This window comes from Terribacillus sp. AE2B 122, from assembly GCF_902497585.1.
Classification (GTDB): domain Bacteria; phylum Bacillota; class Bacilli; order Bacillales; family Amphibacillaceae; genus Terribacillus; species Terribacillus saccharophilus_A.
In genome coordinates this window covers 85,786-201,128 of sequence record NZ_LR700944.1, presented here as the reverse complement: position 1 = coordinate 201,128, position 115,343 = coordinate 85,786, and the positions used below count along the sequence as shown (strand labels likewise).

Annotated in this window: 108 protein-coding genes, 1 riboswitch and 1 other annotated feature (1 of these 110 running past the window's edge); of the genes, 75 read left to right on the top strand and 33 right to left on the bottom strand. The window is 39.3% G+C overall.

The window, feature by feature from the left end; translation table 11 throughout:
* Together AE2B122_RS09385 and AE2B122_RS09380 are read left to right on the top strand one after the other, a co-directional pair.
* On the top strand, positions 1–255 hold the 3' portion of the coding sequence (locus AE2B122_RS09385) for an oxidoreductase (protein ID WP_095219871.1). It extends 762 nt beyond the left edge of the window; 255 of the gene's 1,017 nt are visible here — the last part of the coding sequence; its start codon lies beyond the left edge, outside the window; the stop codon is at positions 253–255.
* Positions 256–401: 146 nt separating this feature from the next.
* Complete coding sequence (locus AE2B122_RS09380; protein ID WP_175073891.1) at positions 402–1,817, top strand: amino acid permease; 1,416 nt, start codon at positions 402–404, stop codon at positions 1,815–1,817.
* Positions 1,818–1,888: 71 nt separating this feature from the next.
* Here AE2B122_RS09380 and AE2B122_RS09375 read toward each other — a convergent pair whose 3' ends face one another.
* Entirely contained in the window at positions 1,889–2,593 is a 705-nt protein-coding gene (locus AE2B122_RS09375; protein ID WP_175073890.1) for a DUF421 domain-containing protein, read from the bottom strand.
* Positions 2,594–2,963: 370 nt separating this feature from the next.
* On the opposite strand from AE2B122_RS09375, the gene AE2B122_RS09370 reads away from it, so the two are divergent.
* The 5 genes from AE2B122_RS09370 (at position 2,964) to AE2B122_RS09350 (ending at position 8,656) form a co-directional block, all read left to right on the top strand.
* Positions 2,964–4,001, top strand: a complete 1,038-nt coding sequence (locus AE2B122_RS09370; RefSeq protein WP_095269390.1) for a lipopolysaccharide assembly protein LapB — start codon at positions 2,964–2,966, stop codon at positions 3,999–4,001.
* Positions 4,002–4,013: 12 nt separating this feature from the next.
* The gene (locus tag AE2B122_RS09365) at positions 4,014–4,157 is read left to right on the top strand and encodes a hypothetical protein (RefSeq protein ID WP_175073889.1); all 144 of its coding nucleotides are present in this window, start codon (positions 4,014–4,016) and stop codon (positions 4,155–4,157) included.
* 312 nt (positions 4,158–4,469) lie between these two features.
* Positions 4,470–6,317 (top strand): beta-glucoside-specific PTS transporter subunit IIABC, encoded by a 1,848-nt coding sequence (locus tag AE2B122_RS09360; RefSeq protein WP_175073888.1) that lies wholly within the window; start codon positions 4,470–4,472, stop codon positions 6,315–6,317.
* 5 nt (positions 6,318–6,322) lie between these two features.
* A complete protein-coding gene (locus AE2B122_RS09355; RefSeq protein WP_175073887.1) occupies positions 6,323–7,777 on the top strand; it encodes a glycoside hydrolase family 1 protein in 1,455 nt (484 codons plus the stop codon).
* A 30-nt stretch (positions 7,778–7,807) separates the two neighbouring features.
* Positions 7,808–8,656, top strand: coding sequence for a PRD domain-containing protein (locus AE2B122_RS09350; RefSeq protein WP_095269384.1), 849 nt, complete (start codon positions 7,808–7,810; stop codon positions 8,654–8,656).
* Positions 8,657–8,825: 169 nt separating this feature from the next.
* On the opposite strand, the gene AE2B122_RS09345 is transcribed toward AE2B122_RS09350, so the two are convergent.
* Positions 8,826–9,206: a RidA family protein gene (locus tag AE2B122_RS09345; protein WP_175073886.1), complete on the bottom strand. Its 381-nt coding sequence runs from the start codon at positions 9,204–9,206 to the stop codon at positions 8,826–8,828.
* A gap of 105 nt (positions 9,207–9,311) precedes the next feature.
* Here AE2B122_RS09345 and AE2B122_RS09340 point away from each other — a divergent pair, with 105 nt between their 5' ends.
* The 6 genes from AE2B122_RS09340 to AE2B122_RS09315 all read left to right on the top strand — a co-directional run bounded on the left by AE2B122_RS09340 (position 9,312) and on the right by AE2B122_RS09315 (position 15,880).
* Entirely contained in the window at positions 9,312–9,650 is a 339-nt protein-coding gene (locus tag AE2B122_RS09340; RefSeq protein ID WP_175073885.1) for a helix-turn-helix domain-containing protein, read from the top strand.
* 534 nt (positions 9,651–10,184) lie between these two features.
* A complete protein-coding gene (locus AE2B122_RS09335; RefSeq protein ID WP_175073884.1) occupies positions 10,185–11,183 on the top strand; it encodes a LacI family DNA-binding transcriptional regulator in 999 nt (332 codons plus the stop codon).
* A 114-nt stretch (positions 11,184–11,297) separates the two neighbouring features.
* Entirely contained in the window at positions 11,298–12,272 is a 975-nt protein-coding gene (locus tag AE2B122_RS09330; protein ID WP_371809543.1) for a substrate-binding domain-containing protein, read from the top strand.
* 78 nt (positions 12,273–12,350) lie between these two features.
* Complete coding sequence (locus AE2B122_RS09325) at positions 12,351–13,865, top strand: sugar ABC transporter ATP-binding protein (RefSeq protein WP_095219879.1); 1,515 nt, start codon at positions 12,351–12,353, stop codon at positions 13,863–13,865.
* Positions 13,858–14,835, top strand: coding sequence for an ABC transporter permease (locus AE2B122_RS09320; protein ID WP_254593471.1), 978 nt, complete (start codon positions 13,858–13,860; stop codon positions 14,833–14,835). Before AE2B122_RS09325 ends, AE2B122_RS09320 begins: the two co-directional genes overlap by 8 nt.
* A 10-nt stretch (positions 14,836–14,845) precedes the next feature.
* Positions 14,846–15,880: a Gfo/Idh/MocA family protein gene (locus AE2B122_RS09315; protein ID WP_175073881.1), complete on the top strand. Its 1,035-nt coding sequence runs from the start codon at positions 14,846–14,848 to the stop codon at positions 15,878–15,880.
* Between the two features lie 407 nt (positions 15,881–16,287).
* On the opposite strand, the gene AE2B122_RS09310 is transcribed toward AE2B122_RS09315, so the two are convergent.
* Positions 16,288–16,914, bottom strand: a complete 627-nt coding sequence (locus AE2B122_RS09310; RefSeq protein WP_175073880.1) for a GntR family transcriptional regulator — start codon at positions 16,912–16,914, stop codon at positions 16,288–16,290.
* Between the two features lie 244 nt (positions 16,915–17,158).
* Here AE2B122_RS09310 and AE2B122_RS09305 point away from each other — a divergent pair, with 244 nt between their 5' ends.
* From AE2B122_RS09305 to AE2B122_RS09290, 4 genes are all read left to right on the top strand, one after another.
* On the top strand, positions 17,159–18,433 hold the full coding sequence (locus AE2B122_RS09305) for a four-carbon acid sugar kinase family protein (RefSeq protein WP_175073879.1): 1,275 nt from the start codon (positions 17,159–17,161) through the stop codon (positions 18,431–18,433).
* A gap of 10 nt (positions 18,434–18,443) precedes the next feature.
* Positions 18,444–19,028 (top strand): class II aldolase/adducin family protein, encoded by a 585-nt coding sequence (locus tag AE2B122_RS09300; RefSeq protein ID WP_217468075.1) that lies wholly within the window; start codon positions 18,444–18,446, stop codon positions 19,026–19,028.
* An 83-nt stretch (positions 19,029–19,111) separates the two neighbouring features.
* Positions 19,112–20,383: an SLC13 family permease gene (locus AE2B122_RS09295; RefSeq protein ID WP_175073877.1), complete on the top strand. Its 1,272-nt coding sequence runs from the start codon at positions 19,112–19,114 to the stop codon at positions 20,381–20,383.
* 66 nt (positions 20,384–20,449) lie between these two features.
* Positions 20,450–21,838, top strand: coding sequence for a homoserine dehydrogenase (locus AE2B122_RS09290; RefSeq protein ID WP_175073876.1), 1,389 nt, complete (start codon positions 20,450–20,452; stop codon positions 21,836–21,838).
* Between the two features lie 250 nt (positions 21,839–22,088).
* Here the strand turns inward: AE2B122_RS09290 and AE2B122_RS09285 are convergent, their stop codons facing one another.
* Complete coding sequence (locus AE2B122_RS09285; protein ID WP_175073875.1) at positions 22,089–22,721, bottom strand: LysE family translocator; 633 nt, start codon at positions 22,719–22,721, stop codon at positions 22,089–22,091.
* Positions 22,722–22,994: 273 nt separating this feature from the next.
* Between AE2B122_RS09285 and AE2B122_RS09280 the strand changes: the two genes are divergently transcribed.
* Positions 22,995–24,095, top strand: coding sequence for a hypothetical protein (locus AE2B122_RS09280; protein WP_254593470.1), 1,101 nt, complete (start codon positions 22,995–22,997; stop codon positions 24,093–24,095).
* Positions 24,096–24,149: 54 nt separating this feature from the next.
* Positions 24,150–24,782, top strand: coding sequence for a copper homeostasis protein CutC (locus tag AE2B122_RS09275; RefSeq protein WP_175073874.1), 633 nt, complete (start codon positions 24,150–24,152; stop codon positions 24,780–24,782).
* 227 nt (positions 24,783–25,009) lie between these two features.
* On the opposite strand, the gene AE2B122_RS09270 is transcribed toward AE2B122_RS09275, so the two are convergent.
* The 4 genes from AE2B122_RS09270 to AE2B122_RS09255 all read right to left on the bottom strand — a co-directional run bounded on the left by AE2B122_RS09270 (position 25,010) and on the right by AE2B122_RS09255 (position 30,419).
* The gene (locus AE2B122_RS09270; RefSeq protein WP_175073873.1) at positions 25,010–26,374 is read right to left on the bottom strand and encodes a sodium-dependent transporter; all 1,365 of its coding nucleotides are present in this window, start codon (positions 26,372–26,374) and stop codon (positions 25,010–25,012) included.
* A gap of 211 nt (positions 26,375–26,585) precedes the next feature.
* Positions 26,586–27,182 carry a pyroglutamyl-peptidase I gene (locus tag AE2B122_RS09265; protein ID WP_256366459.1) on the bottom strand — a complete coding sequence of 199 codons (597 nt, stop codon included), beginning with the start codon at positions 27,180–27,182 and terminating at the stop codon, positions 26,586–26,588.
* A 15-nt stretch (positions 27,183–27,197) separates the two neighbouring features.
* On the bottom strand, positions 27,198–29,186 hold the full coding sequence (locus AE2B122_RS09260) for a S9 family peptidase (protein WP_175073872.1): 1,989 nt from the start codon (positions 29,184–29,186) through the stop codon (positions 27,198–27,200).
* Between the two features lie 102 nt (positions 29,187–29,288).
* Positions 29,289–30,419 carry an amidohydrolase gene (locus AE2B122_RS09255; protein WP_175073871.1) on the bottom strand — a complete coding sequence of 377 codons (1,131 nt, stop codon included), beginning with the start codon at positions 30,417–30,419 and terminating at the stop codon, positions 29,289–29,291.
* Positions 30,420–30,603: 184 nt separating this feature from the next.
* On the opposite strand from AE2B122_RS09255, the gene AE2B122_RS09250 reads away from it, so the two are divergent.
* From AE2B122_RS09250 to AE2B122_RS09175, 16 genes are all read left to right on the top strand, one after another.
* Complete coding sequence (locus tag AE2B122_RS09250) at positions 30,604–31,050, top strand: Lrp/AsnC family transcriptional regulator (RefSeq protein WP_095219885.1); 447 nt, start codon at positions 30,604–30,606, stop codon at positions 31,048–31,050.
* A gap of 15 nt (positions 31,051–31,065) precedes the next feature.
* On the top strand, positions 31,066–32,124 hold the full coding sequence (locus tag AE2B122_RS09245) for a M42 family metallopeptidase (protein ID WP_175073870.1): 1,059 nt from the start codon (positions 31,066–31,068) through the stop codon (positions 32,122–32,124).
* Between the two features lie 64 nt (positions 32,125–32,188).
* Entirely contained in the window at positions 32,189–33,037 is an 849-nt protein-coding gene (locus AE2B122_RS09240) for a M55 family metallopeptidase (RefSeq protein ID WP_175073869.1), read from the top strand.
* Positions 33,038–33,071: 34 nt separating this feature from the next.
* Positions 33,072–33,998 carry an ABC transporter permease gene (locus AE2B122_RS09235; RefSeq protein ID WP_254593469.1) on the top strand — a complete coding sequence of 309 codons (927 nt, stop codon included), beginning with the start codon at positions 33,072–33,074 and terminating at the stop codon, positions 33,996–33,998.
* Between the two features lies 1 nt (position 33,999).
* A complete protein-coding gene (locus AE2B122_RS09230; protein WP_175073868.1) occupies positions 34,000–34,944 on the top strand; it encodes an ABC transporter permease in 945 nt (314 codons plus the stop codon).
* 11 nt (positions 34,945–34,955) lie between these two features.
* The gene (locus AE2B122_RS09225) at positions 34,956–35,975 is read left to right on the top strand and encodes an ABC transporter ATP-binding protein (protein ID WP_175073867.1); all 1,020 of its coding nucleotides are present in this window, start codon (positions 34,956–34,958) and stop codon (positions 35,973–35,975) included.
* Positions 35,972–36,928 (top strand): ABC transporter ATP-binding protein, encoded by a 957-nt coding sequence (locus AE2B122_RS09220; RefSeq protein ID WP_093880840.1) that lies wholly within the window; start codon positions 35,972–35,974, stop codon positions 36,926–36,928. Before AE2B122_RS09225 ends, AE2B122_RS09220 begins: the two co-directional genes overlap by 4 nt.
* 21 nt (positions 36,929–36,949) lie before the next feature.
* Positions 36,950–38,551 carry a peptide ABC transporter substrate-binding protein gene (locus tag AE2B122_RS09215; protein ID WP_175073866.1) on the top strand — a complete coding sequence of 534 codons (1,602 nt, stop codon included), beginning with the start codon at positions 36,950–36,952 and terminating at the stop codon, positions 38,549–38,551.
* Between the two features lie 71 nt (positions 38,552–38,622).
* Positions 38,623–38,991 carry a DUF3899 domain-containing protein gene (locus AE2B122_RS09210; protein ID WP_175073865.1) on the top strand — a complete coding sequence of 123 codons (369 nt, stop codon included), beginning with the start codon at positions 38,623–38,625 and terminating at the stop codon, positions 38,989–38,991.
* A gap of 181 nt (positions 38,992–39,172) precedes the next feature.
* Positions 39,173–39,349 carry a hypothetical protein gene (locus AE2B122_RS09205; protein ID WP_175073864.1) on the top strand — a complete coding sequence of 59 codons (177 nt, stop codon included), beginning with the start codon at positions 39,173–39,175 and terminating at the stop codon, positions 39,347–39,349.
* 134 nt (positions 39,350–39,483) lie between these two features.
* A complete protein-coding gene (gene rlmH / locus AE2B122_RS09200) occupies positions 39,484–39,963 on the top strand; it encodes a 23S rRNA (pseudouridine(1915)-N(3))-methyltransferase RlmH (RefSeq protein ID WP_175073863.1) in 480 nt (159 codons plus the stop codon).
* 238 nt (positions 39,964–40,201) lie between these two features.
* The gene (locus AE2B122_RS09195) at positions 40,202–41,065 is read left to right on the top strand and encodes a DUF1837 domain-containing protein (RefSeq protein WP_175073862.1); all 864 of its coding nucleotides are present in this window, start codon (positions 40,202–40,204) and stop codon (positions 41,063–41,065) included.
* The gene (locus AE2B122_RS09190) at positions 41,062–43,284 is read left to right on the top strand and encodes a helicase-related protein (protein WP_175073861.1); all 2,223 of its coding nucleotides are present in this window, start codon (positions 41,062–41,064) and stop codon (positions 43,282–43,284) included. The genes AE2B122_RS09195 and AE2B122_RS09190 overlap by 4 nt, the downstream gene beginning before the upstream one ends.
* An 88-nt stretch (positions 43,285–43,372) precedes the next feature.
* Positions 43,373–44,290 (top strand): HNH endonuclease, encoded by a 918-nt coding sequence (locus AE2B122_RS09185; RefSeq protein ID WP_175073860.1) that lies wholly within the window; start codon positions 43,373–43,375, stop codon positions 44,288–44,290.
* A 1,001-nt stretch (positions 44,291–45,291) separates the two neighbouring features.
* Positions 45,292–46,596: an AAA family ATPase gene (locus AE2B122_RS09180; RefSeq protein ID WP_175073859.1), complete on the top strand. Its 1,305-nt coding sequence runs from the start codon at positions 45,292–45,294 to the stop codon at positions 46,594–46,596.
* Positions 46,596–47,303 (top strand): retron system putative HNH endonuclease, encoded by a 708-nt coding sequence (locus AE2B122_RS09175; RefSeq protein ID WP_175073858.1) that lies wholly within the window; start codon positions 46,596–46,598, stop codon positions 47,301–47,303. Before AE2B122_RS09180 ends, AE2B122_RS09175 begins: the two co-directional genes overlap by 1 nt.
* Before the next feature lie 198 nt (positions 47,304–47,501).
* Here AE2B122_RS09175 and AE2B122_RS09170 read toward each other — a convergent pair whose 3' ends face one another.
* Positions 47,502–49,130, bottom strand: coding sequence for a Sau3AI family type II restriction endonuclease (locus AE2B122_RS09170; RefSeq protein WP_175073857.1), 1,629 nt, complete (start codon positions 49,128–49,130; stop codon positions 47,502–47,504).
* Positions 49,131–49,309: 179 nt separating this feature from the next.
* Here AE2B122_RS09170 and dcm point away from each other — a divergent pair, with 179 nt between their 5' ends.
* On the top strand, positions 49,310–50,569 hold the full coding sequence (gene dcm, locus AE2B122_RS09165) for a DNA (cytosine-5-)-methyltransferase (RefSeq protein WP_175073856.1): 1,260 nt from the start codon (positions 49,310–49,312) through the stop codon (positions 50,567–50,569).
* Positions 50,570–50,585: 16 nt separating this feature from the next.
* On the opposite strand, the gene AE2B122_RS09160 is transcribed toward dcm, so the two are convergent.
* The gene (locus AE2B122_RS09160; protein ID WP_175073855.1) at positions 50,586–51,029 is read right to left on the bottom strand and encodes a very short patch repair endonuclease; all 444 of its coding nucleotides are present in this window, start codon (positions 51,027–51,029) and stop codon (positions 50,586–50,588) included.
* Positions 51,030–51,549: 520 nt separating this feature from the next.
* On the opposite strand from AE2B122_RS09160, the gene AE2B122_RS09155 reads away from it, so the two are divergent.
* On the top strand, positions 51,550–52,239 hold the full coding sequence (locus AE2B122_RS09155; RefSeq protein WP_175073854.1) for a hypothetical protein: 690 nt from the start codon (positions 51,550–51,552) through the stop codon (positions 52,237–52,239).
* 127 nt (positions 52,240–52,366) lie between these two features.
* Here the strand turns inward: AE2B122_RS09155 and AE2B122_RS09150 are convergent, their stop codons facing one another.
* The gene (locus tag AE2B122_RS09150) at positions 52,367–52,957 is read right to left on the bottom strand and encodes a TetR/AcrR family transcriptional regulator (protein WP_254593468.1); all 591 of its coding nucleotides are present in this window, start codon (positions 52,955–52,957) and stop codon (positions 52,367–52,369) included.
* A 217-nt stretch (positions 52,958–53,174) separates the two neighbouring features.
* On the opposite strand from AE2B122_RS09150, the gene AE2B122_RS09145 reads away from it, so the two are divergent.
* A complete protein-coding gene (locus AE2B122_RS09145) occupies positions 53,175–54,281 on the top strand; it encodes an NAD(P)-dependent alcohol dehydrogenase (RefSeq protein ID WP_175073853.1) in 1,107 nt (368 codons plus the stop codon).
* Positions 54,282–54,445: 164 nt separating this feature from the next.
* Here AE2B122_RS09145 and AE2B122_RS09140 read toward each other — a convergent pair whose 3' ends face one another.
* The 7 genes from AE2B122_RS09140 to AE2B122_RS09110 form a co-directional block, all read right to left on the bottom strand.
* Positions 54,446–54,793, bottom strand: coding sequence for a hypothetical protein (locus AE2B122_RS09140; protein ID WP_175073852.1), 348 nt, complete (start codon positions 54,791–54,793; stop codon positions 54,446–54,448).
* 135 nt (positions 54,794–54,928) lie between these two features.
* Positions 54,929–55,285, bottom strand: coding sequence for a hypothetical protein (locus AE2B122_RS09135; protein ID WP_175073851.1), 357 nt, complete (start codon positions 55,283–55,285; stop codon positions 54,929–54,931).
* Positions 55,286–55,501: 216 nt separating this feature from the next.
* Complete coding sequence (locus AE2B122_RS19170) at positions 55,502–55,669, bottom strand: hypothetical protein (protein WP_254593467.1); 168 nt, start codon at positions 55,667–55,669, stop codon at positions 55,502–55,504.
* A 744-nt stretch (positions 55,670–56,413) separates the two neighbouring features.
* A complete protein-coding gene (locus AE2B122_RS09125; RefSeq protein WP_175073850.1) occupies positions 56,414–56,878 on the bottom strand; it encodes a hypothetical protein in 465 nt (154 codons plus the stop codon).
* 22 nt (positions 56,879–56,900) lie between these two features.
* Positions 56,901–58,490, bottom strand: coding sequence for a T7SS effector LXG polymorphic toxin (locus tag AE2B122_RS19010; RefSeq protein WP_254593479.1), 1,590 nt, complete (start codon positions 58,488–58,490; stop codon positions 56,901–56,903).
* Between the two features lie 340 nt (positions 58,491–58,830).
* A complete protein-coding gene (locus AE2B122_RS09115; RefSeq protein WP_175073849.1) occupies positions 58,831–59,793 on the bottom strand; it encodes a bile acid:sodium symporter family protein in 963 nt (320 codons plus the stop codon).
* A 219-nt stretch (positions 59,794–60,012) separates the two neighbouring features.
* On the bottom strand, positions 60,013–60,972 hold the full coding sequence (locus AE2B122_RS09110; protein ID WP_175073848.1) for a calcium/sodium antiporter: 960 nt from the start codon (positions 60,970–60,972) through the stop codon (positions 60,013–60,015).
* A 640-nt stretch (positions 60,973–61,612) separates the two neighbouring features.
* Here AE2B122_RS09110 and AE2B122_RS09105 point away from each other — a divergent pair.
* The 6 genes from AE2B122_RS09105 (at position 61,613) to AE2B122_RS09080 (ending at position 68,507) form a co-directional block, all read left to right on the top strand.
* On the top strand, positions 61,613–63,079 hold the full coding sequence (locus AE2B122_RS09105) for a PAS domain-containing sensor histidine kinase (RefSeq protein ID WP_254593466.1): 1,467 nt from the start codon (positions 61,613–61,615) through the stop codon (positions 63,077–63,079).
* 140 nt (positions 63,080–63,219) lie between these two features.
* Positions 63,220–64,662, top strand: coding sequence for a PAS domain-containing sensor histidine kinase (locus AE2B122_RS09100; protein WP_254593465.1), 1,443 nt, complete (start codon positions 63,220–63,222; stop codon positions 64,660–64,662).
* 224 nt (positions 64,663–64,886) lie between these two features.
* Positions 64,887–65,861 (top strand): ATP-binding cassette domain-containing protein, encoded by a 975-nt coding sequence (locus AE2B122_RS09095; protein ID WP_175073847.1) that lies wholly within the window; start codon positions 64,887–64,889, stop codon positions 65,859–65,861.
* Positions 65,858–66,673, top strand: a complete 816-nt coding sequence (locus tag AE2B122_RS09090; RefSeq protein WP_175073846.1) for an ABC transporter permease — start codon at positions 65,858–65,860, stop codon at positions 66,671–66,673. The genes AE2B122_RS09095 and AE2B122_RS09090 overlap by 4 nt, the downstream gene beginning before the upstream one ends.
* 92 nt (positions 66,674–66,765) lie before the next feature.
* Positions 66,766–67,446: a response regulator transcription factor gene (locus AE2B122_RS09085; RefSeq protein ID WP_175073845.1), complete on the top strand. Its 681-nt coding sequence runs from the start codon at positions 66,766–66,768 to the stop codon at positions 67,444–67,446.
* Positions 67,443–68,507 (top strand): cell wall metabolism sensor histidine kinase WalK, encoded by a 1,065-nt coding sequence (locus tag AE2B122_RS09080; RefSeq protein ID WP_175073844.1) that lies wholly within the window; start codon positions 67,443–67,445, stop codon positions 68,505–68,507. The genes AE2B122_RS09085 and AE2B122_RS09080 overlap by 4 nt, the downstream gene beginning before the upstream one ends.
* A gap of 123 nt (positions 68,508–68,630) precedes the next feature.
* Here the strand turns inward: AE2B122_RS09080 and AE2B122_RS09075 are convergent, their stop codons facing one another.
* The gene (locus tag AE2B122_RS09075; protein ID WP_175073843.1) at positions 68,631–69,341 is read right to left on the bottom strand and encodes a class I SAM-dependent methyltransferase; all 711 of its coding nucleotides are present in this window, start codon (positions 69,339–69,341) and stop codon (positions 68,631–68,633) included.
* A gap of 128 nt (positions 69,342–69,469) precedes the next feature.
* On the opposite strand from AE2B122_RS09075, the gene AE2B122_RS09070 reads away from it, so the two are divergent.
* Positions 69,470–70,234, top strand: a complete 765-nt coding sequence (locus AE2B122_RS09070; RefSeq protein WP_175073842.1) for a DUF2268 domain-containing protein — start codon at positions 69,470–69,472, stop codon at positions 70,232–70,234.
* A gap of 101 nt (positions 70,235–70,335) precedes the next feature.
* On the opposite strand, the gene AE2B122_RS09065 is transcribed toward AE2B122_RS09070, so the two are convergent.
* The gene (locus AE2B122_RS09065) at positions 70,336–70,629 is read right to left on the bottom strand and encodes a hypothetical protein (RefSeq protein ID WP_095220445.1); all 294 of its coding nucleotides are present in this window, start codon (positions 70,627–70,629) and stop codon (positions 70,336–70,338) included.
* 262 nt (positions 70,630–70,891) lie between these two features.
* A riboswitch (glycine riboswitch) is annotated at positions 70,892–70,970 on the top strand.
* A gap of 123 nt (positions 70,971–71,093) precedes the next feature.
* Here AE2B122_RS09065 and AE2B122_RS09060 point away from each other — a divergent pair.
* The gene (locus AE2B122_RS09060; RefSeq protein WP_175073841.1) at positions 71,094–72,458 is read left to right on the top strand and encodes an amino acid permease; all 1,365 of its coding nucleotides are present in this window, start codon (positions 71,094–71,096) and stop codon (positions 72,456–72,458) included.
* Positions 72,459–72,537: 79 nt separating this feature from the next.
* Positions 72,538–73,266: a hypothetical protein gene (locus AE2B122_RS09055; protein ID WP_175073840.1), complete on the top strand. Its 729-nt coding sequence runs from the start codon at positions 72,538–72,540 to the stop codon at positions 73,264–73,266.
* A gap of 91 nt (positions 73,267–73,357) precedes the next feature.
* Here the strand turns inward: AE2B122_RS09055 and AE2B122_RS09050 are convergent, their stop codons facing one another.
* Both AE2B122_RS09050 and AE2B122_RS09045 read right to left on the bottom strand, forming a co-directional pair.
* Positions 73,358–73,888 carry a DUF2247 family protein gene (locus AE2B122_RS09050; RefSeq protein WP_175073839.1) on the bottom strand — a complete coding sequence of 177 codons (531 nt, stop codon included), beginning with the start codon at positions 73,886–73,888 and terminating at the stop codon, positions 73,358–73,360.
* A 5-nt stretch (positions 73,889–73,893) separates the two neighbouring features.
* Positions 73,894–75,456 (bottom strand): ribonuclease YeeF family protein, encoded by a 1,563-nt coding sequence (locus AE2B122_RS09045; RefSeq protein ID WP_175073838.1) that lies wholly within the window; start codon positions 75,454–75,456, stop codon positions 73,894–73,896.
* A 263-nt stretch (positions 75,457–75,719) separates the two neighbouring features.
* Between AE2B122_RS09045 and AE2B122_RS09040 the strand changes: the two genes are divergently transcribed.
* Entirely contained in the window at positions 75,720–76,403 is a 684-nt protein-coding gene (locus AE2B122_RS09040) for a hypothetical protein (protein WP_175074082.1), read from the top strand.
* 185 nt (positions 76,404–76,588) lie between these two features.
* On the opposite strand, the gene AE2B122_RS09035 is transcribed toward AE2B122_RS09040, so the two are convergent.
* A complete protein-coding gene (locus AE2B122_RS09035) occupies positions 76,589–78,013 on the bottom strand; it encodes a DUF4179 domain-containing protein (RefSeq protein ID WP_095269299.1) in 1,425 nt (474 codons plus the stop codon).
* Positions 77,991–78,530, bottom strand: coding sequence for a sigma-70 family RNA polymerase sigma factor (locus tag AE2B122_RS09030; RefSeq protein WP_175073837.1), 540 nt, complete (start codon positions 78,528–78,530; stop codon positions 77,991–77,993). Before AE2B122_RS09030 ends, AE2B122_RS09035 begins: the two co-directional genes overlap by 23 nt.
* A 131-nt stretch (positions 78,531–78,661) precedes the next feature.
* On the opposite strand from AE2B122_RS09030, the gene AE2B122_RS09025 reads away from it, so the two are divergent.
* The 3 genes from AE2B122_RS09025 to AE2B122_RS09015 all read left to right on the top strand — a co-directional run bounded on the left by AE2B122_RS09025 (position 78,662) and on the right by AE2B122_RS09015 (position 82,342).
* Positions 78,662–79,768 carry a sugar diacid recognition domain-containing protein gene (locus AE2B122_RS09025; RefSeq protein ID WP_175073836.1) on the top strand — a complete coding sequence of 369 codons (1,107 nt, stop codon included), beginning with the start codon at positions 78,662–78,664 and terminating at the stop codon, positions 79,766–79,768.
* A 123-nt stretch (positions 79,769–79,891) separates the two neighbouring features.
* On the top strand, positions 79,892–81,160 hold the full coding sequence (locus tag AE2B122_RS09020; RefSeq protein ID WP_095220425.1) for a GntP family permease: 1,269 nt from the start codon (positions 79,892–79,894) through the stop codon (positions 81,158–81,160).
* A 33-nt stretch (positions 81,161–81,193) separates the two neighbouring features.
* The gene (locus tag AE2B122_RS09015) at positions 81,194–82,342 is read left to right on the top strand and encodes a glycerate kinase (protein WP_175073835.1); all 1,149 of its coding nucleotides are present in this window, start codon (positions 81,194–81,196) and stop codon (positions 82,340–82,342) included.
* A gap of 58 nt (positions 82,343–82,400) precedes the next feature.
* On the opposite strand, the gene AE2B122_RS09010 is transcribed toward AE2B122_RS09015, so the two are convergent.
* Positions 82,401–82,775 (bottom strand): hypothetical protein, encoded by a 375-nt coding sequence (locus AE2B122_RS09010; protein ID WP_175074081.1) that lies wholly within the window; start codon positions 82,773–82,775, stop codon positions 82,401–82,403.
* A 185-nt stretch (positions 82,776–82,960) separates the two neighbouring features.
* Here AE2B122_RS09010 and AE2B122_RS09005 point away from each other — a divergent pair, with 185 nt between their 5' ends.
* A complete protein-coding gene (locus tag AE2B122_RS09005) occupies positions 82,961–83,401 on the top strand; it encodes a GNAT family N-acetyltransferase (protein WP_095220423.1) in 441 nt (146 codons plus the stop codon).
* 79 nt (positions 83,402–83,480) lie between these two features.
* Here the strand turns inward: AE2B122_RS09005 and proS are convergent, their stop codons facing one another.
* Complete coding sequence (gene proS, locus AE2B122_RS09000; protein ID WP_175073834.1) at positions 83,481–84,917, bottom strand: proline--tRNA ligase; 1,437 nt, start codon at positions 84,915–84,917, stop codon at positions 83,481–83,483.
* 39 nt (positions 84,918–84,956) lie between these two features.
* Positions 84,957–85,174 (bottom strand) — a binding site (T-box leader).
* Positions 85,175–85,445: 271 nt separating this feature from the next.
* Here proS and AE2B122_RS08995 point away from each other — a divergent pair.
* The 8 genes from AE2B122_RS08995 to AE2B122_RS08960 all read left to right on the top strand — a co-directional run bounded on the left by AE2B122_RS08995 (position 85,446) and on the right by AE2B122_RS08960 (position 94,861).
* Positions 85,446–87,143 carry a methyl-accepting chemotaxis protein gene (locus AE2B122_RS08995; RefSeq protein ID WP_175073833.1) on the top strand — a complete coding sequence of 566 codons (1,698 nt, stop codon included), beginning with the start codon at positions 85,446–85,448 and terminating at the stop codon, positions 87,141–87,143.
* 308 nt (positions 87,144–87,451) lie between these two features.
* A complete protein-coding gene (locus tag AE2B122_RS08990) occupies positions 87,452–88,414 on the top strand; it encodes a hypothetical protein (RefSeq protein WP_095269283.1) in 963 nt (320 codons plus the stop codon).
* 261 nt (positions 88,415–88,675) lie between these two features.
* Positions 88,676–89,374, top strand: coding sequence for a response regulator transcription factor (locus AE2B122_RS08985; RefSeq protein WP_305852007.1), 699 nt, complete (start codon positions 88,676–88,678; stop codon positions 89,372–89,374).
* On the top strand, positions 89,371–90,345 hold the full coding sequence (locus tag AE2B122_RS08980) for a sensor histidine kinase KdpD (RefSeq protein WP_175073832.1): 975 nt from the start codon (positions 89,371–89,373) through the stop codon (positions 90,343–90,345). Before AE2B122_RS08985 ends, AE2B122_RS08980 begins: the two co-directional genes overlap by 4 nt.
* A gap of 57 nt (positions 90,346–90,402) precedes the next feature.
* Positions 90,403–91,329: an ABC transporter ATP-binding protein gene (locus AE2B122_RS08975; protein ID WP_175073831.1), complete on the top strand. Its 927-nt coding sequence runs from the start codon at positions 90,403–90,405 to the stop codon at positions 91,327–91,329.
* Positions 91,322–92,014 (top strand): ABC transporter permease, encoded by a 693-nt coding sequence (locus AE2B122_RS08970; protein WP_175073830.1) that lies wholly within the window; start codon positions 91,322–91,324, stop codon positions 92,012–92,014. Before AE2B122_RS08975 ends, AE2B122_RS08970 begins: the two co-directional genes overlap by 8 nt.
* A gap of 307 nt (positions 92,015–92,321) precedes the next feature.
* On the top strand, positions 92,322–93,596 hold the full coding sequence (gene codB, locus AE2B122_RS08965; RefSeq protein WP_175073829.1) for a cytosine permease: 1,275 nt from the start codon (positions 92,322–92,324) through the stop codon (positions 93,594–93,596).
* Positions 93,593–94,861, top strand: a complete 1,269-nt coding sequence (locus AE2B122_RS08960; RefSeq protein WP_175073828.1) for a cytosine deaminase — start codon at positions 93,593–93,595, stop codon at positions 94,859–94,861. The genes codB and AE2B122_RS08960 overlap by 4 nt, the downstream gene beginning before the upstream one ends.
* 153 nt (positions 94,862–95,014) lie before the next feature.
* On the opposite strand, the gene AE2B122_RS19505 is transcribed toward AE2B122_RS08960, so the two are convergent.
* From AE2B122_RS19505 to AE2B122_RS08935, 5 genes are all read right to left on the bottom strand, one after another.
* Entirely contained in the window at positions 95,015–95,665 is a 651-nt protein-coding gene (locus AE2B122_RS19505) for a DUF443 family protein (RefSeq protein WP_175073827.1), read from the bottom strand.
* A gap of 171 nt (positions 95,666–95,836) precedes the next feature.
* Positions 95,837–96,133: a DUF4176 domain-containing protein gene (locus AE2B122_RS08950; RefSeq protein ID WP_095269265.1), complete on the bottom strand. Its 297-nt coding sequence runs from the start codon at positions 96,131–96,133 to the stop codon at positions 95,837–95,839.
* A gap of 90 nt (positions 96,134–96,223) precedes the next feature.
* The gene (locus AE2B122_RS08945) at positions 96,224–96,868 is read right to left on the bottom strand and encodes a DUF443 family protein (RefSeq protein ID WP_095269262.1); all 645 of its coding nucleotides are present in this window, start codon (positions 96,866–96,868) and stop codon (positions 96,224–96,226) included.
* A gap of 9 nt (positions 96,869–96,877) precedes the next feature.
* Positions 96,878–98,461, bottom strand: a complete 1,584-nt coding sequence (locus AE2B122_RS08940) for an LXG domain-containing protein (RefSeq protein ID WP_175073826.1) — start codon at positions 98,459–98,461, stop codon at positions 96,878–96,880.
* Positions 98,462–98,481: 20 nt separating this feature from the next.
* The gene (locus AE2B122_RS08935; RefSeq protein ID WP_175073825.1) at positions 98,482–98,760 is read right to left on the bottom strand and encodes a YwqI/YxiC family protein; all 279 of its coding nucleotides are present in this window, start codon (positions 98,758–98,760) and stop codon (positions 98,482–98,484) included.
* A gap of 487 nt (positions 98,761–99,247) precedes the next feature.
* Between AE2B122_RS08935 and AE2B122_RS08930 the strand changes: the two genes are divergently transcribed.
* From AE2B122_RS08930 to AE2B122_RS08885, 10 genes are all read left to right on the top strand, one after another.
* Positions 99,248–99,664, top strand: a complete 417-nt coding sequence (locus AE2B122_RS08930) for a DUF5082 family protein (protein ID WP_175073824.1) — start codon at positions 99,248–99,250, stop codon at positions 99,662–99,664.
* On the top strand, positions 99,661–99,945 hold the full coding sequence (locus AE2B122_RS08925; protein ID WP_175073823.1) for a YwqI/YxiC family protein: 285 nt from the start codon (positions 99,661–99,663) through the stop codon (positions 99,943–99,945). Before AE2B122_RS08930 ends, AE2B122_RS08925 begins: the two co-directional genes overlap by 4 nt.
* A gap of 13 nt (positions 99,946–99,958) precedes the next feature.
* Positions 99,959–100,327 carry a hypothetical protein gene (locus tag AE2B122_RS08920; RefSeq protein WP_175073822.1) on the top strand — a complete coding sequence of 123 codons (369 nt, stop codon included), beginning with the start codon at positions 99,959–99,961 and terminating at the stop codon, positions 100,325–100,327.
* 241 nt (positions 100,328–100,568) lie between these two features.
* On the top strand, positions 100,569–100,970 hold the full coding sequence (locus tag AE2B122_RS08915) for a chorismate synthase (protein ID WP_095220401.1): 402 nt from the start codon (positions 100,569–100,571) through the stop codon (positions 100,968–100,970).
* A gap of 3 nt (positions 100,971–100,973) precedes the next feature.
* The gene (locus AE2B122_RS08910) at positions 100,974–101,276 is read left to right on the top strand and encodes a WXG100 family type VII secretion target (RefSeq protein ID WP_095220400.1); all 303 of its coding nucleotides are present in this window, start codon (positions 100,974–100,976) and stop codon (positions 101,274–101,276) included.
* Positions 101,273–101,980 (top strand): DUF5081 family protein, encoded by a 708-nt coding sequence (locus tag AE2B122_RS08905; protein ID WP_175073821.1) that lies wholly within the window; start codon positions 101,273–101,275, stop codon positions 101,978–101,980. Before AE2B122_RS08910 ends, AE2B122_RS08905 begins: the two co-directional genes overlap by 4 nt.
* The gene (locus tag AE2B122_RS08900) at positions 101,981–102,289 is read left to right on the top strand and encodes a hypothetical protein (protein WP_095220398.1); all 309 of its coding nucleotides are present in this window, start codon (positions 101,981–101,983) and stop codon (positions 102,287–102,289) included. It abuts the gene before it with no gap.
* 3 nt (positions 102,290–102,292) lie between these two features.
* A complete protein-coding gene (locus tag AE2B122_RS19165; RefSeq protein ID WP_254593464.1) occupies positions 102,293–104,032 on the top strand; it encodes a DNA/RNA non-specific endonuclease in 1,740 nt (579 codons plus the stop codon).
* A 20-nt stretch (positions 104,033–104,052) separates the two neighbouring features.
* The gene (locus tag AE2B122_RS08890) at positions 104,053–104,508 is read left to right on the top strand and encodes an immunity protein YezG family protein (protein ID WP_095220397.1); all 456 of its coding nucleotides are present in this window, start codon (positions 104,053–104,055) and stop codon (positions 104,506–104,508) included.
* A gap of 336 nt (positions 104,509–104,844) precedes the next feature.
* Positions 104,845–105,489 (top strand): Bax inhibitor-1 family protein, encoded by a 645-nt coding sequence (locus AE2B122_RS08885; RefSeq protein WP_371809510.1) that lies wholly within the window; start codon positions 104,845–104,847, stop codon positions 105,487–105,489.
* Positions 105,490–105,529: 40 nt separating this feature from the next.
* On the opposite strand, the gene AE2B122_RS08880 is transcribed toward AE2B122_RS08885, so the two are convergent.
* Together AE2B122_RS08880 and AE2B122_RS08875 are read right to left on the bottom strand one after the other, a co-directional pair.
* Positions 105,530–106,561 (bottom strand): hypothetical protein, encoded by a 1,032-nt coding sequence (locus tag AE2B122_RS08880; protein ID WP_175073820.1) that lies wholly within the window; start codon positions 106,559–106,561, stop codon positions 105,530–105,532.
* Positions 106,562–106,684: 123 nt separating this feature from the next.
* Entirely contained in the window at positions 106,685–107,578 is an 894-nt protein-coding gene (locus AE2B122_RS08875; RefSeq protein ID WP_175073819.1) for a fructose bisphosphate aldolase, read from the bottom strand.
* A gap of 265 nt (positions 107,579–107,843) precedes the next feature.
* On the opposite strand from AE2B122_RS08875, the gene AE2B122_RS08870 reads away from it, so the two are divergent.
* The 5 genes from AE2B122_RS08870 (at position 107,844) to AE2B122_RS08850 (ending at position 115,299) form a co-directional block, all read left to right on the top strand.
* Positions 107,844–109,571, top strand: coding sequence for a sensor histidine kinase (locus AE2B122_RS08870; RefSeq protein WP_175073818.1), 1,728 nt, complete (start codon positions 107,844–107,846; stop codon positions 109,569–109,571).
* Positions 109,568–110,740: a response regulator gene (locus AE2B122_RS08865; protein ID WP_175073817.1), complete on the top strand. Its 1,173-nt coding sequence runs from the start codon at positions 109,568–109,570 to the stop codon at positions 110,738–110,740. The genes AE2B122_RS08870 and AE2B122_RS08865 overlap by 4 nt, the downstream gene beginning before the upstream one ends.
* A complete protein-coding gene (locus AE2B122_RS08860) occupies positions 110,740–112,005 on the top strand; it encodes an ABC transporter substrate-binding protein (protein WP_175073816.1) in 1,266 nt (421 codons plus the stop codon). Before AE2B122_RS08865 ends, AE2B122_RS08860 begins: the two co-directional genes overlap by 1 nt.
* A gap of 175 nt (positions 112,006–112,180) precedes the next feature.
* Positions 112,181–113,653, top strand: a complete 1,473-nt coding sequence (locus tag AE2B122_RS08855) for a glycoside hydrolase family 68 protein (RefSeq protein WP_175073815.1) — start codon at positions 112,181–112,183, stop codon at positions 113,651–113,653.
* 110 nt (positions 113,654–113,763) lie between these two features.
* Complete coding sequence (locus AE2B122_RS08850; RefSeq protein WP_175073814.1) at positions 113,764–115,299, top strand: glycoside hydrolase family 32 protein; 1,536 nt, start codon at positions 113,764–113,766, stop codon at positions 115,297–115,299.
* Positions 115,300–115,343 lie beyond the last annotated feature (44 nt).

Genomic DNA, 115,343 nt, shown 5'->3' with positions numbered 1-115,343 from the left:
CATTTAAAGCAATTTTATATGCCTGAAAACAAGGATTTTGGAATCGACACACTAGATCATTATGGTGTACTGACATATGTGGATGAAGATGGTACCATCCGCGAAGAAAAAGTGAAATCGGTAAATGGAGATTATGGAAGAGTATATGATGACATTTATGAAGCTGTCATTAATGGTAAAGAGAAAACCATTACGGATGAACAAACTGTGCTGCAGATGGAAATGTTGGAGACTGGGGTTAAGAACTTAAAGTAAAATGAAGTACGAATAATATGGGGGAGAGGAGTTAGCGCCAGCTAACTCCTCTTTACTATGTGTTGGTCGACTCCCGTATATCCTTTAAGAATCTTTTCCTCATAAAAGCAGATAATAACTCCATACATCACATTGAGGAGAAGATTATGCAAAAAAAAGGGAAAGGTTTGTCTGCTTCACAGTTAACAATGATGGCGTTGGGGAGTGTAATAGGAGGTTCATTCTTCCTTGGTTCATCAGTAGCAATCCGAGCAGCGGGACCTTCTATTATAATTGCTTATATTTTGGCAGGGGTGCTGGTCTACTTCATCTTGTATGCTTTGTCAGAGATGACGGTGGCCAATCCTTCCATGGGATCATTCAGCACCTTTGCTGCCCAGAACCTTGGGCAAGGAGCAGGATTTGTAGTTGGCTGGCTTTATTGGACGGGCACCATATTGTCTATGTCCAGTGAAGCTACTGCAATCAGTATTTTGTTCAGGCAGTGGTTTCCCAATGTCTCCATTGCGTTGTTAGGGAGCTCGGTTATTATTGGCGTGACGCTTATTAATTTATTGGGCGCTGATAAACTAGGCAAGCTGGAGAGTGCGCTTTCTGGTGTGAAAATATTTGCCATCATCTTCTTTATCGTTACAGCAATTGTATTGATCTTTGGATGGCTTCCAGGATCAGCACCGGTTGGAGCAGGGGCGCTGACGGATGAACCGCTGATGGCGGGAGGTCTTCGTGGTCTTGCCGGAAGTATGCTGCTAATCGTTTTTGCATATGCAGGTTTTGAAATTATCGGACTTGCTGCCTCTGAAGCGGAGAATCCACGTGAAACAATTCCAAAAGCAATTCGTTATACAGTTTTTTCGCTGGTTGGTTTATATGTTCTTTATGCTGCTGTATTGCTGCCGCTTATTCCAACTGCATCACTTAATGAAAACACCAGTCCGATGGTCGCTTCCCTTAATCGCTGGGGCATTGGCTGGGCAGGGACTGCTATTAACATCGTCCTTATTTCGGCTATTCTTTCGGCGATGCTGGCAGCAATCTTTGGACTTGGAAGAATGATTCGATCCCTTACCGACGAGAGACATGCACCGAGCTGGTTAAGAGATAAGGGAGATGTCCCTTACCGCGGGATTCTGTTTTCCGGACTTGCTATGTTGCTCGGGCTGGGGTTTGGTCTTTTGTTTCCAAGAGCGTATTTAGTTTTAATCAGTACCGGAGGTTTTGCTTTAATCTTCACTTACGCCGTCATCATGGCAAGTCATATCCGCCACCGTAAAAAGCACGGCTGTCCACCGAATGGTATTTGCCAAATGCCGGGGTTTCCCTATAATTCCTGGATAGCTCTAATAAGCATGATTATCGTCTTGCTCTGTATGCCTTTTGTTCCAGGACAGGAAACAGGCTTGATTTCAGGGATTGTCATGGTTGTATTTTATACGCTTGTCTATTTGGCTATAAGATCACGTAATCGAAGGAAAGCAGGTTTTGGGCCGCCTCTGCAAAACTTGGTCACGGAATTTTCCGAAGAACTGACTGAGGATGCAGAGGGAAAAGAGAAAGAATGAGATCAAAGAAACCGCAGTATCCCAAAAGGATGCGGTTTTTTTGTCTTAAGACTGATATGCGATACCTAAATCTAGCGATACAAGAAAACGTTTAGATTCTCATTCTTATCAGTTGTAGCAAGTAGCACGTTTTTTACTTCTGTTTGGTACGCACTATTTAAATAAGACACAACCCACGCTTCATCCTTTGTGGTTTCTGCCAGTTCTTCATAAATAATTTCCCCATCTTTTATAATCGTTCGCGGCAAGTAAAAAGGCTGCATATTTATCTGCATCGTCTCTGGTGTGACAGGTTCATATTTAGGATCTAAAAAGAAAGATATTCTTCCTTCCGCTTCCCAAAGCGCTAAAGCCACTTTTTTTACGTCCACTACTTTTCCTTTTCGTAACTCTTCTAATAGAACATCAATCGATATTCTGGCATGGCGCAAGCCTTTATAGAGAATTTCTCCATCCCGGACAACTGGGATAGGCTTATGATTGATTAACTTCCGAAACCAAGGCCACTTCAGAATAAGGAAGATTCCTGAAAGGTATAAGAGCACCAATACAATAGTTGTGATGAGGGAGCCTTTCAGACCGAGTTCTTCGTCAGATAATGGATGGGCAATAATATTCCCAATAACTAAAGCAATAACAAAATCAAGAAGCCTTAGCTGTGAAATAGAGCGCTGTCCCAGCACTTTAGCGACTATCAATAAGAAGACAAAAGCAACAACTGCTCGAAGAACCCATTCAATAGAAGTAAGTGTTTGCTGGCTATGAAAAAAATCCAAATAAGGCACATCCTTTGTATAAGTGGACTATCTAGGTAGTAATTTATTTTCAAACGTTATTACTATTATTTCCCAAACAAACCTTTGGTATCCTTTAAAGGATACATATTCGCAACTATTCTATACACTATTCATTAACTGAAGAGATCATAGCTATACCATGATATCAAGGTCTGCAAAGAGGTTTTTTGACTAGCGTACTTCACGCCATAGTAGCCTTAACGCAATTCTTAATTTGATTTCTTGAATCAAGAAACCTACTAGTGAAAACTATCAATTCAGCTGACTTTTTAAGGATATTATTCCCAATATATTATTTTACAAATAGTGGTAAAGTAGTTGTATAATAAATAGTAAGGGAGGTTTGTATATGGAGCGTCTTGATGTAGCAGGTCATCTGGATAATTGGTCAGTGAGTATTCGACTCAACAAAATAGAAGCTGCACGCAGCATTTACGAAGAGTTGAGTAAACACACGATCGATTATGATTCAGAAACATTTATCACATTTTCATTAATGGAAAGCCGTTACCATTCTATGCTTGAAGATTTTCAGGAAAGTAAGCATTCGTTAGCGAAAGCCCGAGAGCACGAAGAGAATTTCACAGAGCTACATAAATACCAGCTTTTCTTTGCTGAAGGGATCATCCACTATTATGAAGAGCAGTTTCAAGATGCACTAGTTAGTTTGGAGCAAGCCGAAAAATATATTACCCCCTCCATGGAACCAGCAGTAGTAGGAGAATTTCATCTTATTAAGGCGATGGTCTATTATTTCCTCGATATTACAACTCTATCTGCTGTACATGCAGCAACGGCAGTAGAAAAGCTAAAGTCAATTGAAGCATTTAATTTCCTGCTGGCTCGATCAGAATTAATCCAAGGCATGAACTACTTGGATTTGTCTGATTTCGAAATGGCGGAAGAATACCTGCACAAAGCATTATCAACTTGTAAAAGAATTGAAAATCAAAGTCTTTTAGCTTCCACAAACCTGAATCTAGGACTCTTGTATGTCACACGTGAACTGCCCGCAACTGCTATTCGCTATCTGGAAGATGCATTAGCGGGAAAACAAGAGCGTATCGAATTGAAAGTTTTATATCTGTTAGCCGACTCTTATTGGAAAACCAATCAAACCACGAAGGCTATGCACGCATATAAAAATGGATTTGATAAGAGTATTGATAGTGATAATACTAATATGAAATGGGAATTTGCCATGCTGCACAAGAAATATGAGGATAGAATTAATTTCGAGAGTGTTTGGCAAGAAGGTATAGAATATTTTCGAAAAATTAACGATTTATTCAATGTTAGGCACTATTCAAGGGAACTAGCTCAGTACTATACTGATAGTAAGCAATATGAGCTTGCGACGAAGTACTATATCTTGACTCTAAAATAAGGAGACGATTTCATGAAAAAAGTTGTATTTTCAGTAATACTAATTGGGACAATCGTTATCAGTGGTTTAGTCGGGTATGGTAATCAAGAGGGCTTAGCAAGTAAAAAAGGTGATTTTGGCAGCGTTATATCTTCTTTGAATTTACTAGATAAATAATGGACAAACCTTCCTTTGAGGAAGGTTTGTTTTTTGTTCAGATTCTCTCTTCAAATACACTTACGACACCTTCCTAGAAACTAATTAACAGGCTTTTATCAAGAAGTAATCTCTCTTGATGATTTTTAGTTAGATAAAAAAATGTTGACGCTTACATTTTTGTGTTTTATACTGAAGTCAGTTAAATAAAACCATTAGACATGTGACTGGTAATGCAGGCAGGATCTAATACGGCAAGTTTTCTTCATTTGCCGTATTGGGTCCTTTTTTGTTTTCTTTCTACCCGTCGCATCGAGGAAGAGAGGGTTAGGAATGGATTACAAACAAGTCGCAACAGACGTTTTGCAGCATATTGGGGGCAAGGAGAATATCGCGCATCTTGGACACTGCTCGACGCGTCTGCGTTTCTCACTCGTCGATAACAAGAAGGTCGATATCAAAGCGCTGGAAAGTACGCCAGGTGTCATCGCTGTCCGCATGACAGCACAATGCCAGGTTGTTATCGGGAATGATGTTGTCGAGGTGTATGAGGAGCTGCAGAAGCTTGTTGGAGACGTTGGCGGGGAAGAAGCAGCTGATCAGCCGAAAGAGAAGAAAAGGATCGGCGCAACGATTCTTGATTTCATTGTTGGTGTGTTCCAGCCGCTAGTACCAGCTATCGCAGGCGGCGGTATCCTGAAGTCACTTTTACTCTTGCTTGCTTTGTTCGGAGTCATGGATTCCGACAGTCAGACGTACCAGATTCTGAACATGGTCGGGGATGCGCCGTTATATTTCCTGCCATTGTTAGTAGCAGTTACGGCAGCTAATAAGCTGAAAGTAAATGCACTCGTTGCTTTATCAGCTGTCGGAGCTTTGCTTTTACCGAATATGTCTACGATGCTTGCTGAAGGAGCGCAGCTGTTTACATTTGATCTGAAGAATATAGCGTATGCGTATCAAGTCTTCCCAGCTATCTTGACTGTCCTGTTATATGCACAGATGGAAAAGCTGTTTACACGCATTTCACCGAAGCCGATTCGGATTTTCTTCGTACCAATGATGTCTCTGCTTATCACTGTTCCGATTGCCTTACTCCTTCTCGGTCCAGCAGGTTTCACATTTGGTCAAGGCTTCGCCGGTGTAATTCTTTGGGTATTTGAGTATGCTGGCTGGCTGGCAGTAGCACTGCTTGCTTGCGTGCTTCCATTCATGGTTGCGACTGGCATGCACAAAGCAATGATTCCGTACGCTGTTTCTACTATGGGAAGTCTTGGCCGCGAAGCACTTTATATGCCTGCTTCATTAGCACACAACATCGCGGAAAGCGGTGCCTGCTTTGCCATCGCACTGCGCACGAAAGATAAACGCTTGCGTACTACCGCTATTTCAGCTGGTGTCTCCGCATTCTTCGGTATCACCGAGCCAGCATTATACGGGGTCACCTTGCAAAATAAAAAAGTGCTTGCGAGTGTTATGATAGGAGCATTCACAGGCGGTGCCTTCGTTGGCATCATCGGTTTGCAGGCATATGTTCTGGTAGGTCCTGGACTGGCAAGCATGAGTATGTTCCTGTCTGAAGATCTGCCCCGTAACTTCTTGTATGCTGTAATTGGATTTGTCCTATCATTCGTCGTCGCATTTGTCGCTGCGTTCATCCTTGGTAAAGACAAAGAACAAGTGCAGCCAGAGGAAGAGAAATTTTCTGAGAAAATCGGAAGAGGTGAAACTTTCACCAGTCCAGTAGCCGGAAAAATGATACCGCTATCACAAGTGCAGGATGAAGTTTTCTCTTCCAAAGCAATGGGGGATGGAATCGCAGTTGTCCCATCTAAAGGAGAGCTATACGCACCGGTAGACGGCGAAATCTCGATGATATTTGAAACAAGCCATGCACTTGGCATGAAAACAGAGACTGGGGCAGAAATATTGTTCCACGTGGGACTAAATACAGTTCAGCTAGGTGGCGAGCATTTCACACCGCAGGTCAAAGTTGGAGATCAAGTAAAAGAAGGCGATGTGCTGCTCACATTCGATCTTGAGAAAATCAAAGCAGCCGGCTTTGATCCAGTCACACTCGCAATCATCACGAATACCGACAAATATGATGTTCAAATCACCAAACAAGAAAACGTTACCCGTCAGGATAAGCTGATGGTCATAACCCAACTAGGAGGCTGAAACAGATGACATTTTCAAAAGATTTCTTATGGGGCGGCGCTATTGCCGCAAATCAAGCAGAGGGTGCTTGGAATATAGATGGTCGAGGTATGAGCGTAGCGGATGTAGCGAGCTACCGTTCTGATCTTAGTCTTGATGATTATGAAGGCCATTTAGCGATTAGCTCTGAGGTTGTTCAAAAGGCAATGGATGATCCAACCGATAAATATTATCCGAAACGCCGCGGTATCGATTTCTACCATCATTACAAAGAGGATTTGGCGCTGTTCGCTGAAATGGGCTTTAAAGCATTACGTGTCTCCATCGCCTGGAGCCGTATATTCCCAACAGGAGAAGAACAAAAGCCAAACGAAAAAGGCCTGCAGTTCTATGACAACCTGTTCAAGGAAATGAAAAAGTACAATATCGAGCCAATCGTGACACTATCCCATTATGAGATGCCTTTGGCTCTCAGCGTGAAATATAACGGCTGGGTAGAGCGCAAAGTAATCGATGACTTTGTCCGCTTCTCAAATGTGTGCTTCAATCGCTATAAAGATTACGTGACATACTGGCTCACTTTCAACGAAATCGACAGCATCAACCGTCACCCGTTCACAACTGCCGGCATCATCCCGGATAAGTGCCCGGAAGGTAAGGAAGAAGAACAGGTATATCAAGCGTTGCATCACCAGTTCGTCGCATCAGCTCTTGTCACAAAAGACTGCCACGAGATCATCCCTGGCAGCCAGGTCGGCTGTATGCTGACGAAGCTGACCACGTATCCGAATACTTGTAAGCCAGAAGATGTGGAGATTACACTCAAGAAAAATCTACAGAACTACTTCTATGCTGACGTACAGGTATTCGGGGAGTACCCACGCCTGACACTGAAGAAGCTGGAGCTTAATGGTATCCACATTCAAATGGAAGAAGGCGACTTGGAGATTTTGAAAGAAAACACAGTTGACTATCTATCATTCAGTTATTACATGTCTCTGACAGAATCTGCTAAAGACGGCTTGGAGAGGGCAGCTGGTAACACGGTAACAGGAGTCAAAAATCCGTATCTTCCAGCTACCGACTGGGGCTGGCAAATCGATCCGGTCGGGTTGAAGATTAGTTTGTTGGAGCTGTATGATCGTTATAGAAAGCCGCTTATCATCGTAGAAAACGGTATGGGCGCAAAGGACGTCGTCGAAAGCGATGGCAGTATCCATGATGATTACCGCGTAAACTACTTCCGCGAGCATTTCCGTCAAATGAAGGAAGCGGTCGAGGAAGGTGTCGAGCTGTTCGGCTACACTAGCTGGGGTTCAATCGATATCATCAGTGCCGGTACATCCCAAATGTCGAAGCGCTATGGCTTCATTTACGTCGACCAAGATGACGATGGCAACGGTACACTTGAACGTACCCGCAAGGACTCCTTCTACTGGTACAAAAAAGTGATTGAAAGCAATGGGGAAGACCTCGACTGATAGATACACAGCAGAGGATAGGTGAGGCCGATGATTAAGATCAAAAAAGTGCTCAATTCCAGCGTTGTGCTGGTTGAGGGCGAGGAAAAGCAAGAATATATCCTATTCGGCAAAGGAATCGGCTATGGTCAAAAAGCCGGCAGCATCATCAAAGAGGACCAAGCTGACCAAACATTCATGCCGATTGAAAATATCAAAGCCAAGGAGTTCCTGCGCCTGCTGGACTCCATCCCACAAGCATATATTGACCTGACACAGCAGATTGTTCAGCATGCCGAGCAGCAGCTCGGCACAAAGCTGAACACCGGCATTTATTTCACGCTCATGGACCATCTGCATTTCGCGGTCGAACGCTATAAAAAGAATATCAATATCACCAATCGTGTGTTTTGGGAGATCAAGAATTTCTATCAAGAGGAATTTGAGGTTGGCACGTACGCCCTGGAGTTGATCAATAAGCAGTTCAAAATTGAACTGCCGAAAGAGGAAGCAGCCAATATCGCCTTCCACTTGATTAACGCCCAAGGCGAAAAGCAGGAATCGAACGACGGAATGAAATACGCCAAAATGATCGGCGGCATCGTCAACCTTGTCCGCTACGCCCTCCAAATCAAAATGGACACCGACAACATCCATTACGGCCGTTTCATCACGCATGTGAAATTCTTCGTCGAGCGTTTCTATGCCGACAGCATGCTCGACGACCCAGAAAACCTATTGTTCGAACAAATCGCCAACCTGTATCCGCAAGCCATGGACATCGCCTTCAAGATCGAGAACTACATCTCGCAGGTACACGGCAGTATGCTGCCGAAGGAAGAGCTTGCGTATTTGGCAGTGCATATCCATCGGTTGGCGTCTTATCAGCAGTTGAAATAAAAAAGAACAGTAAATAATCGAAACCCGATCTAATGCAAATCTTCCCAAACAGATTTGTAACATAGGTCGGGTTTTCTTTTAGGTGAATTCTCTTATCCCAGTCTCTTACTCATGTAAAAGTAATATATAACTCACGACACATTTCATAGAATACAATACAGATTATTTATTAGGTGTGTGCGATAGCTGAAATCTCGATCAACTGCTCTGGAAATGCCAGGTAGGTTACGCCGATGAGGCTGCCTGCTGGCCGGTGAGTATCTAGGTATTCCTTAAAGAGGTTGATAACGGACTCCGTATGCGCTTGGGGATTAGTTAAATAGATTTCCACATAAGCAAGGTTGGACTTTGTGGCATTCAATTCTTTCAGTACACGATCAAGGTTTTCGAGCGTTTGTCGCGTCTGGGCTTCGATATTGTCCTCGCCAATGAATGTGCCGTCCTCATTATGTGAAAATTGGCCTGAAACGTAAATCGTACCGTTCACGCTGTAGCCTTGACTGATACCGTGATCCCAAAGGTCATGATTATAAGTTTTAATATCCTTCATATTTTTCTCTCCTTTTATTTGAATTAAGGTAAGTATAGAATGAATAGGAAAAGGAAAATAGTACGCACTTTTTTGATAGATACTACCAGAAAGGATAGTGTTCATATGGGTATGGCTGATTATAAAGGGAAGGGGAATGTCCAGGAGGCGCCTTTTGGTTATACGCTGTCCGTTGTTGGAGGTAAGTGGAAAATGCTTATCCTTTATCTATTGGCAGAAAATCAACCCGTTCGTTTTAATGAAATGAATAGAAAATTAGAGCCAATCACTTTTAAGATGTTAAGTTCCCAGCTTAAAGAATTAGAAGCGGATGGGATGGTCACACGAAAAGAATATCCTCAAATTCCCCCTAAAGTAGAATACAGTCTCACGCCTAAAGCAGAAACGCTATTACCTGTTTTGGAGCAGTTATGTGAATGGGGAGAGAAAAACCGTAATAATTAACTCCTGTCAGTATAGCTGTCCAAATGACAGGTATTGTTCTAAAAGATTGAGTGAAGCTGATATGTAAATCTTTAAATAAAGAGCAGCCGATCACATAATATAGAAAATCCATATTGAAGAGAGCCCCTTCAGTGAGAGCAGAGGGGCTGTTCGTTTACTACATACATTTGGATTATGCTGAAAGTAATACATTACATAGCAAATGGAGAGTGCCAATCCAGGATAAAACGACAGTTCTTAAAACCCTGCAACATGTAAGAAGACCTAAATTCCTTTCTGTTTGAAACGGAATTTAGGTCTTCTTTTCTTTTTAAGTAAGAGCATTCGATAAACTATAATCCCCAATTACAGACTTCGTACTCATTACCAAATTACTGATAATGTAATCCATTACAAAATTAGCATATACCTCTGAATGCACCCATATCGTTAAAGTATCAATAAATCATACCAACTTAAGTTAAAAAGTTTTTTGAAAATGTAATCGATTTCATTTAGGCGCATACAATGGGTCTTAGGAAAGTAGGAAAAAAGTTGGCGAACATTCAAGAGGTTGCAAAACAAGCGAGAGTTTCTGTTGCAACAGTATCAAGAGTGCTCAATGGACAAAACACTGTATCTGAAAAAACAAGAAAAAAAGTGGAAGAAGCAATAAAGAAATTAAATTATGAACCTAGTATGTTGGGGAGAAACCTAAGAAATTCGGAAAGTCGGCTTTTCTTAATCTTAATTCCATCGATCTCCAATCCATTTTATCTAGAAATAATCAAAGGAATTGAAGCAGTTGCCATTAGCCAAAATTATAACATTCTTTTATGTGAAACAGATTCGAACCCTGAAAGAGAGAATATCTATTTCGATCTTGTTCGAAAAAAGATGGCTGATGGAATTATCTCAATGGACCCTACTGTAAATATAGAAACACTGAAAAATCTCTCGGAGAATCATGCAATTATTCAATGCAGTGAATATGAGGAAGGAAGTGGAATTCCTTATGTGACGATAGATAACGAGGATGCTTCTTACCAAGCAGTTAAGCACTTAATTCAAATTGGCCACAAAAACATTGCCTTAATAAACTCTGATGAAAAATACTTATACGCACGACAAAGAAAAATGGGTTATATAAGAGCTTTAGAGGAGTATGGTATTACTTTAAATAGTCAGTTTATCATTCTTACCCAGCATTTAGGATTTGAGAATGGCCAGCATGCAATGAAAAAGCTATTGAACCTTCATGATAGACCGACTGCTGTATTTGCGGTATCAGATCTTTTGGCTATTGGAGCACTTAAAGAGATAAATGCTTCTAGATTGCATGTACCAAGTGATATTGCCGTAGTGGGCTTTGATAAGATTGATTTTTCAAATATGACGAATCCAACCCTTACAACCATTGCCCAACCGATGTATAAGATGGGAACTGTTGCAGTAAAAATGTTGATTGATAAGATAAATGGAAAAGAAGTGGAAAGTATCATGTTAGATCATGAACTCGTGGTAAGAGAGTCAACATCTGGGCAATTCATCTAATATTAGCTCTCTGCTATTAAAGAGGTTAATAGCAGAGAGCTGACCTTAGATGTGAAATGTAATGTAACCGATTACAAATCACGTATAAGGAGCGTTTTTTCAAAAAACAAAGGGGTGAAAGATTTGAAAAAATGGCTGGTCTCCATGTTAGCTTTCGTAACAATCTTTGGTTTGGTTGCATGTAACAGTGATACTGGGAGTTCTAATAGCACAGAAGAGGATGACACACTAAAAATCGGTATTTCCTTACCATCTGCAACACATGGTTGGATGGGAGCGTTAATTGATAGTGCTGAAAAGCAGGCAAAGGCACTGAAGGACAGTGATGGTATCGAGTATGTGATGACAAATGCTGCTGATCCAAACAAGCAAGCTAATGATGTTGATGATTTAATTGCTCAAGATGTGGATGTTATTGTAATGCTTCCTATTGAATCGGCGGCACTTTCTCCTGTAGGGCAAAAAATCAAGGATGCAGGGATTCCGTTAGTCATTGTTGACCGCGAGCTTGAAAATGACGCGGCTACTGTAGTAGTTAAAGGTGATAATGAAGGAATTGGTGTCAATGCAGGCAAGTACTTTGTCGAAAAGTTAGAAGGAAAAGGGAAGGTGGTTGAAATCACTGGACCGCCAAGTTCTGTTACAGAGCAACGAGGTGCAGGCTTTAAAGAAGCAATGGAAAGTTCAGATATTGAAGTCATTGCTTCGCAAAGCGGAGATTTCTCAACCGAAAAATCTCTAGAAGTTATGCAGAATATTTTACAGGCAAATCCTCAAATTGACGCTGTGTTTACACAGGATGATGGAATGGCACTTGGTGTTATCCAAGCTATCAAAGAAGCTGGCCGTACAGATATACAATTTGTAACAGGTGCGGGTGGTGGAAAGGCTGTATTTGAAGATATCCAAGCAGAGGGCTTAATTACAGCAACTTTTCTATATTCTCCTACGATGGTGGAGGACGCAGTGAAAATTGCAGCAGACATTGCTAAAGGAAATGATCCTGCGGAATCAATGGTAGTAAAAGAGGCTACTCAAGTTACAAAAGATAATGTTGATGAGTTCTATGATCCAGATTCTAAATTCTAAATAGTTGATAGGAAATACAATGATGGTGAGTAATGATTGTATTTCCTATTTTCTTTTAAGGGAGGGATAATCTACGCCATGACTACAAGTCCTTTCATGACAATGAACAATATTGATAAATCATTTAACGGAGTATCAGTGTTAAAAAAGGTGACTTTTCATGTTGCACAGGGTGAGATACATGCACTCTTAGGAGAAAATGGTGCAGGTAAATCTACACTGATGAATATCTTAGGCGGCGTCCATCCATTTGATAATGGCTCTATACAAATTAATGGTGAAGAAGTAAAAATAACGAATCCAAGGGCTGCCCAAGAATATGGTATTAGTTTTATCCATCAAGAGCTTAATGTCGTGTCCGATCTAAGAGTCTACGAAAATATGTTTTTGGGTTCAGAAATTCGCACTAGATACGGATTTCTAAAGGTAGATGAGATGTGTCAAAAAACAAATGAAATACTAGCAAAGCTTGGCGTAGATATCGATCCAAAGGAATATGTTAGAAATCTAGAAACCTCCTACAAGCAATTAATTGAGATATCCAAAGCACTATTACACAAATCCAAACTGATTATTATGGATGAACCTACAACTTCTTTAGCAGATCATGAAGTGAAACGATTATTTGGATTGATGAATAACTTAAAGCAATCTGGTGTGTCTATTATTTATATCTCTCATAAATTAAAAGAAATCAAGGAAGTTTGTGACAGATATACAGTGCTTCGTGATGGCGAGCTTGTTGGTAATGGGAGTATGGAAGAGGAGAATTTAGATACGATAACTAAACTTATGGTTGGCAAATCTATTTCCCAAGAGCGATTAATTCAAAAACATACCTTTGGTTCAGAAGTGTTAGAAGTAAATAACTTATCAAGTCCTGGGTCTTTCAGCAACATTAGCTTTACTCTAAAAAAAGGCGAGATAGCAGGCTTTACTGGCTTAGCAGGCGATGGGAGAACGGAGCTTTTTGAAAGCTTATTTGGTTATCGAAAAACATACACTGGTGACATTAAAATAAATAATCAGCTGACAAAAATAGATCATCCACGTAAAGCAGTAAAAGCAGGATTAGGACTTGTGCCGAAGGATCGAAAGGAAAATGCAATTATTAAAGATCTAAGCGTTATTCATAATATGAGTTTATCATCTATCGGACACTTTGAGAGAATGGCTTTTATCCAAGATAAACTGGAAAAAGAAAGATTTCAGTACTATAAGGAAAAGTTGAATATAAAAGTACACAATCCACGCGTTACAATCGACAAGTTAAGCGGCGGAAACCAACAAAAAGTCATTATTGCTAAATGGCTGGAGGTTGATACCGACATTATTATTTTTGATAATCCAACACAAGGAATTGATATTGGTGCAAAACAAGAAATATATCATCAAATCGTCTCTTTAGCCGAACAGGGCAAGGCTGTTGTTATTTTATCTTCAGAAGCACCTGAAATACTTAAGATATGCCATCAAATCTATGTGATGTTTCAAGGCGAAATAACAGCAAGTTTTAAGGGAGAAGAAGTTACAGAAGACGAAATAATGAGTTATGCAACTGGCTCAAAAAGGGAGGCAAATGAAATTGGCTGATACGAATAGTCTCAAAGAACAAAAGCCGCAAATCTCTCCTATAAAAGGCAAGCTCTCGTGGCTGTGGTCTGAGTATAGCGTCATCATTGCCTTCATTATTATTTTTATTGCAGCATCAGTTTTGAGTCCTAGATTTCTAGATATGAATAACCAGCTCAATATATTAATGCAAGTATCTATTATTGGAATAGTAGCTTTAGGTATGACTGTTGTCATGTTGTCAGGTGGTATCGACCTTTCAGTGGGCTCTGTGCTTGTATTGGTCGGTGTTGTCACGGTTTTAGCATTAAATGCCACAGGCAGTATTTGGATTGCCGTATTAACGGCATTTATAGTTGGATCAATTGCAGGTTTCTTAAATGGAATAATGGTGGCTAAAGGAAGGATTGCGTCTTTCATTGCGACCCTCGGAATGATGGCGGCTGCCCGCTCTATTGCCTTATATATTGCGGAAGGTGGCAGTATTTCTGGTGAAGTTTCAGGGTTCACTGCCATTGCTAATAACAATTTATGGATTTTTGATTATCCCATTATTATCTTCCTGATTATGACGGTACTTGTTTATATTTTAATGCATAAAACACGTTTCGGACGTCATGTATACGCCATAGGAAGTAATGAGAAAGCTGCCCTTCTTTCAGCCATTCGGGTAGATCGGATAAAAATTGGTGTCTATAGCTTGGCAGGCTTACTCGTGAGTATAGCAGCTATTATTGAAACATCTCGACTGAACTCTATTTCTTCTTCTAGTTCAGGCGTCCAATATGAACTAGATGCAATTGCTGCTGTCATAATTGGTGGCACAAGAATGACTGGTGGACGCGGAAAAATCATAGGTACATTTTTTGGAGTGCTCATCTTAGGGATTCTAAATAATATGATGAATTTAATGAACGTATCCCCGCATCTTCAAGGGTTTGTTAAAGGCTTGATCATTATTATTGCAGTAGTATTCCAAAAGAGAGAGTAGGGGGATTGCTATGGGCATAAAAGTGGGAATTATCGGGTGTGGATCGATCACTAAATTACGCCATGCCCCTGAATATAAAGCTAATCCGTATGTGGATGAGATTGTTTTTTTCGATCGGAATGCAGATCGTGCGATAGAGCTTGCAAATGAATTTGGCGGGAGAGTTGTTCAATCAGTGGAAGAGCTATATGCCGATCCTGCTATTGAAGGAATTAGTGATTGTTCGACTAATGAATATCATCATATTTATTCTACCAATGCACTACTAAGTGGCAAGCATGTCTTATGTGAAAAGCCAATTTCTTTAACTATTGAGCATGCTAATGAAATAGTGGCAGCCCAGAAGAAAACTGGAAAGAAATTAATGATTGATCACAACCAGCGATTTAATCGTGCGCATCAAAAGGCAAAAGAAATTATCAGTAATGGAGAACTTGGAAAAGTACTAACTTTTAAGACAACCTTTGGACATTCTGGACCCGAACAATGGGGGACAAATAAATCAAACTCTACATGGTTTTTTAAGAAAGAGAGGTCCGGACTTGGGGTGGCCGGAGATTTAGGCATTCATAAGGTGGATTTAATCCATTACATCTTAGAGGATGAAATCGAGCAAGTCAGTGCTTTTCAAGGTGCTCTGGACAAAGTGGATGAGTATGGAGAGCCCATTGAAGTGTGTGATAATATTGTCTGCAGCTTAAAGACAAAAAAAGGCCGCATAGGTACAGCTTCCTTTTCATGGACGTATTACGGAGAAGAAGATAATAGTACAACTATCTATTGTGAAAAGGGAATAGTAAAGATTTATCAAAATGAATCCTACCAATTAGAAGTAATAAGAGAAAATGGAGAGAAGATACATTATCAACTTGAAAGTATCCAAACCAATAGTAAACAAACGAGTAGTTTTGTGATAGATGCGTTTATTGAATGTGTGCGTCTCGATCAAGCCCCACTGGTATCGGGAGATGACGTATTATCCTCATTAAAGGTTATTTTGGGCATTTTAGAAGCTGCAGAAACAAATCGGGTTGTTACTATTTAAATTATATTTCTCTTTCATGATAATTAATTTAATAGTTAAATTGTGAATAGGTTAGAAAATTGAGTTTTAATAAGAATTTAAATACGTATATGGGCATTTAACTCTTAGAAAAATCCTCATTTAGAGATATCAAGGGGAACCGTACTATAAGTAAATGAGGTTCTCAAGAGATTTGGAAACATTAGAAGAATGAAATGTAAGAAGACCCAAACCTTTTTTGTTTTAAAAGGATTTAGGTCTTCTTTTTTTTGTGAATGTCATTATAACTTTTAGAGTATTTTTCTGTAATCAATAAATTGATACCAGTTATAGGAACCCATTATTCATATGATACAAAATAATACTCTTCTCAGGGGTTTAGTATGTATTAGCATCCACAATGAAGGGTCTGAATACTGATTTAGCAGTTAGTATAAGCTTTGAAAATAATACTTCTCAGTATTTGAGATGTGCTCTTTTAGCTGAGTTAAAGCGATGTCAATATTACCTTCAATTATTTGATCAATAAACATAAGGTGTTCTTCTGCTCCGCCAAGCGTTCTTTTTTCGGTATAGAAGTCTTGGGTGCGAACCCGCTGAAAGTCATCAGAAATACCGCTTAAGAATTTTATAAGGTACCTGTTACGACACATTGAATTTATATAATTGTGAAATTCATAGTCCAACTGGTGAAGCTTTTTATAATCTTTATTCTCAATGTTAATGCTGAATTCACTTTTATATTTTAATAATATTTCGGAATCTAGATGAGGAAAGGCCAGTTCAAATGCAACAGGTTCAACAATATGTCTTGCTTGGAACAATTCTTTAATGATTTGAGTGTTTAAGGTAGTAACGAATGTTCCTTTTTTAGGAATAATTTGCACTAAATTTTCATTTTCCAAAGCGTTTATTGCTTCTCTCACTGGCGTTCTACTTACACCAAAAAGCTCAGCTAACTTAGTTTCCTCTAAGTATTCACCCTCGCTAAGTTCATTATTTAGAATTTTATTTTTCAATAATGTATAAACTTTTTGCTTTAAGCTTTGTGTCATCCTGTTCACCCAAATCTAATTGTTAACCTCAAAATACGGTCATCTAATTGTATCATATTTTACATAATTTATAAAAACGAACTTTGAATTCGGTCGGGCAAGAGATTTGCAAACTTTTAAAAAACATGACTGTGCAAATCAAGAAAGGGTTTACATTCTTAAACCTTGTTGGTATTATACATGTATATTCTGTGTATACACAAGGTATATTACATGAATAGTAATTGACTGGGGTGATGGGAAATTGATTAATGTTGGTATTATTGCTGATGATTTTACAGGCGCTGGAGATGCTGCCTCGTTCTTAAAGTTAGAGGATGCAAATTGTATTTTAATTAATGGTGTTCCTAAAGAAGATTTTGAACTTGATGGAAATATCGATGTTGTTGTGATTGCGTTAAAGACAAGAAGTGTTTCTAAAGAGGAAGCAATTAGTGAGGTAAATAAGGCGTACGAATTTTTGAATAAAATTGGTACTGAAATGATTTATTTTAAATATGGTTCGACATTTGATTCTACAGCTGACGGAAATATTGGCCCAGTATTAGATTATTTATTGGAAAAAATGAATCTAAAATATACGCTTATTTCTCCAGCCTTACCAGTAAATGATCGAAAAGTGGAAGGTGGAATCTTATACGTAGATGGTTTACCAATTAACCAAACACATATGAGATTTCATCCACTAAATCCGATGGATGAAAGTGATTTGAAGATCTTAATGGAAAGACAGAGTAAATATAAAGTATTTAAATTAACGATCTCTCAGATGGAGAACTTTTTATCAAATACAAAATCTTTTGATAGGTATATAGAAGAAAAAGCTAAAGAAAATGAAAAGTTTTATCTTGCTGTTGATTATTTTAAAGATGAACACGGGCAAATAATCGCTGAATTATTTAAAGATACAAAGTTGTTCAGTGGCTCTTCTGCACTGCCAGCCTGGTTATATAAAGCTTCAGTCAATTCTGGAAAAGACATTGTCCCTGCAGATTATTCTGCTAATAGAAATGCAGCAGCAACAATTAAAGGCGGGGTATTAGCTGGTAGTTTATCTCAAGCTACTCAGAAGCAGATAGGCAGCTTTATAGATGAAGGCTATGCGGGTTATTTAATCCAATCAAAAGAATTACTAAGCTCTTTTGACACAGTGAAAAAAGAAATTATGGATTTTATTGATGAAAATATAGAAAAAGTATTTATCATCTATAGTCAAAAAAATAAAGATGATGATCCAGAGATTCATAATAAAGTGGGTACTCTTGTGGAAAAAGTATTGTCATTTGCTGGGGAGTATGCAATAGAAAAAGGAATTAATAATTTAGTAGTTGCAGGGGGCGAAACATCCGGAGCTGTAGTAAAAGTTATGAATCCTAATAGCTTTTATATCGGAGATGTTATCAGTCCAGGAGTGCCTGTTTTGATACCAGATCATAATCAGAATCTGAAAGTTGTTTTAAAATCCGGGAATTTTGGCGGAGTGAACTTTTTTGTAGAAGCATTAAATAAGATGAATTGAGGGGATGGCAGTGGAAGATAAATTAAACAACATGATGAATGATGCCATTTGGGTCGGTCAGAGTTTATTCTCCAGAGGCAAAGTAAGCGGTTCTGCTGCGAATTTGAGCTTCAGATATGAGGATAAGATTTACGTAACGAGAAGCGGGTCTTGTTTTGGGAGGTTAGTCGAAGATGACTTTGCCGTCTTATCGATGGATGGAACAGTATTAAATGGAATTAAACCAAGTAAAGAGTGGCCATTACATTTAGCATTATTTCAAAAAGACAAATCGGCTGAAGCAGTAATTCACACGCACAGTACTTACGCAACGTATTGGTCTTGTCAAAAATGGGATGGCGTATCAGATTTAATACCGACGCCTACTCCGTATTTAAAAATGAAGGTTGGAGAGGTAGGATTTGTTCCATATGCCCCTCCAGGAACAGAAGAACTATTCCAAGCATTTAGAAATTCGTTAAAAGAAACAAATTGTTATTTACTTGAAAACCATGGTCCAATTCTAGCTGATAAATCGATGTTAGAAGCTTTTTATGCGATAGAGGAATTAGAAGAAGCTTCAACAAATGCATATTTACTTAAAACAACAGATTAAGAAGTTGTTAGACTGATAGGTTTTACTTTATTGATGTTTCACTGAGTTTGGTGAAAATATAACGAACTTGAGGGGAAATAAATATGGGGATTGAAACGTTAACAATTATTTCAGTAGCTGCATTACTATTAATGTTTATTATCAATGCAAAACTGCCAATTAATATGGGGATACTTGGTTTCGTTGCTGCATTTATTTTAGCAACGATTACTGGTGTAACGGAAGATGAGATCTTTGGTGAATTTCCAGTAAACTTATTTATTATTTTGACAGGAGTTACTTATTTCTTTGGTATCTTGCAAGATAATGGAACGATCGATTTAATTACCGCTTCTTCATTGAAATTGGTAAAAGGAAGAAGAATGCTAATTCCTTGGATTATGTTCTTACTCGAATTACTACTCACGAGTATTGGAACGCAGGGAACTGCAGCTATTATCATTGTAGCTCCAATAGCTTTACGCTTGGCACATAAGATTGGTTTTAATCAGTTAGGAATGTCCTTGATGGTTGCCTGGGGGATGGTTGGGGGAATCTTCTCACCATTAAACGTTATGGGTATCATCGTTCGCGGGGTAGTCGAAGAGAGTGGAATTTCATTTAATGCCAATACACTATACTTACTTTCTACACTATTTGCAGTAGGATTAGCTTTCCTTACATTTCTCATCTTTGGTGGATTTAAGAGAAGAAAAGCAGATCAGACAAGTGAAATTTCTGAAGATAATGCAGAATTACAAGCAATTTTGAATCCAACTATTGAAGTTACACCGTATCGCATCGTTTCTTTATTAGCATTAGGAGCTTTAATCACTCTGGGTATGGTCTTTGAAATGAATATGGGCTTTGCGGGATTAACGCTTGGTCTTATACTTGCATTATTTAATCCTTCTCGACAAAAAGAGATTGTTAGTAAAATTCCATGGAGCATCATCCTAATGGTTTCTGGTATCGTGACGTATGTTGGAGTTTTGGAGCAAATTGGTGTAACCGATTACATCACACACTTAGTTTCAGAGGTAGATAATCCGTTATTGGCTATATTGGTGACATGTTATATTGGCGGTATTATTTCTGCTTTTGTATCAACGACAGGTTTCCTTGGTGCTGTAGTTCCTTTATTAATTCCAATGTTAGCTACTGGAGATATCTGGGTTATGGGGGCAGTTGCAGCTGTTTGTATCGCTTCCAGTATCGTTGATATCTGCCCGTTCTCCACTACAGGAGCAATTTTTGTAGCCAATGCGCAAGGTGAAGCAAAAACAACATTTTATGGTCACTTGTTAAAAGCCTCCATCTTTATCATTGCTGCCGGCCCACTCGTTGCGTGGATCGTATATGTAGCATTTTTCTAAGATGTGGAATGATATCGGTAAAGTTAAAAGTGTTGGGAAATATAAATAAATCGGAGGTAGAAAGTAATGGATTACACGAAGTTACTTGATTATGATAAAAAGATTAAGCTGGGTATCGTTGGAGCTTCTCAAGGATTTGGTTATACGTCGTTAGTTCAACTGAAAAATGTGGATCAGATTGATATTCGTATCGTTTGTTCAATTGATATTGATGCGAGTTATAATGCATTAATTGAAAGCGGATACAACAAGGAGAAGATCGTAATCTGTCATAATGCAGAGGAAATGAAGCGTGCGGATGAAAGTGCATTAATTGTTGTTGATGATTACAAGTTGGTTCTGGAATCAGGTATATCGGCTGTATTAGAGGCAACTGGAAACATGGATGTTGGAACTTACATTGCGGAAAATGCATTAACAAATGGAATCAATGTTTATATGGTTTCTAAGGAAACGGATAGTTTCAGCGGAACTTATTTTAACCAATTAGCACATGAAAATGACACTGTTTATGCGCTGGTAAATGGAGACCAGCCTCGTAATTTAGTAGATTTATATTCTTGGGGAAAGCTGCTCGGTCTAAACATTGTAGCAGCTGGTAAATCAAGTGAATATGATTTTGTATTTGATAGAGACTCTGGAAAACTCACCTATACAGATGGAAAAGAAGTATATCATGATAAGCCAGAGATAATGAATGCTTGGGAATATGAAGATACAAGTACGCTGCAGCAAAGATTTGAATCTTTAAAAGAACTTACTGGAACAATTGCTGCAGATGTTTGTGAAATAAATTTAGTATCTAATGTTACTGGTTTATTACCAGCAGCACCTGGGCTTAATTATCCAATCGCAAAAGTTAATGAATTAGCTGATATTTTTGTACCTAAAGAAGATGGCGGGATATTAGATCGTTCTGGAGTAGTAGATGTTTTCTATCAATTAAGAGAAAAGAATGAACCTAGTTTCGCTGGTGGTGTTTTTATAGTATTTGAGCTTAACAACGAAATTATGGTTGATTTATTAAGAGGTAAAGGTCACGTTATTAGTAAGAATGGAAAATACGGCTGTATTTATCAGCCATACCACATGATGGGGCTGGAAGCACCATTATCAATTGTACTCGGAGAACGCCTAGGAGTAGGAACGCGTAATGATACGCGACAAGTTTCCGTTATGGCAGGTGTTGCTGAGGAGGATATAAAGGCAGGACATACTTTTACAGTATATGGCCATCATCATGAAATAAAAGATGTAAAGCCACAGTTATTTGAAATAAATGAAGCGAAAGATGCCGTCCCATTCTATTTATTAAATAATATAACACTAAAAAATGATGTTAATAAAGGTGAGGTAATAGGTTTCGAAGATATTGAAGTTAATTCGACGCAAAAAAATACATTTAAAGTATATCAAAAAGGATTATCGTTAGAAGTTGGGATAAAATCCTTCTGAGATTTGTTACTAGACAAAATAAAGACCGGCACTCCGATTAGATCGGAGGTGCCGGTCTTTTTAAATTCAAGAATTAGTATTAGTTTGGCTTATAAGCAGGTATGATGAACCGTACCACAAGTGAATGAAGCTTTCTACTTTGCTTAAAAGTGAAAAGCCCATCAGAGGTTCCTCTGATGGGCTTCTTTTATACAGTAACCACACTTAACAAAAATTTTAAAAGGGGGCATTGGTTATTTAAGTAGTTAATTCAGTTAGGAGCTTTTATTTGCAGGAGTTTAATTCCCATACCTATAAAAATTACTCCAGTAACTTTGTTTAAGATTAGTCCAATTTTGTTATTTCCTCTTAGCGTCTTTGTAACATAAGAAGAAAAATAAGCGACGAATAAGCACCACAAAAAACCAGTGGTTGTAAATGTTAATCCCAATATTAAAAATGGGATAGGACTCGAAGCATTTGGTTCTATAAATTGTGGAAGGAACGCAATAAAAAACAACGATACCTTTGGATTAGTAAGACTCGTCAAAAGTCCTTGCATGTATATCTTCTGTTTATTCAGCTGGTCAGATGCACCTGTCTGAAATGCAAGGTTGGATTTATCAAGCAGCATGCGAATACCTAAATACATCAAATAAATGACACCAATAAATTTAATGGCATTAAATAAGTAGACAGATTTCACTAGAATCATTGATAAACCAAACGCTACAAACAAGGTGTGCATTAAAGAACCTGTTATTATACCTAATACAGAATATATTCCAGCTGTTCTTCCTTGTGATACACTTCTTCCTACAATGTAAATTGTGTCCGCACCAGGGATTAAGTTTAACAAAATTCCTGTTAGTAAAAATACTTCAAAATGAATTACACCATACATACTGTTAATGCACCTCTCTCTGATTTTAAGGTGCCCTTGTTAATATAGCATAACTTAGTATGACGATAGTAGATTTCTGTACCGTACCATAAGTAAATGAATTCGCTAAGTCGATTTGAGATGGAGGACTCTCGTCGAAGGTTTATCTAAATTTTCTTGGTGGTAAGTACAATAAGCGGCTTTTAATTTATGTTAGATTTATACTATTCATTTGTTTGATGCAGAACCACTCTTTCAACATATGAAATACTCTTAAACTACAGGTGGGATAAAGTGAAAAAACTAATTATGGCAGGTGCTAGCCTTGCAGTCATTCCGGCTTTACTGTTAGCGGGCTGTTCGCAAGATGCAACTTCACAAGACCAAGAGCCGAAGTCAAAAGAAAAGTCAGAAGTGAGCTCGGATGAGCAGGCGGCAACTTCGGAACCTGCGTCTCAGCCAAGCTATCAAGCTATTAAACCTTCTGAGGCAGCCCAACCGCTGAAAAGTCATTATACGGAAACACAGCTGGCGGAAATGCCAATAACAGAGGCGCATGGGGATGATACGGAGAGGAGCGTTCCTTTAGGTCAAACCTTGGAAAAAGGTACGGAAGATGGAACAGAAGGACCGCTTCAGAAAAATAGAATCGTTTCTTATTATGGACATCCTGATTCTACTAGCATGGGGATTTTGGGAGAGTACAGTCCGGAAGAATTAATGGAGAAATTGAAGGACCAAACCAAGGCTTATTCTGAACTGGACCCTGATAGACCAGCTATACCGGCCATCGAATTAATCGCTACGGTTGCCCAGCGAAATCCTGGGGAGGATGGTCTTTATATGCATGCGACAGCTGACGAGGATATCGAAAAATATGCGAAGTTAGCCGAAGAGAACGATGCGCTGCTGATCCTTGATGTGCAATTAGGCCAAGATAATATCATGAATCAAGTAAAGTCATTGGAAAAATATTTGAAATTACCTTATGTTCACTTAGCTATTGATACGGAATTTCATGTGAAAGAGGGGCAAGTTCCCGGAGAAGATTTGGGGCATGTCGATGGCGAGAATGTACAAGAAGCTATTGATTATGTATCCAATCTAGCATCTGAGAGTGGACTTCCTGACAAGGTTGTCGTCGTCCACCAATTTGCAGACATCATCATCAACAACAAAGAAGCTATCCATCCAACAGAAAACGTGGAAGTGGTGCTGAATAATGACGGCCATGGCATTGCAGCTTTAAAACGATCAGGTTATCATCAGCTTGTACATAATCAGCCTATCCAATATGGGGGGTTCAAGGTGTTTTATCAGAAAGACGAACCTGTCATGACACCGGAAGAGGTTCTGGAACTAGATCCTGCACCTGCGTTTGTTAATTACCAATAGTAATAGTACGATAGAATGACAGCGAGCCATACTATAAGTAAGGTGGATATACATATGCTTAAAGAAGTCTGTGTAGAGAATTTCACGAATGTCCCTCAATTAATTGCTAAAGGTGCTGACAGAATTGAACTGTGTGACAACCTTGCAGCGGGAGGTACCACAGTCAGTCACGGTGTAGCGGATGTGACGATTACCTATTGCCACAGCAAAAACATTAAGGTTATGAGCATGATAAGGCCAAGAGGCGGAAATTTTGTTTTTAGTAAAGAAGAAGTGGACATGATGAAGCGGGATCTTGTGCATTTGAAAACATTAGGTACAGATGGAGTGGTACTGGGTTGTTTAACTGACACTGGTTGGATTGATGAAGACGCTATGATCAGCTTATTAGATTTAGCAAAAGGACTAGAAGTAACCTTTCATATGGCGTTTGACCATATAAGCCCCAAAAATCAGCTTAAAGCGATTGATTGGCTGGTGGAACGCGGGGTGCATCGAATCCTTACCCATGGAGGTCCGCTAGATACGAAGATTGAAGATAACCTAGTCAGATTGAATGAATATATTGAGCATGCAAATGACAGGATCATTATCCTTCCTGGGGGAGGAATCTCAAATAAAAATCTTGAATTAGTCACATCTGAACTGAATGTTAGAGAAGTTCACGGGACAAAAATAGCTGATTGAGCACGACACGAGACTCTAAGAATGATACCTCTAAAAGATAAATTAATAAATAATCAGACCTTGTGAAATGGACGGGCCTTTTCTGTGAAAGCAGATGGGCTCTGTTTCTTATGAAGTGGATCACCAAACATATAGACATACCAATCCTCTTCGTTTTGGCTTAGATTGGGTAATTGGATACATAAACAAAGAGGACGTAAACCTACGTCCTCTCAACTATTATCCACTTATGAAAATAAGCCAAAAATAAAATCCCAAAGCCCAAGCACATCTAAAAAGACAATAATGATAGCGATTGGCGTGACATATTTTAATACATAATACCAGATATGAAAGAATACCTTACCAACATTTGATCCAAGTGCCATCTCTTCGTAAAGCATACTTTTGCTCATTCTTAGTGGAATAAAGAGTGAAATAAGCAATGCACCCAATGGCATCAAAATATTACTAACCGTGTAATCAAATAAGTCAAATATCGTCTTGTCGAATAGTAGGAAGTCAGACAGCACACCATATGACAGGCAGGATGGAATTCCGACCAAGAAAATCATCATCCCGAGCTGCCATGATCGTTTTGTGCGCTTGGTGTTGTCTTTTTTTGTCGTGGCAGCCACAAAGATCTCCAGCATAGAGAAGGCTGAGGTTAAAGCTGCAAATAAGAATAATAGCAGGAAGATGATAAAGAATAAAGTACCAAATTGCATGTTGCTGAATACTGCTGGCAAGACAGCAAATATTAGTACCGGACCAGCATCTGGTTCCATTCCGAAGGAGAAGACTCCTGGGAAAATAGCTAAACCTGCTAAAAGCGCTACAAAAATATTAATAATAATGATAGAAAATGCCGCTTGCGGCAGATGCTGTGTTTTTGGCAAATAGGAAGCATACGTAACCATAACGGATACACCGACGGATAGGGTGAAAAATGCTTGCCCAAGTGCGAACAACACCGACTCCGATGTCAGGTTGGAAAAATCGGGAACCAGCAAGAACTTGATGCCTTCCATTGAGCCATCCAAGCTGACAGAGCGAATGACTAAGACAAGGAATAAAAGAAATAGTGCCGGCATCATGATTTTACTTGTTACTTCAATTCCTTTTTGCACACCCTTAGCAACCACAAGGATGGCAATCAGCATAAATAGAAATTGAGCGAAGAGTGTTGGGCCAGGGTTTGCGATGATATCGTTAAACAACGTGCCATACCCATCCTGTGATAGTCCATCAAGGCTGCCGCGGATTGCTTCAAATAGATAAATAATAATCCAGCCGCCAATAACGCTGTAAAAGGATAATAAAATAAAGCATGTGACGACACCAAGTCTGCCGATGACAGTCCAGAATGACCCAGGTGCAATCTTTTGATAAGCAGATACAGCATCAAGCTTTGTTCTGCGGCCAATGATAAACTCCCCTATCAAAAGCGGCGCGCCAAGTATAACAGTAAAAAGTAAAAAGATTAGAAAGAATGCGCCGCCCCCGCCAGTACCTGCGATATACGGGAATTTCCATATTGCTCCCAAGCCGATGGCAGAACCAGCAGCTGCCAATATAAAACCTATTTTAGATTTCCAGTGTTCTTGTGACATGATGCAACTCCTATTCAGATCAAAAAATAGTAATGGGAGTATAGTAGCACAGTTACATATTAATGGACAGATAATTTTAAAAAATAACATAATAACAAAGAGGAAGCTGAATAACGAGTATATGCACAAGTAAAATAAAGCTCCTCCTTTAGCAGGAGAGCCTTATCTTTTAATAAAATCTCTATCCAAACTTCATAGTTCTAAAATGAATCTATAATTCTCCAATAATAACCCGCACCGCTTCTTCCAAATCCTTCACTGACCAAGAAGGCAGCTTAGGATTGCTTAATGCCAATTCATGATGTGCTGGTATGTGCACAAATCCTGAAATCATATCCAGCTTATTTGTTTCGATGTGATGTCTGACGGTGTACATCGTTTGGTTGCATAAATAGGTGCCAGCAGTGTTGGAAATCTTGGCTGGCAGGTTATGTTTCTGCAGTTTTGCTACCATATTCTTGATTGGCAATGTTGAGAAGTAAGCATCAGGTGCATCTTCTAGTATCTTTTGCCCGTCATATTGATTTCCACTATTGTCGGGTTCTCCGTCCATACAGTTTATCGCGATTCTTTCCGGGGTAATTCTATTTCTGCCAGCTGCCAGTCCTAAAGAAATGACAGCAGAAGGCTGGTATTCGTCGATATGTTTCAAGATGATGCTGGACGTTTTTGTGAAATCGACTGGAAGAACCTTGCCGATTATCTTTTTCCCATTTATCGTTTCTCCGTCCAGGCTGCGGACAATCACTTCTGTAGGGTTGGATGTCATCCCCAAAAAAGCTTCAAACCCAGTGAGTAAGATGTTCAAATTTACTTCTCCTTTTTAATTCAAATACTGATCGAACCAGTCCGTTATTTCATTCAAACGAATAATACGTAAACCTGGATCGCCGCTTCGGGACAGCTCATGATTTGATTCTGGAAAACGCACAAATCGTGTAGGTTTCTTTTGTTGTTTTAAGATGATGTACAATTGCTCGGCTTGTTCAATCGGGCAGCGATAATCGTTTTCGCTATGCAAGATGAGCAGTGGTGTTTGTACATCTTTTACATAACGAAGCGGAGAAATTCTCCATAGCTCTTCAGGATCCTCCATAACTGTTGTTTTGTGTTCCCATTCGGTAAAGAAGTAGCCGATATCACTCACGCCATAGAAACTGAGCCAGTTACTAATCGAACGCTGTGTAACTGCCGCTTTAAACTTATTCGTATGGCCGACAATCCAGTTCGTCATAAAGCCGCCATAGCTTCCGCCAGTGACACCTAAGCGGGAGACATCTATCCAATCGTAGTTTTCCAAAGTATAATCCACTGCGACCATCACATCGTCATAGTCAATGCCGCCATAGTCGCCGCGCACTGCATCAACAAACTGCTGCCCATAGCCATGACTTCCTCTTGGGTTCATGTATAGGACCCCATAACCTTTACTAGCAAGCACCTGAAACTCGTGCATAAAGGCATGGCTGTACATCGCGTGCGGACCGCCATGAATTTCAAGGACAAGTGGATACGTTTCGCCATCCTTGAAGCCTGTTGGTTTCATAATCCAGCCTTGCAGTTCCGTTCCATCATTCGCTTTAAACTGAAAGTCCTCAGGAATGGATAGTGTCTTCGTTTGAAGCAAGTGCTCGTTCACAGCTGTTAAACGCTGCTCGTCACTGTCTGACAAGGTCGACACAAACAAATCGCCAGGAATAGTAGCGGATTGACTGACGGCGTACACAAACCGCTCCTGATTTCTATCTGTACTAAAAGCGTAAATCTGGCGTTTTCCGCCAACAACTTTGTTTATGTTTTTATCTAACGTCACTTGGTATAAGCTAGTGGATCCTAGTTCGCTTGCTAAGAAGAATAGGGCGTCATTTGTTTTGCTCCAGACGGCGCCAGCACTTGCAGCACCTGTGCCCATATCATTAATCGCAACATCATGGCACTCCACATCCCATTCACTCGTTAAACAGGAGAGTGCTTTTGTTGCAAGATCCAAGGACCACACTCTCGTGAGGGTGGCTCCTTTGTAATCCAAATCATCACCAAGCAGAGATAGCTTTGCTCCATCTGGGGAGTAGTTTGGCGTGTAGAATCTTTTGTCGCTGCTCGTTAGTTTTTCTGTATCATTCGTAGATAAATCTAGCTGATAAATATCTGAGAAAAATGTCTGTTCAGGGTCCTCTGAACGGTTGGCGCTATATGCTACATGCAATCCATCAGGTGAAAATGCTGGGGAATGATGATCATATTGGCCATTTGTTAGTAAGGAGGCTGTACCAGTTTCCAAATCTATCAATACGAGATGATCGAAGGTTTCATCTGAAAAACCTTTTGCATCGGACTTGTACACCAGGTTCGTGGTGATATATGGCTTTAGTTTTTCCTCTGTCTTTTCTTTTTTAGCTTCCTTGTCTTCCAGATCGTCTGATGCGGTTAACGGTACGGTAACGATAAGCTTGTTCCCGACTGATGACAGAACAGGCTGAGAAGCACCTCTTTTAAACGTAGTAACCTGACTTGCTTCGCCTCCGCTAAAAGCAATTTTCCATATTTGCTGCTTCCCGGAGCGATTAGACACAAAGAATATGTATCGTCCATCAGGTGACCATCTTGGCTGCACATCTGAGAAATTACCTTGGGTAAACTGGGTGGTTTCCTTTGAATCCACATGCAATAGGAATAGATTCGATTGATATTTTTCTTTCTCGTTAATTACTCGCTTCACAAAAACAACCCACTTGCCATCAGGTGATAGCTGCGGATCCGATAAAAATGAAAATTCTAATAAATATTGTGCTGATAGACCGTTTGTTGTCATAGTTTGCTGCCTCCTGTCATGGGACATCTATTTATTTGTCGTGATATGGGACAAGTTTCTCAAAATAAGCCGCCTGGCTTATTAAGAAACCTGTACATACTCTTATACTAATTCGCCATTTATATAGGTTTGGACTGCTTTGTTTCTCAAATCGAAGGGGTTGCCGGTCCAAAGGACAAAGATTGCATCCTTGCCAACTTCAACTGATCCAACTCGATCGTCTACACCTAGATGCTTCGCTGCATTTAGTGTAATAGCTTTAAGAGCCTCTTCTTCTGGCAGACCGTATTTAACAGCTAAAATCGCACTTGTCATTAAATGCTCAATAGCAATTACTGGATGATCGGTCGTGATGGAGAATGGTACAGATTCTTCTGCTAGTGCCAACAGTGTATTCCAGCCTTTATCGGCCAGCTCTATTTTTGAGCGAGGTGTCATTGTCGGGCCTACTGACACCCGAATGTCGTGTTTAGCGATGAACGGTGCTATTTGATGTCCCTCTGTGCAATGCTCAATCGTTAAATCAATTTCAAATTCCTTTTTTAACCGTAGAACAGTGACAATATCATCAGCGCGGTGGGCATGTACACGAAGCGGTATTTCTTTATTCAATACTTTGACGATATGCTCTAAGCCTAGGTTTCTGGTTGCTTTTCCTGCTTCGCGATCTTCCTTATATGTTTGTGCCTCAATAAATTTCTCACGAAGAATGGCTGCGATTCCCATTCTAGTTGTCGGCATTCTACCTTTATCACCGTGGAACCGTTTTGGATTCTCTCCTGTTGCAGCTTTTAGACCTGAAGGATTACGAATGACCATTTCATCTACGATTGTCCCTGTCGTTTTTAACACACACATTTCTCCGCCAATGACATTGGCACTCCCAGGCATAACTTGGACTGTGGTAACACCTGAACGCCTGGCATCTTCAAATCCTCTATCCAGTGGGTTTATTCCATCAATTGCGCGCACCTGTGGAGTGGCTGCGGCGCTTGTTTCATTGAAGTCATGTCCTTCTTTTCCTATTCCTTCTTCATGTACACCTAAATGGGTATGTACATCTATTAATCCTGGAGTAAAGTATGTACCGCTAGCATCAATAATTTCATATCCATCTGGAATGCTGGATGTACCTATAGAAGTGAATTTGCCGTCCTTAATTAAAATAGTTGTACCGCTAAATGTCTTTCCTGTTCCATCTACACCAGATACATTGTTATGGCCTTCATACAATAACCTCCATAAAAATCCAAATTATCATTGATTTCTGAAAATTTATCCAATATAATACCCTCTATACCTAATTCCTAATTACGATATTAAAACAATTTTTGAATATTGTAAATGTTCTTCAATGTAAGGTTATGTATCAAAAAGGGGAGTATAATAGGAGAAAAGTCCGAAAGTAGGAAGAATAGTGGAGTATCAAATTGATGAGTTGGACCGCGGTATTATCCGGATGTTATCCAAGGATGGCCGCTTAGCTTTTTCAGAAATAGCGAGTGAATTAAAAGTGACGGAGAAAACAATCAGACTTCGTTACAAAAACTTAGTGCAGCACAACATCATTGAAGTAGTAGGCGTTGTGAATCCAATCGCCCTTGGTTTGAAAGCTGGAGCGATTATTCAAATAAAAACAAAGCAAGGGACAATTAAAAAGGTAAGAGAAGCACTGAGCACGATAAAAGAAGTTCGCTATATTACGATGACTAGCGGACACTACCAGCTGCTGATTCAAATTAATGTCCGAAGCCAGGAAGATATAAAGGACTGTATGCTCAAGCTGGATGGTATTGAAGGAATTACAGAGATCAATACAATAATCCAATTAGAAAACTATAAGAATACGTTCGAATATTTATAGAAGGAGCTGCTCAACTTGATTGGATTACTAAAGAAACTAACTAGTTTGCAGGGCCCAAGCGGCTTTGAACAAGAGGTTAGTTATTTCCTGAAAGATTATCTAAAGGATAAAGTGGATGAAGTTGAGATAGACCCTATTGGTAATGTCATCACCAAAAAGAAAGGTACAAGCCCAGGACCTAGCATTCTTTTAACAGCTCATATGGATGAAGTCGGCTTTATTGTAAAAAAGATAGAAGCAAACGGATTACTGCGATTTGAAAAGCTGGGCGGTAATGATGACCGGAACCTTGTGGCACAGCCAGTGAAGGTACTAGGCGAAGAGGGGCATATCAATGGGGTGATTGGAACACTTTCTGCACACTTTGCTAAATTTGATGACGCGCAAAAGGTGAGAAAGCATAGTCAGCTATACATAGATGTTGGAGCAAGTTCTTCTCAAGATGTACTGGAAATGGGCATAGAGGTTGGAACCCCTGTCAGTTGGGGTTCTGAACTGCAAATCCTCGGAAGTTCTGAAAAACCTAAGATACGTGCCAAGTCATTGGATGATCGTGCAGGGTGCGCCGTTATTCTACAAGTTTTAGAAGAAATAGGGCAAGATTTTGCAGGCGAGCTCATTTGTTTATTCACTGTCCAGGAAGAAGTCGGATTAAGAGGGGCAAAAACAGCATCAGAACATATCAATGCAGATGTTGCTATCGCAATTGATACAACCGCTGTAAGTGATACGTTTGAGCAAACGATGGATCAGACTCTTAGCTTAGGAAACGGGACAGGAATTAAGGTAATGGATGCAAGTTTAATTGTCCCGAAAACAATGAAGAAGCTGCTCGTTCAGCTAGCTAAGGAACAAGATATTCCTTATCAGCTGGAAGTGTTCACTGGAATTGGGACAGACGGCGGTGCAGTCACGTACGCCAACAAAGGAATTCCAACAGGTGTATTATCGATTCCTTCTCGTTACACACATTCAAGCATCGAACTTATCGACTTGGGTGATCTTATCGCAACGAAGGATATAGTAAAAGCCTTTGTAAAGAGTGTCGATGAACAATCACGTTTTCCTTTCTGAATTACATATTTTTTTAAGATAAGAAGTTAGAAAATTTATAATAGTCATTTAAAGGTGGGTATTTATGAAAATATTTATTTCAGCAGATATGGAAGGTATCTCGGGTGTTGCAACCAATCAGCAATTAAAAACAAATTCCGAATACCAGCGTTTTAGAAAGCTTATGACAGCAGATGTGAATGCGACAATAGAAGGAGCCTATAATGGCGGAGCAAAAGAGGTTGTTGTTGCTGATGGGCACGGCAATATGTCGAACATACTGGTGGAAGAGTTAGATCCACGTGCAAGACTAGTGTCTGGTAATAACCGCGTCATGTGCCAGCTGGAAGGCTTGGATGGCACCTTCGATGGAATTATGTTCGTTGGACATCATGGACGTGAAGCTGGATCAGAACGTACAGTCATTAGCCATACACTGGCAGGTATCTGTGTGAATGAAATGAAGATCAATAACCGAGTTGTTGGTGAGACGGAAATGAACACACTAGTTGCAGGCGGCTTTAACGTACCAGCAATCTTCATCAGTGGTGATGATGCGTATGTAAAAGAGGTGCAAGAAACATTGCCAGATGTAAAAGGTGCTGTAACCAAACGTGCTGTTGATCGGTTTGCGGCAGAGCTGCTTCACCCAGAGGTTGCCCGCAAAGAGATCTGCGAAAAAGCAGAACTAGCAGTCAAAGAAATCAAGAGCTTTAAGCCGCAAACAGTGGAAGGACCTGTGACCTTTAACATCGAGTTTAAAGGGCCGCAGCAAGCCATGATGACGACAACAATTCCTACAGTGGAACTGACTGGTCCACGAAGCATTCGTTTTACTTGTGATGATGTTGTCACAGCATACAAGCATATGTGGGGCTGTGTGATTATTGCGATGACAGCGACAAATGGTGTACTTGGCAGTGTGAATGCGTAAGTGTAACAGCTAGAAAAATAGTGGAGGTGAATCCGTGTATATTGTAAAACGAATACTTATCATGCTGCTTACAATATGGGTCATTGCGAGTTTGACATTTTTGATCATGAAATTTATACCTGGTGATCCATTCGCTTCAGATGCAGATGTGCTTCCGGAAGAAGTATTACAAAACATCAGAGCTAAGTACAACTTGGACGAGCCAATAGCAGTGCAATATGTGCTGTATATGAGGGATTTAGTGACATTTGATTTAGGGTTCTCCATTCAATCCGAAACAAGATCAGTAAATTCTATCATTGCAGATGGTGCTCCAGCATCCGCTTTACTAGGCTTGCAGGCATTGATCATTGCCTTAGCTCTAGGGTTGCTGCTAGGGATTGTAGCGGCTTTGAATCATAACAAACTACTCGATTATGCGTCCATGTTTATTGCGATAATCGGTATATCTGTTCCGAGCTTTATTCTGGCACCGCTGCTCATCAAGTACTTTGCCGTAGAGTGGGGGATGTTACCTGTTGCGTCATGGGGGACATGGCAGCATTCCATCTTACCAACCTTAGCATTAGCGGCAACACCGCTTGCTGTTATCGCACGATTTATGCGTTCCAGTATGCTCGAAGTAACGAATCAGAATTATATCAAGACAGCAGACGCCAAAGGTCTGTCCAAAACAAAGCTAGTCATCAGGCACGGCATCCGAAATGCTATCTTACCGGTTATTTCATTTATTGGTCCATTATTTGTGTCTTTAATTACCGGAACATTCGTTATTGAGAAAATATTCGCAATTCCAGGTATCGGACGCTATTTCGTAGATAGTATTTTCAACCGGGACTATCCAGTAATCATGGGAACAACAATCTTCTTCAGTGTATTGCTGGTGTTAACGTTATTCATCATTGATATATCGTACCGCTATATTGACCCTAGAATAAAACTAACGAGTGGAGGGGAGTAAGATGGAAGCTAAACGTGTGGATGATTCCCTTTTTCGCCCCTTATCACCAGAAAAACGAGGACATGACCCTATCCAGCGCCCGAGCATGAGTGTGTGGAAGGAAACGATTCTTAATGTATTAAAAAACAAGATGGCAGTGCTTGGGTTTACCTTGCTTCTCGTCATTGGATTTTTTGCAATAGCTGGTCCGCATATGGTTCCATTCGATCCGGCGAAACAGGATTTGGTGAATACCAATGTTGCTCCAAACAGTGAGCATTGGTTTGGATCCGATGACTTGGGACGAGATGTATGGTCAAGAACTTGGTACGGAGCTCGCGTATCGTTAACGATCGGGCTCATTGCTGCAGCTATTGATATCATTCTCGGCGTAACAATCGGAGGTATCTCTGGTTATATGGCCGGCCGAAGTAAGTTCGGGGACCGAGTTGATAGTATTTTAATGCGGATCGTTGAAATTCTGTATGGTATTCCTTACCTACTAATTGTCATCTTACTGATGGTGATCATGGAGCCAGGTATTACATCTATCATTATTGCGTTATCTGTTACTGGCTGGGTAGGGATGGCCAGGATTATACGCGGTCAGATACTCCAGCTGAAGTCACAGGAATATGTGTTAGCTGCCCAGAAGATGGGGACCTCCCACCCCAAAATCATTTGGCGGCATTTGATTCCGAATACAGCAGGTATCATCATCGTGAATCTAACCTTTACGATACCTTCCGCAATTTTCGCGGAATCATTCTTAAGCTTTCTCGGATTAGGAGTTCAGGCTCCATTCGCCAGCTGGGGAACGATGGCGAACGATTCCTTAGGCGTTATTCTCAGCGGGCAGTGGTGGCGACTCTTCTTCCCTGGATTCATGATTGCCCTTACCATGTTTGCGTTTAACGCATTCGGGGACGGCCTGCAGGATGCACTTGATCCAAAAGCAACTAAATAGGAGGTGGGATATTGGAACGCTTACTGGAAGTGAACAATCTGGAAGTGAGTTTTAAGACATATGGAGGGGAAGTACAAGCCGTCCGGGATGTTTCCTTTCATGTGGATAAAGGAGAAATCCTAGCGATAGTCGGTGAAAGCGGCAGCGGGAAAAGTGTGACTGTGCAATCCATCATGGGCCTGATCCCAACTCCGCCAGGCAAAATAAAGAACGGCGAAGTGCTTTTAGAAGGACAGGATCTCTTAAAGCTATCCAAACGGGATATGCAAAAGGTGAAAGGCTCAAAGATCAGCATGGTCTTTCAGGATCCGATGACTTCTTTGAACCCTACGATGAAGGTCGGCAAACAAATCGCAGAAAGTATTACAACCCATCAAAACATCAAGGGGCAGGAAGCGAAAGAACGCGCAATTGACATGATCCGGCGTGTGGGTATTTCAAACCCTGCCGAACGATATGAACAGTATCCGCATGAATTCAGCGGCGGGATGCGCCAGCGGATCATGATTGCGATTGCGCTGGCTTGTCATCCAAAGGTACTTCTTGCTGATGAACCGACGACTGCATTGGATGTAACCATTCAAGCACAAGTATTGGATTTAATGAAAAATCTAAAAGATGACATGGACACGTCTATTATATTGATTACCCATGACCTTGGCGTTGTTGCCGAGACAGCGGAGCGGGTTGCTGTCATGTACGGCGGCATGATTGTCGAAACAGCTCCGGTAAATGAATTATTCAATAATCCAAAGCACCCATACACATGGGGTCTGCTAGAGTCGATTCCAGATATCGATGCCGCAGATAAAAAGCGATTGGTGCCAATAGAAGGGGCACCGCCGGATTTATTTTCTCCTCCAAAGGGCTGTCCGTTTGCACCACGGTGTAAATATGCCATGGACGTGTGTGTCGAAGAAATGCCTCCTGCTTTTTCGATCGATAATGGACATGAAGCGAAATGCTGGCTGAACGATTCCAGATCACCAGCCCTCAAAGAATTAGTTGCAGCAGGGAGGCAGTTGTCATGACGGAAACGATCATCCAGATTGAACAAATGAAGAAATATTATCCGATCGGCAAAGAAAAAACGGTTAAATCTGTCGATGATATCTCTATCGAAATAAAACGTGGCGAAACATTCGGCCTGGTAGGAGAAAGCGGCAGCGGTAAATCGACACTTGGTAAAACGATAGTCGGCTTAGAAGACCCGACGTCAGGCAAGATCGTCTACAATGACCTGGATTTGAGTCAATTAAATAAGAAACAAAAGAGACAGATAAACCGGGAAATTCAAGTGATCTTCCAAGACCCGCACGCCTCGTTGAATCCACGGATGCGCGTTGGCGACATTATTGCGGAAGGGATTGATGCCCATAAACTAGCGACAGGCAAAAACCGACAGGATCGGGTGTATGAGCTATTAGAAAGAGTAGGTTTGCAGCCAGAGCATGCCAAACGCTATCCCCATGAATTCAGTGGCGGGCAGCGGCAGCGAATTGGGATTGCAAGAGCGCTTGCTGTTGAACCGAAATTCATCGTAGCAGATGAACCTATATCAGCACTCGATGTATCGATTCAAGCACAGGTTATCAATCTACTGGAAGATTTAAAAGAACAAGAGGATTTAACATACTTATTCATTGCCCATGATTTAGGCATGGTCAAGCATATTAGTGACCGTATTGGTGTCATGTACTTAGGGAAGATGATGGAGCTCTCTGACAGCGATGAGCTGTTTCATGAGCCGCTTCATCCTTATACAAAAGCGCTATTATCTGCTATTCCTATTGCAAATCCCGAAGCTGAAAGACGTGAAAGAATTGTGTTAGAGGGAGATCCGCCAAGTCCAGTAGATCCGCCAAGCGGCTGTCGTTTCCGGACACGATGTCCATTTGCAATGGATGTGTGTGCCAAGGAAGTGCCAGAGTGGCGAGAAGTGAAAGAGAAACACTGGACTGCGTGTCATCTTTACAATAATTAAAATTTGAAGGGGGAAGATGTTATGAAGAAATGGCTAGTAGGAATGCTGATACTTGTAATCGTTGCTGCAGGCTGCAGCAATGGCAGCTCAGGAGGAAGCGCAGCAGACATTCCGCAGGAAATCACAGTGAATGCAATGAGTGAGCCGCCAGATTTGGATCCGGCACTTGCAACAGATACGACATCAGGCTGGGTATTGGATCACGTATTTGAAGGTCTTTATACGAAAGATGAAAGTGGAAATCCAGTTCTAGGGGCAGCTGAAAATGTAGATGTCTCAGAAGACGGAAAAACGTACACGTTCACTCTTCGTGACGACGCAAAATGGTCCGATGGAAGTAATGTAACAGCACAAGACTTCGAGTACGGCTGGAAACGAGTTCTAAATCCAGACACAGGTAGCTCCTTCGCCTTCTACATGTACTATATCAAAGGTGCAGAAGCGTACAACAAAGGCGATGGCGCGGTTGAAGACGTTGGTATCACAGCACAGGACGATAAGACACTTGTAGTAGAACTAGGCGCACCGCTTGGTTACTTTGACGAACTATTAACAATGTGGACATTCTATCCTGTAAAACAAGAGCTTGTAGAAGAAAATAGTGCATGGTCTGCAGAAGCAGATACGTATGTAAGTAACGGACCATTCAAGCTGACAAAATGGGCGCATGACAGTGAAGTGGTCATCGAAAAGAATGAAAACTATTGGGATAATAGTGTTGTAAAACTAGATAAAGTAACATACAAAATCGTCAACGACGCAACAACTTACTATCAAATGTTCAAAACAAATGAGCTAGACTTGATTCAAACATTGCCTTCAGATGTTCTTGATCAAGAGAAAGAATCCGAAGAATATAGCGAAGTACCATACTTCGGTACGTACATGTACATGTTTAACGTAGAAAAGGAACCATTTACGAACGAGAAAATCAGAAGAGCATTCACGCTTGCAGTTGATCGCGAAACGCTAACACAAAACGTAACCAAATCAGGTGAAACACCAGCATACGCATTTGTACCACCAGGTGTTGAAACGCCAGAAGGTGATTTCCGTGAAACTGGCGGCGAATACTTTGAAGAAGATGCAGCAGAAGCGAAACGACTTCTAGAAGAAGGGGTGGAAGAAGAAGGCTGGACAGAGCTACCGGAAGTATCGATCTCTTATAACACAGCTGAAAACAACAAGAAAATCGCTGAAGCAGTACAAGCCATGTACAAAGACAATCTTGGCGTTGATGTGAAGCTTGAAAACCAAGAGTGGAAAACATACTTGGATACAACACAGCAAGGAAACTTCCAAATGGCTCGTATGGGCTGGATTGGCGTACTAGTAGATCCAGTGGTCATCCTCGATTACTACCTAGGTGACAGCCCGAACAACCGCACAAACTGGGTAAATGAAGAGTACGACCAGCTTATGGCCGATGCTAAAGTAGAACAAGACCCAGAAGCACGTTATGAACTATTGCACCAAGCAGAAGCAGTATTAATGGAAGATCTGCCATTCAACCCAATCTACCATTATACAAACAACTACCTGACTTCACAGAACTTCGAAAACATTGTCTATCCGGTAAACCGTTACCCTTACCTGAAATGGGCTGAAAAAGTATCGGAGTAACATACTGAAATGATGGAAAGCGGATCTCTGACAGATCTCGCTTTCCGTTACATGGGAAAGGAGCATATAAAATGAAGTGGAAAGTCTCTTTATTCTTCATAACTATCCTCGGCTGGTACATCGCAACAGTTGCTGCCCCATTTTCACTAGCAGATGTATCTAATATCGCATTCTTAATCGGCCTCATCCTAATCATAATTGCCGCAATAGCACTCATACTGCATACAGGATTCCTAACCCCATTGATTCAAGGCTTCCAAATAATTGGAGAACGAATGGTTCGCAAATCACGTTCTGCAGAACAGGCAGACAGTCAAATGAAGAATGATCCTAACATGAAGGCTTTCAAAGCTAATTTAGCTGCTCGTATTACGCAAAGCACCTTTATAGTAGGGACTAGCTCTATATTTACTTCTGTGATTATTATATTTATGCTTTAAGATGAGGAGAGTCTTAAAAGAGATATTAACAGAGCTTATGAGAACAGCTTCTTCTGTGCGAGCAGGAGGGGCAGTTTTTAATGGAATTTAAGCGCAGAGGATACGTAACTAAAAAGAGACTCTATTTTAAAGATGAAAACTCTAAATGATTTTAAGTGTGATATACAGGAGGTGTTCCCGTATGAGAACGCTCACGACTCTGATTGTTATCATAGCTGTTATGCATATAAGCAATCTTATCAACGTAACGCTCTTGGATGGAGAATGGAGCGGCATTGTGAACTGGCTTTCAACTATCTTATTTGTCATAGGCATGGTCGTATATGGCAGAGAAGTGAATAAATATCGGAAGAAATAATTTTGAAATGGGAAGACCATTCCTCAAAAAACTCGAAATCTACTCCATCATTCTTCATAAAACACTGTGTAAACTCCGCCAATCAGCTATATAATGACAGATAGAGACAAATTGGACGGAAAGAAGGCAAACAAATGAAAATCACCATCATCAGCGTCGGCAAATTAAAGGAAAAATACCTCAAGCAAGGCATCGAAGAATACACAAAACGCCTCGGCGCCTATGCCAAAGTCGAGTTAGTCGAAGTACCAGACGAAAAAGCGCCCGAGAACCTGAGTGAAGCTGACATGCAAATCGTCAAACAAAAAGAAGGCGACCGCATCCTGTCGAAAATCGGCCCCGACGACTACGTCATTTCCCTGGAAATAAAAGGCCAAATGATCACATCCGAACAACTCGCGTCGAAAATTGACAGCTTGGCTACATATGGAAAGAGTAAGGTTGCATTTGTGATTGGCGGATCTCTGGGATTAAGTGAAGAAGTTATGCAGCGGAGCGATTATGCGCTGTCGTTTTCGAAGATGACATTTCCGCATCAGTTGATGAAGCTAGTGTTGGTGGAGCAGGTTTATCGGGCTTTTCGGATTATTAAGGGGGAACCGTACCATAAATAACGGTAAACTCGTTTCATTAAAGCTAGTCTTATTACCAAGAGACTATGGTTAGATAATAAACATTAGTTATACTCTTTTAAAAGTAATTATAGTAGATAATTCTATAATTACTTTTTTTATATCAGTTTTAACTTCTCACCGCCTCTGTTGGTAAAAAATAGAGGAAAATAACAAATAATGTCGAAAGGTTAATATAATTTCTATCAAGAGTACTTACTACAATAATGGGGGTTAAAGTATGAAGCAATTAACCATGAGAGCTAAGAATTTAATTTATAAATTCCAAGTCGATCATAAACATTTAAAAACAGAAAAAACAGGAATGACATTAAATTATGAGGAGGGAAAGTACAGGCAGTCTGAATTAGTCCGAATAATTAGAGACACTGTAGTACATTTTGCTTTAACGAAGCAAGAGATAAGAAAATATAAAGAAGATGATGACTTTGGAGAAATGCAAAGAAAAGCTTGGGATCGGATTTCGAAAGCCCATAAAAATTCTAAAGGAGATTATGGGGAACTACTCCTGTTTATAATACTTAGTATTTTCTTTCCATCAGAGAAGTTTGTTACAAAAGTGAGATTAAGAAGCTCCATGAAGGACCAAATTAAAGGTTTTGATTGTGCCCATTTCTCAATTGAAAATGATGAGGTGATATTGTGGTTAGGTGAGGCAAAATTCCACAAGCAATTTAGTGGTGCAATAGCAGACGCAATAAAATCAGTAAATGATCATTGTAATATTGATTTTCTGAAGGATGAAATCAGTATATTGGCCTCTAATATTGAAATTAATGATGATTTTAAAGGTTATGACAAGATTAACAATGTATTAAATGGGGGGGTTACCTTAGATAAAATTAAGATTAGAATTCCTGTTTTAGTAACATACGACTCTAATTTAATTCCTAAACATAAAGATATAGAAGATGCAAAGTTTATTGAGGACATGGGGAAAGAATTTATTAGCAAGTATCAAAACATTGATACGCATACTCTATCTTTGAAACCTAATATTGAAGTTATGTTTATAATTTTACCATTTGAATCCGTTAGCAACATAAAATCTGAAATTGATGTATTGGAGGCTGCAATGCGATGAATTTCATTAATGAAGAAAGGTTAAAAGCTTGTAAAGACTTACTCCATAACTTAAAAGCAAACAATACAATTACTAAGAACGAGTATAAATATTTACTCGAAACAGCTTTTTACCTTCTTTCCTCGGATAAAGATGAAGCATATAATTTAGGCTTATCGATAATATGCCACGTAGCTGAAGCTAAACCACAAGATGCTTTTATACAACAATTATTGTTTGATTGTATTAATGAATCGAGAGTCTTTTTGTACCATGATATGTATAAAAAGATAGATACCAGTTACACAGATAATATTGGACATGGCATTATGGAGAACTTTAGTGAATCTTTTTATACACTAAATACAGGTACGATTTTAACACGTGATCAAAAACAACTTTTTGAAGATTTTCAGAAATTCAAAAGATTAGTAGTAAGTGCTCCTACATCTTTTGGGAAATCAAGAATAGTTTCCGAAATAATAAATCATAATTCCTATAATAATATTGCGATTATCTTGCCTACAATAGCTTTATTAAATGAAACGTACTTAAACTTCAGAAAGAACCCATTAATTCGAAATAGGTATCGGTTAATAAATACACTAACACAAGAATTTGATGATAATGGAAACATTTTCATTCTAACTCCTGAAAAGATGGATCTCCTTTTAGATCAAAATACAAATCTTAAAATTGACTTTTTTACAATGGATGAAATTTATAAGATTCAAGATGATGAGGAAAGAAAGCATGTTTTTACTCACTGTTTATATCGCCTATCTAAAATGGCAAACGATTTTTATTTAATTGGTCCATACTTCCAGAAATTCAGTAAAGAATTTTTAGATAGAACAGATGCTAAATTTAATAGATATTCTGCAGAAATTGTTCAAAAAGATACAATTGATATTTCTAAAATAGCCCACAACAGTGAATATGTAATCTCCAATAATAAATTCAAAAAATTAAAAGATAATGATAGAAACTTAATAAATATTACAAATAATATTAATGGGCAAACTCTTGTATATTTAGGGAGAAAAGATACAGTTGAAACTAGAGCTAGAAAACTAGCAGGTAAACGCGACGGAGTAAATATTAAAAGTGATCTTATTGACTATATAAGAACGACTATAGATGAAGATTGGTCATTGGCACATTGTCTTAGTAAAGGAATTGCATTTCATCATGGTGCAATCCCAAAATATATACAGACCGAAATAGTAGACGAATTTAATAATGGAAATATTGACATACTTGTATGTACCTCTACCCTTACTGAAGGGGTTAATACCTCAGCTAAAAACGTTGTAATATATGACAATAGTAAAGGGATTAACGCATTGTCAGGATTTGACGTGAAGAATATTAAAGGTAGAGCCGGTAGATTTCTCTCACACTTTATTGGTAGGGTTATTGCATTAGAACCAATATCCAAAGAAGAAGAAAAAGAAACAATTGAATTTAGTTATTATGATAATGAAAATTTAACAGTTGAAGAAATTATTCAAGTTGATAAGAACGATTTAAGCAATAAAAATTTGGATAAAAGAAATGAGACTGAAAAGAATTTAGAGAGCTGGAAAATTCCATTAGAACTAATTCAAAAGAATAAATTTATACCAATACATAATCAGTACTCTTTAATCAACTTTTTACGAAATAATACTAGATATTTAAGTTCATTGTTGTTTTCATCACATTATCCAAGAAAAGAACAGTTAAAAATTATAATGGATTTATGCTACGCACATTTGTTTAACGAAGCGGATAAAAACAATAAAAGTTTCTCCATAGGAAATTTAAAGAGATTAACAAATTTTTATGTTTACAGCAACCCATCTATAAAAGAGTTAATAAAAACTCAAAATGGAGAAAAGACTGATACAAGAGTAAGATTAGCATTTTCTCTTATTAGTAGGTATTTTGAATTTGCTTTGCCTAAGTATCTCTCAGCCTTCGAAGTTTTATTTAACTATGTTTACTTCGAAAAAAATAACAAGAGAGATGCAATTAGTTTGAAAGCTTTGATTACTAAACTAGAGTTCGGTTCAACAGAAAAGCATGAGATTGCATTAAAAGAAGCAGGGGTTCCGATTGGGATTATAAACAAGATATCCAGCGTACTTCAGGATTGCGATAATATTGATAAAATAAAAGCAAAGTTAGCATTAAACCCCGATTTAACTGGAAATTTATCTGATTATGAAAAAATCATTTTAAGTAAGTACGTTTAAGGTAAAAATATAATTGTGATAGTAATATGCTGATTTATTGATTTTATTTCAAAGGATAAGGCCAATAATAAATGGAGGGAGTGATTCTGTGAAACAGATTAAAAAGTGTATTTTTTGTCATGAGATGAAGGAAACATCAGAGGAACACATATTTCCAGATTCTTTAGGTGGAAATCTAATAATAGATAATGTTTGTAAAGGATGCAACAATAGACTTGGTGAAAAAGTAGATACACATCTTGTAAACCATGGCCTGATGCAGCTTGCTAGACAGACCAAAGGATTAAAGGGAAAAAAGGGAAGGTTACCTAACCCTATAGGAGTCGGTAGATATAGAGATGACCCTGAAACAACCCTACATTATAAAATTAGTGATGATGGTAAGCCAAATTCTCTTTATGTTGTCCCTAGGGTAAACAAGGAAGAACATAAATATGAAATAGTATTTGATGCCAGTAAACCGGACGAACTTGTTAACACTATAAACAAGATTCTAACCAGGAATGGTCAAGAGAAAAAAACAAAAGATGAAATATTATCAAGTGCAAAATACATTAAAGATGAAAATCCTATAATGGATGTAGAAATGACTTTCGATATGAATAGTTATAAAAAAGCAATTATAAAAATCATTTATGAAATGACTATTTACTGGCTTGGAGAAAAGTTCTTGGATGATCCTATGGGATTAAGAATACGTAATTATATTCTATCCAATGATTCAGAAGTAGAAGGATTAATTGGAAAAGTAGGTATGGTAAAGAGCAAAGATACTGGATTTGCTTTTTTAGCTAACTCTGATTCTCATACAGCTATTTTAAAGAAAGATGGAAATAAAGTTCTCTGTTACGTAAATATATTTAATATTTTTTGGGGTGGATTAGCTGTAACAGAAAATGTAAATCTTTTTGAAAGCATAGAAGATCGTTTCTTAACTAATGATATAGTAAAAAAAGAAATAAGAGAAAGTACGCTTATCGAGGAAATAATAAGGATTAGTAATTAAAAATGGTCAGCCTGATGAAGCTGACCATTTTTTTGTGGTATTTTTCAGAGAGAATACTTAAACTGTGATATAGAACGAGGTGCTAGAGGATAGGCACTTGATTATTGTATTGCCGAGGGATATAGGGAAGAAGCAGCATATAATAGAGATTAAAATGAAAAGATTGAATTAATAATAAAAAATCGGTTGTCGCCAAGTGTTTTGGGATTAAGTGAATCTTATTTTGAGGTAAATCCTGCAGCAGCATATTCAGTATCACGTAATTATCACTGGTTACAAGGTGAAAACCAAGGTTATGACCGAACTGAAGTGGTATATAGGGAAAAGAATGGTCTATGGAATAAGTTAGTAGAATATTTTCAAATAGCAGTAAGATGTGCTGTAATAATTATTATTGCTCTTACAATAATAGGTAATCTATTCCTATAAGTCTTTTAGAATAATGTAGATAGTTTTTAATAGGAAGTAAGAAGTCTTATTCTTTAAGAAATGCTTTTGTTCTTCTGAATTTATTTGAGTTTTACATATGCATTGATACGGGGAATGCCCCATTCCTCTCGGGTATATTTAAAGATGTATATAAGGAAAATTTCACGAACCATATTTCATATAAAATCTGTATTGATAGATAACTATCTTTTTCATATATATTTCGAAGCTTCTCATTTTTTTTGCCTCTTAAATAACTACGGTGAATAATACAATTAAGTAAATAAGGTTTGTATGTATATGTAGAAGAGTTTGATGATAGCGTTAGCGTGTTCGGCTGCCTCAAATCATGATAAAATATCCTTTTTATTTATTAAGTTAATAAAAGGAAAATTTATTTTGATTGCATAGGGTAGGGAGAAGGGAAAAGATAATACAATCCTGAAGATAGAAGAATACAAGGAATTATTAATAACTTGAAGGCTATAGTACGTATACAATTACTTAGAGAATGTTTAAAAACAAAGGATTAGTATATAATTAAAATTAAAATAGATTTTGGAGGATTACGCATGAAAATTAAAGAATTAGAATTGGAAAATTTTCATGGTTTTGAACACAGGCACATTGAATTTAACGAAGATTTCACGGTACTAGTAGGAGATAACGGTACAGGCAAAACTGCAATCTTAGATGGTCTAACAATAGCTTTAGGTGCATACTATAGTGGATTTAAAGGTGTTAAGTCTAGATATTTTAGGAAAGACGAAATACACACGAAACATTATATGTTTAATAAGAGATTGGATATACAAGAACAATACCCAGTAAAAGTGAAGGCAAAAGGTAGTATTGAAGGTCAAAATGTTTTGTGGTCTAGAGAAATCAATGATAAAGGAGGGACAACGACTAGTAAAAATGCAAAAAGTATCATGAACTTTTCTAATCAATATCAAACAGACGTAAGATTAGGAGTCGATACAATATTACCTATTATTTCATACTATTCTACACAAAGACTATGGGTACAAAGAAATGATAGGAAGAGCGTCGGACCTGCAAGATTAAGATATGATAGATTAGAAGGTTATGAAAATACATTAGAACCAGTATCTGATATAAAGAAAATTTTCAAATGGATTGAAGAAATGAGGTATATAGAATTACAAGAACAAGAGCCAATAGATATTCTCAGCGCAGTAAATAGCGCAATTGCCGGATGCGTGGACGATTGTAAATTTGTAAGATATGATGTCAAACATCGAAAACTAATGGTTTTTAAGAATAACGAAACTGAGCCTATACCTTTTGAATTATTAAGTGATGGATATCGTAGTGTTATAGGTTTAGTAGCAGATTTAGCTAGTCGTATGGCTATTCTAAATCCATTTTTAGGAGAGAGTGTATGTAAATCAACACCAGGAGTAGTTTTGATAGATGAAATTGATTTGCATTTACATCCTAAATGGCAAAGAAAAATCGTGAATGATTTAAAGAAAGCCTTTCCCAAGGTACAATTTATTGTTACGACACATTCTCCTTTTATAGTTCAATCCCTGGAACCAGGAGAATTAAGAAAACTTAATAAAATCGATAATGATGAATTTGTATCAAGCGAAGAGTTTGTAAGTAAGAGTATTGAGGATATTTCTGAAAAAGTAATGGATTTAAAAGGTGTTCAAAGAAGTGACAAACTAAATGAAATGTATAAAGCAGCCCAAAGATATTACACTTTATTAAATCAGGGAGTTGTAGAAACGGACCCTGAGTTAAAGAGTATCAAGGAAGAGTTAGATGATATAGAGGCATTATATAGTTCGGATGTTGCTTATTATGCATTTTTAAAAATGGAAAGAAAGTCTGCAGGGATGGATTAATGAGGCCGGTTGATAGGGGAGATGTCCCTAAAAATTATGATGATAACGTGTTTAAGCCTAAAACATACCAAGAATTTAGGGAGTTTCTAATTAAAAGATTAGGTTCTTATTGTAGTTATTGTGAAAGACCTATCTCTCATAATGTAGCAGTTGAGCATATAAAACCAAAGGACAGTAATAAGTCTCTTGAAAAGGAATGGTCGAATTTATTGCTTGCTTGTACAAATTGCAATTCAACTAAAGGGAAAACTAAAGTTATCTTAGCAGCGTATATTTGGCCAGATTTAGATAATTCTGCGTTAGCATTTAATTATTCATCATCAGGGAGAGTAAATATTAATCCAAGCATTTCTCAAGTTAATAGATATAGAGCATTAAAGACTATTAAATTATTAGGATTAGACAAAGAACCTTCATATGATCCAGTGATGAGTGGAGACACGAAGGATCAAAGGTGGAGAGAGAGAAGGACGGTTTGGGAAGTTGCTATACGTGCATTAGAAAGATTAAGAAGAAATGATACAAATGATTTTAGAGAACAGATAGTAGATACCGCTTTAGGAAGAGGTTATTTTTCAATTTGGATGAGTGTTTTTGTAAATGATAACGATATGTTAAATAAATTCGTGAAAGCTTTTGTAGGAACAGCTAACGACTGCTATGATTGTGATTATAATCTGATTTTTAGGCGGACTGGTAGGTTATAATCTACTTGCCCATAAAGAAATTCATGGACTGAAATGTTGATGGAATAAGTATACCTTGCCGTATGACTAGGTACTAGTCTAAGTGCATTGATATTTTCTATAAAATAGTCTTGAATTATTTATTAGCATGGAAGTAAATTGATTAATTAAAAAAAAGCTTACCGAAAATGGTAAGCTTTTCTTAATTAAAGCACTGTTCTACAATAACTCTTTAATTTGTTCATAAATATAATCTTTACTCAACCACCAAGCTTGCTTTGTCATATAATCATCCGTGAAATTTTCTTCTTCGTTCTCTGGACGACACTTCCAATTGGCTGGGTGAGGTAATATTCTGGAATTATTCATCAATTTCTTTTTAGGAACGCCTTTTTCTACAACATCTTTATAGTATTTTGATCTGTATTGAGAAACTTGGGCGTCTGGGCGAAGATGTAAAATATCTTCAAGAGATGGTTTGATAAAATTGTTTTTGATTCTATTTTTGGTGAAAGTTAGTTCCACACCATTTTTTAATTTTTCTACCTCTGTTTTCCATACCCTTTCTACTGGTCCATCTATATCAGGAGTTGTCATACTCCAAAATTTAGCTCCTAAAAAGACAATTTTCTCGGAATCTGTTTCATAAGAATCACTATTCTTTTTCTTTTTGTTAAAGTCATTAAAAACTAGTAATAGAAATTTTGTCTTTTCTAAAAAGTCGTAAACTCTTGATTCCTCCCAAGATTCTTGAACTAGTTCAGTAAATGAAGGGATTCCCAAAAATTTAAAATGTTCTTTTGATTTTGAGTCCCTTAAAGTGACCGTTTTCAAACAGATTTCTGCTTTTTCAATCTCTTCTGATGTGACTTCATCTGTAGTTGTTGGTAATTTGAGAATCCCACGGATTATTACGTTGTTAATATTTTTTACTGAGTTCTTTTCATCTACTATGATATTTAGTTTCTTAATCAAATCACTTTGTTTCATGCCATAATAGGGAATGAATCGGGAGATAATAATTTCCTCAAGAGTTTTCTGTTTCAACTCACTTACGTCTTTCACAATACTGTTAATTGCTTCGGTATGGTTTTGTCCAATAATATGATTATTTATTAGTTCATTAATGAATTTTGGTTTAAATGAGTACGCTCTAGGTTTTGCGGGAATACCCGTATTCTTTTGCCTTGTGAAAGCATTGCTAGTGTTAGATTTCGTGCATGCCCCTAAATAATTTGTCATCCCTTCGGATAGTAGTTCAGCTTTGTCAGTATTTATATATCCGGATATTTTCTCCCAATCTTGTTTAATAATCTCTAAGTCTTTATTAGATATTTCTATTACAGTATCTTTAGGTAAATTGAAATCTTTTAATTGTGTCATCGAAAGAAGATTAGCATATTTTACTTCAAATTTCGTCTTATCTTCAATCATTTCTCCGCTAGATATCTTTTTCTTATCTGATACATCCCGTCTATAATACTGAATTAATTCAATTAATTTATTCTTATGCCAAAATGAGCTTTGTTCAAATGACTTACCATACTCGTTTTGGTAATTAATCATATTCAATACTAGTCTCTCACCAGCAATTATTCTTGTGACCTTATTCTTTTTCGTTTGCATATCTATAGGGGTCACTTTTAATTCCACACCAGCTTCTGGAAAATCTGGTTCGGCATAATTGTCTGCAGGATGATCAAACCAGACTTGTTCTATTACATTTCCCGGATAAGATTTATTTTTTACATTCATAGAGCTATTTAAATCGATTTCTCCAAGTGTTTTTCCTTTTGCTTCTAATGCTCTTTTATGTACTTTCTCCTTAGTATTATAAACACTACTCAAATCAATCTACTCCTCCAATATATCGAAAAAATTGTCAATTATAGTATATCAATAATCTTAAGAATTGGATGGTAATTACGATTATAATTTACCATCTATAAAGTAAGACAAAAAGGTTGATCTTTTATAAATCTTTTATTATAATAAAAACATGGAAAAAAACCGAAAGGATGTTCGGTGTGATAAATGTAATAGAATTATTTGCAGGTGTTGGAGGTTTCCGGATTGGTTTGGAGGCTGTAGGTGGATTTGATGTTGTCTGGGGTAATCAATGGGAACCTTCCAAAAAAGCACAGCATGCCTTTGATTGCTATGCCCGGAACTTTTTGGGCAAGGGGCAACACTCTAATGAGGATATAAGCACTGTTGATATCGATATATTTAAGAAAAGAAATATAGATATGATAGTTGGAGGCTTCCCTTGTCAGGATTACTCAGTCGCTAGAAGTCTTAATGGCGAGAAAGGTATTACAGGGAAAAAAGGTGTTCTTTTTTGGGAGATTACCAGACTCATGAAGGAGACAAGCCCCAAATATGTATTGTTGGAGAACGTTGACCGTTTACTGAAATCCCCATCTAAACAACGTGGAAGAGACTTTTCCATAATGTTGGCCAGTCTGAGAGACCTTGGTTATACAGTGGAATGGAGGGTCATCAATGCTGCTGAGTATGGACAAGCCCAGAGGAGAAGAAGGGTATTCATATTTGCTACAAAGGATGAAACGTCATATGTCTTAAACAGAGAGAGTAAGGAAGATAGTGAAATGATTCATAAGGAAGGCTTCTTTGCTAGTATATTTCCGGTGAAAGATATAGTATCAGAAAAGAAAAAACCTAAATCATTCATTATGAAAAGAGACTTGGTGGAAATATCTGATGTGTTCTCAATGGATTATTACAATGCTGGTATCATGAGAGGTGACGTAGTCTATACAGAAGAAGTGATTCCACAGGATGAAAAACCTATAACTTTAGGTGAAATCCTGGAATCCAATGTTGACGACAAATATTATCTGTCTGATGCAGCAATTGAGAAGTTCACTTATCTAAAGGGTCCTAAAAAGATAGAAAGAACATCTGCAACAGGTCATAATTATGTATTTTCTGAGGGAGGCATGGCATTCCCAGAATCATTGGATAAGCCGGGAAGAACAATGCTGACTAGCGAAGGGACAATCAACAGAAGTACCCACGTAGTAGAGGATCCTCAAACGAAAAGATTACGTATTCTGACACCCATTGAGTGTGAACGCTTGAATGGTTTTCCAGACAATTGGACTGATAGCATGACTGATAGAATGAGATATTTTTGTATGGGTAATGCGTTAGTAGTCGGTTTGATTGAACGTATGGGGAAAAGGATAATTGAGATTGAAATAGAGAATGCAAATGGGAATCAAGTGGAACTTGATTTGATATTCTCTGAAACTGATTATTAAATAAACAGAGGCTCTCCTATTTTATTGTGGAGAGCCTTTGTTTATATACCAGCTTTGCGTTATCGATAAATTCACTTATTTTATTAATCGTTATATCGAAATCGCTCCTGATTTCATGCTCCCATATATGATGTATGTTCCAATCAACCTTCTCATAATGATTGGTGACTTCCATATCACGTTGTTGATTCCTCATTAGTTCTTCTGTCCAAAACTCTACATTAGATTTCGGTATCTTTCCATGTATAGGGCAGAAATGCCAAAAGTATGAATCAATGAATATTACTGTTTTGTATTTTTTGATGGCGATGTCTGGGGTTTCCTTTAATGATTTTACATTCCTCCTGAACCTATATTCACGTTGCCATAATTCAGTAGTGACCAATGTTTTCAATTTTGAAACCGCCCTGATAGAACTCATCATCCTACTTCTCTCTTCGGTAGTCTTTGGATTTTTCATTAAAAGCGACTCCTTGTAGTGTTTTTAATTTATAGTACCTAACTGTTATCGATATTAAACATTGAGACTTTTGCTAGATAAAAAATAACTTTCTTGATAGCATTTACTATAGAATTCCTGCATATAGTAGAATGTAAATATCGTTTTAGCTATCTTAAATTTGAATCTAGAAAAGGTATTATACTGCTTATCGAAAAAAAAGGTGGATTAATACTCTTTGGGGCGAGGCATGTGAAGATAAGTTGAAGTATTACTGGAAAGGGTTGATTTTTTGAGAGTGAAGTGCCCTATATGTAATGAGATATTCAAAGAATCGGATTATGCAATTATTGATAAATTGTATACGGTAATGCATTTTAAATGTTATGACTACAAGTATCCAGTTTTAAATGCAAGTTCTTTTGAAGAATTGCAACTTAAATATCTTGTTAAGTAATCAATAATAATTATCTCATTTTATTTCTTAATGTATCTTACAGAGAGATTTATAATATTATATTCAGTAGGGTGATGTGAAAACATGAGAGATGGTTATCAGCTTTTTATGCAAAGATTTAATATAGACGAGGACCAACTTATACAATTTGGAGTTGATGAGACCATATATATAGTAGATTCAATTGTAAAGAATGAGTGGCTACAGTTAAAGAGAAATATTTATTCTGGAGAACAGAAGATATTTATTAGAGGCTATGGAAGAGATGCTAAGGGGACGGAATTATATATGGATTTATATCAGGAATTATTTGGTCACAATAATTTCTTTAAAGATGCTACAAATAATGCAGAACCCACAAAAATTATTAGAAGACTAACTAGCTATTCTAGACAAGAAAAGCCAACTATTAAATATAAACGATTAAGGAATTATCAAGTATCCCATATATTCGGGAAGACTAAGAATCCTTTCACTTTTACAGCTCCATGGAATATTGTATATGTACCGAAAATAATGGATCCGTTTACGGGTCATGAGAGCAAAGGTGCATTAACTGAAAAATTTCAAAGAGATTTCTCGACACATTTCTATAACTATTATCGAGATTATATAGAAGAATTTAATGACATTATGTCAGATTTAAGACCATTACTTATTAGATATCTAGTGGAAAACAAAGTCTTGATTACTGAAAAATTTAAGAAAGACTCTATTGAGCAATTCAGTCCAATTACAGAATGGAACCGAGAAGAGAACCTTAAAATATATTAAATTTTGTTTTACCTGTTTTCCTAGTAAACGAAAAGAAAAAACTGAATCCTGCTATCCTCTTGCAACGAGGATAGCAGGATTCAAGATGGTGGTTGCAGATGTTTATGCACGTTCATCTCTGATAATGTTATGTTTTAGCCTCTTTCATCAAAGAAGAATGATAATGCAACAAATTAATAATTCTCCTCGCCATCTCAGAAGGCGTCGCATCATACCCAGCTCTAATCCACTCCAATATCCAGCCATAGATTCCGTAGGCTCTATAATGAGTGAAATAATCTGCATTAATCTCAGATGCCTTATCTCCTATAAAAGAAAATCGATTCTGGAAGATATCCTTCAGTACCTCTAACAAAGCTTCACGGATTCCTGGTATCGGATCTTGAATAACAAGTAAGTCATAGTAATGGTTGTTGTCCTTTATATACTGAAAAACATCTGTTTCATTTGGATTCATTTTCGTTAAATCAAGGATGGGGTTATCGCGAACCGGTTTGCAGAACTCATAACAGAAACGCTCCATTTCCAGTTCGATCATTTCTTTGGCTAATTGCTCTTTGCCGTCGTAATGGACGTAAAAGGTGGTGCGGTTGTAATTGGCTTCGTCTACGATATCTTTTACTTTAACTTTGGAATAGCCTCTCTCTAATACTAGTTTCTGAAACGTTGCTATTAAGGTGGATTTCGTGCGCTCAATTCTTCGGTCTGTTTTTGGCATGATTTTCCCTCGCTAGATACTTTCTCTGTGATATATGATTTTAGACATTTTATTTTTTCTGTTGAAAAACTATACAGTACTATCCTCATAGTTGAAAACCCATACATTTTCAGTTTTTCAGTGATTGAAACGCTACTTTCTGATTCTTTATACTTAGGTTAATTATATTATAAATCTCTTTAATATAATTGGAAAATGTATAACTGGGGGAATTAGGATGGAAATCCAAGCAATGTTAACCACTAAAGAAAGCGATTTCAACAAACAAACACTGCAGTTGGATGAGCCAAAAGCTGATGAGGTGTTGGTACGAATTGTTGCTTCGGGTGTTTGTCACACAGATGCAACTGTTCTTGATGGCTCGCTGCCAGTACCATATCCAGCAGTACTAGGACATGAAGGTTCAGGGATTGTAGAAAGAGTAGGCAGCAATGTTACTACTGTTGAACCAGGGGATCATGTCGTACTAGGATTCAGTTATTGCGGTCATTGTGATAACTGTCTGGAAGGTAATGCAGGCGGCTGTGAAAACATGATGGAGCTTAACTTCGCAGGTAAAAACAAATATGGTGTATCACCAATTCATAAAGAGGAACAAGAAGTGTCACAGTTCTTCGGCCAATCTTCTTTCGCTACGTACAGCACGGTAGATGAGAAGAACGTGGTGAAAATTGATAAAGAGGCTGACCTTCGTCTATTGGGACCACTTGGCTGCGGTCTAATGACAGGCAGTGGAACTGTCTTGAACTCCCTTGCTCCAGAAGCTGGTACAAGCTTTGTTGTATTCGGTACAGGAGCTGTAGGTCTGTCTGGTATGATGGCTGCGAAAATCGCTGGCTGCTACCCAATCATCGCTGTAGATATCCATGACAGCCGTTTGGAATTAGCAAAAGAGCTTGGTGCAACACATACAATCAACAGCAAAAATGAAGATCCTGCTGAAAAAATCAAAGAAATCACTGGTAAAGGTGCGCATTACTCTTTGGAAACAACAGGCGTTCCAGAAGTAACGCTAGCCGCAATCCGCTGCCTGCGTGTGAAAGGCGAATGTGCAACAGTTGCCGTTGGTAAACGTGACCTGACAATCAACGTTACCAATGAAATCATGACAAAAGCTGTAACACTGAAAGGTGTTGTAGAAGGCGACGCTGTACCGCAATTGATCATTCCAAAACTAGTGAAGTTCTATCAAAACGGTCAATTCCCATTCGATAAATTGGTGAAATTCTATGAAATGGATGATATTCAGCAAGCATTTGAGGATTCAGCGAATGGGTCTACTATTAAGCCAATTTTGATTATTGATAAAGAATATCAAGCTTAATTAAGTTAATTCTAAAAAAACGTTCAGCTACTATGTGCTGAACGTTTTTGGTTAGTGTAAATAAGTCATAAATATATAGTAATATGTGTGAAAAGGAATCCTCAACTAAAGAGGTAAGTTTTTAATACATTGTTAGATTTTTTTAAATTAAGAAGGAGTTTTTATCAAAACAATTCATCATCTAAATCTTTAATCTCTTCTAGAATTTCCTTTAATCTATTAATATTATTGATAAATTCCTCGTACGATATTTCCTCAAACTGTTTTAGCCCTTCACCGTATGGATCACTATCATATATTTTAACTGAAGCACCTGCTTTGGTTAATTCATCAATTAAGGATTTGAGTTCTTGTAGTTTATCTGGATCATCACCATCAGTCTCTGCAAGGTAATTATTATTTTGGATTTTTTTTCTAATATCGATAAGACCTAAATTGCTATATCTCTTTATTAAGCTAAGGTATTTGGTAGATGGATCTATAGAATCAATAGTTATTGCAATAATGCCCAATAAAATGTCACCTCCATTCAAAATTCATCCGTTATGGTTTGCATGTTTTCCCCGAGAGTGAAGTTGGTATGAGGAAAGGAATTAGTGGATTACGATTGAATGTTAATCAAGGGAATGCACTCTTATAAAAAGAATTTAATCGTACTCTATCCATACTTTTTCTCTAGAATCTTCTAGGAAGTCAATTAATTCTCGTACTAATTCTGGTAATACACCTTTTATATATTCTGATTGCTTAACTTTATTTAAATCAAATTGTTTCAGCTGTGTTATGGTTAGAGCTCTATCAGGGATCATCCATGGAGAGTCATCATACCATCCTTCATGATTGTAATATTCCTCTAAGATTCCTTCTTTATCAAGTTCTATATATAATAATGAGTCTAAGATACTTTCAAAGTAACCAATCCACATACTGAATTTATGATGATCGTTGAAGAAAACAAGTTTAGATTCGCCTTCAAATCCGTCATAATACTTGTTATATGTCACTTAATATCATCCCTTCTAATGTTTTTCTTGCATAATTAACTATTTGGGAGTCGCTTGTATATTATCAATTGATTTAGTAACTGTTCAGGGTTGCTGTACAAGTATTTAGAAGAATAATAAATAAGGAGCTCTTTTTCTTAGGACTACTTATTTATTATTTTTCTAGCTAGTAAAGCTTTAACATTTATAAACTGAAAAGATTTAGCAACTTGTTTCTTAGTTTCCTTTGGTCCAAATTGCTTCCCCATTAGTAAGTGATATAAGTATAGGTGGATTATCATAAAGGGAAAGCTCTATTAAAGGGGTATCGTTGTTTTTTACCCAGTTATAAACCTCATCTTTTTCTTCAACACCTGGTTCATTCAGAATTTCTTCGACTTTCATTCTTTGAAATTGACATCCTCATCTTCTAGTCCATTATCAGTTTCAAATACTGTATCTAACCTACTGGAAGCTTTAGCACACTATCCCATTCTATTACTAGTTTATTTCTCTCGTTATCGATTAAGGCTTTTATTAGAGAATCATATCCCATTAGATCTCCTCTTTCTATAATTTCATTTGATACTTGATGGTCTTGCAGGTACTATGTGAGATCCGTTTTTGAGAGTAAATATTGGCTAAAGGAAGGGCAGTAGAATTCCAAGATGAGGACGAAGGTAGAGAGGGAGTTTCCTTTCTGATTTAAAAATGCTCAGCGAGATGATCGCTGAGCGTTTTATTATTATATAAACTATTTCTTACTTAACTAGGAATGCTTTGGAAAGAATCCATCCATTCAAACCATATGAGGACTGAATTTTATAGTAACGATAGCTCTTTGACTTTACATAGCTTAGCATCTCTTCACTATTCTCGTAATCCATGGGCCAATAATGTCTATTTCATCTTCTAATATGTCTAGTATTATACTTTGAGGAAGTTGCTCTTCGAAATGAAATGCAAAACCACCTTCAAATAGCAAGTCACTATATTATCCATCATCGTCTATTATTTTTATTATTAGTTTTGATTGTTCGAAGTCTACATTATAACTAAGTATTCTACTATCATGGATACTGTTCATTTGTTATTTACCTTTAGAAGAATATCAAAAGCATATTTCGTAATAGCAGCTTTGACTTGTTCTCATTCGTCTTCTTCTAATCTTTTAACTTCTCCTATCTTTTGTTCAATCCAATTCAAAGTTAGTTCTGCTTCTTCTTGGGTAATTACCTCACGTTTGCATTTATATTTATAGTTTTCATATGCCCATATTAATATTATTTTTACAAACTCAATTGTCTCTAATTTACAAATGGGTTCAGTATCATCTTCTTCTTCATCAAAAAAAGGATCTTCTATTATGGTAACGTCTTTATATGAAGTTACACTAGATGCGTTTCCTCCATGGTCATATCTGGGTATGTGCCCTTTTAATAATTTTATATAATTATCCACATCCTCTTTTAATTCATCTATCCTCAAGGAAATATCAGAACCAAGTGGATCACTTATCATATAAGAAAAATTCAATGAATCTTCTTGACTAAAATCTAAAATAACTTCATTGTACTTCTCTTTGAATTCTAATGAATAATTGTACTTTACCACTTTAAAACCTCCATTATATTCTTTAATACAGTGGATAAGCTGAAACAATTTTATCGTTTTTAATAATCATCTCAATTACCATTCCAGAATCCGTTTGTCCTCGATATCTATTATTTTTAAAGACTTCTTTATTATTAAACGCTTGATTAGTTGCATCAATAACTTGTTGGGGGGTCCACTCTTTAGGAAAGAAGGTAGACTTAGGTTTTTTGGGAACTCCGTCAACTTCAATATTTGCGCGATATACTCCATATTCATTTGGTGGATCAATATTCTCTACGACTTTACCTTTGCTATCGGGCATTCCCTCATAATGAAAACCGTTAGCTTTTCCATTTTTAAGAACTTCACCATCAAAAATATGATTTAGTCCGTTTTCTTTAGTACCCTGTTTAATGTTCTCTGTGTTTTTTAAATTCTCAAGCCATTCACTTTTCTTTATAGCGGACTGAGTAGCCTCAATCTTACCCTTATTAGCAGCATCCTTAACCTCATCTACCTTCCCAGGCTTTGCATCACGAAGCCCCTTACTCTTAGCAAGGTCGTCTATATTCTTCGCACCAGAAACAAGAAAAGGACTTCCTACCTTATCAAGCACTTTTGCTGGTTTAACAAATAGAAATACTCCGGCCCAAGCTCTTTCTTCGAGGGTGGCATCAGGTCCAAATAATGTAATGGCGTCCCCGAAGAAGAAATCAACTGTGCCTTTCACTGCACCAGCAAACATATTTTTTCCTTCTTCTTGCTTATACTCCTTCAAATCCTCCCGATTTTCCGGAATACTAGAAACAAATTCAAAAGCCATTCTTGATACAGCTGAGTCAGAGTTTGTATCGGTATATGCTCTTATGATTCGGCCATCTGCTAAAGTAAAGTATTCGCCATCCCATTCAAATCGGTCATCTTGAACTGTTTTGCTGTCTTTGATTTGATCTTGCAGAGTTTTGTACTCTTGTTCCGTGAGGGGGATTGGTTTGTCGCTTGTTAACGCTTGTCTGCCGTCGGCTTGTAATTTGAAGTCTTTATAGAAATTCTGCTTTGTCAGCTTTTCAGAACTATAACTATCGACAGTAATATTATTCTTATCAATTGCATTCTTCAGTTTAGCTAAATAAGTTTTCATTTGCTCAATATCCTGTTGGGGTTTATCAAGCTTCTTAGTCGCTTTGGCGTCCATGTCATACATATTAGACAGTGTTTCCGATAATTTCTCTTTTCCCTTGTTGATGGAATTGATGAATGGTTCACTATCTACAGATGGTACATTCACAATGTCTTTCACATAAAGAAGCTGCTGGTTAATGTCAATTGTTGTGGAGGTTAAGCTGGTTGAAGCTTTCACGAGCCTGCTCTTTAGTTCATCTTCTAAATAATCTTCCCGAATAAATCCATGCTCGTCCGATTCAAAGGAAAGAACCTCTTCGCTTACAGACAAAAGTGTCTCTTCATATTGTATCAAAAAGCTATTCATGAATTCGAGGAAGGGCTTGTGCGTTTCCTCAAAAAAAGAGCGGATGGAGTCGGCGGTGCTGCCTTCGAAGCCATCGTGAAGTGTCGTAACGCCGTTGATGGCTTGTTTGACATGTTCGATACTTTCCTTTGTTTGGCTGATAAATTTCTTCGTGCTGTCAACTTGCTGCTGGATGTCCTGTACATCTAAATTTTTAATTGTCCTTCACCACCTGATATATCCGTTAGCTGTTCGTTACTGTAATTATAATAAAGGAAAATTTTGGTGAAAGGGGAAATGGCAAAAACGATTCTTTTTTACCAGCACTAAATAGTCGGTTTTTGGAAAAACGCGACAGAAGTCTTAGTAACAATAAGAGGGGTATATTTGATTATAAAGCTGAAAATCATTTTGGGGAGACTGCTTGTTATTACTTACTGCAGGAAATATGGGGTTTTAAAGAAAAATTAGCCATCCTCTTATATGAGAATGGCTAATTGTACTAAGATATCTGCTGTTTAGGAGCTGTCTCTTTCTCACTACTGCCCATCTTCGCAAAAATATTAGCCAGTATAGAACCTGAAATATTATGCCAGACACTAAAGATAGCGCTTGGTACTGCTGCGAGTGGGGAGAAGTGCGCTGTTGCGAGCTGTGCGCCTAATCCTGAATTTTGCATGCCGATTTCAATGGAGGCTGTCTTACTCTTAGGCAGATCCATTCGCAAGAGCTTGGCGAAGGCGAAACCGATCAGGTAGCCAAGCACATTATGCAGCATGACTACACCGAAAATAGCCAGCCCGGTCTGGGCAATCTGCTGCTGGCTATTGGATACGACAGCTGCTACGATGCCGATTATGGCAACGGCTGAGACAAGCGGCAGTACTTTTACGCTCGCTGTAGCTTGTCTGTTGAAGAAGCGCTTCACTAATAGACCCAAGACGATTGGGATAATGACGACATTCACGATTGAGATAAATAAGGAGACAGGACTGACTTCAATCCATTCGCTCGCAAATAAAAGAATGAGTGCGGGTGTTACGATCGGTGCAAGAACGGTAGTGACTGCAGTTGCTGTCACGGATAATGGGACATCGCCTTTGGCCAGGAAGGTCATGACGTTAGAGGATGTTCCGCCAGGGCAGCATCCGACAAGGATAACTCCGACAGCTACTTCAGGAGATAATTGCAGTCCTTTTGCCAAAGCAAAGGCAAGCAGCGGCATAATCAAAAATTGTCCGGCTACTACAGCAAATACTTCAAAAGGACGTTTGATAACTCCTTTAAAGTCACTTGCAGACAGTGTCAGCCCCATTCCGAACATAATGATTCCTAAAAGTGGAGTAATAAAAGGAACGATCCATGTAAATCCTGCTGGCAGCAGAAAAGCTACTACCGCAAATAAAATAACCCAATACGCAAAAGTACTTCCGACAAACTGACTAAATCGCTCTAATGTTTTCATCATCCACCTCTTCTTAACTGTTTGTCAGATTGTATAACAGTTTATAATAAAATTCAATATTTAAATTTTTCTGATATTATATGATGGTGTTTGTTGTGAAGGGGGGAGTTACATTCTCCATAATCCAATACACCCGCCCCTTGCTAAAAAAAGATCCCATCACCAACAAACGGTGTGGGATCTTTTAAATGTGCTTGACTCGCAATACTAGCTGATCATTTAATTTCTTATAATGATATAAACCATATATACAATGTAGATGACAGCTAATAGACCGCCTTCCATTTTACCGACTTTGTAGTTTGTTCGTGAGAAAACAAGCAGAACTAATGTGATGACAATCAGTAGGAGAATATCTATGACTATTGTTCCTTCAATTGCAAAAGGAGATATCGAAGATGCTAATCCAAGTACGAAGAAAATATTGAATATATTACTTCCAACTATATTACCCAAGGCAATCTCATTTTCTTTCTTTATGGCTGCCGTAACAGAAGTGATTAATTCAGGTAGTGATGTACCTATCGCAACAATAGTCAGTCCGACCAGCGTCTCGCTCATGCCGAATGAAATAGCTATTTCTGTAGCATTATTGACGACAAGTTCTCCGCCAAAGATGATAGCTGCAAGCCCTCCAACCGTCAGAAGTGTATTCTTTCCCCATTTAGGTTTTTCATTTGTTGTGTTTTCTGTGTTCTGCGTGTTCTTCCGATCCTTTCTGGCAACTTCAAAAATGTAGTATAGAAAGATCCCGAAGAACAGTAAAAGGATAAATCCGTCACTTCTAGTCAAATAGTTACCGTCCATCTGCTGCAGGCTTATATCACTAATAAGGATTAGTAAGGCAACACTTGCAAGCAGTGTAAAAGGGATTTCCTTTCTAATTGTTTCACTGCCAACCGTCAGCGGAAAAATAACTGCAGCCAGTCCAACGACAAAGGTTATATTAAAAATATTGCTTCCTACAACATTTCCGACGGCAACTCCAGCGCTGCCGTCTAATGCTGCCACGATACTGACAGTAGCCTCTGGAGCGCTTGTCCCCATCGCTACAATCGTCAATCCAATTAACAAAGGAGAAATCTTTAAAGCAGCCGCGATTTTTGAAGATCCCTCTACAAAATAGTCAGCTCCTTTTATTAACAACACAAAACCAATTATCAATAAAACGTATGTCATTTTTACAGCCACCTTTAGCAAGAGAATATATTGTCAAAGAGTACTAATGAAGCTAGTCCTTTCATTATGTAATTTTAATAGGGAAATAATTCTAACTAGATTTCGAAAAGTCTTTAGAACTTTTGTCCTCTAACAGTACCCAATATGGAAGGAATAGAATCCAAATATACTAAAATGCTGAAGACGGAATATAGTTATGTGCTTTAACTATTGAGTAGCCAAGGGGGATTTCGGAAACATAGCGGGTCTCTGTGTGAGGTTAGAATTTCTGTTATCAGCATAGATCTTCTCTCTTAATATCCGTTCACTACTATTCCAAATTATGGTGAGGTAATTTATTCCAAACAACAGCTAAATGGAAAGCATCTGGTATAATGTATGGGTATAAGTATCCATTAAGGACAAGGTAATATATGAAAATAGTAGCGACGAGTTATGGGTTTATGGAATCAATAGAAAGTAACATCTTCGTCATTGTTTTATAAGATACCTTCTTCAATTAAGAGTATGTTTTGAAAATTTATCGAATCTTTTGGGTTTCTGAGTTGCTATACAAACAAGGACCTAATGGAAATAACATGTGCATACATAAAAAATACAATCCATGATATGGGTTTCGAGCAGTTAGGAGTTAGTCGGAATGATTATTGGTATATTAATATGTGCCATTGGTTTACTGCCATTGTTTTTAGCATTGAGCATAGGCAAGGTTTACAATGAAACAAAGCTGTCGGTAGGGATGATCATTTCTATGATCTTAATCACAATTTGGCAGTTGGATATCGGAGTTCTTTATTTTAAGGATGTTCTGTCAGAAGAAATGATTCTATTTCTGTTCAAGCTGTTTCGTGCAGGACCGATTTTCTGCCTCCCTATAGTATTGTATATGGCTTACTGGATTATAAACAACCAACCATCAGTGGTGAAAAAAACGAATTGGCTGACGAGAAATTCTTATGCTCTTTTCACCAAAAAAGCGCTTATAGGCTTCACTATATGGAGCCTATTTGTTTATTTCATAAGTTGGACGAGCTTGGGTGTAAAAGGATTGGTTGTTGTCGCTGAAAGGTTTACTGGTAATCACTATTTTCCTGATTACGGGCCTTTATTATGGGTGTATTTCATACACATGGCTGCCATCCTATTTTTCATGTTTGTTTTATGTTTATTTTCATTGAGAATACGGAACTCACACTTTAAGAGCTTCCTTATCGGTTTTTCTTTTAACTCATTACTGCTTATTGTGCCAGGAGCTCTAAACTTCATTCCTTTAACAGGTCTTCTTACAAGCAGCATTGGTGTCATTCTATTTTCGGTTGGAAGCTTGCACGTCTTCATTAAGTTCAATGTAGACTTGAAAATATACTCTTATGAATTAATGGAAAAACAGAAAAAACTAGGATATACAGGTCAGCTGACCGGCAGCTTAATTCATGAAGTGAAGAACACAAACTCTATTATTAAAAGTTTTTCGGGTATTTTAGAAAAAAGTGATAATTTAAATGAGAGGGATAAGCGAACATTGGAGATGATAGGTAAATCATCTGAACATCTGGATCAACTAACAGATAATTATAGTGCGTATATGAAGGCCGCTGCATTGACCTTTAAAACAGAGGATCTAGCGGAGATTATCCAAGAGTCTATTGATTTTTCAGCAGGGATGCTTCAAGAAAACAAAGTCGAGTTGGAGTTCGCAAATACATATTCGCCTCTGAATGTTTATCTGAATAGAACAAACTTAAAACAAGTCTTTATCAATCTGATCAAGAATAGCGTGGAGGCAATGCCGGAAGACAGGCCAAAAAAGAAGATAACAATCAGCACAGAAATGGATGAAAAAAATATCATCATACATTTTACCGACACTGGCAAGGGTATACCCCAAGAGAACTGGGTGTGTGTATTTGACCCGTTTATCTCATTAGGAAATAAAAAGCGTGGAATGGGAATGGGTCTTCCTTTTGTGAAGAAAATGATGATTGAACATTTAGGAGATATAAATGTAGTTGAAAGCTCGCCAAGTGGTACGCATTTCAAGCTTGAAATACCGCAAGAAGGAATGCTGAATGGTGGTAATTATCAAATCCCAATGGAAGACATCTGATATAATGTATGGGCATAAGTTATGCAGGAATATATGAGAATAGTAGCTAAAGTTATGGGTTATAGCTCCTAAATCGTGTAATGGAATCTCTACATTACTTTATACAAAAGAACATAGTCAGCAGTTAGGGGTTAGCCGGTATGATTATTGGTATATTAATATGTGCCATTGGTTTACTGCCATTGTTTTTAGCATTAAGCATGAGCAAAGTATACAATGAAACAAAACTGTCAACAGGAATGGTCATATATATGATCCTGATTACGATCTGGCAGTTGGATATCGGAGTTCTTTATTTTAAGGATGTTCTGTCAGAAGATACGATTCTATTTCTGTTTAAGCTGTTTCGTGCGGGGCCGACGTTCGGTCTCTCTATTGTATTATATGTAGCTTACCGGATTATCAAAGACCAGCCATCAGTGGTGAAAAAGGCGAATTGGCTGGCGAATGTTTCTTATGCTTTTTTCACCAAAAAAGCACTGATTGGCTTCACTATATGGAGTGCTATCGTCTATGTGATAAATTGGACGGACTTAGGAATAAAAGGATTGACTGTTACCCAGGAAAGATATACAGGTGTTTACTATTTTCCTGATTATGGGCCGCTATTTTGGGTGTATTTCATACACATGGCTATCGTTGTATTTTTCTTAATTGTTATGCCTGTATTGTCAAAGAAAATTCGGAACTCACACTTTAAAAACTTCCTTATGGGTTTTTCATTCAATGCATTGCTGCTGGTCATTCCAGGAATTTTAAACTTTTTTCCTTTAACTGGCGTTCTTACTAGCAGCATTGGTGTTATTTTATTTTCGGTGGCAAACATGCATATTTTTGTTAAGTTGAATGTAGATTTGAAGGCTCATTCTTATGAATTAATGGAAAAACAGAAAAAACTAGACTATACGGGTCATTTGACTGGCAGTTTGATTCATGAAGTAAGGAACACAAACTCTATTATTAAGGGTTTCTCCAGCATGATGGATAGAAATGGTTCCCTGGATGAGGGAGATAAACGGAAACTGAAAATGGTAGGTAATGCATCGGACCATTTAGAGCAGCTGACTGATAATTATAGTGCGTACATGAAGTCGTCTGCATTGATCTATAAAACAGATGATCTTTCGAAATTAATCCAAGAGTCTATTGAATTTACAGTCGGAATGCTCCAAGAAAACAAAGTTGAGCTGGAATTCACAAATATATATTCACCACTGAATGTTTATTTGAATAGGACAAACTTAAAACAAGTTTTTATCAATTTGATCAAAAATAGCGTGGAAGCAATCCCAGAAAACAGGTTAGAAAAGAAGATAACAATCAGCACAGAAATTGACGATAGGAATATCATCATACACTTTATCGACACTGGGATGGGTATACTTCCTGAGAACTGGTTGAATGTATTTGATCCTTTTATTTCCCTAGGAGAGAAAGAGCAAGGAATGGGATTGGGCCTAGCGTTTGTGAAGAAGACGATGATTGAACACTTAGGAGATATCAATATAGTAGACAGTTCACTGAATGGTACACATTTCAAGCTTGAAATACCACAAGAAGGAATGCTGAATGGCGGGAACTAACAACTATATAAGCTTGTGAATTTGTAATAAATGCTTTGAATTTTTGAGCGGACACTAATAAGGTGTCCGCTTTTTTAATTTGTAGTTTCATGACATCCACCAACCTCTTTATAACTAGTTCATATTCAGTTCATATTCCTTATCTATAATCCAAATTGAGCTTAGAAGTACTTTCAGTAAATATCTAGTCAAAAATTATAAATTCATTTGGGAGGATAACAAATATGAACACTGTGGCTATAAACGGAGAGTGGGCCGTTGAAGCGAGCGGGCTTGTGAAGACGTTTGGGGAAAATCGTGCTGTTGATGGAGTGGATCTGAGGGTGAAGAAGGGTACGATTTATGGTGTACTTGGACCAAACGGAGCTGGCAAGACAACGACCATCAGGATGCTGGCAACACTGCTGCAGGCAGATGCGGGGTCAGCGCGTATTTTCGGATATGATATTGCGAAGGATCCGCAGATTGTTCGACAATTAATTGGGGTGACAGGTCAGTACGCTTCTGTCGATGAATCGCTGAGTGCTACGGAGAATCTGATTATATTTTCGCGTTTGCTTAATTTGAGTAGGAATCAAGCGCGGGCTAAAGCAGCAGAGCTGCTGGAGGAATTCGGGCTGACAGAAGCGGCCAAGCGTCCATTGAAGCATTTTTCAGGCGGGATGCGCCGTCGTCTCGATCTAGCTGCAAGTCTTATTGCTAAACCGCCGCTTATCTTTTTAGATGAACCAACGACTGGATTGGATCCCCGAACGCGCAATCAAATGTGGGATACGATTCGAAAACTAGTCAAGTCAGGTACGACAATAGTGCTTACAACGCAATATTTGCAAGAGGCGGATGAATTGGCTGATCGGATTGCAGTAATCGATCAAGGCAGAGTTGTAGCCGAGGGGACAGTAGATGAATTGAAGCAGTCTGTTGGTAATTCCTCCTTGCATGTAAGTATTCAAAACACCAATCAAATGGCAGCTGCCAAAGCATTGGTTGAAAGGATACTCAACGTCCAAGCTGCAGTATCTGCAGAAGGCGGTGAAATAACGGTTCCCCTGGCTGATGCTGATGTGGTCTCGGATCTGCTCATTGCATTGCGGGGAGAAGGAATCCAATTAGCAGAGTTGAGTGTGCAGAAGCCAACCTTGGATGAGGTATTCTTGACCATTACTGGAAAAGGGAAAAAGGAAGAGGTAAAATCATGAACAGTTATGCTGATACAAGGGCTGCCGACAGACAGCTCAAGAACAAATCAAGTTTCCGTCAAGCGTTGATGAACAGCTTTACTATGGCCTTCAGAGGTCTTTTGAAGATAAAGCGTACACCAGAGCAATTATTTGATGTTACATTACAGCCAATCATTTTTACGCTGATGTTCACCTATATTTTTGGTGGTGCAATAGCTGGGGATGTGCAAAGCTATTTGCCAGTTATCATTCCTGGTATCTTAGTTCAAACAGTTATCGGTACCTCTGTTGTCACTGGCGTGCAGCTGCGGGAGGACATGGATAAAGGGGTGTTCGACAGGTTCAAATCATTGCCGATTGCCCGGATTGCACCATTGGCAGGGGCTTTGATGGCTGATACAATTCGCTACACAATTGCAACGATCCTTACTTTCGTGATGGGATATATCATGGGCTACCACCCAGATGGCGGACTTAGCAGTATCATCATTGCTGGTATTCTCGTTGTTGTCTGCGCATGGGCTGTCAGCTGGATCTTTGCATTCTTCGGTGTCATTGCCCGAACAGCTTCTAGTGTACAGGGTATATCCATGCTTGTGTTATTCCCGCTCACGTTCCTTTCCAATGCATTTGTACCGGCAAATACAATGCCTAACTGGCTTCAGTGGTTTGTGAATATCAATCCAATCTCGCATCTTGTCTCTGCGGTAAGGGATTTAACCAATACGGGAACTATGGGTTGGGATATGATTATCTCGCTCATTGGAGCGGCTGTGATTGTAGCAGTATTCGCCCCAATTACAGTTCGTGCTTATATGAAACGGACCTAATGATAAGAAGTTAAAATAAAGGTAGAATAGTACAGGAACAAGGAGAATCGCAAGTTGGCGATTCTCTCTAATTTATAAAGGGAATGGACAACATGGCCAAAATATTAATCGTCGATGATGACGCGCATATTCGAGAGTTGATTCATTTATTTCTTTCAAAAGAAGGCTATACCATTGCGGAAGCTGAGGATGGGGCAGCCGCATTAGCTATTCTCGAAACAGATAAAATCGACATGATCATCCTGGATATCATGATGCCGAATATGGATGGCTGGGCATTTTGTCAGGAGGTTCGAACCTATTATTCTGATACAGTGCCTATCATTATGTTAACGGCAAAAGGGGAGACGATGCAAAAGGTGAAAGGGTTTGATCTCGGGGCAGATGATTATATGGTGAAACCATTTGCTGCAGCTGAATTGATTGCCCGTGTAAAAGCACATTTTCGGCACCACCAAATAGCTGCCTCTAATCAAATCAAGTTAGGGAATGTTTTAATCGACCGTACTTCCTTTGCAGTTATGATGGAGGATCAGCGCGTTACATTGCCGCTTAAGGAATTTGAACTGCTGTTTAAGCTAGCAGCAAACCCGCAGAAAACATTCTCGCGGGAGCAACTCATTGAAGATATATGGGGCTTTGACTATGAGGGAGACGAGCGAACCGTCGATGTGCATATCAAACGGCTGCGTCAGCGTTTTTCATACGAAGATTGTCCCTTTAAAATCACGACCATTCGCGGCCTTGGCTATCGTCTGGAGGTATTGAATTGAAACAGCGCGAATTCCTGAAACGTCTGTTAGGTATGCTTGCTATTATTGCTGCTTTGCTTATAAGCTGGGCCTGCGCTTATTGGTTAACTTCTGTCTTGTATGATGCCATTGATTTCCATCCGCATGCATTAGCCAAACAGCTGATTAATTCTATATCGGGTTTTCTATTGTTTGGATTTGGCGTGTTTTTCATTACAAGAATCAAATGGATAAGAGAAAGGCAGGACAAGTTCTTGCACCCAATGATTCAGGCAATGAGGATGATGGCAGAAGGAAACTTTAATATTGACCTTTCTTTTTATATGAGTCAGTTCAACGGACGCACAGACCATCCTTATTATAAAATCATCGAAAACATCAATCATATGGCAGATAAGCTTGGGGAAATGGAAGAAATGAGGCAGGAATTCATTTCGAATGTTTCCCATGAGATCCAGTCTCCCTTGACTAGCATCAGTGGTTTTGCCCATGCCTTGCAGAGGGATGATTTAACCCCTAAGCAGCGGCAGCATTATCTCGAAATTATTGAAATGGAAAGTATCAGGCTGTCAAAATTGAGTGAAAATCTATTAAAGCTTACTTCCCTGGAGTCTGATGAATTGACCCTTGAGCGAAAAAGCTATCGATTAGACCATCAGCTGCGCCGGATCATTCTCGCTAATGAACCGCAATGGGCGGAGAAGGAAATAGAGATGGATATCTCTCTCGAAAATGTGATCCTTACTGCAGATGAGGATCTGATGGATCAAGTGTGGATCAATCTTATCCATAACAGTATAAAATTCACTCCAGAAGCAGGAACCATCACAGTTACGGTAAACAAAACAACGAACGGTCAAGCCATTGTAAAAATAAAAGATTCCGGGATAGGTATGGATGAAGATGCAGTCATGCATATGTTTGAACGATTTTATAAGGCCGACAAATCCAGAACGCGTAATGCAGGCGGCAATGGTTTAGGCCTTTCCATCGTCAAGAAAATAATTGATTTGCATAAAGGAAAGATTGAGGTTAATAGCAAGCTTGGTAAAGGGACAGAAATGATAATTACATTTGAGTAAGATTTGTTTTATTATCTAGAATTTTGAACCAGGGAGAAAGCGTTTCTGGTAATTAAGAAGAGTTTGGAGAACATCCAAGCTCTTCTTTTTTCGTTTTTCGAGAAAGGGTCATATCATACTGTTTCAACTGCATTTGAATATACGAAAACCCAGCTTATCTTTATTTCGCTGCATGATTTCTTCATGTTTTCCCAATATCTCTAACAATGCATCATCAATAGTTTCTGATAGGGAGAAATCAGCAGCATGCTGTTCATCAACCTGTTCCAATCCTGGTTGATATTTTGTTACATCTACTCGTTGAAATCCAGCATCTCTAAAAGCTGTCAGCCATTCGTTCTCTGTAAATAATTGTGGGAAGCGGTAAAAATCAATAATCTGAGATTGTTCTTTTTCTGAGATTGTTTGCTCCAGTACAGTTTCAATTGCGAGCAATCTGCCGTTTCGTTTCAGCACTCTTTTGATTTCGGGAATTGTGGCAATAACATTGGTAAAGGAAATGACTGATTCCGAGAGAGCAATATCAAAATGCTTATCCGGGTAGGGGAGATTCTCTGTGTCTCCGACTTTGGCATCAATCGATAAAGCCAAACTTGAGAATCTTTGCTGGGCTTTCTCCACCATAATGCTGTTGTTGTCTAAGACATTAATACTGCAGCCGTATTGCTGTGCAAGATAAGCAGCAGTTTGCCCTGTGCCGCATCCTACCTCCAGTAGGGTGGTATCCCTATTGATTTTCTCCTCAGCTAATATTTTCTTTGTTAACTGCAGTCCACCGGGGTGTGCACCGCCTACTCCAAATAGTGCTAGACACTCAAGATATGTGTAATTCAAACGTAACCCCTGCCTTTGTATGACATCATTGCAATATGCTATGAATACGGAAAAGTTTTGTGCTATTAGCCTTCATGCTGACCAGACTCGCTTCCATTGAATAAATTAGTGTTGTTAGGGGGAGGAAAATGAGCGTAATCAGAACGGATGAATGGCTGCTTGATGATTATGAGGATCCGATCGCACTATGCGAGAAGCTAACTGAACTTTTTACTGATGCTTCTGCAGCTGAAATATATGATTACTTCATACGTCATGGCATGTACCGCCCGTTAAAGAAGAAGAGTAAACAACTGGGTGATAAGGTGTGGGAGGTTGTGCAGCAGGACGAGGCATTGCTGCAAAAGGAGTGGGGAGGTCCGGATATACCTATCTATATTTTCCCTTCAGATGAACGTAATAAATGGATTCAAAAGCAATTGGGTGGAAAATCCGGTCTGGCATTCAAGGATAAGCTTTTTTTATTTATATCCCCAGAAAATACAGAAGAGGAGATCAAAGCAATATTTACGCATGAATATAACCATGTTTGCCGGCTGAATCGTTTGGATAAAAAGGAAGAGATGTACACTTTATTGGATACAATCGTATTAGAAGGGATAGCTGAAAATGCTGTTAGGGAGAGATTGGGAGAAGAACTGACTGCTAGCTGGGCATCCTTTTATTCTGATAAGAAAATCGAAAAAATGTGGTCTGAATATATTTTTCCGAAGCAGCAGCTTTTGCGCCAGGATTATGAATATGAAGCCATTCTGTTTGGTTATCGTAAATATCCGAAGATGCTGGGGTATTGTGCTGGCTATCATGTAGTTAAAAACTATATGGAAAGACACAGCTTATCCAGTAAAGAATTGCTGGCTGTTGATGCTAGTGTTATTACCGGCGATATGTAAGGGTTTATGGAGATTTGTGGACATGAATAAAGCCCGGCTGCACCAATTCCAGGCTTTTTCATGCGCTGTCATGATAAATCTATATTGAAACTGTTATATAGTCAGATCCAGAATAGAGAAAGCAAGGCTATTCCTGCGATGGCCCCAAAAGCTACTCCAAAACCAAAGCCAAAGCCGCGGCCAAAACTGCGACCGTAACCGCCGCCATAACCATTTCCATAACCACCGTAACCGAAACCACCAAAGTTTCTGGAGCGGCCCATAGGCTGCAAATAAACACGATCTCGGTCTATACGCTGTATAATCCCTCTATGAACTTTTCCGTCATGGCAACGAATTTCAACTGCTTTACCGCTATATCTTTGGCATAATGAACGATATTGTCCAACTGACATATCTTCACCTCCATAATTTTAGGATACAGGGTATTATATGTCCTGAATAAAATATCGAAGGGTACACATATCTTAGGGGTTTAGCGGAATCTTGGTGAACAGCACATAAAATGTTGACATGTTGCTGCCAGCGTTAATGACAAGCTGAGATACAAAATAGGGTTTGACAAAAAATCTAACAAGGACTAGAATAATCAATATTCAGGAAGAATCTAAATAACTTAATAATAAAGCTATGAATGCTATGGATCACACTATAGCAGGAGCAGCTTCTGGAGAGACCGCGAAAGTCGCGGCGCCGAAGGGTTCACAATCTCAGGCAAAAGGACAGAAGAGTATCGGATATGTATTTGTGTTATGCTGCGCGCGTATGACCAATAGTATTTGTTATTCTTGTGATCAAGAGATTGGAGAGAGCCTCCGATCTCTTTTTTTATTGGGTTGAATTGAAGGAGGAGCTAGATTTGGCACAACAAGAGTTAAAGAGGGACTTATCCAATAGACATGTGCAGCTGATCGCCATTGGCGGTACGATTGGTACCGGATTATTTTTGGGATCCGGAAAAGCGATACAGCTGGCTGGTCCCTCTATCATCTTTGCTTATTTGATTGTAGGTATAGCACTGTTTTTCGTGATGCGAGCACTAGGTGAGCTGCTTTTATCGAAAGCAGGCTATCAATCTATTACAGACATTGCTGAAGATTATCTTGGACCTTGGGCATCGTTCGTGACGGGGTGGACGTACTGGTTTTGCTGGATTATGACAGCGATGGCAGATGTAATTGCTGTCGGGGTGTATGTAAACTATTGGTTTGATATCCCGCAATGGATACCTGCACTTATCTGTGTCGTCGTTTTATTAGGGCTAAATCTATTGACGGTAAAGCTATTCGGAGAATTGGAGTTTTGGTTCGCATTGATCAAGGTAGTTACGATTCTTGCTTTAATTGGGATAGGAATTGTTCTGCTGGTGATAGGTTTCCAAACAGATACAGGAACAGTTTCGGTTACGAATCTATGGGAGCATGGAGGACTATTTCCGAATGGAATTTCTGGTTTCTTGTTAGCCTTCCAAATGGTCGTCTTTGCTTATGTTGGAGTGGAATTAATCGGGGTATCCGCAGCTGAAACAGCTAACCCGGCTAAGAACATCCCATCAGCGATCAATAAAATTCCATTACGAATATTATTTTTCTATGTTGGAGCACTACTAATCCTATTAATGATAAATCCATGGACAGAGCTGAATGCAGCTGAAAGTCCATTCGTGAAGACATTTAGTTTAGTAGGAATCCCAATCGCTGCAGGTATCATCAACTTCGTCGTATTAACATCAGCAGCATCAGCAGGGAATAGCGGCATGTTCTCCACAAGCCGCACCTTATATAATCTAAGCAAACAAGATCAAGGCCCAGCCCAGCTTGCTAAACTGAACAAAAAGCACGTTCCAGCGAACGCTTTATGGCTATCTGCCATTGTCGTATCTGTGGGAGCACTCTTAAGCAAACTCATACCGGAACAAGCCTTTGGAATTGTCACGAGCATTAGTGCTATCTGTTTTATTTGGGTTTGGAGCATCATTCTTATCTGTCATATTAAATATAAGAAAACACGTCCGGAATTACAGAAGAAAACAACGTTTAAGGCACCGTTTACACCGTTTGTGAACTATGCTGTGCTGGCGTTGTTTGCGGGAGTTCTGGTTATTATGCTGGTGGCTGATGAAACGCGGCCGGCGTTGTTGTTGACTCCGTTGTGGTTTATTTTGTTGTTTGGGTTATATAATGCTAAGGGGAGAAAAGATGAAAACCAAAGTATAAAGTCTTAGTTCAAGTTTTACCAGATCTTAAACTTAGTTTGGGTTTCTTGTAATACTAAATTTAATTCAAGAAGGTGGCAGGTATTAGATGATAAGAGATCTTATAAAAGCCTACGATAAGAATTACGGTTTTTGGAATGTGTTGAAGGAGAATTATAAAGATAGCAAGATAATACTCTTTCCTGTTATTTTTATAGTGATTTCTGCTATTGGATTTTACATTGTGTATTTTAATATGGATAAGACTACAAATAAAGCATGGCTATTGTTTGTATTAGTTGTAATCTATATCTCAGCAGTAATCTGGGGGAGAAGGTTACAAATGAAAAACATAAAATATAACCATAGGAATTATAAAGAATATGAAGAATACAGACTCAATGAAATTGGAAAGATTATAGAAGAAAAGTATGGAATTAAATCTATTAAACAATATGAAATCTTAGATACTATTATAAAAAAGGAAATGGAATTATTTGAAGATACACAAAGATTTCCTTTTACTAACACAATTAGACAGTTCTCTTTAGCACTTTTTATAACAGGCTTATTGTCTTACAGTCTAAAAGAAATAATCGGGGGGAATAGTCAGCTCGGTATCTCTTTATTAACATTATATTTAACCCTTCTAGGCACTATTATTATTGTTGCTTCACTGGTATATGTTTTGAGAGATTTTACAAATATATATAAGCTTAAGAACTTAAGTAAGCTGGTATCAGAATTACAGTTAAGAAACTCTATTGTTGACAATGAATTAGCACATAAAAGAACTAGGATAAATAAGAGGTATATGAAATTCAAACATAAAAAATGAGTTATATAGAAAAAAGAAAGAAGCCCACTCATACAGTATGGGCTTCTTAGTATTAAATAGTATTAACGGAAGGAAGTCCTTTACAGATAGCTTAAATGCCTTGTAAGTAATGACGCTCTTTGTCGAGAAATTCATTAAATAAACTTATAAGTCTAGACACGTTTTCTTCTTTTGAATATTTTGATGGGTCATAGCCATCCTTAGGAGTTAAATAATTTATAAAGCTATCCATGTCTTCTGGATAATTAAAATCTGCATAGACCTCAGTAATTATGTTTAGTAATTCCTCCGAGTTATCGTGATACTTAATTTTTAATAAAGTAAGTATGCAAAATCGCCATTTTCTCTTTTCTATGTGCCACTCATCATTTTCTATATTTAAATCAGAATTATAGTAATCTTGCAGTATATTACTCAATAGACTATCGCTATCTAATTGATGGCCGCCCCAAGCGAGCTGAATAATGTTCTCGTTTTCTGTTTCTGGATGAATCGTGAGATATTCAACTGCATAATTAGTTATGTCTTCCGATTTTAATATGTGCATTTTAAATCCCGTAAAAATTGTTCTCCAATCGTATCTAATATTATTTTCTTTAAAAAAATTCACTGGAATTTTCATTATAATCACCTTGGCCTTTGATTTGGAGTACCTGTAATTTGTCCATTAGGAATAAATCTTCTATGGGTAACCCCTGTATTTGGGTCAACAATCCATTCGAATATTCCATTTTGATCTTTAACGGTTGATATACGCTCATTAATCCTTAAGTTTTTATTATATGAATCCTTATAATCGTAATACTTCATGCCACCTTCAATTTGATATAAGTTCCTAGAAGCCCCATCACCACCAATTATCTCAAATTCCTTAGCGTGTGGAGTGTAATTATCGATAATATCATTAAATCCATGTTGGCCATCTGGATCTTTTAAGGCGCTCCCAGATCGTGTATTGTCCAATACAGGATGTGAAATCTTCTTACCAGCTTCTTTACTTCCACTCACTTTATGATAATCTTTGGGTTGGCTCTCTTTTGCCCCCTTTTTCACGCTGTTATGATTATCTATTATCTTATCAAGAGACTTAATACCATCAGAAACAAATCCACTGCCCCTATCAATTATCTTCACTGGTTTACCTACAGGGAGAAACATAGCTAACGCAAATGCTTTTTCCCATTTAGTCGCCTCCGGATTCAAAACAGTAGCAAGATCCTCCGTAAAGAAATTCCAAACTCCACCTACAGCGCCATAGACAAACTCTTCTGTATCTGAAAGCGGTTTGGAACGTGGTTCTGGAATTTTATCAACAAATTCATATGACTCACCAGTATCGTGCATGTAATGACGGATGATTCGTCCATCTTTCAGTGTGTGATAAGTACCATCCCACTCGTAATATTCATCTATTACATTCTTTTCGTTCTTGATATATGGATAAAGCTTGTTAAATTCCTCAGCTGTTATCGCCGCTGACTCACCAGTCGCAAGAGCATTCCTGCCTTTAGCCATCAGCTTAAATTCATTATGATAAGAGAAAAACTCACTGTTAAATTGAGTTATATTGAAATTTTCTACACTAATATTATTCTTATCAATCGCAGTCCTCAGCTTCGACATATACGTCTTCATCTGCTGCATATCGTCCTCAGACTTATCAAGCTTGCTGGTAGCATTCGAGTCCATTTCGTACATATTATCAACTGTTTTAGTGATTCTCTTTTTTGCATCGGCAATGGATTCTAGAAATACGTTATCTTTTACATGTGATACGGATGCTAGATCACTGACGCTATTAAGCTGCTGATTGATCATGTCAGTTGTAGCAGACAGACTGTCCTGTGCTTTCTGCATTTTACTAGTCAGTTCGCCTTCTAAAAACTCCTGGCGTATAAAGCCACTTTCATTCGGTTCGAAGGAGAGGGCTTGATCATTGACCGAGCTTAGTGCCTCTTCATATTGTACCAAAAAGCTTTCCATGAATTCGAGGAAGGGCTTGTGTGCTTCCTCGTAAAAGGAGCGGATGGAGTCCGCGGTATTACCTGAAAATCCATCATGCAGGGTTGTGATGCCGTTTAGAGCTTGCTTAACTTGTTCGACGTTTTCCTTTGTTTTACTGATGAAATCCTTCGTACTGTCGACTTGCTGCTGGATGTCTTGTACATCTAGATTTTTAATTGTTTTCACCACCTGGTTTTTCCGTTAGCTGATATCCTAGTGTAATTATAATAAAGGAAAAATTTGGTGTAAGGAGAAATAGGAAAAACACATCGAATTTACTGGTGAAATACAGCTGCATTATGGAAAAACGAGGCAAAAGTCTTATTTGTGTTTTGAGGAACAGCCAGTATAGGGAGAGGCGACTCTAGTAATGTTCTCTTCACATAGACAATTCTATGAATTAGTTGATAGAATAGTCTGAAATAAAACATAAACAGAGGGGCAGTGGAATTGATTTGAAAAGAAAGTTAGGGTGTTTACACGCTCATTATTCTAATATTGATTATATCGAGAAGGCACTTTCATCATATGATATAGAATTAATCCATTTTGTTGACCCCGGATTAATGCATCGATTCACATATGATAAAACTTTCAAAGCAGCAGACGCTCAAAACAAAGTTAAACAGCAAATAGAATGGATTGCTCAATGCGATGTTGATGCTATTCTTATTACCTGCACAAACTACATTGCAGTTTTACAGGAAGAAGAATTATCAACATCAATACCTATTTATAAAATTGATGAACCTTATTTTGAAATCATTACTAATATAAAACAACCTCAGACAATCCTGTTTACAAATCCCGCTACTGTGAATGGTACGATGGAACGACTGAATCAATATGCTTCGAAGCATAAAAAAACTTTAAATATAGATGTAATCGTCATAGATAATACTTTTAAGTTAATTATGAAAGGGTTGAAACAGGAATACGATAGAGAGATTTCCAAGTACCTTAGCAAAATCATTAAGAGAGATAAGATTATCTCTGTTGCTCAATTATCTATGGTTGATGCAGCCAAGGAAGTTGAGTACATGACATCTAATCCTATAATTAATCCATTGGATACATTAATTTCTTCTGTTGTTAGTCAGTTGAAAATAGACAAGATAACAGGGGGGATTTGATTTCTCGTACTGTAGTCTTGTTGCTGGATGTCTTGTCCATCTAAATCTATGATATTTTTCAACTACTGATTGTCCGTTAGTTGATTCTCTAATTATAGAGAGAGAATTATTTGGTGGGAGCAAATAAGAAAGGGAACTCAGCTTGTTAAAAGGAAAGGAGACTAAGATTAGCCCCCCCTTAATTACTAATATTTTAATTCAACTATAACTGGTTCCATCTCAATAGGTGTATTGCTGCTTAAAATACCAAATGGAACTGTTATAGAGTAGTCTTTTATGTTTATATCTTTGACATTATTAATGGTAAAGACAGATTGAAAATGAGGATAATCATCATCTATTTCTTTTACTTGATTACTACGAATTTGATGATCAACCATTTGATTCATATCTAGCTGTCCGTCATCATCTTTATGGATATTATCAGATTTTATAAGCATGATGAAGTCTGCGAAGTTTTGGACAATATCTTTTCCTAACTCTTCAGAATCAACATTTTGAATACCATATTCTAAAATAAGTTGATTTTCATTCTGTTTAATATTGTTAACCTGTATTTTATATTCAAATCGATTACTATCTACAACAAAAGGAGTGCGCTTATCTAAAGAGCTTAGGGTATCTACTTCGTCCTTTATAATTTCGGGTTTAATTGTTAGATACTCAGTGTTCTTTGCTATTTTGCTGCTAAATAATTCTCTAATATCATTTTCCACTAGACCGTTGCTTTGATTTACTGACAGCACATCTGCATGACTTTTCGAGAGACGATTGCCCTTATCATCAAATACAGTTATATTAATTTCATCATTTTTTCCGTCTAGTGGGAATGTAGTTTTGTAATCCAAGAATGTGGTGGCTTTCCCTTTCGTGACCGAATCTATTTGAATAGAATAATCCTTATTTTCCTTAGAGATACTTTCACCTTTTACGGCTATTGTCTCTGAAGGAATTTGCTTAACTGGAACGTCGAACTTCCAGATACCTTTTACTCCTGTAATAGAGGTGAAGGTTAGTGGTAATGTATAATCTTCGGGCAGATCAGCATTGGGATTATCAAATTCCATTGCACCCACGTAGCCGTCCGATGTCTTTTCCAAACCAGTTGTCATACTGGATGACCATTGTTTTTGTTCATCACCGTCAGATAAGTGAAAACTATATCCCACTTCAGGTTCTTCTTGCTCGCCAATTCTATCCAAAGAGACCCTATCTCCTTCTGCTTTAAATGTCAGACCGATGACATTCCCATCATAATAAGCACTTGTAATAGTTATCTCTATACCATTACTTTTTGCTTCATCATTTATTTGAGTAATCAAATTGCTTTCAAACAATTCATATCCGATTTGCATACTGAATCTATCATATATAGCACCGATTATCGGGACAGAAGCAAGAACGTTGGTGACTGGTGCGAATAGTAATCCTGATACCAGCAAGGCAGAGGCAGCAATTGATGACGCAGCTACGACCTTTTTAAGACCCGATTTATTTTTCATTCCCTTTTCCCTTCGGCCTATTTTGATTCCATTATTAATTGCGTTCATCACTTCATTACGAGGGAACTCTATTTTATTGATTTCATCATTGATGTCCTGTTTGTTCATATTCCATCCCTCCCAATAGTCTTCTCAGGTCAATTTTTGCACGTCGAAGATTTGTTTTAACAGTATTCTCAGGCATATTGAGTGTTTCGCCTATACAACGAATAGGCATATCATGATAGTAGAATAAAATAATAACGGTCTGGTGATTATTGTTCAATTTAGAAATTGCATGTAAAAGGTCAAGTTTACCTTCAATGTCATAACTTTGTTCTGTAAGCTGGGTAGACAAAAAGCTTTCTTCTAGAATGACTTTCTTTTTCTTCCTGAGGAAGTCATAAGAAGTACGGATTAATATTTTTGTTAACCAAGTGGTAAAGAACTCAGGCTGTTTTATCTGTTCTATCGATATATATGCTTTATAGATTGTTTCCTGGAGTACGTCCAGGGCATCCTCTTGATTTCGCATATATAAAAAAGCTGTTTTATATAATTTCTCACTTTCATTCTCTACTAGCTTTTCAAATGCTTTTTCATTACCGCGCATGGCTTTTTTGACAAGTTTTATTTGTTTGTCCAAATGAAGACCCTCCTTTCACTATGTTAGAGCAGTTATGTAATGGAAAAGTTTCACTAAAAGAGAGATATTATTTATCCAAACTTTACTATAATAGATTCTAAATGAAACGAATCAGCAAGGTGGGTGAAAAGATGCAATTTTTAACGTATGAACTTGCTCAGGAAATTGTAGAGCGTACGATGAAAATATTGAATAGAAATATAAATGTCATGAATCAGGAAGGGGTTATCATTGGTTCCGGAGAAAGCGAAAGGATTCATCAGCTTCATGAGGGTGCGCTTCTCGTTCTTGAAAAAGGTGAAAGTCTCGAGATGGATAATGCCAGTGTCGAGGGAATGAAAGGTTCAAAGCCCGGAATTAATTTACCTATCCTTTTTAATAATCAAGTTGTCGGCGTTGTGGGAATTACAGGTGAACCGGAGCAAATCCGAAGTTATGCCCAGCTTGTGAAAATGGCGGCAGAATTAGTGTTGGAGCAGTCTTTTTTGCTGGAGAGAGTGCAATGGAAGCAAAGGGCACAAAGTGAGATTGTGAATCAGCTTATTTCGGAAGAAGGCTTGGATCAAGAAGTAATAAAAGAGCGTGCGGGCCTTCTTGGAATTAATTTAGAGCTTCCTAGAATTGCGATTGTAATGAAGGGCTCAGATGCCTCGATTCAAAGACTCATTACATCTATTCAATACGAAATTGGCAGGGAAGATTTGATCGGTGTCACTTTTAATAATGACATAATAATTCTCAAAGCAGCAGTTGTTATTGATACCAACAAAGATATAAACACATTTTTGAAGCGGGTGTCAAAGGTATCATCCGACACCATCCTAATTGGCAGCGGGGGATTGGCAGAACGCATTAAACAATTAAAATCTTCATTTGATCAAGCCAAAAGAGCAATTCTGGTAGGAAGTAAGCTGAGGCCAAACAGGAGCTTCTATCGATACGAGGATTACCAGTTAGAGATAATCCTAGCAAAATTAGTTGAGGACGAGGACAAAACTATTTTTTCTTACTACCACCAGCTTCTGGATCAAGGGAGAAAGGGAGAACTAATCCATACATTGGAAGCTTATATAAGAGAGGGTGGGGAATTAAACAAGACCGCAGAATGCTTGTTTATTCACCGGAATACGCTGAGGTACCGCCTTGATAAAATTACCGAACTGACAGGCAAGGACCCGCGTAATGCAAAAGATTTAATGGAACTTTATATGGCAAAGCTGCTGCATGATATTAGCTAATTGTGCAAATGCACAATTAGAGTGAATTTTCCCCGTGATTATTTTATGTCTTTTCACAATGCAACCATTATAGAAAACGCTTACAATAACTATATAACGATTACGCATTGTGGAGGGATCAGCATGGATGTTACTGTAAGCGCTTTAGGAGCGATAAGCGCCTTAGTCATAGCAATTATTCTTATTTTAAGAAAAGTGCCGCCAGCCTATGGAATGGTAGCTGGAGCTTTGATCGGTGGGTTAATTGGTGGTGTGAATATTACAGATACCGTCGCCTTAATGATGGAAGGGGCACAAGATATCATCCCGGCAGTTTTGCGAATTTTAGCTGCAGGTATCCTGGCCGGTGTCTTAATTGAATCGGGGGCGGCATCCTCGATAGCGGAAACAATAGTCAAAAGAATCGGAGAAACGCGTGCATTGCTGGCATTAGCAATTGCAACGATGATCCTAACTACAGTCGGGGTTTTCGTAGATGTAGCAGTCATTACTGTATCACCAATCGCTTTAGCCATTGCGAAGCGTGCAAATCTATCAAAAACGGCTATTCTTTTAGCAATGATCGGTGGAGGTAAGGCAGGGAATATTATGTCGCCTAATCCGAATGCGATTGCTGCTTCTGACGCATTTGGCGTTCCGCTTACATCCGTTATGGCTGCCGGAATCATTCCAGCTGTTTTCGGTGTTGCTGTTACGTATCTCTTGGCAAAACGGCTTGTTAAAAAGGGTACTGCGGTAGCGAGCCAGGATGTAGAAATGACAGATAACACGAAGCTGCCAATATTCATAACTGCATTGATTGCGCCGCTAGTCACGATTATTCTGCTCTCTTTGCGACCTCTATTTGATATCAACATTGATCCGATGGTTGCTTTGCCGATTGGGGGTATCATTGGAGCAATCGCCATGAAAAAGACGAGGAAAATCAATGAATACGCAATTTCTGGTTTGAATAAAATGTCCGGCGTAGCCATTATGCTTTTAGGTACGGGAACATTGGCTGGAATCATAGCTAACTCTGCATTGAAGGATGTCTTGATTAATGCGTTAAACGCGACAGGGTTGCCAGCTTACGTACTGGCGCCTGTTTCCGGGATCTTCATGTCAGCAGCAACTGCTTCCACAACAGCTGGTACGGCAGTAGCGAGCAGCGTTTTCAGTGGCACCATTTTGGATTTGGGTGTGTCGGCTTTAGCTGGAGCTGCCATGATACATGCGGGTGCAACGGTGCTGGACCACTTGCCGCACGGGAGCTTTTTCCATGCGACAGCAGGAAGCGTCAATATGGGCATCAAGGAACGGTTAAAGCTGATGCCTTACGAGTCTTTAGTCGGTCTGACGCTTGCAATTATTTCAACACTTATATTTGGGGTCTTTAAGCTGTTTGGTTAACGTAGTCAATTCTGAAAGAGAGGATGTATAGCTATGAAAATTGTAATCGCACCCGATTCATATAAGGAAAGCTTATCAGCTCTGGAAGTTGCTAATGCAATTGAGAGAGGCTTCAAAATGATTTTTCCGGATGCTGTCTACAATAAAATGCCAATGGCAGATGGCGGCGAGGGAACCGTGCAGTCACTCGTGGATGCTACAAACGGTAAGATTGAAGAACGGACTGTAACGGGTCCTTTAGGAAAGCCAGTCAAAGCATTCTTTGGCTTAATGGGTGATGGGGAAACAGCTGTCATAGAGATGGCTGCCGCATCGGGCTTGCATCTTGTCCCAACAGAAGATAGGAATCCTTTAACCACCTCTACCAAGGGAACGGGGGAATTAATTTCTGCTGCACTTGATCTTGGTGTACAGCATATCATTATCGGGCTTGGCGGCAGTGCCACAAACGATGGGGGAGCCGGTATGATTCAGGCGCTCGGAGGAAGGCTGCTTGATGAGGCTGGCAAAGACATAGGTGATGGCGGCGGTGCACTCGCACAGTTAGCTGTAATAGACTTAGCCGGTTTGGATAATAGATTGAAGGATGTCCGAGTGGAAGTAGCTTGTGACGTGGATAATCCTTTGACGGGACCTAGAGGTGCTTCCGCAATCTTCGGTCCCCAAAAGGGGGCCACACCTGATATGGTTGAATTACTCGATAAGAATTTGTCCCACTTTGCTGATATTGCCGAAAAAGCTCTTGGGAAGTCCTTCCGGGATATAGAGGGTGTCGGTGCAGCTGGAGGCCTTGGGGCAAGTTTGTTGGCTTTCTTGAATGCGGATTTAAAAAGAGGAATTGATATTGTCCTGCACGCTGTGGATTTCGAGGAAGCAGTTAAGGATGCAGACCTTGTTATTACTGGAGAGGGCCGGATTGATAGTCAAACCATTTATGGAAAGACGCCAATTGGTGTAGCGAAAGCAGCTAAAAAATATGGTGTACCGGTGATAGGACTTGCAGGTTCGTTATCCAAAGATAGTGATGTCGTGTACGAGCATGGAATTGATGTTCTTTTCAGCATCGTTCCAGGTGTGGTAACACTTCCGGAAGCTTTTGAGCATGCAGCAGAATATATGGAAAAAACGGCACGAAACATCGCTGCTTCCATGAAAACTGTAAAGTCTAGGATGCCGTTATAGGTTGGTATATAAAAAAGGATTGATCTATGGAGATCAATCCTTTTTCGGTATTTAATAATCAGTATGCACGAGCAAACCAAACTGTATGTTTTGCTTCTCTGCCGCAATGCAGACAAGTGTTTTTTGTTGTTGGCGGGTTGAATGGAATGTTGCGTGTTGTGAATTTCGTTTCTTCTTTTACGCCTTCCTCACAAGCATCGTCACCGCACCAGCCTGCTAGAACCCAGCCAGGAATTTGGCCATTTTGTTCGGACTCTGCCAGATGCTGTTTCAGTTGTTCCATAGTATCGATATGCGTATGGGAATGCTCTGCGCGGAATGCTTTTGCTTTCTCGAATAGTCGAGTTTGCATTGTTTCAAGTTCTTTTTGGATGTTCTCTACAACAGATTCTAAAGCTACGGCTGCTTTTTCATTCGCATCGCGAGCTTTCATCAAAGCTTGATTATTCTCCTTGAAGAGGTTTTTGGGTAATGAGTCCTTGGGATGCACTTTTGCAATGAACACCTTGTAAAGGACACGTAAAAAACACGTTGATGTTGTAGCTTATAAAAAACAAGCTATTAAACAAAAGAGAGGTTCTACTAATCACTATTATGTTTAGTCTAGAGAAAAACGACATGAATAAGATGTTTATAGAACTTGCAATAAGGAATTCCAATCCGGAATACAATCTAGTATCCAGAAATAGAAAAACAATTACTATAGGAGATATCAAAACAGAATTTGTTAAAGCGCAATCCTATAATATGAGTCGCATGCTCATCAAAAATGATCATAAGTATATTGGAATCGTTGATTTTACGATGAAAAATCCTTTAGATAATACACCTTGGATAGAGTCATTTGTAATTCATAAGAAGTTTCAGGGATCGAATACCTCCAAGCAAGCTTATGATTATTTTGAAAGTATGTTACGCCGACAAACGAATACGTGCCGCCTTGCAGTATATAAAAGAAATAAATCAGCTGTTTGTTTTTGGGGGGAAATGGGCTATACACCGTATGAAGAAGAAGTAAGCGAGGGGAAGGTATGTCTTTTGATGGAGAAAAGATACTAATCCCACATCCATTATGAATGGTGAAGTATAAAGAAAATGGATTGATCTATTTGATCAATCCATTTTTTTGCTTTAGAAATCAATAAGCACGAGCAAACCAAGCGGTATGCTTTGCTTCTTTGCCGCAATGCAGGCAAGTTTTCTTTGTTGTTGGCGGGTTGAATGGAATGTTCCGTGTTGTGAATTTCGTTTCTTCTTTTACGCCTTCCTCACAAGCATCGTCTCCGCACCAGCCTGCTAGAACCCAGCCAGGGAATTGGCTGTTTTGTTCGGACTCTTCAAGATGGTGTTTTAATTGTTCCATTGTATCGATATGGGTATGTGAATGCTCCGCGCGGAATGCTTTTGCTTTCTCGAATAGTCGAGTTTGCATCGTTTCAAGTTCTTTTAGAATGCTTTCGACAACAGATTCTAAAGCAACGGCAGTTTTTTCCTCTGCATCGCGGGCTTTCATCAATGCTTGATTATTTTCTAAATCACGTGGTCCTAGTTCAATGCGTACAGGGACACCTTTAAGCTCCCATTCATTGAATTTATAGCCTGGTGATTGATCTGAATCATCTAGACGAACACGGATGCCTTGTGATTTAAGAGCTGCAAAGATTTCGTCTAATTTCTCCATGATGGCAGGGTTCTTTTTCCATGGACCGACTGGAATCAACACAACTTGTGTCGGTGCTATTCTCGGTGGCAGGACAAGTCCTTGTTCATCACCATGAACCATGATAACTGATCCAATCAGACGTGTGGACGTGCCCCAGGATGTGGTATGCACATGCGTGTGCTTATTCTCTTTGTTTAGATACTTAATATCAAATGCTTCCGCAAATTTAGTACCCATGTAGTGGGAGGTACCTGCTTGCACAGCTTTTCCGTCTTTCATCATTGCTTCAATGGAGAATGTATCAACCGCACCAGCAAAGCGTTCGGATGGAGTCTTTTGCCCATCATAAACAGGGATTGCAAGTAATTCTTCAACGACTTCTTTGTAGACGTTCAGCATCTGCATCGTTTCCTTACGCGCATCCTCTTCATCCACGTGAGCAGTATGACCTTCCTGCCATAGGAATTCTGAAGTACGAATGAATGGGAGAGTTTTCTTTTCCCAGCGGAATACATTCGCCCACTGATTGATTAGTACTGGAAGATCCCGATAGCTCTTAATCCAGTTAGAATACAAATGACCAATCATAGTTTCAGAAGTCGGGCGCAGTGCCAACCGTTCTTCTAACTGCTCTCCAGCCGCCTCTGTAACCCAAGGAAGCTCCGGCGAGAAGCCTTCGATATGATCCTTTTCCTTTTGGAAGAAAGATTCAGGAATCAGCATCGGGAAGTAGGCATTCCGGTGACCTGTTTCTTTAAACCGCTTATCCATTTCTTCTTTAATATGCTCCCAGATTTCATAACCATCTGGTTTGAATGCAATACTGCCGCGAACTGGCGTGTAATCAATCAAATCAGCTTTTTGAATCGTATCAATATACCATTTTGTAAAATCATTTGTCTTTTGAGACATCGTTTTTCCTCCTCCAATATAAAAAAGCATAGAGAGTCCAAAAAGGACGTCTCTATGCTTAACAGACGTGGTACCACCTTAGTTCAACTTAATATAAGATATTAAGTCCTCTATACGTTTATAACGAAACGACTCGGTTAGTTTTTATCTAACATCTCCGTGGTAGGGTTCAATAAGGAGGGGTGATATAGCTCGCAGCCAAGGCTATATTTTCTGTTTCACAATCCTTATTTACTTGATCACATCATTGATTAGGTATTTATAATTTAATATAGCAAGTTGTCAACGAGAATTCAATAACATATATCCACCTAAAAATTTGATGGGTTATAGTATGCGTAAGCGCATTTATTAAGGGGGGGATGGAAAGTAAATCCATTTACTGCCAATCCCACAATTTACAATTTTAATTCTGAAAAATATAGCCGATATATGTTAAGCCACTGTAAACGGGAAAACGCATCATGTATACATATTCGCAGCTAATTTCACGGCAGTAGTGGCTAGAAAACATCAGGAGGGTGACGAATGAAAGTCATCAATCGTTTTAAACTGGGCACAAAAATAAATTTACTTGTGTTAACAGTAGTCCTACTATTCGCTGGAATTATCTCGTATGTGGTAATGAATAATATGACGCACGGAATGAAAGGTATTGCATTAGAAAAAGCAAAATCAGATCTGCGGCTGGCTGAAGAGTATATCAATGCAGTTCATCCTGGTTCCTGGGAAATCAGGGATGGGACCTTGTACAAAGGTGAAACCAAAATGAACGATAACTATGATTTGGTAGACCAGATAGGGGAATTGACAGGGGATACTGTAACGATATTTCAACAGGATACTCGTGTTGCTACGAATGTAATGACAGATGGGGAACGTGCTGTCGGAACACAGGTTTCAGATGCAGTTAAACAAACCGTTATTGAGAAGGAAGAAACCTACTACGGAGAAGCGGAGGTAGTCGGAAACAGTTACCAGACTGCCTATTCACCAATTAAAAATGAACAAGGAGAAGTTGTTGGCATATGGTATGTCGGAGCTTCGGATAGCATGGTTGCATCAAGTATTGTGGATTTCACAAAAATATTTGTTGTTGTTTTGGTCATCGTTGTGATTTTAGTCGTCGTGGTAGTATTGTTCTTCACCCGAGGTATTAAGAAAAGACTGGGTCGCATCTCTCAGGCGATGCACAATGCAGGTAAAGGTGATTTTTCTGACGTTGTTGAGGATTCTTCGAACGATGAAATTGGACAGCTGACAATGAATCTAAGTGAGATGCGAGAGAATCTATCAGATGTCATGAAAACTATCGCTGAGACATCTGATCAGGTAGCAGCTTCATCCGAAGAATTGACGGCCAGTGCAGAAGAAAGCTCTAAATCTGCTGAACTGATAGCAGCAGCCACTCAGACAGCAGCTAATGGCACAGAGCTCACCATGCAACATGTGGAAGAAGTGGTAACGTCTGTTGCGCACATGCAGGCACGTGTAAAAGAAGCGCGAACGAACAGCCAATCAATCTTTTCATTATCGGATGCTGCATCCCGGAATTCGCAGGATGGAACAGAAGCAGTGCGTGCTGTTGTAAAACAGATGAGTGAAATCAATAATTCCGTTAACGAAATCGGTTTATTCGTGAATGGATTAGATAAAAAATCGAAAGAAATCGGGACAATCGTCAATCTGATAAGAGATATTTCAAACCAAACGAATTTACTGGCACTGAATGCAGCAATTGAAGCAGCCAGAGCTGGTGAACAAGGTAAAGGCTTTGCTGTGGTTGCAGATGAAGTGAGAAAACTGGCTGAGCAATCGGCTAATTCCAGTGAGATGATCGCTTCTCTTATTTCGGATATCCAAACCGAAACAGGTAAAGCTGTTACAGCCATGCAGCACGGTGCGGATAATGTGGAAGAGGGCATCAGAAAAACAGAAAACGTCAACGATTCCTTCCAGTCTATTAAACAAGCAATAGATCAAGTGACAAACAATGTCCAAGAAGTGTCCCAAACAATTGAAGGGGTCTCTTCCGGAAGTAAAAGCATTGTAGACGTAATGGACAAAGTCAAAAAGACTGCACGTGAAAACGCTGAATCAAATGAAACGAATGCAGCTGCATCACAGCAGCAATCTGCTGCTATGGAAGAGATTTCAGCATCATCTGAAGCTCTTTCTGGTATGGCGATGGATTTACAAGCGGCACTGGCGAAATTTAAATTTTAATGGAAGCAGCCTCCCGTGAACGGGAGGCTGTTTTTACTTATTGCTATCAGGATTTTATTCCTCCAATAACCCCACTCATCCTTTATAGTAGAATCTAGATTCTATGCCTCTTCTTTAGCATATTGCTGCCTTCGCTGAATAATATCCTGTATTGATTGTTGTTATTCATGGCGTACCAAACATGTTACCAAGTTAGTAATACGAATTCTTGCGTGTCCTAAGATGTTGTAACAAGATTATGATAGTATCAGTTTATAAAAACGGAAATATGTGTATTTAAATCCAGTCCTTTGAAGGGAGCCGATTGCGTGGAATGGATCAAAAGAATAGGCGCTGGAATCGGTTATACTGCACTAAGTATTTTCTTGTTGGCATTATGTATTTTTATCGTAGTCACTTCTTCTAAAGAAATCTATGAGGCATTATTTCCAAAATCAGAGATCAAGGAAATGATAGTGGAAGGTAAGACTGTCTATAGTGATTTATATGGCAATCTAACCTACTATGCCGCTGCAAATGAAGAAGTAGAAACTGTTCTGATAATAAATTCAGGGAATGAAGATTTAGTCCAAGTACCATTGGATGAATACGAAACGATGCAGAATGGTGAAGTGCTAAAGAGAGAGAGTATTAACTCCTTTAATGTTCAGTCCTTAGGTGATATGGACGTAATCGTAAACTTACTTTTGCTGTTGGCTTTTTCCGCACCATTAGTATTTGGTCCTGTTGTATTGATTACAATGTTACCTGTGATCGGGGGGAGGATGGAGAAGTACTTAACGAAGATTGTGGGAGGGATTTATAAAAGTTTATTAGTGCTTGGATTCTTGCTTGTATACATATCATTAGGATTAAGTATCGCCAATGTAATTCAGTCTCATGCTGGTGAGCAAATACAGACGGAAGCAATCATCACAGACAACTATAGTGACCCTGGTTACGGCCGCTATGAAGCAGCATACTATTACTTGGCATTCACGTATAAGGATGAACAAGGCAATCCCATTCATATGACAAAGTTGGTAAAACCAAGTGTCTATTATGAGACCGGCGATTCCATCAAGATTAGTCATCCCGCTGGTGAACCATATAAGGTCCATCTCGGTGATGCTGGATCAGCGGATATTTTCTTTTACTTGGAGCATTTATTCATGTACTTCATGACCTTCATTTTGACTGTGCTATTTCTCTTCACAGCTTTCTTGATGAGAAGGAAGAAGAAGACAGGTTCTTACTGGAAAAAGAAAGAAATGAAAAAGGATATTAGTTAAGTGTGTAATACAGGGCATGTTTGCGGTGTTGAATGATGAAAAGATGTCCAAATGAAGGATGTCTTTTTTTAGCGTATATCAAAGGGTATACGTGATATCGTACTAGTTTCCTTTCTTCATGGGAGTTTGACTCTTCTGGATAATTATATAGTTCCTGCATATTGAATGGAAAATAAAACAAAAACGATTTTATTTTCCCGTATACTGTACTTATAAAAGAAGAGGCTACTTGATGATGAATTTGCGAAAGGAGTGAAGAAATTGCAGGAAACCATACTGCTAGTTGAAGATGATACACAGATTAATGAGATGGTTGAGTCTCATTTGAAGAAAGAAGGATATACGGTTTTCACCGCATTTGATGGCCAGGAAGCGTTGGATCTGTTTGCGCACGAAAACGTAGATCTGATTATTCTCGACTTGATGCTGCCTGCTTTTAATGGTTTGGATATTGTGCAGCTGATCAGGCGTGAGAGTATGCTGCCGATTTTAATCATGTCTGCCAAGGATAGTGATGTGGACAAGGCGCTGGGGCTTGGGTTTGGTGCAGATGATTACATAGGGAAGCCGTTTTCTCTTATTGAATTAACCGCTAGGGTAAAGGCGGCACTGCGGAGGTCGAAGCAGTACAGCCAGCAGCATGAAGAGAAAGAGCAAGTAGTGAGCGTGCGTGATTTGAATATCAATTTGAATTCCTTTTCTGTCAGCAAAAAAGGGGAGCCTATTAACCTGACAGTGAAGGAATTCCAGATTTTAAGCTTGCTCGCGACAAGTCCGAATCAAGTGTTCACAAAGGGACAGCTGTTTGAAAGTGTATGGAAGGAAGCGTATTACGGGGATGATAATGTCATTAACGTCCATATCCGCAGACTGCGAGAGAAGATCGAGGATGATGCATCTGCTCCTATGTATATAAAAACGATATGGGGTATTGGCTATAAAATGGAGATGCACACATGATTTATGTTGTTGCTTTATTAGTAGTGTGCTTAGGTGTCTTGCTGTTTCTGCATTTTCGTACAAAGAGGAAAATGAGCCGCGAATTGCAGTATATGACGGAGAAACTCAAAGCCATCACGGCAACGGATTCCGCTGAGAGGCTATTGTTAGTGACAGATGATCAAAGGATGCGTGATTTGCTGAATGAGATTAATAGTTTACTAGATTATCATCAGGAATCACTGGCAGATTTGGCGCGTCTTCGGATATCCACCAACCGAATGCTTTCTAATGTTTCGCATGATTTGAAAACGCCGCTCACCGTTATAACAGGATATATTGAGACGATTCAGCATGATAAGCAGTTTAGTGCGCAAGAGAGAGAAGTACTTTTGGCCAAAGTGCAAGTAAAGGTCATGGAGGTTGCGGAATTGATCAATACCTTCTTTGATCTGGCGAAGCTGGAATCGGAGGATTGGAAGTTGGAAATAGAGCGGATTCCACTGAACGAAGTTTGCCGAAAAGCGATACTTGGCTATTACGATACGTTAACAAGTAAAGGATTTGCTGTACATATTGATTTGCCGGAGGAATCGATACATATAGAAGCAGATCCTGCCGCGCTGACACGAATTCTAGAAAATCTATTGTCTAATAGCATTCGCTACGGGAAGGACGGGAAAACCGTTGGCATGACCCTGCGCCAGGATGAGGAGAACGTCTACATAGATGTATGGGATAAAGGAAAAGGAATACAAGAGGCTGATAAAGATCGAATCTTCGAGCGGCTTTATACAGCAGATGATGCTAGAACTGCTGCAGCACAGGGCAGCGGCCTTGGGTTAATGATTGCGAAGCGATTGACAGAGCAGATGCAGGGGCGCATCCATTTCTCCAGTGTACCGTATACGAAAACCACCTTTACACTCACATTCCCGAAGCCTAAATTAAACGATTACGCCAAACTTAAGAAAGTCGTAAGGATTCCGTAAGTAGAATGACAGTTTCCTTTGGTAAAGTGAAGGAAATCAACGAAAAGGGGTTTGCGTATGACATATGCTATCAGAACGCATCAGCTGACAAAGGGGTACCGCGGAAGGGATGTTGTTTCTAATGTCAGTATGAATGTGAAGCGCGGCGAAATATATGGATTTCTTGGTCCGAATGGTGCGGGGAAAACAACGATTATGAAGATGATGACCAGTCTCATTAAACCAACAGGCGGGGACATAGAGATCCTTGGTACAAGGCTGCAAGCCAATTCCCATGAAGTCCTCAAACGGATAGGCTGCATCATTGAATACCCTATCTTTTACGACAAGCTATCAGCCAGAAAGAATCTGGAAATCTATTGTGAATATATGGGCTACTATAAGAAAGATGCTATCTCTGAAGCGTTAGCATTAGTGAATTTAAAAAACGTGGAAGACATACCAGTTAGGGAGTTTTCTCTTGGTATGAAACAGAGATTAGGTATTGCCAGAGCAATTGTTACGAAACCAGAGTTGTTGATTCTGGATGAACCAGTGAATGGCTTGGATCCTATTGGTATGCAGGAGCTGCGGGATTTGTTTTATAAGCTCAGCAGACAGTATGGGATTACGCTGTTAATTTCTAGTCACATACTTGGGGAAATCGAACACATTGCCGATACGATTGGGATCATCCGTGAAGGTAGGTTGATCGAAGAAACATCGATGGCTGAGATCCGCGGCAATCACACGGAGCATATCGAGCTTTCGGTATCTGACTATCCAAAAGCAGCTTATGTATTAGAGCATGAACTGCAAGTGATCAACTTCCAAGTGAAGGAAGAAGAAGGTCTGATCAACGTTTACGATCCTGCCCTCTCCCAGAACGATATTATACAGGCGATGGTTCGCAATGGCGTAGAAATCGGTAAGATAAATAATAAGAATCTATCACTGGAAGGCTATTTCATGCAGCGGATGGAAGGGAGCAAAAAACATGCTTAATCTGATGAGGTTAGAAATGAAAAGGATGAACTTCCTTACGATTGGTGTAACGTTCCTCCTCATTAACGCAGGGATACTTGGTATCTTGCTATTGCTCGGAATTGATCCGACAATAACAGCTGAGTCCTTTACCAATGCAGATGAAATTATGATGTTTATTGAGATTATGGCGGTTGCTGCATTCGTTATTTATGCCTCCGTGCTGCTATCGAACATGATTATTGAGGAGTTTAAGAGTAAGACGATAACAGTCCTATTTACAACACCTGTTGGACGGAAACAGCTTCTTTTAGCTAAAGTTATCGTCATAAGCTTGTTAACCTTAGTGTCGTTCCTTGTGTCGGTAGGCTTGCTATCGTCCATTTTCAGCCTGCTGAATAACATATACGGCATCTTGTGGTTTTCTTTCCCAATGAATCTTTTATGGGAAAACACAGTACATCTGTTGGTCACTGGAGTTGCGGTGGCAGGAATGGCCCTTATTCCGCTATTCTTCGGAATGATAAAATATTCTATACCAGCAACAATCACATCCTCTATCTTGATCATTGCTATTTTATCTTCTTCGATCAATAGTGATGGCACGAATTTGTTTTCTTTCACTGCTGTGCCACTTGCGCTTGGTATCGTCGGGTTTATTATAGCTTACCTAGTCATAAGCAAGGCGGTAAAGAAAGATTTTTGATCTGCTGGTGAATATAGTAATAGTAGTTGTCGCACTCTTAAAATTGCTTTTTCTATTACACCCGTAAGATGAATTGTATATTGACTTTCCTCAAAATTATTGTAATAATATCTTTAATTTGATACTGGTACCTTTAATTCAGTCCCGTGAGGCTGACAAGGACATTCGGAAACTATGCGGAATATTAGGGATAGCTATACCCTTATATCCTCATGTTTAAAGAGGCTTCCTGTCAGTGATGGCAGGAAGCCTCTTTTGTTTTTTCCTCGGTACCAGTTTTAGTCTAACTAAAACAGGAGGAATTAAAATGGAACAGAAAAAGATAGATCATGATTTTTCACTAAGGGCAGTACCGCTGTCAAATCGCAATGGTTTTTGGAGAATGCTGATGGTGATGCTTGGATTTACTTTCTTCTCCGCAAGTATGATAGCAGGAGGAACGTTGGGACTTGGTTTATCCATGACGCAATTTATTTGGATTGTGTTGGCGGGGAATTTGATTTTAGGTGTGTATACAGGGGCACTTGCTTATATCTCAGCTAAAACGGGCCTTTCTACGCATTTATTAACACGCTATGCATTTGGTGAAAAAGGTTCTTATCTATCTTCCTTCTTATTGAGTGCAACACAGATCGGCTGGTTTGGTGTCGGGGTGGCGATGTTCGCTGTACCAGTTCAAAAGGTCACAGGCATAGATACCTCTGTATTGATCATCCTCTTTGGATTATTGATGACAGCTACCGCTTTCTTCGGAATGAAGGCTTTAACGATTTTGAGCTTTATTGCAGTGCCGGCAATAATTGTCCTTGGCGGATATTCAGCTTTTGGAGCAGTGAATGATATTGGTGGGGTGGATGCGCTTATGCAGCATAAGCCAACTGAAGCGCTTGGTGTAGCGGCAGCACTAACAATCGGTGTGGGATCGTTCATCAGCGGGGGTACGTTAACACCTGACTTCACTCGATTTGCGAAAAGCCCGAAAGTGGGTGTCTCTACAACTGTTATCGCATTTCTTATCGGAAATTCCCTTATGTTCGCGTTCGGTGCAATTGGTGCAATCGTTACAGGCCAGTCGGATATTGCAGAAGTGATGTTCATGCAAGGGCTTATCATACCGGCAATTATCGTGCTGGGCTTGAATATTTGGACGACAAACGATAACGCTGTTTATGCTGCAAGTTTAGGAATCTCCAACATTACGAAAATCAAGAAAAATAAAGTAGTTATTGTAAATGGTATTATCGGCACAATCTTGGCAATGTGGCTGTATAACAATTTTACAGGTTTTCTCACAACATTAGGGTCTGTGCTGCCGCCAATCGGGGCCATCTTGATTGCGGACTATTTCATTGTGCGCCGCGGGAAATATCCTGCATTTGAAACAATGACCTTTAAAGCTGTGAATTGGAATGCAATGGCGGCTTGGGTTATCGGAGCTGGTGCAGCAAAGTTTCTACCAGGAATCCCGCCTTTGAACGGATTAATTGGTGCGGCGGCTGTGTATGTGGTTCTATCAGTCATTGCGGCAAAATCAGCTGAAGCGAAACTAAATCTTAATATGGAAAAGGTGACAGAATCATGATTATAACTAACGCGAAATTAAGAAATAGAGAAGGTCTTTGGCAAATACAAATCACAGAAGGAAAGATTGAAAGAATAGCCCAATCAATCGAAGCAAACCGTGATGAGAAAATCATGGATGTGCAGGGGAACTTAGTACTGCCGCCTTTTATTGAACCACATATTCACCTGGATACGACGTTAACTGCAGGTGAGCCGAACTGGAATGAAAGCGGGACGTTATTTGAAGGAATTCAGCGCTGGGCTGAACGAAAAGAGCTGCTTACGTTGGAGGATGTAAAGACACGGGCGAAGCAAGCATTGAAATGGCAAATCGCACAAGGGATTCAGCATGTTCGTACGCATGTCGATGTGACGGATCCTGAATTAACAGCTTTAAAGGCGCTACTTGAAGTAAAGGAAGAGATGGCTTCATATGTTGACTTGCAGCTCGTTGCTTTCCCGCAGGAAGGGATTCTATCTTATCCAAATGGTGAGGAACTACTGGAAGAATCACTACGCATGGGAGCGGACGTTGTCGGCGGCATCCCGCATTACGAGTTTACGAGGGAGTACGGCGTAGAGTCCTTACAAACTGCTTTCCGCTTAGCAGAAAAATACGATCGTCTCGTTGATATCCATTGTGATGAAATCGACGATGAACAATCTCGTTTTGTCGAAGTAGTAGCAGCAGAAGCGCATCGCTACGGCATGGGCGAACGCGTAACAGCCAGCCATACAACAGCTATGGGCTCATATAACGATGCCTACACTTCAAAGCTATTCCGCTTGCTGAAATTATCCAATATCAACATGGTAGCGAATCCTTTAGTCAATATTCATCTGCAAGGACGCTTTGACACCTATCCGAAACGAAGAGGGATCACAAGAGTGAAAGAGCTTCAGGAAGCAGGAATCAACGTCAGCTTTGGACATGACGATATCTTTGACCCATGGTATCCGCTAGGAACAGGCAACATGCTGCAAGTACTGCACATGGGTATCCATGTAACACAATTGATGGGCTATGATCAAATCGTTAACAGCATTGATATGATCACGACTAACAGTGCAAGAACACTTCATATTGAAGAGAAATACGGCATTGAAGAAGGAAAGCCAGCTAATCTGATTGTGCTTGAAGCAGAGAATGAATACGAAGCGATTCGGAAGCAAGCTGCTGTTCTGTATTCTGTACGGAAGGGTGAGGTTATTGCGGAGACGAAGCCGAGAGATACGAAATTAACGCTTGGTGAAGTTGCTGAGAAAGTTACATTTGATAGATAATAAGAAAGCCTTCCTTTGCTGGTTGCGAAGGGAGGCTTTTCTTTTTGAATAGAAATGTTAGAAAAAAGTTAAATAGAAAGAAGGGAGTTATATTCATCTATTGACTCGAGTTCACTTCACAATGTTTCAAGAGAAGGGAATTTGGTAGTGGAACTATGATTTTACAATAATCTTAACGGTATTTTTTCCATGGGGTACAGTTAAAATATTGAGGATCAATAGGATGAAAAAGAACACAATACCGATGAATAATATGAATGTATTGCCGTAAATAATAAAAGCATACATAGGCACTGCTGCAAATACAGCACAAAAAAGACTCATAAAAGTAATAGAGATCATCTTCTTTATAGGCTTTGGAAATATCCATATTTTTAGATGATTGGTGTTGTTGTTAAGATCCAACTTCTTATAGATAGATCTCTTATTACGTATACTAATTAAAAATCTGAAATAAAGTAGGATAGCAGAAGATAATATAACAATTATGCTAGCGATCAATGGAGAAATTGGTATATAGAAGTAATTTAATATAGGTTGTGTTAAGTTTGCTATAGTCATAGATATCCCAACAGCAAAAAGATTTAATTTACCTGCTTTTGTATCTTTATTAGGGATAGTTTGTAAAAGATTAGCGGACTCTTCACTAATCTGCACTATCCTCTTAGGGAATAGCCAATATAGAAAAGGAAAAAGAAAGACGAGCAGATATGGCTTATCTTTATCTATGATGTAGAAAATATTTTCCAACTTAATAAGTTGATATCTAAAATTCTTCAATATAAGAAACGCTTCTGTATCCATTTATATTGACCCAACTCCACTCTTGAATTGCTTAAAAAAGATAATTTTCTTCTTATTTTTCCGCTTTTCTTCAAATTTCTGTTAGAAAGTTAATAAAAGTAATCCAAAAGAATAGAATAATAAATTAAAGCATCAAGATTTAAGGGGAAATCTTGATGCTTTGTCTAATATTTATTTCAATGGACCGCTAACAACGCCTTTTTGAATCTCGTTCTCCACAAGCCATTGCTTATATAAGGATTGGAATCGGTCCTCGTCACTATCTTTAAATCCTTCAAAAATTACTTCATCAATGTTTTCTTCATTAAAATAAAGAACGGCGTCAGCGACCAAACCTTGAGGGTAGACAGAGGCTGAGTAATCAAACATCTTTTGTTCCCCTTCTAACTCTATAATGGGGCCGCGGTTCAGAATCATGAGTTTACTTGTACCTTCTTTTAGAAAGACGATTGATCCGATTGGGAGCATAGTTATTCCTCCAATATTTTGTGGATTAGTATGTAACACAACTTTTGCTGCGTTAATTACATTAATATAAAACAGGAACAAGCATAACTTCTAATTCTGTTTCTGAAATTTCACCTTTATGTTCCCAGGCCAAACAGCAAACAAATTACCCATAGTGAGTAAGAACAAGGTAATCATATAGAATACTAATATAATTGTATTTCCATAAGAGACATATGCATAAAACATACCGATGACAAAAGCTAAAATGAAAATATAGTATAGTATATATCCCAATAAGAATTTTAAATCTCTAAATCTCACAATTAATTGTGTATCTTCTACATCTGCTCCACCTATATGAAGTAATAGATTTTCTTTATTTCTTTTACTTATATGAATTCTTAATAAAAGTATTAGCAACGTAGTAATACCAATGATTATTAAAGAAAAAGGAGTGGAGATATTCACATCAAAACGATTCATTATAGGTCTTAATAAATTGGCAATAGCTAAACCGATAGCTATTGCCAGTATATTTACGTAACTGCCTTTTTCTTTAGGGCTACGTATAACAACATCATTTAATAGGTCGTGGTTTGTAATTTTGTACGCCTTGTGAGGGAAAAACCAAAATAAGAAGGGTATATATATAAGCCACTTTGGATTGTCCTTATCTAAGATATAATAGTCATTATTGATAGTTATAAGATTGTAACGCATTTTTTTGTATACAAAGTTAGCTTGTGCATTCATATGTTTTCTTTATCCCCAATTCATCGGATTAATTGCATCAAAACCACTACTGATTGCTTCTCCTATATCTTTAGTTGTTTCAGCTATGGAATCTATGGCATCGCCTGCGGCATCTTTCGTGCTTTCCCATGCTTGATCTATTTTACCCCCCACATAATCTAAACCATCCTGTAGCCCTAATATATTATTATCATAAAAGTAGTTGAATCCACCTACAAACACTGCACTTACTGCAACGCCACCTAATACTGCCCATCCAGCTGGATTTGAACCTAATAAGAATGCTGTTGCAGCTGTACCTAGAAATGCGCCTGCAGAACCTATGCCCAGAGAAGCTGAATTGTGAACTAGAGCCTCTCCGAAACTTTTATCTTTTTGATTCATGTCCTCATACATACCTACTCCAAACCCAACTCCCATGACTCCTCTACCTAGCCATTTTCCACCATTTAATATTGCCTGACCAGTATTCTTCAGTGAGTTTGTGAAGCCTGCTGTATTTGGATTCACCATGACAAACGTATTGGGTATATCGGGGCCTCTGGTGCCAGTCATAACAGTGATAAATCCGCCAAGTTTTGTTGTTGTCCTTCCAACCTGTTGCAAGACATTGGCAAGAAAATCATTAGAAAAGTCTTTTTGCATTTTTTCTTTATTTTCATTAATGTAATCAAGTACGGAATCAGGTACATCTTCTTCCAATTCCTCTTCTTTTAACGTGACTTTCGTTTTCGATGCAAGCGTGTATATATCATAATATTCTTCTCGTGTTATATTCCCCTGCTGGAGATCTGTTAGAGCATGATCTAATAAGACACGAAAGCTCTCATGCATACCATCTGACTTGTGATCTTTTGCAGCTGCAATCGCAGCCATAGGAAGATACATAATATTATCCTCGGTAATCTCTACATTTCCGTCTCCATAACTTTGCTGAATGACGCTTTGATAAGCATCCATATCCTGCAGGGATACGGTATTGAAGTCATTTATCGATATAGCGCCACTACTTAATCCAGTTGTCATTTCGGATAGATACTTTTTCATTGTATCTAGATCACTTTGTGTTTCTTGCAGGTGAGATGCGTGTTTACTATCGAGTTCGCCTAGATCAGTGATCACTTCGTCTATCTGGCGTTTGCCTTTTTCAATATACGTTTCAAAGTCAGAATAACTAATTTGTGCTACAAACCTAATATCCGCCACACTAGATAATACTTGATTCAGATTCTCTGAGACACTAGCAACTTTTGATTTAGCTCTATCTAGTCCGGGGTGCAGCTCATTGTCTAAAAAGTCTTCACTTATGTATCCTTGATGATTGGGTTCAAAAGATTGAACGTCATTCTTCATGTTCTCCAGTCTGTTTTTATAATCTTCCATGGATTGAAGCAGGAAGGTGAGAAAGGGAGTGTGGATTTCGTTGTAGAAGGAACGGATTGCCTTGCCTGTTTCTCCTTTTAAGGCATCATCTAAGCTATAAAGATTTCTGACTTTGTGCTGAAGGTTTGATAGTTGTTCGGAAAGTGTGTCTAAATCGAGCTTAGACGTTTCCGTACCTTTGTGAATCTCCTTTACCGCGAACTCTTTCAACGTACGTCCTCCTCACCTGTTTATTTTAAAATGATATTATCGCCGAGTGCTTGATCTAATTCGACTAATTCCTGTACCGCTGTCTCTGTAGCAGCTATGTTATCTTGAAATAATGTGATGAACTGGACGAGAAGGTTTTCGTATTCCTGTTTGATTTCGTTGTACACATCACTCATGCGTATATTTTTATTGCCATCCATCGTTTCGCCGAGCTGTTTTTGCAATGCTTGCAGGGCATCACTCATTTCTTGGATGCCTTTTTGAGCCTCGGCTTGGTTGATTTTAATTTCCCCGCTCATGAAAGGGCTCCTTTCCATAAAAAGCTGCTATTTTCACCCTAACGAATCCAATTTCCATTTTGTAGAGTATTAAGTACCTTTTTCCTCAAGTAATTACCGACTGTGACTAGGGAAATAGTTTTATATGCTCACTTCTTGGCTTGGAACGCTAACCTATTACCCGTTTTGTTGGATTTATATTACAAATAATTACATAAATTTGATTTGAGATGATCTAGGACGGGAAAAAGTGTGCATGTGAGAGGTTAAATTTCTAATAAGGATGCTTAGTTCGATAAATCTTCTGAACCAAGAGAGAGAGTTTTACATGGTACGAAGCTAGATGCGTGTGTTTCAATCTAAAATCCACAACCTTTTTACCATTACAATTCGGTCGTATTTTGGAAAAACAAGGCAGAAGTCTTACAGATTTTTTGCTGGAAATCCTTTACTGTAGTAGTGATAAAGTTTTTGTGCGGTGTGATGTAAAGCAAGGAGGATGATTAGAGTGTCTTTAGCTTCTATAGATAGTCAAATCCGCAGTATGAACAGTTCAATTAATGGGTTGCGTGGACAAGTGCTCCAAAAGCAAGAAGAAGTACAGCGCCTTGAACGTGCAATCTCGGAGATATCTGGCCTGCAAGGCGATTATGAAGAGAGCAGAAAATATTGGCGGGATATCGATTTGACAGCGAAGACGTGGAAAGGAGAGCTTGCTGATAAGTTTGATGCCTTCCGTAACGGAGAGCTGTCGGCTAGCTTTACGGATGTGTCTCAAGATGAGGTGCAGCGAGTTCTGGAGGCGTTAGAGCAGGCGAAGGGCATGCTTGTTGCTGAGATTGATTCATGTCAGATGCAAATGGCATCAAAACAAAGTTCATTAGATCGGCTGCATGCAGATAGGAAGAAGGAGCTGCAGTCATGAGTGAAATCATCTTAAAAGCAGATCATGTTCAACAGAAGCTGACGGATCTCCAAAACTCCCTGACTGATTTCCAATCTGGAAAACTAGATAGAGGCAGTGGCCGGGAGATGCTTGATGTTCAAGCGAAGATTAATGATATTAATGTATCGCTGAATAGCCTTATACAAGATTATCAACAGATGGCTCAGCAGCATGTGGAGGCCAGCCAAGATGCTGTGGATTCGCTTGAGAAATTTGAGCAGGCAATGGCTGAGGTGATTGATGTTTTTACAATAGGATAGGAGCGATCACGGCATGACGATTCATGTGAAGCGTAATACAGGCATGATGGGTGGGTTAGCTAAGGTTGCTGTAATTGTAGATGGGCAGACTGCAGCAAAACTCGGGAATGATGAGGATACGACTGTCAGTCTTGGTGATAAGACCGTAAAGCTGAAGGCTAAGCAGTGGTTCTTTGGCAGCAAGGAACTGGAGGTAGTCGATAAAGCTAATGTGGAAGTAAGAATCAATATGGCTGCATTGCTCCTCCTTCTGGCTGCGATCGTCTGCTTGATTCTTGGTGTCATTCTCTCGCCAATTATTACTGCATTGGCAGTCATACTCTTTTTTGTCTGTATTATTTATAGTTCAAAAAATTGGTTCCAATTAATAAAAGTTAAATAGAAGAATACGAATCTGCTAGTTGATGTGTCAACGTAGATAAACAAAAGCCAGTGAAGTACAAAATCACTGGCTTTTGTTGTTTATTGGACGTTTGTATCTTTCTTCCTGCATTACATCAGTCTTTGTATTACTAATGGCATGTTTCTGCATTTGTCTTGTTAGTATCTTTGACGCATTTTGAGAGAGGATCGTTGATACAGGTGCAATTCATAATAGAATGAATGAAGATAAGTGGATATAAATGGTTTTTCATTGGCTTACTGAAAACAGAGAAGCGAATCCGGTGGCGGAAAGGACTGAAACAATGGCATTTTTATGGTTCAAGACAGACACGGAAGCAAAAAGAGATGACTACCTGAAGCTGTATAACGAGCTGGAAGAAGCAAAAGCAGAGCATGACAAGCTGGTGAGCGAAGCGGAGTCTTATTTTTCTTCCTATAAAGGGAGCGTGCCGTGTATGGCGGAGGATGCTATTCCGAGTAATGACTTCATACCAGCGCAGGAACGGCTTGATAAAAAGCTGACGGATTACTTGGATAACGAAAAGGAATATCGCAGCAAGCTCGTCACGGCGAGTGACCGGGCATACGAACGGTATCTCCATTATAAGCGTAAAGCAATCGAAGAGGCGAAGGAGGACTAAGCTATGGCGAAGGATGTAATCATCGATCAAGCTGACTTGAATACAGCCAAATCGTCAGCGGCGAAGCTGAAGGAATCACTGGATAACACCTATGCACAAGGTGAAGCCCTGCTTTCGCTCGTACAAGGATCCAAATGGGAAGGAAAGTCACGTGATAGTTTCCTTGCTTACTTGGAGCTGTTGCTTCAGTATCATGCCGATCTCAAGGATGCAGCTTCTTTGCAAAAGAAGGCACTGGATAATATAGAGGATTATCAATCTGATTTCCAAAGCCATAATTTGGTGAAGGAAGTGAAAAGCCTATGACGCAAACAGATAGAGATACCTTTCATGTGACCGAGCTCTATTTACTCGCTGCGGCATTTGATGCAGAGGCTTTATTTGGCCTGCCTGATAAGAAAATCTATCAGCTGCAGGGGGAAGAACCTTGGAGCCAGGCGCATAAGCGCTTGATCCAGAAAGGTATTTTTACAGAAGAAGGCAAGCTGACGAAATCGGGTGCGGTAATCATTAAGACGTTGTATGAATACTTCTTCAGCCAAAAATATGTGCGGATCAATAACCTTATGTTCGCCTTCCGGGAGAAGCAGGCAGAAGAAGTGATCATCCTCGTGGAGACGTCTGAAAAGACATATAAACTCTATGTAATGGCCAAGCCGCTTGTACTGAAGCTCCTCAGCGAAAAAGTCCCGCTTCTGAACCGTGAACCTGCCGAAGGAGAAAAGAATTTCCTGCGACGCGAGCTGCCAGATGAGGAAAAGGCTGCGATCAATGAGCTCGGTGTAACGAATGATATCGCCAATATTGAACTTTTCCATCCACGCGTGAAGCCTCAGATTGCCAGCAACCCGAATCACTATCAGCAATGGATTGTCCTTACAAAAGACGACAAGCTGATTATGATTGATACGACCGAGAAACAATACTACCACGCAAGCCAGTACTGGTTTATGAAGGTACTGTTCGATGCGTTGGGCTTCCCGTATCGACAGAAAGAGGGGGTAAGATAGATGGCGGCTAGTGGGAAAATCACGGTTGATCCAATCGAGATTACCGATATGTATAAGCAGCTCATGGCTATTATGGAAGATCTTCAGTCGAACGCAGTGCCTGCAATCGAGAATATAAAAAACACGAAATTCTATCAAGAAGGAAAAGCGATGGAGGCAATCGAAGCATATCCCGAAGCAAATGATAAGTTCATGGAGCTGCAGGATCACTATGCACGCATCTCCTCCTTGGTGATTGAAACCCTAAACACGATGATCGAGACAGACGAAGCTATTGCCCTGAAAATCATCGATGCATTGGAGGTGTAATACGTGGATGTAAAATACCGAAGCAGTCAATGGGATAAAACGAAAGATAGTCTTCGTAACTTGATCGGCCTGGGTGTCTGGGGGAAAGGTATGATCGATACGATGAAGGACATTACGGACAACTTGGACGAAGCAAGTGAGAAGGTGGCGAAGTATGATTCCGATGGTGTTGTCTCGTTTTCTTATACAAGCGATAAGGATAAGTATCAGCGATTGTTTGAGGACTTCAAAGTGCTGGAGGATTTCAGTGGAAGTGTGGGGGATATTGTAGAGGATACAATCGATCAGCCCTTCTTTGAAGATATCGATGCCTTTGTCCAGAAAGTACGAGATTCTTCCATCTCCAACTACACGACCTCGAACCATATCGGCGCGACGGAAACGATACCTATCTCTTATTACGGCTCCTATCAGGAATACGAAACGGAGAAAACGGAAATCACAATCGATGATATACTGAGCGGAGATAACTATTATGCCGATCAAATCAAAGCCTCTTTTGAAAAATGGAAAGTACAGAACCCCGATGAAGACATCAGCTACGAGGATTACCGCACCGCTGCCGTCAATACACGTGCCTTTGAATATGAATCTATTGAGGACGGGCAGTTTACAAAAGAGTTTTGGGTGAACATTGCAGCTTTAGTCGTTATCGTTGGTGTAACAGTTGTGTGCCCGCCAGCTGGTGCTGTACTAGGAGCAGCTTATGCAACAGTGGAGATGGGAAGTGCTATTTCTGGTCAGGATTGGGCTTCCGGGCGGGAGTTAGACACTTCGGAACGATGGACGAGGGGTTTACTTGCGCCGCTTGATGTTCTGCCTATAGGAAGTGCGGTGACCAGCTTTACAGGAACGGCACGTACGACAAGCAGAGTGGTGGATTTAAGGAGCTTGCTAAATAAAACTAAGCTTAGCTCCTCCCTCACCGACAACATTTCTAATCAAACATCACAGGTATTGAGATTAGTAGGGACAGCAGGTCAGCAAACTTCCACAAGATTACGGAGTGCTGCTCACACGGTTACTAATACTACAAACATTCTAAAAAACAAACTAGGAGAAGAGGCCGTAAGAATTGCACAAATGGGGGATTCGGGTATAACTAGGGTTTTAAATATGTTTCCTCAAGTTGGCGCTGTTGCGGATAATGGTTTAATGCTTGCGTCTTCTGGTAATTTTAATAAGCTTGAGGAGGGTGCAGTAAAAGTAGCGAGTCGACTTGGATCTCCTAGGATTACGGGTGCAGGTAATGCGGGAGTAAGTGATGTAAAAACAGTTGTGGAAAAAGGGCAACAGTTTACGAATGGAAGAAGAAACAGACTAAAGCCGAATATTAGGTATCAAACAGGCGAGTATGATTACTTTTATGAAACTGATACTGCGGGAAGAATTACAAAATTTGAGACGGATAAATTACAATTAACCACAAGAGAAGATAGATTGCCGCATAGTAAGAATACACTGGGTAAGGTTAAGGGTCAGGATCACGCAGGTCATTTGGCTGGTGATAGGTTCGGGGGGTCACCTAAAATTGATAATTTGGTGTCGCAATTATCTGATGTTAACCTAAGAGAATATAAAAAAATTGAAGCTGAATGGGCAACTGCTTTAAGTGAAGTACCACCAAAAGCTGTGAAAGTTGATGTTAAAATAATATACTCTGGAAATGATCCGAGACCTGATAAATTTATAGTCAATTACTTTATTGATGGTAAGCCAGGTTCAAAAATTATCAAAAACTAATTAAAGGAGTGAATATTTGAATGAAAGAATTTGAAGATAAGTTTACCGAATTACAATCCGATATGATTTCTATTTGTTTGGAGTACGTGGAAGATAGAGCGGATAAAGTATACGTTTATGCTTCACATGAAGGAGGAATTATCTCAAGTAGCTTCTTCTATTTAATTAATAATAAGTATGTAGAATGTCATAAAGTAAATGATGCCTTGGAAACCGGGGATGAAGGTTATGATGTATCTCCAGAACGAATGTTAACGGTATTACAAATAATAAATGAAGATATCGAGAAGATTGAAGTATTGTGCAAAGAATATGGAAGAGACATACCGACAGAAATGAAATTAATATATGATGTTAAGAATGGAAATTTCAAGGCTGAATACAAGTATGATTTAGTATATTCAAATGATGAAGTAAAAACGGCTGATCATATTGCTGATGAATGGTTTGAGGAGATACAAGATAATAATCTTTGATATGCTATTAGGTGTTTGCTTGATTTTATTAAGAGCAGGATTTCTATAACTTAAAACAACTTTTCAGGGAGACTAAATAATGTGAGCGAAACCTAGCTTATATTAATAACAAGCTGAACGGGACCAGTCTCTATATGCATCCTGAATAGTAACGAAAGTGCTTATTAATCAATAATAGGCGCTTTTTTATATTGTTATTAGACATTTCATAAAGTCTTTTAAAGAGATTTTAAATGGAATTATCAACAAAAAAAGAAATAAAGAAACTGTTTTACTATGAAACCTTTGGGAATTCGATGCGTACAAGATATAACAATATCTTTAGAAACTGGAGAGATGAACTTGGAATACGCAATATCGAATCAAAAAACAATCATGCAGAAGGTGCTGCAGACATTCTTGATGACGCTATTATTGGCGACGCTCGGGATCTATGCTGGTAATTTCGTGCCAACTGTGCTTATTTTGCCATTAATCGTAGTGGAATTAGGTATGCTAATTGCTGCCTTCTGGCTAAGAAGGAAAAAGGCTGTCAGCTATACGTTCATCTATATATTTGCTGTCATTTCAGGTATCACGACATACCCGGCGGTAGCTTACTATGCTTCAATTGGTGGAGCTAATATTGTCCTGTATGCTTTCACTACGACGTTTGTTATCTTCGGAGTGATGGCGCTTGTAGGGGTTAAATCGAAAAGAGATTTTTCCTTCCTTGGCGGGTTCTTGTTTGTAGCCTTAATTGCGTTGATCGTTACAGGTTTGATCGGAATTTTTGTTCCGTATAGTGATGCGACACTGTTGGCTTTCTCAGGCATCGGTTCAATCGTATTTTCACTTTACATCTTGTATGATTTTAATCAAATGGCAAGAAACCATGTTACAGAAGAGATGATTCCGCTAATGGCATTGAATCTGTATTTGGACTTTATCAACTTGTTCATGAACTTATTGCGATTCCTAGGAATTATGTCGAAGGATTAAAAAATAAAATGCCAGAGATTATATAGCGTCTCTGGCATTCTTATTTTGCTTTCTTTCTATGGAGCCTATCGTATTTCTGTTTACTTTTCTTTTTCAAGCGGTGTACTTTCTTGTCCCGCCTGCTTTGTTCTCTGGACTGCTTTTGCTTTCGTATCCTGTGCATCCATGTTTTGAAGTTTCCAAATGTTATACATGCATACAGCAATAAAGCAGTAAGAGCGATGACGATAACGTGCAATACCAGTTTAGTGCCGTAAAAAAGTATATCAGAAGCTGAAAATCCCTTTGTATGTATACGATAAGGATTGTCCACAGGAAAACTGATAGTTACTGTATCACCGCTGTTATTGTAAACACTAGGTCTAACTTCCTTTGTCATATGGATAGTATTTCCGTCCGGATCATTATAAGTGAACGCAAGGTAATAGTATTGGCTTGGGTAACGTCCACCATTAAAATCATCATTACTATCGGTCACAATTGCCTCTGTTGTAAATTGGGTACCAGTATAGGATTGAATCGCGTTACTCAGCATTTTTCCCATCGAGATATAACCGAAAATCAGCGCAAAAGCTAAGAATCCAAAAAAAGCTATCGGAATAAGGAAGATTATAGGTCGGCTAAGCCATTTCCATCCTTTTATTCGACTGCGCAATATGAGATAGCTAATGTAATAGGCTGGACCGATAGCGTAAACAACCATCAGTAAGATAGACTTATGCATTTCGGAACGATATGTGTTATTTCCTGAGGAATCAATTTTTTCGATCTCTATAGTATCGCCAGTATCCAACTGATTAAATTCCTCTTGAGTTATGTCTGTTAATGCCTTATCTTCAGTCATATGCGTTACCTTGGATTCAGCACCTGCTTCCAGTACCGCGTAGTATTCCATGTTGCCAAAGAGATCACTGGAAATGATTTTACCTTCTGCAACAACTTCTTCTTTTTCATCCTGATTATTCTTAGTCATTGTATACAGAGATCTAGCTTCATCGGCAATTGCAATTATACCTGCTAAAAACAGGATAAATAGTACAAGGTGAAATGTGATTCCGCCTGAATTCTTCATATCTTCTCCTCGGGATCTTCTTACTTCTTTCGTTTTCCAAATTATGTATCGAATTCAGTGTAAGGAAACTAAAGTGTTCCGTCAACAATAAAACCGGAGAGCTGACACCTCTCCGGTTTTGTGTTACTTCTTATTAACAGACGCGTCATAAATCGTATCAACCGCATCCTTCAATGCTGCATCAAAATCTTCCTGAGACTGACCTGCGTTTAGCTCTGCTGCCAAAGCGCGGGAGAAGCTGGCGATTACGTCTTCGTTTTCTTTCAGCTTTTCGTTTGCTTCGTCGCGGGAGTAGCCGCCGGATAAAGCGACAACGCGGACAACGCGTGGATGCTCGGTAAGTTCTTTGTAAAGATTTGCTTTCGTTGGGATGGAAAGCTTTAGCATGACATTTTCTTCTTCAGACAAATCGTTCAGATGGCGGAAGATTTCATCCCGAAGGATTTCCTCGCATTTTTCTTTATCTTCACTGTGAATATTAACTTCTGGTTCAATGATTGGAACGATGCCTGCTGCGATGATGCTTTTGCCGATTTCGAATTGCTGATCGACAACGGCTTTGATGCCGCTGACGTTAGGCTCTTTGATGACCGAACGCATTTTTGTTCCGAAGATATGTCTTTCAGATGCGCGGCCGAGTGTTTCGTTCAGGTTATCAATTGGTTTCATCAGCTGGACGCCATCTTTTTCTTCTTCTAAGCCTTTATCGACTTTTAAGAAAGGTACGATTCCTTTTTCTTCCCAAAGATAGTCGCCAGTGTGTTTGCCTTCGATCTCTCGATCCATCGTCTGTTCAAATAGGATCGCTCCTAGAATCTTGTCTTTGTTGAATGCAGGGGAAGTGATGATACGTGTACGCATGTCATGGACGAGCTTGAACATCTCGTCTTCATTTGAATAAGCATCCTCTGATACACCGTACTCTGCCAATGCTTTCGGTGTGCTGCCGCCGCTTTGATCCAATGCTGCGATAAAACCTTTACCGTTTTTAATGATATCAAATTGTTTGTCGTTCATATCTGCCACTCCTTTGATTCGTTTTTTAGCTGAAAAGATGCTCCATGTTCACTGTTCCCTTTTATCCAGTGTTTTAACATTAAATGTTTGATAAGGTTTCCAAAACGGGATTCACGGGTTGCGGGAGCTCATTTAAGAAAGTGAAAGTAGTTTTTCGCTGTCTATCGGGACTTTTTGGTGTAACTTAAGTTGGATTGACGGTCGGTTGGGCATGTTATAGGGTAAGTTTGACTATTTATCAGACGGTATGGAAGGAAGGGCATTCATGAGTATTAGAATTCGGTTATTCATCATGTTGCTCTTATTAATCATTTTGCCTTATTTTCTCTTTGTAATTTTTATTTATGAAAATAGTAAATCGAGTATCGAGGAGCGGGATTTGGCAAGAAGCCAAGAGGAGTTAAATGAGAGCAGGGCTGATTTAGAACAGTACGCTGAGGAGATGGTCCGGCTGCCTTACAGCTTGTTCAATATGCCGGAGGTGCAGCAGGTACTGGAGAATGGCATGCTGGCAGAAACAACAGAACATGTGCGGGCATTTGAGAATAGTGTGGAGACGTATGCGGCAACTCGGCCGGATATCCGGCAGCTGCGGTTTTATTTTCAAGAAGATCAGCAAGCGCTGACAGTCTACCAATCAAATGTCAGTGCTCCAAAGCCAGCACCGGATTATCTGGAGCGTGCGCCATTCAGGGAGATGAACGAGTCCAAGACAGCTTACATGCTGGAAACTCCGCATGTATTGGTAAATGAAGATAAAGTGGCGATCGTGCCGGAATCAGACAATACGATCGTTTTGCCTATCCAGCACAGGATAACAGACGTTCTGAGTGGAGAATTTCTTGGGTTCCTGACGACTGATATAGAGGTAACATCTTTTTCGCGGCTGCTTGAGGCTGTCACGAGAGAAGCAGGAACCCAGGTTATACTTGTGAACGGAAATGGGGAAATCATCTATAGCAAGGATTCGAAACAGATCGGCAAAAATATGGACGAATCACAAATGGCAGCAGGGGGTGAAAATATCGTCCTTCGGGAGGAATTGGGGGAGCCTTTAGCGGACTGGCAGCTGATCAAGGTTACATCAAAAGATGAGTTGTTCCGTGATGCGAGGGAGACAGCCTGGACGAATGTCGTGTTAGGTATCGGCGTTGTCCTCTTAGGAACTGTACTGGTTCTTGTTGTTTCACGTGTGTTTACAAAACCGATTATTACGTTAAGTGAGCAGGTGCGATCCATAGAAGGCGGTCAGATGAACGTCCAGCTCAAAACAGAACGTAAAGATGAAATTGGCCATCTGGCTGCGCATATGCAGGAGATGCTGAATCGAATCGATTCTCATATTGCGCGTGAATATAAGCTTGAGCTAGAGGTGCGGGAGAGTCAGCTAAGAATGCTCAAATCTCAAGTAAACCCTCATTTTCTTTTTAATGCATTGCAATCCATCGGAGCTGTTGCACTGCGCTCGGGTGACCGGGAAGTGTACAAGCTGCTCGTATCCTTATCCAAAATGATGCGATATGCATTGCAGGCCGATCAGCTCGTACCGGTGCGGGACGAGCTTGATTACATTGACTCCTATATCACATTGCAAAAAGAACGTTTCGGAGCAGATTTACCGATTACTATTCAAGTAGAGAAGAATGTGCAGGAATACAGAATACCAAGCATGCTGCTGCAGCCGCTTGTTGAAAATTACTTCAAGCATAGCTATGAAACTATGCGAGAAAAAAGCAGCTTTATCCTAAAGGGAACGGAAAGAGACGGATTGCTGGTATTCAGCGCGGCTAGCTACGGTGCAACAGTGAGTGACGAAGAGATTCGTCTGCTGCGCGAGGGAGTTGCTGGCGGAACAGGGCTGCAAAATATTGCAGAGCGCCTGCATCTCCATCATGGCGATAAGGCGGCGTTTCGACTTGGTAATTTGGACGGAAAAGGGTTTGGAGTCACGATTTGTATTCCGGCAGAGGAGCAGGGAGGTCAGAAAGCATGAAGGCGTTACTCGTGGATGATGAAAAAAATGGGCGTGAGGTGCTGCGCACGCTCGGTGAGTGGGAGCAGAATGGCATAACTGTGCTTTTAGAGGCGAGTGATGGGAAAGAGGCCCTTGAACTGATTGCATCGGAGCAGCCGGAAATCATTTTCACTGATATCAAGATGCCGCGTATGAGCGGAATCGAACTGATGGAGCAGCTGCATGCTGCTGACTACCGAGGAAAATGCATCCTTGTAACTGGTTATGATGACTACCAGTTCATGCGGAAAGCTATTCAGTTCAACAGCTTTGACTATTTGCTGAAGCCAATTGATCCGGAGGCTTTTACAAAGGTGCTGGAGAACGTGACGCAAGCCATTATCGCTGATAAGCAGTCTTTTGAAAACGAAGCAGAGGTTCTCGGGGATGCGAGGAGACTGCTTTTGGAACAGCAGGTATCGGCATTGTGTATGGGAGAGTTGAAGGATTTCTCCATCTTACAAAAACTTTTGCCACAGGAAGAGGAAATCGATCTTACATTGCTGTCTTTTTATCATATGCATCAGCCAGCCCAAGTAATGGATGCTTTAGCTAATGAGCTGCATCAGTATGCAGTAGGCGACATATTCCATTTTCAACAGCAGGAGAACTTATACATCGTTTTGTCTGCAGCTGACCATTGGCTGCAGATAGAGAATTGGCTGCGTCATCACCTGGATTTACCAGTAAGAATTGTGCAAAAACGGCTGCGTTCTCAGGAGGAGATTGCTCCTGTTTTCCAGCAGCTTACAGTGGAGCTGGCAGAGCATCGTTATCGCACTATCAGAAGACTTGTAGAGCTGGAAAGTGAACAGCGTGGTCAAGATATCGTCGCATATGTAGAGAGCTACTACATGGAGGATGTAAGCTTGGAGCGTTTATCGAAGCTTTTCTTTCTGTCAAAAGAGCATATTTCACGGAAATTCAAGCAAGAAACCGGCATGACATTATCCAGATATGTGACGAACTGCCGAATGAAGCAGGCTAAGCAATGGCTCGAGCAAACCAACAAAACAATGTATGACATAGCCAGGCTGCTCGGCTATCAAGATGAAGTGTATTTCTCGAAGCTATTCAAAAAAGAGACTGGGTTAACCCCGACTGCATATAGAACTGAGTGTAATGAGCAGGGGGCGAGAAAATTATAATGAGAAAGAAACTGTTATACGGTCTTTTTGCGGTCCTTTTGCTGCTGCTTTCCGCCAGTAACATGCCGCCGGAAAAAGAGGAAGTGCAAGCAGAGGAAACAGTCAGCCTTACAATTCGTAATCCGAAGGTGGAGGTTGCTTCCGAGTTTGAGTACATGGTTAGCGTGTATGAAAAAACACATCCCCATGTTCGTATCCAGGTGGAAACCGTTGGTGGTATTTCAGATGATTTCTCTGATTTGAAAACACAAATGGCAATTGGTGAAGGCCCGGACATCTTCACCAATGTCGGCTATTCTGCTACAGAAGAGTGGATCCGTTACTTGGAGGATCTGAGCGAGGAATCGTGGGTATTTGATGCTCGGGATGGTACACTCGACCCCATTACTGAGGGTGGGAAGGTGTATGGTATGCCGATGAATATTGAGGGATTCGGCATCGTTTATAATAAGGCGTTATTTCGAAAAGCTGGTATCAACGAGCTTCCTGATACATATACAGAACTGGAGAAAGTGGCGTCTCAGCTCAAAAAGATTGGTGTGACGCCTTTTGCGAATGGCTATTATGAGGAATGGAAGCTAGGTCATCATTTGACAAGTTTAGCTTTCGCTGAGCAGTCTGATCCTGAAGCGTTCATGTCGGACCTGACAGAAGGTAAGGCAAGCTTTGCTGATAATAATAGCTTTCAGAACATGCTGCGTTTTCTTGATCTTACACTTGCTTATGGTAGCCCTCATGCTGCAACGACAGATTATTACGCTGAGATGGAAGTGTTCCAACAAGGAGAGGCAGCCATGATTGTGCAGGGGAATTGGGTCGAGCCGCTGTTGGCAAAACAAGCTCCGGATTTGGATGCAGGAATGTTTCCGATACCACTTGATGACGGAGGAAATGCTCAGCTGGTCACGAGTGTGCCGAGTTATTGGGTCGTCAACAAGCAATCCGGGGCAGCTGAAAAACGGGAGGCAAAGCGGTTTCTGAAATGGATGGCAGAATCAGAAGAAGGGCAAGCATATCAAACAGAGCACCTTCGCTTCGTCTCGGCATTCCGCTCTGTACAGCCGCCTGAAACCAGCCTGAGCGGAGACACGTGGAGGCGATATGATCAGCAGGAACGTCGGAACTTTAATTGGTCCTCTTACCCGCCACCAATGAAGGATGCTTTTGGCCGAATCCTGAAACAATACGTGAATGAAGAGATGTCCAAGCAGGACGCGCTGCAGGACTTGAATCATGCGTGGCAGCAAAATAGTTCATCGCACTAGTGTAGAAGTCCCTCTAACAGGAGGGACTTTTTGTGTGGATATCAATTTTAGACAAAAAGAAGATCAAGATAAACCATCCCTGTTTTTGTTTTCCTGTCCTATACTGAGCTCGTAAGGCGGGTTTGCCAAGACTTGCCTTACAGGGATTAGCAATCATACATAGGAGGAATACGGGATGAAATTTCGGAAACGGGCGTTAAAAGCAAGTGTCGTTTCACTGAGTGCAGCGTTGGTGCTGGGTAGCAGTCTGACAGTGGCTTCGGCGAACAATGAGGGTGGAAATGTGAAGCCGTACAAAGAAACGTATGGTACATCACAAATCACACGTCATGACATGAAGGAAATGATCGGGCAGCACGGGGACGAACGGTATACTGTTCCTAGCTTTGATGCTTCTTCTATCAAGAATATCGAGTCGGCTACAAAGATCGATGAAAATGGCAATGAAATTAAAATGGATGTATGGGACACATGGCCGCTCCAAAACCCGGACGGTACAGTAGCGGATTATAATGGATACCAAATTGTTTTTGGGCTAGCTGGAGATCCGAAAAATGCAGGTGACACATTCATCTATATGTTCTATAAAAAGTCAGGCGATGATTCCGTTGATGCATGGAAAAATGCCGGTCGTGTATTTGATCATAATGATAAATTCAATGGTGATAAGATTCTGGCTGGTCAGCAAGAGGAGTGGTCTGGTTCGGCTGCCTTCATCGATGGAGAAATCCGCTTATTCTATACGAACCGCGGCGGCTTTGATGAAAGCAAAGGTATTTTCGGGAAACAGACACTGACGACTGCGCAGGTGAACGTGTCTGAAAAGGATGCAAGCAGTTTGCAAGTGGACGGCGTAGAGGATTATAAGTCCATCTATGACGGCGGCGACGGTGAAACATATGAAAATGTTGATAAAGCCTTTGAAGATCGCAATTTCGCGAACAACCACACCTTGCGTGATCCGCATTATATCGAAGATAAAGGCAAGAAGTACTTAGTTTTCGAAGCGAATACAGGTACTGAGTTTGGATATTCTGGGGAAGATTCTTTATATAACCGTGCGTACTATGGCAAAGGTGGTATGAAATTCTTCAGAGATGAATTCAAACAACTCCAAAATGGCGGTAAGAAAGAGACTGCAGAGCTTGCTAACGGTGCAATTGGTATTGTGGAAATCAATGATGATTACACATTGAAAAAAGAAATGAAGCCGCTTGTCGTTTCCAATACGGTTACAGATGAGATCGAGCGTCCGAACATCTTCAAAAAAGATGGCAAGTTCTACTTATTCACAAGCTCGCGGGGTGCCAAGATGACAATCGATGGCATCGATGATGAAGATATCTATATGCTTGGCTATGTTTCGAATAGCTTAACTGGCCCATATAAGCCAATGAACAAATCAGGTATTGTTCTTCACCAGGACTTGGATCCAAATGATTTAACTTGGACATATGCACATTATGTGATTCCGCAAAAAGAAACGGATGACTTCGTCGTAACTAGCTACATGACGAACCGCGGTTTCTTCCAGGACCATAAATCTACATTTGCTCCTTCGTTCTTGCTTGATATCGATGGCAAGCGCTCTTCTGTAGTGGAAGATGGTATCTTGGAGCAAGGTCAAATCACGTACGAAGAGGAATAAACTCAAAATAAGCAAAGGAAATGTCAGTATTATGGCATTTCCTTTTCATCTATTTTAAATAAAAGTGTGGTGACAATATGTTAAATGGATTTTCGAGAAAGAGGTGGACGATGCTTGGTGTGATAATATTGCTCGTTGTCGCAGTAATCGCAGTTTCTGTGTTAATGAACGAGAAAAAGACTGAAAAACAAAACCCCGGGAAGGCGCAAACTATCTCATATCGACCTGATTTCCATTTCAGCTCACCTGACAAATGGAAGAATGATCCGCAGCAGCCGATTTATTATCAAGGCAAATACCACTATTACTATCTCTACAACAAAGACTACCCCGATGGCAATGGCACGGAATGGCGGCATGCAACTTCAAGGGATTTGATTCATTGGGAAGATCATGGAGTCGCAATTCCGAAATATACGACAGAAAACGGTGATCCGTGGACAGGGTCTGTCGTTCACGATAAGAATAACACAGCTGGGTTTGGTGAGGATGCTCTCGTTGCTATCGTTACGCAGCCGACAGGAGAGACTGGGCAACAGGAACAATACCTCTGGTATAGCACAGATGGAGGGAATACCTTTAAGCAGGAAAGTGAGGAACCGGTACTTACTAATCCTGATGCGGAGGATTTTCGTGATCCTAAAGTGATATGGAATGAAGAAAAGAATGATTGGATCATGCTTCTTGCAGAGGGAGATAAAATCGGGTTTTACGAATCTGCTGATTTGAAAGCCTGGACATTCACTGGAGATTTTCAGACTGATGGAATTGGAGTACTTGAATGTCCGGATCTATTCCAGCTGCGCGCACCTGATGGGACGGTTAAATATGTACTTGGTATGAGCGCGAATGGAGAGGGCAAAGGTGAACCGAAAACCTATGCCTACTGGACTGGAAGCTTTGACGGTGAAACTTTTACGTCGGATGAAGATAATCCCAAATGGCTTGATTACGGTTTTGATTGGTATGGCGGGGTCACCTTTGAGGATGGCCCGTCAGAAGATAAGCAAGCAAAGCGGTATGCACTTGCTTGGATGAATAATTGGTCATATGCTGATCAAACACCTTCGATGAAATATGATGGATTCAATGGTACAGACTCCATTGTCAGGGAAGTCACGCTGCAGCAAGGTCGAGATGGTTATTATCTTGCTTCCCGGCCGATTGCTGCGCTGGATCAGCATTTTCAATCATCGGACACAGTTGAGAATATAAGTCTTCAAAATGAGACGCAAACCTTGGATATTTCAGCAGAGACGTATCAATTGGATGCTGACATTTCGTGGGTAGAAAGCCCAAACGTTGGGTTGCGGTTACGGGAATCAAAAGATCACTCCCGTCACCTGGATGTAGGTATCGCTGGTGCTGCAGGCTATTCATATGTAAATAGAAGCCACATTCCTAATCCGGATCAAGAAGGTGCCTATCAAGAAAGCAAGGCACCATTTGATACCGAAAAGAAGCAAGCGCATGTCACAATCCTTGTAGATAAAACAAGTGTAGAAGTGTTTGTTGATGATGGGGAGGTTGTACACAGTAATGTCGTATTCCCTCACCCACAGGATCAAACGATTAGTTTGTATGCTGAAGATGGCAGTGCTAAGTTTGATAATATTTCTATAAAGAGAATAAGCAAATCACAATAATTTTTTGAAAAAAGGCTGGGACATAACTAAATTCCCATTACTTA

What these genes read in the sequence shown, in the direction of transcription:
- AE2B122_RS09380 (WP_175073891.1), top strand. Translation starts at nt 402, where the DNA reads ATGCAAAAAAAAGGGAAAGGTTTGTCTGCTTCACAGTTAACAATGATG.
- AE2B122_RS09370 (WP_095269390.1), top strand. Translation starts at nt 2,964, where the DNA reads ATGGAGCGTCTTGATGTAGCAGGTCATCTGGATAATTGGTCAGTGAGT.
- AE2B122_RS09365 (WP_175073889.1), top strand. Translation starts at nt 4,014, where the DNA reads ATGAAAAAAGTTGTATTTTCAGTAATACTAATTGGGACAATCGTTATC.
- AE2B122_RS09360 (WP_175073888.1), top strand. Translation starts at nt 4,470, where the DNA reads ATGGATTACAAACAAGTCGCAACAGACGTTTTGCAGCATATTGGGGGC.
- AE2B122_RS09355 (WP_175073887.1), top strand. Translation starts at nt 6,323, where the DNA reads ATGACATTTTCAAAAGATTTCTTATGGGGCGGCGCTATTGCCGCAAAT.
- AE2B122_RS09350 (WP_095269384.1), top strand. Translation starts at nt 7,808, where the DNA reads ATGATTAAGATCAAAAAAGTGCTCAATTCCAGCGTTGTGCTGGTTGAG.
- AE2B122_RS09345 (WP_175073886.1), bottom strand. Translation starts at nt 9,206, where the DNA reads ATGAAGGATATTAAAACTTATAATCATGACCTTTGGGATCACGGTATC.
- AE2B122_RS09340 (WP_175073885.1), top strand. Translation starts at nt 9,312, where the DNA reads ATGGGTATGGCTGATTATAAAGGGAAGGGGAATGTCCAGGAGGCGCCT.
- AE2B122_RS09325 (WP_095219879.1), top strand. Translation starts at nt 12,351, where the DNA reads ATGACTACAAGTCCTTTCATGACAATGAACAATATTGATAAATCATTT.
- AE2B122_RS09315 (WP_175073881.1), top strand. Translation starts at nt 14,846, where the DNA reads ATGGGCATAAAAGTGGGAATTATCGGGTGTGGATCGATCACTAAATTA.
- AE2B122_RS09310 (WP_175073880.1), bottom strand. Translation starts at nt 16,914, where the DNA reads ATGACACAAAGCTTAAAGCAAAAAGTTTATACATTATTGAAAAATAAA.
- AE2B122_RS09295 (WP_175073877.1), top strand. Translation starts at nt 19,112, where the DNA reads ATGGGGATTGAAACGTTAACAATTATTTCAGTAGCTGCATTACTATTA.
- AE2B122_RS09290 (WP_175073876.1), top strand. Translation starts at nt 20,450, where the DNA reads ATGGATTACACGAAGTTACTTGATTATGATAAAAAGATTAAGCTGGGT.
- AE2B122_RS09285 (WP_175073875.1), bottom strand. Translation starts at nt 22,721, where the DNA reads ATGTATGGTGTAATTCATTTTGAAGTATTTTTACTAACAGGAATTTTG.
- AE2B122_RS09275 (WP_175073874.1), top strand. Translation starts at nt 24,150, where the DNA reads ATGCTTAAAGAAGTCTGTGTAGAGAATTTCACGAATGTCCCTCAATTA.
- AE2B122_RS09270 (WP_175073873.1), bottom strand. Translation starts at nt 26,374, where the DNA reads ATGTCACAAGAACACTGGAAATCTAAAATAGGTTTTATATTGGCAGCT.
- AE2B122_RS09260 (WP_175073872.1), bottom strand. Translation starts at nt 29,186, where the DNA reads ATGACAACAAACGGTCTATCAGCACAATATTTATTAGAATTTTCATTT.
- AE2B122_RS09240 (WP_175073869.1), top strand. Translation starts at nt 32,189, where the DNA reads ATGAAAATATTTATTTCAGCAGATATGGAAGGTATCTCGGGTGTTGCA.
- AE2B122_RS09230 (WP_175073868.1), top strand. Translation starts at nt 34,000, where the DNA reads ATGGAAGCTAAACGTGTGGATGATTCCCTTTTTCGCCCCTTATCACCA.
- AE2B122_RS09220 (WP_093880840.1), top strand. Translation starts at nt 35,972, where the DNA reads ATGACGGAAACGATCATCCAGATTGAACAAATGAAGAAATATTATCCG.
- AE2B122_RS09215 (WP_175073866.1), top strand. Translation starts at nt 36,950, where the DNA reads ATGAAGAAATGGCTAGTAGGAATGCTGATACTTGTAATCGTTGCTGCA.
- AE2B122_RS09210 (WP_175073865.1), top strand. Translation starts at nt 38,623, where the DNA reads ATGAAGTGGAAAGTCTCTTTATTCTTCATAACTATCCTCGGCTGGTAC.
- AE2B122_RS09205 (WP_175073864.1), top strand. Translation starts at nt 39,173, where the DNA reads ATGAGAACGCTCACGACTCTGATTGTTATCATAGCTGTTATGCATATA.
- rlmH (WP_175073863.1), top strand. Translation starts at nt 39,484, where the DNA reads ATGAAAATCACCATCATCAGCGTCGGCAAATTAAAGGAAAAATACCTC.
- AE2B122_RS09195 (WP_175073862.1), top strand. Translation starts at nt 40,202, where the DNA reads ATGAAGCAATTAACCATGAGAGCTAAGAATTTAATTTATAAATTCCAA.
- AE2B122_RS09190 (WP_175073861.1), top strand. Translation starts at nt 41,062, where the DNA reads ATGAATTTCATTAATGAAGAAAGGTTAAAAGCTTGTAAAGACTTACTC.
- AE2B122_RS09180 (WP_175073859.1), top strand. Translation starts at nt 45,292, where the DNA reads ATGAAAATTAAAGAATTAGAATTGGAAAATTTTCATGGTTTTGAACAC.
- AE2B122_RS09175 (WP_175073858.1), top strand. Translation starts at nt 46,596, where the DNA reads ATGAGGCCGGTTGATAGGGGAGATGTCCCTAAAAATTATGATGATAAC.
- AE2B122_RS09160 (WP_175073855.1), bottom strand. Translation starts at nt 51,029, where the DNA reads ATGAAAAATCCAAAGACTACCGAAGAGAGAAGTAGGATGATGAGTTCT.
- AE2B122_RS09155 (WP_175073854.1), top strand. Translation starts at nt 51,550, where the DNA reads ATGAGAGATGGTTATCAGCTTTTTATGCAAAGATTTAATATAGACGAG.
- AE2B122_RS09150 (WP_254593468.1), bottom strand. Translation starts at nt 52,957, where the DNA reads ATGCCAAAAACAGACCGAAGAATTGAGCGCACGAAATCCACCTTAATA.
- AE2B122_RS09145 (WP_175073853.1), top strand. Translation starts at nt 53,175, where the DNA reads ATGGAAATCCAAGCAATGTTAACCACTAAAGAAAGCGATTTCAACAAA.
- AE2B122_RS19170 (WP_254593467.1), bottom strand. Translation starts at nt 55,669, where the DNA reads ATGAAAGTCGAAGAAATTCTGAATGAACCAGGTGTTGAAGAAAAAGAT.
- AE2B122_RS09115 (WP_175073849.1), bottom strand. Translation starts at nt 59,793, where the DNA reads ATGAAAACATTAGAGCGATTTAGTCAGTTTGTCGGAAGTACTTTTGCG.
- AE2B122_RS09110 (WP_175073848.1), bottom strand. Translation starts at nt 60,972, where the DNA reads ATGACATACGTTTTATTGATAATTGGTTTTGTGTTGTTAATAAAAGGA.
- AE2B122_RS09105 (WP_254593466.1), top strand. Translation starts at nt 61,613, where the DNA reads ATGATTATTGGTATATTAATATGTGCCATTGGTTTACTGCCATTGTTT.
- AE2B122_RS09100 (WP_254593465.1), top strand. Translation starts at nt 63,220, where the DNA reads ATGATTATTGGTATATTAATATGTGCCATTGGTTTACTGCCATTGTTT.
- AE2B122_RS09095 (WP_175073847.1), top strand. Translation starts at nt 64,887, where the DNA reads ATGAACACTGTGGCTATAAACGGAGAGTGGGCCGTTGAAGCGAGCGGG.
- AE2B122_RS09090 (WP_175073846.1), top strand. Translation starts at nt 65,858, where the DNA reads ATGAACAGTTATGCTGATACAAGGGCTGCCGACAGACAGCTCAAGAAC.
- AE2B122_RS09085 (WP_175073845.1), top strand. Translation starts at nt 66,766, where the DNA reads ATGGCCAAAATATTAATCGTCGATGATGACGCGCATATTCGAGAGTTG.
- AE2B122_RS09070 (WP_175073842.1), top strand. Translation starts at nt 69,470, where the DNA reads ATGAGCGTAATCAGAACGGATGAATGGCTGCTTGATGATTATGAGGAT.
- AE2B122_RS09065 (WP_095220445.1), bottom strand. Translation starts at nt 70,629, where the DNA reads ATGTCAGTTGGACAATATCGTTCATTATGCCAAAGATATAGCGGTAAA.
- AE2B122_RS09055 (WP_175073840.1), top strand. Translation starts at nt 72,538, where the DNA reads ATGATAAGAGATCTTATAAAAGCCTACGATAAGAATTACGGTTTTTGG.
- AE2B122_RS09050 (WP_175073839.1), bottom strand. Translation starts at nt 73,888, where the DNA reads ATGAAAATTCCAGTGAATTTTTTTAAAGAAAATAATATTAGATACGAT.
- AE2B122_RS09035 (WP_095269299.1), bottom strand. Translation starts at nt 78,013, where the DNA reads ATGAACAAACAGGACATCAATGATGAAATCAATAAAATAGAGTTCCCT.
- AE2B122_RS09025 (WP_175073836.1), top strand. Translation starts at nt 78,662, where the DNA reads ATGCAATTTTTAACGTATGAACTTGCTCAGGAAATTGTAGAGCGTACG.
- AE2B122_RS09020 (WP_095220425.1), top strand. Translation starts at nt 79,892, where the DNA reads ATGGATGTTACTGTAAGCGCTTTAGGAGCGATAAGCGCCTTAGTCATA.
- AE2B122_RS09015 (WP_175073835.1), top strand. Translation starts at nt 81,194, where the DNA reads ATGAAAATTGTAATCGCACCCGATTCATATAAGGAAAGCTTATCAGCT.
- AE2B122_RS09010 (WP_175074081.1), bottom strand. Translation starts at nt 82,775, where the DNA reads ATGAAAGCTCGCGATGCGAATGAAAAAGCAGCCGTAGCTTTAGAATCT.
- AE2B122_RS09005 (WP_095220423.1), top strand. Translation starts at nt 82,961, where the DNA reads ATGAATAAGATGTTTATAGAACTTGCAATAAGGAATTCCAATCCGGAA.
- proS (WP_175073834.1), bottom strand. Translation starts at nt 84,917, where the DNA reads ATGTCTCAAAAGACAAATGATTTTACAAAATGGTATATTGATACGATT.
- AE2B122_RS08995 (WP_175073833.1), top strand. Translation starts at nt 85,446, where the DNA reads ATGAAAGTCATCAATCGTTTTAAACTGGGCACAAAAATAAATTTACTT.
- AE2B122_RS08980 (WP_175073832.1), top strand. Translation starts at nt 89,371, where the DNA reads ATGATTTATGTTGTTGCTTTATTAGTAGTGTGCTTAGGTGTCTTGCTG.
- AE2B122_RS08975 (WP_175073831.1), top strand. Translation starts at nt 90,403, where the DNA reads ATGACATATGCTATCAGAACGCATCAGCTGACAAAGGGGTACCGCGGA.
- AE2B122_RS08970 (WP_175073830.1), top strand. Translation starts at nt 91,322, where the DNA reads ATGCTTAATCTGATGAGGTTAGAAATGAAAAGGATGAACTTCCTTACG.
- codB (WP_175073829.1), top strand. Translation starts at nt 92,322, where the DNA reads ATGGAACAGAAAAAGATAGATCATGATTTTTCACTAAGGGCAGTACCG.
- AE2B122_RS08960 (WP_175073828.1), top strand. Translation starts at nt 93,593, where the DNA reads ATGATTATAACTAACGCGAAATTAAGAAATAGAGAAGGTCTTTGGCAA.
- AE2B122_RS19505 (WP_175073827.1), bottom strand. Translation starts at nt 95,665, where the DNA reads ATGGATACAGAAGCGTTTCTTATATTGAAGAATTTTAGATATCAACTT.
- AE2B122_RS08950 (WP_095269265.1), bottom strand. Translation starts at nt 96,133, where the DNA reads ATGCTCCCAATCGGATCAATCGTCTTTCTAAAAGAAGGTACAAGTAAA.
- AE2B122_RS08945 (WP_095269262.1), bottom strand. Translation starts at nt 96,868, where the DNA reads ATGAATGCACAAGCTAACTTTGTATACAAAAAAATGCGTTACAATCTT.
- AE2B122_RS08935 (WP_175073825.1), bottom strand. Translation starts at nt 98,760, where the DNA reads ATGAGCGGGGAAATTAAAATCAACCAAGCCGAGGCTCAAAAAGGCATC.
- AE2B122_RS08925 (WP_175073823.1), top strand. Translation starts at nt 99,661, where the DNA reads ATGAGTGAAATCATCTTAAAAGCAGATCATGTTCAACAGAAGCTGACG.
- AE2B122_RS08920 (WP_175073822.1), top strand. Translation starts at nt 99,959, where the DNA reads ATGACGATTCATGTGAAGCGTAATACAGGCATGATGGGTGGGTTAGCT.
- AE2B122_RS08915 (WP_095220401.1), top strand. Translation starts at nt 100,569, where the DNA reads ATGGTTTTTCATTGGCTTACTGAAAACAGAGAAGCGAATCCGGTGGCG.
- AE2B122_RS08910 (WP_095220400.1), top strand. Translation starts at nt 100,974, where the DNA reads ATGGCGAAGGATGTAATCATCGATCAAGCTGACTTGAATACAGCCAAA.
- AE2B122_RS08905 (WP_175073821.1), top strand. Translation starts at nt 101,273, where the DNA reads ATGACGCAAACAGATAGAGATACCTTTCATGTGACCGAGCTCTATTTA.
- AE2B122_RS08900 (WP_095220398.1), top strand. Translation starts at nt 101,981, where the DNA reads ATGGCGGCTAGTGGGAAAATCACGGTTGATCCAATCGAGATTACCGAT.
- AE2B122_RS08890 (WP_095220397.1), top strand. Translation starts at nt 104,053, where the DNA reads ATGAAAGAATTTGAAGATAAGTTTACCGAATTACAATCCGATATGATT.
- AE2B122_RS08885 (WP_371809510.1), top strand. Translation starts at nt 104,845, where the DNA reads ATGAACTTGGAATACGCAATATCGAATCAAAAAACAATCATGCAGAAG.
- AE2B122_RS08880 (WP_175073820.1), bottom strand. Translation starts at nt 106,561, where the DNA reads ATGAAGAATTCAGGCGGAATCACATTTCACCTTGTACTATTTATCCTG.
- AE2B122_RS08875 (WP_175073819.1), bottom strand. Translation starts at nt 107,578, where the DNA reads ATGAACGACAAACAATTTGATATCATTAAAAACGGTAAAGGTTTTATC.
- AE2B122_RS08870 (WP_175073818.1), top strand. Translation starts at nt 107,844, where the DNA reads ATGAGTATTAGAATTCGGTTATTCATCATGTTGCTCTTATTAATCATT.
- AE2B122_RS08865 (WP_175073817.1), top strand. Translation starts at nt 109,568, where the DNA reads ATGAAGGCGTTACTCGTGGATGATGAAAAAAATGGGCGTGAGGTGCTG.
- AE2B122_RS08860 (WP_175073816.1), top strand. Translation starts at nt 110,740, where the DNA reads ATGAGAAAGAAACTGTTATACGGTCTTTTTGCGGTCCTTTTGCTGCTG.
- AE2B122_RS08855 (WP_175073815.1), top strand. Translation starts at nt 112,181, where the DNA reads ATGAAATTTCGGAAACGGGCGTTAAAAGCAAGTGTCGTTTCACTGAGT.
- AE2B122_RS08850 (WP_175073814.1), top strand. Translation starts at nt 113,764, where the DNA reads ATGCTTGGTGTGATAATATTGCTCGTTGTCGCAGTAATCGCAGTTTCT.